The following is a 114065-nucleotide window of genomic DNA, read 5'->3' as shown; positions in this document are numbered from 1 at the left end:
GCTCGAATACGGCATCGCCGAAGCTGATTGGCTTGACCTGTCCAGCGGCCTCGCGCCCTGGCCATTTCCGGTCCCGCAGATTCCGTTGCGGGCCTGGGCGCGTTTACCGGAAACCGATGACGGTCTGGAGCAGGCGGCCTGTGATTATTACGGCGCCGCTCAGGTGCTGCCGGTGGCCGGTTCGCAAATGGCGATCCAGTTGCTGCCGCGTTTGCGCCGGGCGGGCAAGGTCGGCGTGCTCTCGCCGTGTTACGCCGAACACGCCGAAGCGTGGCGCCGTAATGGCTACATCGTGCGTGAAGTGCTTGAGCAGGAAGTCGATTTCTATCTCGACAGCCTCGACGTGCTGGTGGTGGTCAACCCGAACAATCCTACCGGCCTGAGCCTGACACCGAGTCGCCTGCTCGACTGGCACTCGCGGCTGGCCCAGCGCGGTGGCTGGCTGGTGGTGGACGAGGCCTTCATGGACAACACGCCGCAGCTGAGCCTGGCACCTTTTGCCAATCAGGTCGGGTTGATCGTGCTGCGTTCCTTCGGCAAGTTTTTCGGCCTGGCCGGTGTGCGCCTGGGTTTCGCGCTGGCCGAGCGCAAGTTACTCAAGTTGCTGGCCGAGCAAGTGGGACCATGGGCGGTCAGCGGGCCGACGCGGGTACTGGGCCAGGCCTGTCTGCTGGATACCGAAGGGCATGCCCGGCAGCGGGTTCGCACTGAAGAGGCCAGCGAGCGTCTGGCGCTGCTGCTGGAACAGCACGGTTTCAAACCACAGGGCGGCTGCGCGTTGTTTCAATGGCTGATCACCGAGCGCGCCGAAGCCTTGCATGAATTCATGGCCCGGCGCGGCATTCTGCTGCGGTTGTTCACGCACAACAGCAGCCTGCGCTTCGGCTTGCCCGCCGATGAAGCCGACTGGACACGTCTCGCGCAAGCGTTCGAAGCCTACGCTAGGGAAAACCAATGACTACGTTGATGGCGCAGGGCGCGACTTTGATGGTGCAGGGCACCACTTCCGACGCCGGCAAAAGCACGCTGGTAACGGCGTTGTGCCGCTGGGTCACGCGTCAGGGCGTCAGCGTCGTGCCGTTCAAGCCACAGAACATGGCGCTCAACAGTGCCGTGACCGCCGACGGTGGTGAGATCGGTCGTGCGCAAGCGGTGCAGGCTCAGGCCGCCAACCTTGAGCCGCACACCGACATGAACCCGGTGCTGCTCAAACCCAATAGCGACACCGGCGCTCAAGTGATCATCCATGGCCGCGCGGTCACGACGATGAACGCAGTCGCGTATCACGACTACAAAGCCATCGCCATGCAAGCAGTGCTGGCTTCTCATGAACGGCTGAGCGCGGCTTATCCCGTGGTCATGGTCGAAGGCGCGGGCTCGCCGGCCGAGATCAATCTGCGTGCCGGCGACATCGCCAACATGGGCTTTGCCGAGGCCGTGGATTGTCCGGTGGTGCTGATCGCCGACATTAATCGCGGCGGGGTTTTCGCGCATCTGGTGGGCACGCTGGAACTGCTATCGCCCAGCGAGCAGGCACGGGTCAAAGGCTTCATCATCAATCGATTTCGCGGCGATATCGCTTTGCTGCAACCGGGTCTCGACTGGCTGGAAGCGCGCACCGGCAAACCGGTGATCGGCGTTCTGCCTTACGTGATGGACTTGCACCTGGAAGCCGAGGACGGCATCGACCAGCGTCAGACCGACAAGGCCGATCAGGTGCTGAAAGTGGTGGTGCCGGTGCTGCCGCGCATCAGCAACCACACCGATTTCGATCCGCTGCGCCTGCATCCGCAGGTGGATCTGCAATTTGTCGGCCCCGGTCAGGCGATTCCACCGGCGGACCTGATTATTCTCCCCGGCTCGAAAAGCGTGCGCAGCGACCTCGCGTATCTGCGGGCCAATGGCTGGGACACTGCGATCAGTCGTCATCTGCGTTATGGCGGCAAAGTGCTGGGGATTTGCGGTGGTCTGCAAATGCTCGGCGACCAGGTACACGACCCGTTGGGCCTCGAAGGCGCACCGGGTTCCAGCGCCGGTTTGGGCTTGCTGGCGTTCGAAACCCGGCTCGAAGAAGAGAAGCAATTGCGCAATGTGCGCGGGCGTCTGACGCTCGAAGACGCGCCGGTCAGCGGTTATGAAATTCATGCTGGCGTGACCACCGGGCCAGCGCTGGAAAACGCCGCCGTGCAACTGGACGACGGTCGCTGCGACGGTGCGCAGAGCGTGGACGGGCAGATTTTCGGCACCTATCTGCATGGCCTGTTTGAATCGCCCGCGGCGTGCAGTGCGCTGTTGCGCTGGGCCGGTTTGCAGGCGGTGCAGGACGTGGATTATCACGCGTTGCGTGAGCGCGATATCGAGCGGCTGGCGGATCTGGTGGAGAAGCATCTGGATACCCGACTGTTGCGTGAGCTCTGTGGGTTTTAGGGTGACCGTGCTGGCCTCTTCGCGAGCAAGCCCGCTCCCACAGGTGATCGCATTCCAATGTGGGAGCGGCGGTGCGACGATTCGACTTGCTCGCGAAGACTTATGTCGCCACACCGCCAATTAGAAGGTTATGAACATGCTGCAACTGATCCTCGGCGGCGCGCGCTCCGGCAAAAGCCGCCTGGCTGAAAAACTTGCCTCCGACAGCGGTCTGGCAGTGACCTACATCGCCACCAGCCAACCCCTCGACGGTGAAATGAACGAGCGGGTGGCCCATCACCGCGCCCGTCGTCCAGCCGAATGGGCGTTGATCGAAGAGCCGGTGGAGCTCGCCCGCATCCTGCGCGAAACCGCCAGTGTCGAACGTTGCCTGCTGGTGGATTGCCTGACGTTGTGGATGACCAACTTGCTGATGCTCGATGACGCCGAGCGTCTGTCGGCCGAGCGTGATGCGCTGCTGGACTGCCTGGCGTCGTTGCCGGGTGAAATCATTTTTGTCAGCAACGAGACCGGAATGGGTGTCGTGCCGCTGGGCGAATTGACTCGCCGCTATGTCGATGAAGCCGGTTGGCTGCATCAAGCCTTGGCCGAGCGCTGTCAGCGAGTCGTCCTGACCGTTGCCGGCCTGCCCCTGACTTTGAAAGGAACTGCGTTATGACTCAATCCTGGTGGCTGAACCCGTGCAAACCGATCGATGCTCAAGCGGTCGAGCAGGCGCAGGCCCGTCAACAGCAGCTGACCAAACCGGCCGGCTCCCTCGGTCGCCTTGAGTCGGTGGCCGTGCAATTGGCCGGGCTGCAGGGGCAGGTCAAGCCGAGTCTGGATCAGCTGTGGATCGCGATTTTTGCCGGTGACCATGGCGTGGTCGCTGAAGGGGTGTCGGCATTTCCCCAGGAAGTCACCGGGCAGATGTTGCTCAACTTCGTCAGCGGTGGGGCGGCGATCAGCGTGTTGGCGCGGCAACTCGGGGCCTCCCTGGAAGTCGTCGACCTCGGCACGGTGACGCCGTCGTTGAATTTGCCGGGTGTGCGTCATATGAATATCGGCCCGGGCACGGCGAATTTTGTCGAAGGTCCGGCAATGACGCCGGCTCAAGGCGAACTCGCTTTGCAGGCCGGTCGCGACAGCGTGCAGCGCGCCATCGCGGCGGGTGCGCAGTTGTTTATCGGTGGCGAGATGGGCATCGGCAACACCACCGCGGCCAGTGCGTTGGCGTGTGCCTTGCTCGATTGCCCGGTGGTGCATCTGGCCGGGCCGGGCACGGGTTTGAATGCGGCGGGTGTCAGCCATAAAGCGCAGGTGATCGAACGCGCTTTGGCGTTGCACAGCGCTCAGCGTGGTGATGCGCTGCAAACCCTGTTCAACCTTGGCGGTTTTGAGATCGCGGCCCTGGTCGGCGCGTATCTGGCGTGTGCCCAGGAAGGCGTCGCAGTGCTGGTGGACGGTTTCATTTGTAGCGTCGCGGCGTTGGTGGCAGTGCGCTTGAATCCTGAATGCCGTCAGTGGCTGTTGTTCGGCCATCGCGGCGCCGAGCCGGGTCATCGTCATGTACTGGAAACCCTGAACGCCGAACCGCTGCTGGACCTCGGCCTGCGTCTGGGCGAGGGCAGTGGTGCGGCGTTGGCCGTGCCGTTGCTGCGTCTGGCGTGCGACCTTCACGGGCAGATGGCGACCTTCGCCGAGGCCGCCGTGGCGGACCGTCCGGCATGACCTTGCGCCTGGACCTGTTGCGCCACGGCGAAACCGAACTTGGTGGCGGTTTGCGCGGCAGCCTCGACGATGCGCTGACCGACAAGGGCTGGGCGCAGATGCGCGCGGCGGTGGTCGAGCAGGGGCCTTGGGATCGTTTGGTCAGCTCGCCACTGCAGCGCTGTGCGCGGTTCGCCGAAGAACTCGGTGCACAGCTGAGTTTGCCGGTGCAGTTGGATAAAGAGCTCCAGGAGCTGCACTTCGGCGCCTGGGAAGGGCAGAGCGCCGCCGCGTTGATGGAAACCGATGCCGAGGCGTTGGGATTATTCTGGGCCGACCCTTATTCGTTTACGCCGCCTCAGGGTGAGCCGGTGGTGGATTTTTCGACGCGGGTGTTGGCAGCTGTTGAGCGCTTGCAGGCTACCTATGCAGGCGAGCGGGTGTTGCTGATCAGTCACGGCGGGGTCATGCGCTTGTTGCTGGCTCAGGCGCGGGGATTGCCTCGTGAGCAGTTGCTCAACGTCGAAGTCGGGCATGGCGCGTTGTTTTCGCTGACGGTCGAATCCGGCCTGTTGTTAAAGGAAGCGCTCTGACCATGTTGCCGTTCTGGATCGCCCTGCAATTTTTGAGCAGTCTGCCGATTCGTCTGCCGGGCATGCCGGAACCACAGGAGTTGGGGCGGTCGCTGCTGTTTTATCCGTTGGTCGGCCTGCTGTTCGGCGGGATTTTGTGGGCGTTCAACTGGCTGCTGCTCGGCACCCCGTTGTTGCTTCACGCCGCGCTGTTGCTGACGGTTTGGGTCTTGCTCAGCGGTGCTTTGCACCTGGATGGCCTGGCCGACAGCGCCGATGCATGGCTCGGTGGGTTCGGCGACCGCGAGCGCACGTTGACGATCATGAAGGACCCGCGCAGCGGGCCGATTGCGGTCGTGACGTTGGTATTAGTGTTGCTGCTCAAATTCGCCGCGTTGCTGGCATTGATCGAGCAGCAACACGCCGTTGTCCTGATCATCGTCCCGATTATCGGGCGCAGCGCGATGTTGGGGGTGTTCCTGACCACGCCTTATGTGCGCGCCGGTGGCTTGGGGCAAGCGCTGGCCGATCATCTGCCACGGTTGGCGGGCACGCAGGTGTTGGCGGTGAGTGCGTTGGCTTGCGTTTTGATTGCCGGTCTCAGCGGCGTATTGGCAGTGGTGCTGGCGGCGTTGGTGTTTGCCTGGCTGCGCCAAGTGATGCTGCGCCGATTGGGCGGCACGACGGGCGATACGGCGGGGGCGTTGCTGGAATTGCTGGAGGTTGCGGTGCTGGTGGGGTTGGCATTGGCCTGATACTTATATAGCGAATGTGCTGGCCTCTTCGCGAGCAGGCTCGCTCCCACATTTTGATCTCCAGTGAATATAGAATTTGTGTACAACGCCGATCCCTTGTGGGAGCGAGCCTGCTCGCGAAGGCGACCTGCCAGACACTTCCAGTCTCTGGTTAAAATCCCTCTGAAACTTGATTTAACACAACAGCGGGTATATACACGCACCATGCTCGACTCCCAATGTTTATGCATCAACCTGCGTCGCGCCGCCCGTGGCGTCAGCAGGCATTACGACGGCGCTCTCGACGGCTTCGGGATCAACGTCGCCCAGTATTCTCTGCTGTGTAATCTGCAGCGTCTGGATAAACCGAGTATTTCCACGTTGGCCGAGGCCATGGGCCTGGATCGCAGCACCTTGGGGCGCAATCTGCGGGTGCTGGAAGGCGAAGGCCTGCTGATGCTGGTCGAGGGCGAAGACATGCGTAACCGCATCGTCATGCTCACCGAGGCCGGTGTTGAACGCCTGAAAGCGGCCTTGCCCGCGTGGGAAGCGGCGCAACAGCGGTTGATTGACCGCTTGGGTGCCGAGAAACGCGAAACCTTGCTGCGACTGCTGGACGAACTGGCGTGATGCCGGTTTTTCCGATCTTAAGCGGGTATATACCCGCTACCGGAGAACAAGAATGACATCGATGTGGCGTACGTGTGGTTGGGTATTGTTGGGGAGTGCGCTGATTCTTGCGTTGTCCTTGGGTATAAGACATGGCTTCGGGCTGTTTCTGGCGCCGATGAGTGCCGAGTTCGGTTGGGGGCGTGAGACGTTTGCCTTCGCCATTGCCTTGCAGAACCTGATCTGGGGCCTGGCTCAGCCCTTCACCGGCGCGCTGGCCGATCGCTTTGGCGCCGCAAAAGTGGTGTTGGTCGGCGGTGTCTTGTATGCATTGGGCCTGGTGTTCATGGGCCTGTCGGATTCGGCCATGACCTTGTCACTGAGTGCCGGCCTGTTGATCGGCATCGGTCTGTCCGGTACCTCGTTCTCGGTGATCCTCGGCGTGGTCGGCCGCGCAGTGCCGCCAGAGAAACGCAGCATGGGCATGGGCATCGCCAGCGCTGCCGGCTCTTTCGGCCAGTTCGCCATGTTGCCCGGCACGCTGGGGTTGATCGGCTGGCTCGGCTGGTCCGCGGCATTGCTGGTGTTGGGCCTGTTGGTGGCGCTGATTGTGCCGCTGGTGAGCATGCTCAAGGACAAGCCGCTGCCGGTGTTCGGTCATGAGCAAACGCTGTCCGAAGCATTGCACGAGGCCTGTTCCCATTCGGGCTTCTGGCTGCTGGCGTTCGGCTTTTTTGTCTGCGGTTTTCAGGTGGTATTCATCGGTGTGCATTTGCCGGCTTATCTGGTGGATCAGCACCTCCCGGCGAGCGTCGGCACCACGGTGCTGGCGTTGATCGGGCTGTTCAATATTTTCGGGACCTACACGGCGGGCTGGCTCGGCGGACGGATGTCCAAGCCACGTTTGCTTACTGGCCTGTATCTGCTGCGGGCAGTGGTGATCGGGTTGTTCCTGTGGGCGCCCGTCACGACGACCACTGCATACCTGTTTGGCATGGCGATGGGCTTCCTGTGGCTGTCGACGGTACCCTTGACCAACGGCACCGTCGCGACCTTGTTCGGTGTGCGAAATCTGTCCATGCTCGGTGGGATTGTTTTCCTGTTTCACCAGCTCGGATCGTTCCTCGGTGGCTGGTTGGGCGGGGTGGTGTATGACCGAACCGGGAGCTATGACTTGATCTGGCAAGTGGCGATTCTCTTGAGCCTGTTGGCCGCCGCCCTGAACTGGCCGGTGCGTGAGCGGCCGGTGGCGCGCCTGCAAACACAGATGAGTGCGATATGAACAGTCTCTGGCCGCGGATCGCTGTCGCCGCTGTCTGCGCCTTGCTGCTGGCCCTGTCGTGGTGGGGGTGGCACCAGGGCGGGCTGGCGTTGATGCAACTGGGCATGGGTGCTTGCTAGCAGGATGTGAGGGCGAGTAACTTCGGTTTGGACGACTTCTCGAGGATGCCCCCACATGCTGATGCGCTGGCTCGCAGTTCCCGCGTTACTGGTAGCGTTTAGTGGATTGGCTCAAGCGGCCGAATGCCCGGAGCTTTTGCAAGGCTCGTTGCCCAAGCTGCGCGCCAAGGAATCCATCGACCTGTGCCAGCGCTTCGCCGGCAAACCGCTGGTGGTGGTCAATACCGCGAGCTTCTGTGGTTTCGCCCCGCAGTTCAAAGGCCTTGAGGCGCTGAATCAGCGATACAAGGATCAAGGGCTGGAGGTGATCGGCGTTCCGTCCAATGACTTCAAGCAAGAGTCCAAGGATGGCGAAGAGACTGCCAAGGTCTGCTACGTGAACTACGGCGTGACGTTCACCATGACTGAACCGCAGAAAGTCCGCGGTAATGATGCGACGCACTTGTTCAAGATCATCGCCAGGCAGAGCACCGCGCCGAAGTGGAACTTCTACAAGTACGTGGTCGATCGCAAGGGCCAGGTGATCGCCAATTTCTCCAGCCTGACCAAGCCTGACGATCCCGAGTTCATCGCCGCGGTGGAGAAAGCCCTGGCCTCGCAACCCTGATCGAGTCCATCAAAAAGCCCCGCCTCTGTACAAGAGAGCGGGGCTTTTTCAATTCAGGCGGCGAGCGGTTCAGGTTCGCCGTGAATCATCAGAAGCGGTAGGTCGCGCCAACACCGAAACCGTTCGCACTGTTTTCGTATTTGGCGTTGTAGGACTGACCCAAAGCGTTAGCGCGGTTGACAGTGACAGATTCTTCCTTGAGGTAAGAGTAAGCCACATCAATGGTCCAGTCGTCGGTTGGGTTGAAGCCCGCACCGACACTGAAGATGGTCCGGTCGCCGGTAGGAATGCGTGGCGAACGATCAGTGTTGTTGGTGGGCGACTGGTCAAAGGAGAGACCGGTACGCAGCACCCACTGCTTGTTCAACTGGTAGGAAGTACCCACGGCGTAGGCCCAGGTGTCATGCCAGTTCTGGTCTTCCTTGATGGTACCCACGATTCGTGGGGCGAGGGCACCACCGTTAAGTGCGGTTACGCCTTCGTTGTTGACCGTGATGTCTTTCAGGCGGCTCCAACGAGTCCAGGTAGCACCGGCATAGAGCTTCCAGGCATCATTTATATCTTGAGTCACGGAAAGGTCATAGGACTCAGGTGTTTCGATCTTCAGCGAGGCATCGTAACGGTTGGATTTGAGCAGCTGAGGTGGCACACCAGCGCCGGTAGATACATCGGTGTGGCCGTCGAGCTTGTAGTTCACTTTCGAGTGATAGGTCAGGCCCACGCGAGTGGTGTCGGTGGCTTGCACCAGGACGCCAGCGTTAAAGCCCAAGGCCGTATCGTCGCCCTTGATCTCCACATTGTTATCACCAGTCCGGGGGACAGGGAGAGCAATGTCCGATTCCAGGGTGCCGGAAATCCGGTTGATGGTAGGGCCAAAACCGATCGAAACTTTATCGTTGAAAGCGTAGCTGACGGTTGGCTGCAGAGTGATGATTTTGACTTCGCTCTTGCTGCCGAAAGCGCGGCCCTGAAAGCCGCTTTCGTAGTCGGTGATCAGCCCGAACGGAGCGTAGACGCCCAAACCAAAAGCCCATTCATCGTTGATTTTATTGGTATAGAAACCCATCGGTACTGAAGTGAGCGGAACCATATCGCCTTTGTTGGTTCCGCTTGAACGGCCGCTGGTATCGCTGATATCGGTCGAGGCGTCGATCGCTGCGAAACCGCCAGTGATTTGCTGGCCTTTGAGGCGGGCCATACCGGCAGGGTTGCCAAAAACTGTACTTGCATCATCGGCAGATGAAGAGCGCCCCGCAAAACCTGTCCCCATCCCGCTGATGCTTTGTTCGTTAAGGGCAAAGCCACTTGCGAAGATCTGGGTGGATGCCAAGGTAACGGCGAGGCTAAGGGTGGTTTTGAGCATTACTTTTTTCATTATTAGAACTCCTGGTGATCACCGGGGCGAAAATTACCAACATTTTCGTCCCAGCGCTATAGGCTGTATCGCTTGATTTAGAGCGGTTTTGTAGGACAATCCGACCAAAATCGCTGCCGTTTCGCGATCTTGTGGAAACAGCAGATCAGCAGGCGACCTGATTCAGCGGTGAAACACAGGTTTGCCAGGCGCAGGTGAAGTCTCTCAGGCGTCCTTGAGGCTGGAAGGTCTGGCGCCAGATGCGGGCCATTCCCAGTAGGTCGTCTGCTTCGGGGAGGGGGGTGTTCTGTTCTTCTACCAGCAGCCAGGCGATGGCTGTGGCGTAACGCAGGTTGACGGTCAATTCGAGGTGCGGACCACTCAGGAACGCATGTTGGCTGGCCAGGCCGCGAACCAGGCTCGCGCGTTCCGGGTCAAGTGCCAGGTAGTGGTCCCAAAGTGCCTGGTGGCGGAGTTCGGCGATTCGGTACAAACCGTGCCCGCGGCGGTCATGCAGGGCCGTTCCAAGGGCTGACTGGCTGGCGGCGACACCCAGCAGCAAGGATTCGGCAGTTGCGCTATGGCACCCGAGGTAAATCAATGTCGGGCGGATCACATAACGGCACAGTTCGCTGGCAGCGATACCCATAAAACCCTCGAAACATGAAATGGTCGGCGATACCTGAAGAGGCCTTGGCAGCGGGTGAATCGAATCAGGCTCGCCGGAAGCGGCTGAAGCCGCTTGAGTTGAAGTGTAGTGTCATATTCGCGTCGTAAAGGCCTGTTTTTAAAATATTTCCGGCTGCGAGTTATAACCGTTATATCGGTTTGTGCTTAGGCGGCAGCGGCGAAAAGAGAAATTTCAGGCAATAAAAAGCCCCGCTTTTTTAAAGCGAGGCTTTTGAGGTTTTCAGTCTTTCTGGCGTATCAGGCAACCAGTGCCTGACGAGTACGCTCGATCACGGCCTGCAGCGGCTCGGCGCTGGAGTATTGATCGGGGTACAGGCGTTCGCTGTGACGAGCGATGCCGTGTTCGTTGACCAGAGTGAAGCTGAAGCAGCCTTTGCGAGCGGCCATGATCAGGCAGTTCATTGGTGCAAAAGCGTTGGTTAGGGTGCGAATGGCATCCTGGGTGTGGATTTGAGTAGACATAGTCATTGGGTGTTCCTACAAGCGACACGGATAAGAACCGTGCAAAGTTAAAACGTTCCAGTGACGACGACCACCATTGGTCGAACGAAGAACCCGACTGGAACAAAGCAGCCAGTTTGAAGCGCTGATAAATTGGCGCGCTTGGGCTGGCAGGTAGGTACTTAGGAGGGCAGGCAACACATCAAGGGCAAAGGTTCTGGGCCCAGGGTGAAGATCCTGATCAATTTGCAGGTTGGTTCGGTCAGAGTAAGTGAGCTTCGCAACACCCTTTGCTTTCGATTCAAAGGCTGTGTTGACGCAAGGTTTACCTGGAAACCATCGAGGTGGTCGATCCCGCTTTGTCGGTGGAGGCTTCCTTTGGGAAGGCTGACCGGGGGGATGTGTTCGACCAGAATTGACTTTCAGCTTGGTACTAACGCCGCGGATACTAACGGATTGAACTGCTGAAGGGAAGTGTGTTAGCAAAATAGTTCTGAGAACGCCCTCATTCAAGGTCCGGATTGGCGCTCGGAAAAAGCCATGACCCGTAGACTTGCCCTGTATTAGCACAAATTCCGACCATTGGTAGTCACAGCTCATCGGGCCAACACCTGCCTGGATCACGGGTTTGCCAAGGTTTATCGCCATGTCAGGCAAAAAATGCGCCGAAACGGCGCATCGATATAACTGCCTCGAAGGGACTTGTGCACATAAGTCACGCAGGGTGTCACGCCGCTGTCATCATCCCTTCAAACGCAGTGGGTGCCTGTAACCAAAATTTAAGTCAATGAAAAACATCGCTTTTTTTTACTGGTGAAAAAATCGTCAGTTTGACTGCGGGCCCCATTCCATACGGCTTTGCGAGAGTTCAAGGGCGGTTGTCCACTGAGTTATCCACAGCTTCTGTGGATTGTCCCGAGCGCTTGCTCTAGGACGGGCGTGCCGGGTTTTTTTAGACTTTACCTGTAAGAAAAAAAGAGTAGAGTGGCGCGCCTTCCGATCTGCCCCACAGTGCTTTATGAAGTTTCGCTCAGTATCAGTCTCTACAACCTCCACACCTCCCAGTATTACCTCGCCCAAGCGCTTTTCGATGCGGGTGGCCGAGTGGCTGCTGGACAGCCCGCGCCTGGGCGAAAACCCCAACGTCAAACACTTCGCCGGACGATTGCTCAAGCAGCCAGCCCGTGAAGGGGTCGTGGCCGCGCAAAGCCGTCTCGGTCAGCTGATGTGCCGTGAATGCGGGAATGCCCGGGATCGCCGTATCGGTCAGGACCTTCTGCGTTCGGCCGCGCGGGCAGGGGATCGGCGCGCCCAGCAAGAACTGGGTCTGATCGAAGACTGAGCTGTCCAAGACCTGACGCCTTGGTTAACCTTCAAGCTTTATTTCATTGGCAGGAGTGGCTATGGCTATGGACTTGACCAGCGCATTGCTCGGTCTGGCGGGCGCTGCGCTGCCGTTACTGGTACTGGCCTGGCAACTTCAGCGGCGAGCGAGCACCACGCAGTCAGAGGTTGCACTGCTGGAAGAGCGTCTGGCCATGGCCCTTCTGGCTCAGGATGGATTGAACGCGCAACTCGAAGCCTGTCGCGATGAAATAGGTGATCTGGGCCAGGCCAACGCCGCCAAACAGGCAGACCTGGCCGCCCTACGCCGTGAAGTCGAACTGCTGCAGATCGAACGTGACGACGCACGCGACGCCGCCCACGCCTGGAATCTGGAACGCGCCGGCAAGGAGGCTGAGTTGCGCCGTCTGGACGCCCAGGCCGCTTCACTCAACGCCGAGCTGCGTGAGCAGCAGGAAAGCCATCAGCAGCGCCTCAACGACCTGCAGGGCTCGCGAGACGAGCTGCGAGCGCAGTTCGCGGAGCTGGCCGGCAAGATCTTCGACGAGCGCGAGCAGCGCTTTGCCGAATCCAGCCAACAACGTCTCGGTCAGTTGCTCGATCCGTTGAAGGAACGCATCCAGTCCTTCGAAAAACGCGTCGAAGAAAGTTATCAGGCAGAAGCCCGCGAACGTTTTTCCCTGGCCAAGGAACTGGAGCGGCTGCAACAGCTGAACCTGCGCCTGAGCGACGAAGCCACCAACCTGACCCGCGCCTTGAAAGGCCAGAAAACCCAAGGTAACTGGGGCGAGCTGATTCTTGAGCGAGTGCTTGAACACGCGGGCCTGGAGAAGGGGCGCGAGTACCAGACCCAGGTCAACCTCAAGGGGCCGGACGGTGAGCGTTTCCAGCCGGACGTGATCATTTATCTGCCGGGCGACAAACAGGTGGTGGTCGACTCCAAGGTCAGCCTCACGGCCTATCAGCAATACGTCGCGGCCGAAGACGATGCCATCGGCCAGATCGCCATCAAGCAGCACGTGCTGTCTCTGCGCACTCACGTCAAAGGGCTGGCCGGCAAGGATTACAAGCGTCTCGACGGTTTGCACAGCCTGGATTTCGTCCTGCTCTTCGTACCGATCGAAGCGGCGTTTTCCGCCGCATTGCAGGCTGAGCCGACGCTGTTTCAGGAGGCCTTCGATCGCAACATCGTGATCGTCAGCCCGACCACTTTGCTGGCGACCCTGCGCGTCATCGACAGCCTGTGGAAGCAGGAGCGCCAGAGCCAAAACGCCCGGGAAATCGCCGAGCGGGCCGGGTGGCTGTACGACAAGTTCGTGTTGTTCATCCAGGATCTGGATGAAGTCGGCAATCGCTTACAACAACTGGATAAAGCCTACAGCTCGGCGCGCAATAAGCTGACAGAAGGACGGGGCAATCTGGTCAGCCGCGCCGAGCAGCTCAAGTTGCTTGGCGCACGGGCGAGCAAGAGCCTGCCGGCAGACTTGCTGGAACGGGCGATGACGGATGTGGATGGGTTGGCCGAATTGCCGGAGTAAGCCGAAAAGCTTCGCGAGCAAGTCGGCAGTTGCACCACCACAAGACTCAAACCTGCCGCACTACAACGGCAAATGCCGACTCAGCAACGCCCGCAACGCCGCCGGTTTCACCGGTTTAGCCAGGTAATCCAGGCCCGCCGCATGCACCTGGGCCACCGTCTCCGGTCGCCCATCGGCGCTGATCACTACCCCTGGCACTGGCTCACCCAATCGGGTTCGCAGCCATGCCATCAGTTCGGTCCCGGTCTCGCCATCGTCCAGATGGTAATCCACCAGCGCCAATTGCGGTCGCATCCCGTCGCTGAGCAGTGCCGCGCATTCATCGCGGTTGCGCGCGGTCCAGACCTGACAACCCCAGCGCGTGAGCAAGCTGTTCATGCCGATCAGGATGCTGTCTTCGTTGTCGATGCACAGTACCTGCGAGCCGCTCAGCAATTTGCCATTGAGCTCGGCGACCTTGGTCGGGATCGCGGTTTGCGCCCGAGCCAACGGCACGCTGACGCTGAACACGCTGCCGCGCCCCGGCCAGGAGCGTACGCGCAAGGTATGACCGAGCACGCGACACAACCCGTCGGCGATCGCCAGGCCCAGTCCCAGGCCTTTCTCAGCCCGCGTCTGGTGGCTGTCGAGGCGTTTGAACTCTTCGAAAATGACCTGCTGTTTATCCAACGGAATGCCCGGACCACGGTCCCAGACTTCCAGACACAGCTCGCCCTTGCGTCGACGAACCCCTAGCAGCACTGGCCCTTTGGCGTAGCGGAAGGCATTGGTCAGGAAGTTCTGCAGGATTCGTCGCAACAGTTTGATGTCGCTGTCGACGCGCAACGCACTGCCCCTGACGCGGAATTTCAGTCCTTGGTCGAGGGCCAGCGCCTTGAACTCGGCACCGAGGACGTCGAACATCTCATTGAGCACGAACGGTTTGGGATCAGGGTTGATCTTGCCGTTTTCCAGGCGGGAAATGTCCAGCAGGTCGCTGATCAAGTCCTCGGCCGAGCGCAGTGAAGTGTCCAGATGATGGACGAGTTTCTGCGCCTCAGCGGAGAGGCCATCATCCTGGTGGGAAAGGGCGGCCGAGAACAGTCGCGCCGCGTTCAACGGTTGCATCAAGTCGTGGCTGACCGCCGCCAGGAAACGGGTTTTCGACTGGTTGGCCGATTCCGCGGTGCCCTTGGCTTCGGTCAAAGCGAGGTTGAGTTGCGACAGTTCGTGGGTCCGCTCGGTGACCCGTCGCTCCAGGCCCTCGTTGGCTTCGGTCAGCGCTTGCTCAGCCTCGCGGAACGCGGTGATGTCGGTGAAACTCATGACGAAACCGCCGCCTGGCATCGGGTTGCCGATCAGCTCGATCACACGGCCATTGGGAAAAAGTCTTTCAGAGGTGTGGGCGCGTCCCTGACGCATCCAGTGCAAGCGCCGTGCGACGTGCACTTCGGCTTCGCCGGGACCGCACAGGCCGCGCTCGGCGTTGTAGCGAATGATGTCGGCAATCGGCCGGCCAAGCCTGATCAGTCCATCCGGGTAGTTGAACAGCTCCAGATAGCGCCGGTTCCAGGCCACCAGTTTCAGCGACTGGTCGACCACACTGATGCCTTGGGTGATGTTCTCGATCGCGCCTTGCAGCAGTGCGCGGTTGAATTGCAGTACTTCCGAGGCTTCGTCGGCGATTCGGACGACGTCCTCGAGTTGCATTTCCCTACCTTCGATGGCGGCTTTTACCACCGCACGGGTCGAAGAAGCACCGAGCACACCGGCCAGCAAACGTTCGGTATGGGCGATCCATTCACCGTCGGCATTCTGGTTCGGGTTGAAGCCTTTGCCCTGACGGTAGGCGAAGCGGATAAAACTCTGACGGGCGCGTTCTTCGCCGACGAAGCGTGCGGCCAGCTGCAACAAATCGTCGATCTGCACCGACAGCATCGAACGGGCGCTGGGGCGGGCGCTGATTTCCTGACCGATGAAGCGACCCGCCTGCCAATGTTCCGAAACCCTCGTGCGCGACAGCACCGACACCCAGGCGAACAGCGTGAAGTTGGCCGCCAGCGACAACATCACGCCTTGGGTCAGCGGGGTGAGCGGCAAGTTCAGCGGGTTGCTGTGCAGCCAGGCCAGCCCCGGGAAGCTGCTCAAGGACAAACCGAGGCTGTTGGCGGCAATCGGCAGGATCAAGGTGTAGAACCACAGGAATGTCCCAGCGGCGAGACCGGCGAACACCCCGCGACGATTGGCCTGTTTCCAGTACAACGCGCCGAGCATGGCCGGGGCCAGTTGGGTCACGGCGGCGAAGGCGATCTGACCGATGGTCGCCAGGCTCGCCGTCGAGCCGAGCAGGCGATAACTGACGTAGGCCAGCAGCAGAATCACCACAATGCTTACTCGGCGCACCGAGAGCATCCACTGGCGGAACACTTCGAACGGCCGCTCGGCGTTGTTGCGCCGCAGCAGCCATGGCAACAGCATGTCGTTGGAGACCATGGTCGACAACGCCACGCTGGCGACAATCACCATGCCGGTCGCCGCCGAGGCGCCACCGATAAACGCCAGCATCGCCAGGGCAGGATGGGCTTGAGCCAGCGGCAGGCTGATGACAAAAGAGTCCGGCAGCACCGAACTCGGCAGCAGCATCTGACCGGCGAGGGCGATAGGAACGACGAACAGCGCTGCCAGCGCCAGATAGGCTGGAAACACCCATTTGGCCAGGCGCAGATCCTGGGGGTCGATGTTTTCCACCACGGTCACATGGAACTGCCGGGGCAGGCAGATGATTGCCATCATTGCCACGCCGGTCTGCACCACCATCGACGGCCAGTTGATGGTTTCCTTCCAATACTCTTCGAGGCGCGGGGCGAGCATGGCCTGGTCGAACAGGTCGTCGAAACCGTCGTACAGGCCGTAGGTCACGAACGCGCCGACCGCGAGAAAGGCAAATAACTTGACCAGGGATTCGAACGCAATCGCCAGCACCATGCCGCGGTGGTGTTCCGTGGCGTCGAGGTTGCGGGTGCCGAAGACGATGGTGAACAGCGCCAGCACCAGCGACACGATCAATGCCGTGTCCTGGGCGCGTGTGCCCATGGCGTCGGCACCGGCGCCGATCAGCAAGTTCACCCCGAGCACGATGCCCTTGAGTTGCAGCGCGATGTAGGGCAACACGCCGACCAGGCAGATCAGCGCCACCACCACCGCCAGCGACTGGGATTTGCCATAACGCGCGGCGATGAAGTCGGCAATGGAGGTAATGTTTTCCTGCTTGCTGATCATCACCATTTTTTGCAGGACCCACGGCGCGCACACCAGCAGCAGAATCGGCCCGAGGTAGATCGGCAGGAACGACCAGAGTTGTTCGGCGGCCTGGCCCACGGCGCCAAAGAAGGTCCAGCTGGTGCAATAGACGGCCAGCGACAGGCTATACACCCAGGCGCGCACTCGCGGCGGCAACGGTGTGCTGCGACGGTCGCCGTAGAAGGCGATGGCGAACATGATGGCCATATAGGCCAGGGCGACGGCGGCGATCAGCCCGCTGGACAGCGACATGGGAACTCCAGACAAAAGACACCCGGGACTCCCGCCCGGACAGACAGTCTCGCACGATGGCAGGGGTTAGTCAGTGTCGACCAAGGTCGCGGCGTGGCGGGGTGTCGCAGGCGGTGTGCCAGTTGGATCTTGGGTGTTTTTTCCGGCCCCTTCGCGAGCAAGCCCGCTCCCACATTGGATCTGTGTCGTTCACAAATCCCCTGTGGGAGCGGGCTTGCTCGCGAAGGCGGCCTTACTGATTCAGCGCAATCTCGATCAACCGATGCAACTCCTCAACCTCCAGCGGCGCTGCCGAGAACAGGATGCGAAACACCGTCGGCGCCGCCACCAGGTTGATCAGCCGATCAACGTTCGGCTTCGGCTGATCGGGGTAACGATCCAGAATCGTCTGCAACTGCCCGCCAATGATTGTCGCGCAAAGGGCCGGCGTGGTGCTGCATTGCACGTCGCGCAACATGTTGCGGCCGGGTTCGGAACTCATTTCGTCCAGATACTGCTCGGCCCAGGCGCGCACGTCACCGCGCAGGCTGCCGGTATTGGCCGGCTCGCTCTCGGGGCGCATGCGGGCGAGGGCGACGTCCGCCAACAACACCGACAAATCGCCCCAGCGCCGGTAGATGGTCGACGGCGTGACGCCGGCGCGCGCGGCGATTTGCGGGACGGTCACAGTGGTGCGGTCCTGCTCTTCGAGGAGATCGCGGACTGCCGAGTGAACCGACTCTTGCACCCGGGCGCTGCGGCCACCCGGGCGTAAACCTTCTTTAATAGCCATGCATCGGACCTTAACACAAAGAATTTGCTTTAAGCGTTGGTCAGTAGCACACTCCGCAAAAGCAAAAAGTTAGCTTTTGCGGAGTATGCTCAATGTCCAGTTCAACGTCTAATCGTTCAAGCCTCTGGTTCCTGGCGATCACCTTACTCAGTTTTCTTGCGGCGTCCACGGCGCCGACGCCGTTGTATCACCTGTACCAGGAACACCTGCAATTCTCGGCAGCGACCCTGACCCTGATTTTCGGCGTGTACGCGATCAGCTTGCTGGCGGCATTGCTCACGGTCGGTTCGCTCTCGGATTACCTGGGGCGCAAACCGGTGATCTTCACTGCTGTGATGTTGAACATGCTGGCGATGCTACTGTTTATCAATGCAGACAGTGTCGCCTGGTTGATCAGTGCAAGAGTGCTTCAAGGTTTTGCTACGGGGATGGCCACTGCCGTACTGAGTGCGGCGCTGTTGGACACCGATCGTCAGCAAGGGCCGCTGGTCAACAGTGTGGCGCCGTTGCTGGGCATGGCGGCGGGCGCGATGGGCTGCGGCTTGTTGGCTGAGTTTGCACCCCTGCCGTTGCAGTTGACCTATTGGGTGCTGTTCGCTCTATTTGTGATGCAAGCGCTGTACGTCTGGCGTTTACCGGAAAGCGTCAGCCCCCAACCGGGAGCCTGGGCTTCGTTGCGCCCGACACTGCATGTGCCGATCCAGGCGCGACGTGCGTTGTGGCTGGTGCTGCCGATCAACATCTCGGTGTGGGCGCTCGGTGGTTTTTACGCTTCGCTGGCGCCGTCTCTGGTGCGCACGGCCACCGGATCGACCTCAAATCTGATTGGCGGTGCGACGGTGGCCGTGTTGACGGTGACCGGCGCGTTGATGATCTACACCCTGCGCGATCGGCCGGCCGACAAGGTCTTGCGCTTGGGCGGCAGTCTGCTGCCCGCCGGTGTCGCGCTGATTCTGCTGGCGGTGCACAGCGCCAGCCTGCCACTGTTTTTCGTCGGGACACTGGTGGCCGGATGCGGTTTCGGCGCCGGTTTCCTCGGTGCATTGCGCAGCGTCGTGCCGCTGGCCTTACCCCATGAACGGGCAGGGTTGATGTCGGCTTACTACGTGCTCAGTTATCTGGCGTTCTGCTTGCCGTCGTTGCTTGCCGGGAACTTGACCCGGACCTTCGGGCTGGTGGCCACCACCGATGGTTACGGTGCGGTGCTGATTACGCTCTCGGTCGGCGCTTTGTTCGCGTTGATGCGTCAGCAGTCCATGAAAGTCTGTGGCGTCGATGTTCGATGACCGTTAGCCTTGGCTCCGCCCTGCCTTTCGACGGACCGACGCATGAAAATCATCCGCAGCAAATCCTTCACCGCTGACCGTGCCTGGGGCGCTTTGGACATCGCCAACATGAATGGCATCACCACGCGTTTGCACTGGACCGATCAGCCCTATAAATGGCACATCAATGATGGGCAAGAAGTGTTCGTGGTATTGGATGGCGTTGTGCAGATGCGCTATCGCGAAGCAGGTCAGGAGAAAGAAGTGGAGTTGGGCGTAGGCGATATCTTCTATGCCGACGTCGGAACCGAACACGTAGCCCATCCGCAGGGTGCGGCAAGAATCCTGGTGATCGAAACTGAAGGCAGCGTCTGACGCTATATCTGTAAAACAGATAACAGTTAGAGATATTACACGTTATATCGATATTCGATTCGGATCTACCATGGGCTCCACCTCAACAGAGGACAGGAGTTTGCCATGACATGCCCCAACACTGCCCCAGCCGGTTTCAAACCCTTCAGTCATTTGCAGCACCCGCGTGAAGTCATCCGCCAGTTCACGCCGAACTGGTTCGCCGCCACCATGGGCACCGGCGTGCTGGCGTTAGCGTTGGCGCAGCTGCCTGGCGCCAATGCCGGTTTGCACGCAATTGCCGAAGCCCTTTGGCTGTTCAATATCGTGCTGTTCGTTTTGTTCACGGCGCTATACGCGGCGCGTTGGGCGTTGTTTTTCGATGAGGCGCGGCGGATTTTCGGTCACTCCACGGTCTCGATGTTTTTCGGCACGATCCCCATGGGCCTGGCGACCCTCATTAATGGCTTCCTGGTGTTCGGTCTGCCGCGTTGGGGCGAGGGCGTGATTCATCTCGCCGAGGTGCTGTGGTGGCTGGATGTGGCGATGTCTGTGGCGTGCGGCGTGCTGATTCCCTACCTGATGTTCACCCGTCAGGAGCACAGCATCGACCAGATGACCGCCGTCTGGCTGTTGCCGGTGGTGGCGGCAGAAGTGGCGGCCGCCAGCGGTGGTCTGCTGGCGCCGCACCTGGTCGATGCCCATTCGCAACTGGTGGTGCTGGTAACCAGCTACGTGCTTTGGGCGTTTTCCCTACCGGTGGCGTTCAGCATTCTGACCATTCTGTTGCTGCGCATGGCGTTGCATAAATTGCCCCACGAAAACATGGCCGCCTCCAGTTGGCTGGCGTTGGGGCCGATCGGCACCGGGGCGCTGGGCATGTTGTTGCTGGGCGCCGACGCGCCGGCGATCTTTGCGGCCAACGGTCTGCCGGGCATCGGTGAAATCGCCGCCGGGCTGGGGTTGGTGGCCGGGATCACCCTGTGGGGCTTTGGTCTGTGGTGGATGCTGATCGCGGTGCTCATCACCCTGCGTTACCTGCGCGTCGGTATTCCGTTCAATCTCGGCTGGTGGGGTTTTACCTTCCCGTTGGGCGTCTATTCCCTGGCGACATTGAAACTGGCCAGCACCTTGATCCTGACGTTTTTCAGTGCCTTCGGCTGCGTGCTGGTGGTGTTGCTGGCGGTAATGTGGCTGATCGTCGCCAAACGGACAGTGCAGGGCGCCTGGCGGGGCGAGTTATTTGTCTCACCGTGCATTGCAGGATTAAACAAATAACCTGCAAAGTTTAGGTAATGTGTGGCCTGGATCGTCGTTGGATATTCCAATAACTGCATCCACGCCACTCTCTACCCAACATCAGGGACACATGGAAGATGAGTCACCCCTCACAGTTCACCTTGCTTCGCACCCGGCGCTTCCTGCCGTTCTTCGTCACGCAGTCGCTTGGGGCGTTCAACGACAACATCTTCAAGCAGTCGCTGATTCTCGCCATTCTCTACAAGTTGACGATCGACGGTGACCGCTCGATTTGGGTCAACCTGTGTGCGCTGTTGTTCATCCTGCCGTTCTTCCTGTTCTCGGCACTGGCCGGGCAGTTCGGGGAGAAGTTCGCCAAGGACGCGCTGATTCGTCTGATCAAGCTCGGGGAAATCGCCATCATGGCGGTCGGCGCGGTCGGTTTCATGTTCGATCACCTGTCGCTGATGCTGGTGGCGCTGTTTGCCATGGGCACTCACTCGGCGCTGTTCGGGCCGGTGAAATACTCGATCCTGCCCCAGGCCTTGCGTGACGAAGAGCTGGTGGGTGGCAACGGTCTGGTGGAAATGGGCACCTTCCTGGCGATCCTCGCCGGGACCATCGGTGCCGGGATCATGATGTCCTCCAGTCATTACGCGCCGATCGTCTCCACGGCGATCGTCGGTGTTGCGGTGCTCGGCTATCTGGCCAGCCGCAGCATTCCACGGGCCGCGGCCGCCTCCCCGGAAATGCGCCTGAACTGGAACATTTTCAGCCAGTCCTGGGCCACGTTGAAGCTGGGCTTGGGGCAGACTCCGGCGGTGTCACGCTCGATTGTCGGCAACTCGTGGTTCTGGTTTGTCGGGGCGATTTATCTGACGCAGATCCCGGCCTATGCCAAGGAGTGGATGCACGGCGACGAAACCGTGGTGACGCTGATTCTTACGGTGTTCTCGGTCGGTATCGCACTCGGTTCGATGCTTTGCGAGAAACTGTCCGGCCGCAAAGTCGAAATCGGTCTGGTGCCGTTCGGCTCTTTCGGTCTGACCGTGTTTGGTTTGCTGCTGTGGTGGCATTCCGGTGGAATTCCGGACAGCGTTGCAGGCCATGGCTGGATCGAAGTCCTGGGTTTTGGCCATGCCTGGCTGGTGCTGATCGACATTCTGGGGCTTGGGGTGTTCGGCGGTTTCTACATCGTGCCGCTCTACGCGTTGATTCAGTCGCGTACCCCCGAGAACGAGCGGGCGCGGGTGATTGCCGCCAACAATATTCTCAATGCGCTGTTCATGGTGGTCTCGGCGATTGTCTCGATCGTCTTGCTGAGCATGGTCAAGCTGTCGATCCCGCAGCTGTTCCTGGTGGTGTCGCTGCTGAACATCGGCGTCAACGCTTACATCTTCAGCATCGTCCCCGAGTTCAGCATGCGCTTCATGATCTGGCTGCTCAGCCATTCCATGTACCGCGTGGAGCATCGCAATCTGCAGCTGATTCCCGATGAAGGCGCGGCGTTGCTGGTGTGCAATCACGTGTCGTTCGTCGACGCCTTGCTGATTGGCGGCGCGGTGCGTCGGCCGATTCGCTTTGTGATGTATTACAAGATCTACAACTTGCCAGTGCTGAACTTCATCTTCCGCACAGCCGGGACCATTCCGATCGCCGGGCGTCAGGAAGACATTCAGATCTACGAAAAAGCCTTCACGCGCATTGCTCAGTATCTGAAAGATGGCGAGTTGGTTTGCATCTTCCCGGAGGGCAAATTGACTGCCGATGGCGAGATCAACGAGTTCAAGGGCGGGCTGACGCGGATTCTCGAAGAGACGCCGGTGCCGGTGATTCCGTTGGCATTGCAGGGGTTGTGGGGGAGTTTCTTCAGCCGCGATCCGCAAAAGGGCGTGTTTCGCCGGTTGTGGTCACGGGTGACGCTGGTGGCAGGTCCTGCGGTGTCGGTTGAGGCGGCAGAGCCAGCCAGGTTGCAAGGGATGGTGGGGGAATTGCGCGGCGCAGTACGCTGATTCCTGTCGTGGCGGGCCGCTAACCCAGCGTGCCCGCTCCGGGCATTCAGCCCGCCATTGCCAACCGGTTACGTCCCTCGCGCTTGGCCACATACAACGCACTGTCGGCCCGTCGCAACAGGCTTTCGGCAGATTCGCCGGGCAATAGCGTCGAGCAGCCAAGGCTGACCGTCAGCTCGGTCACATGGCCATCGGCCAAATAATCCTCTGCCTGCACTGCAAATCGTAGCCGTTCGCCAACCATGGCTGCGGCCTCACGACTCGTGTTGGACAGCAGGATCAGGAACTCTTCGCCACCAAAGCGGAAGACCATGTCCACGTTGCGCAACTGGTTTTTGATCGAGGCTGCAACGGCCTTGAGCACGTCATCGCCGGCGCTGTGTCCGTGGTTGTCGTTGATGCGTTTGAAGTGGTCGATGTCCAGCATCAGCAGCGACAAGGGTTGCAGATGTCGACGCGACATCTCGATTTCCCGTTTCAGGGTCTGATCCATGGCAATGCGGTTGCCGGTGCCCGTCAGCGGATCGCGCAAGGCGCTTTGGGTGGCGGCGCGGTAGAGCAGGGCATTGCGCATCGGATACAGCAATGCTGACAGCAGTGACTCGAGATTGCCTTGTTCCTGCTCACTGAAACGCTGATTGCGGCGGAATACCAGTTCGCCCAGATTCTCGCCTTCGTGGCTGAGGCTGTAGCTGATCGAGTGATGGCCGCGCAGGCCGAACTCCAGGCGCAAGTCGCTGGCCGGATGCTCGTACGTCAAGGCGTCAAGCGGTACTAGTCGCTGAATCTCACGGAAGAACAGCCCGAGAATGCGTTGCGGCTCAAGACTGGTTTGCAGCTGCAGACTGAGTTGCTGGCGCAGTTGCGAAAGGCTGACGGGCCTCTCGATGAGGGTAGGCTGCTGACCAAAGCCCAGGCGTTGCAATTTGGCGCTATCGAAGTCAATTGCGTTGGTCTGGGAAGGTGATTTCATATGGCGTGCACCCCTAAGCAGTAAGGCTGTCTTACAGGCTGGGTGAGAGCGGCTTTGGGCTGCGCGTCATACTGGTCCATCAGTCCCGTAGGACATTTGGCCCAAGTTTAGTCCGCTTTGCCGACGATAAGTAATCTGTCGGCTCAGGCGTCCGCCCGTTTGCTTTCACACTGCGTGTCTGAGCAAATTTAGAGCGAAAGTCGTGCCATTCAGTTCAGTCGGATAAAAAACGTTTTAAATCAAAGAGTTGAAGCTGTTGATGAGGGGTGTTGCCGGGTTTTGTGACAGTTGGTTGACGTGTGATGGGGATGGTTGCGACGCATTTGTATGCCGCGGCGGGAAGCCGTCGCGGCACAAAAGCGACGCGCGGGCGTTACTGAGCGTTGAACGCCTGGCCATTGATGCCGGTGCTGTCCGGACCCATCAGGTAGAGGTAGACCGGCATGATCTCCTCGGGCGTCGGGTTGTTCAGCGGATTTTCCCCCGGGTAAGCCTGGGCGCGCATGCTGGTGCGGGTGGCGCCCGGGTTGATGCTGTTGGAGCGCACCGGTGCCACGGTGTCGACTTCGTCAGCCAGGGTTTGCATCAAGCCTTCGGTGGCGAACTTGGACACGCCGTAAGCGCCCCAATACGCACGCCCCTTGCGGCCGACGCTGCTGGAGGTGAACACCACCGAGGCGTCCTGGGACAGCTTGAGCAGCGGCAGCAGGGTGCTGGTGAGCATGAACATGGCGTTGACGTTGACTTGCATGACACGCATGAAGTTTTCGCCGGACAGCTGCTCGATCGGCGTACGCGGGCCAATGATCGACGCGTTGTGCAGCAAACCGTCGAGATGGCCGAATTCGGTTTCGATCATCGCTGCCAGCTCATCGTATTGATGGGGCAGGGCGGTTTCCAGGTTGAACGGGATCACGGCCGGCTGTGGATGGCCGGCGGCTTCGATTTCGTCGTAGACCTGGGTCAGGTTGGCTTCGGTCTTGCCCAGCAACAGCACAGTGGCGCCGTGCGCGGCAAAGGTTTTCGCGGCGGCAGCGCCGATGCCACGGCCAGCGCCGGTGACCAGGATGACCCGGTCCTTGAGCAATTCTGGGCGGGCGGAATAATCAAACATGAAAAACCTCACAACAATTCAATAGGCAGGCATCGCACTTGTGGCGAGAGAGCTTCTGTGGCGAGGGGATTTATCCCCGTTCGGCTGCGCAGCAGTCGTAAATCATTGAATGCCGCATATCTGACTCACCGCAATGACCGGTTTGGGGCCGCTTCGCGGCCCAACGGGGATAAATCCCCTCGCCACAAAAGCATCTTGCAGCCAGTCAGGTCAGCAGCTACACAGCGCGCTATCAAGGACCTTGCGCAACTCCAGCGGATGATCGACCACCACATCCGCGCCCCAATGCCGCGGGTTATCCTCCGGATGAATGTAGCCATAGGTCACCGCGGCCGTTCTGGTGCCGGCATCGCGACCGGATTCGATATCGCGCAAGTCATCACCCACAAACAACACGCTGGCCGGATCGAGGTCGAGCATCTTGCACGCGAGGATCAACGGCTCGGGGTCCGGTTTGCTGTTCTTCACATGGTCCGGGCAGATCAACAACGCCGAGCGCTCGGCCAGGCCAAGCTGCTGCATGATCGGCTCGGCGAACCGCAGCGGCTTGTTGGTGACCACGCCCCAGATCAGGTTGGCCTTTTCGATGTCGGCCAGCAGTTCGCCCATGCCGTCGAAGAGTTTGCTGTGAACCGCGCAACCGGCGAGGTAACGCTCGAGGAACTCCAGGCGCAATTCCTCGAAACCCGGTGTTTCCGGGTCCATGGAGAAGGTCACCGCGACCATCGCCTTGGCGCCGCCGGAGATCTCGTCGCGAATGTGTTTGTCGTTCATCGGCGGCAAGCCGCGATCGGCGCGCATCGCCTGACAGATCGCAATAAAGTCCGGCGCGGTGTCGAGCAGGGTGCCGTCCATGTCGAAAAGAACTGCTCTGATACGCATCGGCTTACTCCTCGCGCAGGGTCTGGATCATGTAGTTGACGTCCACGTCGGAGGCCAGTTTGTAGTGCTTGGTCAGCGGGTTGTAGGTCAGGCCGATGATGTCCTTGACGGTCAGGCCGGCCATGCGGCTCCAGGCACCCAGCTCGGACGGGCGGATGAATTTTTTGAAATCGTGGGTGCCGCGCGGCAGCAGCTTCATGATGTATTCCGCGCCGACGATGGCGAACAGGTACGCCTTCGGGTTGCGGTTGATGGTGGAGAAGAACACCTGGCCACCGGGCTTGACCATACGGAAGCAAGCGCGGATCACCGAGGACGGGTCCGGCACGTGCTCGAGCATTTCCAGGCACGTGACCACGTCGAACTGCTCGGGCATTTCTTCAGCCAGCGCTTCGGCGGTGATCTGCCGGTATTCGACGCTCACGCCGGATTCCAGTTGATGCAGTTGCGCGACCGCCAGCGGCGCTTCGCCCATGTCGATACCCAAGACGGTAGCGCCGCGCTGGGCCATGGCTTCGCTGAGAATGCCGCCGCCGCAACCGATATCGAGGACTTTCTTGCCGGCCAGGTTGACCCGTTCGTCAATCCAGTTGACCCGCAGCGGGTTGATGTCGTGCAGCGGTTTGAACTCGCTTTCGCGGTCCCACCAGCGATGGGCCAGGGCTTCGAATTTGGCGATTTCGGCGTAGTCGACGTTGCTCATGGTTAAGTCCTCTAAAACTTGAAAAATCCTGTTGCCCCGGTGGTAAGTCCGGGGTGCTTACGATTCGGTATGGCCGCTGATGCGCTGGCCCCACGCCTTGGCGGTGACGCAGAGTTGTTCTTCGTCCAGACGAGTCAGGCGGCGGTCGTCGAGCAGTTGCTTGCCGGCGACCCAAAGGTGTTTCACGCAATCACGGCCGGTGGCATATATAAGCTGCGAAACCGGGTCGTAGACCGGTTGCTGCGCCAGGCCGGAGAGGTCGAACGCGACGATGTCTGCCGCTTTGCCGACTTCCAGCGATCCCGTTTCGGATTCAATGCCCAGCGCGCGGGCGCCATTGAGCGTGGCCATGCGCAGGGCGCGATGGGCATCCAGCGCGGTGGCCGAGCCGGCGACGGCTTTGGCCAATAAGGCGGCGGTGCGGGTTTCGCCGAGTAAGTCCAGGTCATTGTTGCTGGCCGAGCCATCGGTGCCGACCGCCACATTGACGCCAGCCTGCCATAAGCGCTCCACCGGGCAGAACCCGCTGGCCAGCTTCAGGTTCGACTCCGGGCAATGAATCACGTTGGTGTTACTTTCTACCAGCAACACCAGGTCTTCATCGCTGATCTGAGTCATGTGGACGGCCTGAAAGCGCGGCCCCAGCAAGCCCAGGCGCCCAAGGCGGGCCAACGGGCGCTCGCCGCGCTGCTCGACGGACTGCTGCACTTCATAAGCCGTTTCATGCACGTGCATATGGATCGAGGCGTCCAACTCTTCGGTGATCACCCGGATTTTTTCCAGGTTCTCGTCGCCCACGGTGTAGGGTGCATGGGGGCCGAAGGTGACTTTGATACGCTCGTGGTGCTTGAGATCGTTGAACAGTTCGACGCCCTGACGAATGGCTTCATCCGCCGTGCTGGCACCCGGGATCGGGAAATCGAGGATCGGAATGGCGATTTGCGCACGGATGCCGCTGTTATGGACGCGCTCGCTGGCAACCTTCGGGAAGAAATACATGTCAGAGAAGCAGGTGATGCCACCTTTGATCTGCTCGGCGATCGCCAGGTCAGTGCCGTCACGTACGAAAGCTTCATCGACCCACTTGGCTTCGGCCGGCCAGATGTGGTTTTCCAGCCAGGCCATCAGGGGCAGATCATCGGCCAGGCCACGGAACAGCGTCATCGCCGCATGACCGTGGGCATTGATCAAGCCGGGGCAGAGCAACATGTCCGGCAATTCGCGGACTTCGATTGCGTTAAGCTTCAGCGCAGCCGAGCGTGGGCCGATGAATACGATGCGTCCGTCGCGGATGCCCAGGGCGTGCTCTTTGAGGACAACGCCAGCGGGTTCGACGGGTACCAGCCAGGTCGGCAGCAATAGCAAGTCGAGCGCAGCGGCAGTGTTCGGCATCGAGAATCGGTTCCAGAGCTTTTGTAAAGGATGGCGAAGTATACCCGAGCGTCTTCGCGGGGGGATCGCTATAATCGACGGCTTTTGTTCATGTGTGCGGGGTGAGGGATGCGCGATCGACTGTTGGCTGCGGAGAAAGTAAAGGCCATCGATTGGCGTGATGGCGCCCTTTACCTGCTGGATCAGCGTATTTTGCCGTTCGAGGAAACCTGGATCGCCTACACCAGCGCTGCTGGCGTGGCCGAGGCCATTCGTTCGATGGTGGTGCGCGGCGCGCCGGCGATTGGCATCAGTACCGCCTATGGCGTTGTGCTGGCGGCCCGCGCGCGGTTTGCCGAGGGCGGTGACTGGCAAGCGGCGCTGGAAGAGGATTTCGCGCTGCTGGCCGATTCCCGTCCGACCGCGGTCAACCTGTTCTGGGCCCTGGGCCGCATGCGCGACCGGCTTGAACGTCTGAAGGATCACGCCGATCCGATAGCGGTGCTGGAGGCGGAGGCTATCGCCATTCATGAGAGTGATCGCGAAGCCAACCTGACCATGGCGCAACTGGGCGTGGACCTGATCCGCAAGCACCAGGGCAACGCCCAGGCGATCCTGACTCACTGCAACACCGGCGCACTGGCCACCGGCGGCTTTGGCACGGCGCTTGGTGTCATTCGTGGCGCGTTCATAGAGGGTATGGTCGAACGCGTCTACGCCAACGAAACCCGTCCATGGCTGCAAGGTTCGCGATTGACCGCATGGGAACTGTCCAACGAAGGCATCCCCGTCACACTCAATGCCGACTCCGCCGCCGCCCACATCATGAAGACCAAGGGCATTACCTGGGTGATCGTCGGCGCTGACCGGATCACCGCCAATGGCGACGTGGCCAACAAGATCGGCACCTATCAGCTGGCGGTGAACGCCATGCACCACGGCGTGCGCTTCATGGTGGTGGCGCCGAGTTCGACCATCGACATGAACCTGGCCAGCGGTGATGACATTCCGATTGAAGAGCGCGATGGTCGCGAGTTGCTGGAAGTCGGCGGCAAGCGGGTCGGGGCGGATGTCGATGCGTTCAACCCGGTGTTCGACGTGACCCCGGCTGACTTGATCGATGCGATCATCACCGAAAAAGGCATCGTCGAGCGCCCGGACACCGCGAAAATGGCGCAGTTGATGTGCCGCAAGCGTCTGCATTAGATTTCTGGCGCCTGATAAATCGCCTTCGCGAGCAAGCCCGCTCCCACATTTGACCGATTTCTCAAGTTAGACACGGTCGAGTGTGGGAGCGGGCTTGCTCGCGAAGAGGCCCTCACAGCCACCAAACAACCCTATTCACTTCGAAATTCTTCAATCAAAAAGCCTCTAAGCCTCTCTCGTCCCCTTTCAGCCTGTCACCGGTCAACTAACTACACTCCATGCGCATCAGGGGGATAGGTGCGTGGCGGCTCTTGTGATAACATCCGGCGGTTTCCAAGGTAGCCCGATGTGGCTGCCTTTACTGCGCAGATCCATGGCATAACTCGTTGATTTGTCGTAAGTCGGTGCATGGCACTCAGCCTGCAGCGGCGAGCTTCGTTCGTCCCATATGGATGTGACGAAGTTTCACCAGAAAAAGGAATCAGGCTTCTCATGGGCGAACTGGCCAAAGAAATCCTCCCGGTCAATATCGAAGACGAGCTGAAGCAGTCCTACCTCGACTACGCGATGAGCGTAATTGTCGGGCGGGCACTGCCGGATGCGCGCGATGGCTTGAAGCCCGTGCACCGGCGTGTGCTGTTCGCGATGAGCGAGCTGGGCAACGACTTCAACAAGCCGTACAAGAAATCTGCCCGTGTTGTCGGTGACGTGATCGGTAAGTATCACCCTCACGGTGATACCGCGGTGTACGACACCATCGTTCGGATGGCGCAGCCATTCTCGCTGCGTTACCTGCTGGTAGACGGTCAGGGCAACTTCGGTTCCGTGGACGGCGACAACGCCGCCGCCATGCGATACACCGAAGTGCGCATGACCAAGCTGGCGCACGAGCTGCTGGCTGACCTGCACAAAGAAACCGTGGACTGGGTGCCGAACTACGACGGCACCGAAATGATCCCGGCGGTCATGCCGACCCGTATTCCCAACCTGTTGGTCAACGGCTCCAGCGGTATCGCCGTGGGCATGGCGACCAACATCCCGCCGCACAACCTCGGTGAAGTCATCGACGGTTGCCTGGCGCTCATCGACAACCCTGAGTTGACCATCGATGAGCTGATGCAATACATCCCTGGTCCGGACTTCCCGACCGCTGCGATCATCAACGGTCGCGCCGGCATCATCGAAGCCTACCGCACCGGTCGTGGCCGCATTTACATGCGCGCCCGCTCGATAATCGAAGACATCGACAAGGTCGGTGGCCGTCAGCAGATCGTCATCACCGAACTCCCTTACCAGCTGAACAAGGCCCGTCTGATCGAGAAGATCGCCGAGCTGGTAAAAGAGAAGAAGCTCGAAGGCATCACCGAACTGCGCGACGAGTCCGACAAGGACGGTATGCGCGTCGTGATCGAGCTGCGTCGCGGCGAAGTGCCTGAGGTGATTCTCAACAACCTCTACGCCCAGACCCAGCTGCAAGCGGTGTTCGGTATCAACATCGTCGCGCTGATCGACGGCCGTCCGCGGATCCTGAACCTCAAGGACCTGCTGGAAGCCTTCGTTCGTCACCGTCGCGAAGTCGTTACCCGCCGTACCGTGTTCGAACTGCGTAAAGCCCGCGAACGTGGCCACATTCTGGAAGGTCAAGCGGTTGCCCTGTCGAACATCGACCCGGTCATCGCCCTGATCAAAGCCTCGCCAACGCCGTCGGAAGCCAAGGAAGCGCTGATCAAGACGGCGTGGGAATCCTCCGCCGTGGTCGCGATGGTTGAGCGTGCCGGTGCCGATTCGTGCCGTCCAGAGACCCTGGACCCGCAATACGGTTTGCGCGAAGGCAAGTACTTCCTGTCGCCGGAACAGGCGCAAGCCATTCTGGAACTGCGTCTGCACCGCCTGACCGGTCTGGAACACGAAAAGCTGCTGGCCGAGTATCAAGAGATCCTCAACCAGATCGGCGAACTGATCCGCATCCTCAGCAGCGCCACGCGCCTGATGGAAGTGATCCGCGAAGAGCTGGAAGTGATCCGCGCCGAATACGGCGACGTGCGCCGCACCGAGATTCTCGATGCCCGTCTCGACCTGACCCTGGGTGACATGATCCCGGAAGAAGAGCGCGTCGTGACCATTTCCCACGGTGGCTACGCCAAGACCCAGCCATTGGCTGCGTACCAGGCTCAGCGTCGTGGCGGTAAAGGCAAATCGGCTACCGGCGTCAAGGATGAGGACTACATCGCTCACCTGCTGGTTGCCAACAGCCACACCACGCTGCTGCTGTTCTCCAGCAAAGGTAAAGTGTACTGGCTGAAAACCTACGAAATCCCGGAAGCGTCCCGCGCTGCCCGTGGTCGTCCGCTGGTCAACCTGCTGCCGCTGGACAGTGATGAATACATCACCACCATGCTGCCGGTCGACGAATACACCGAAGGTCACTTCATCTTCATGGCCACTGCCAAAGGCACCGTGAAGAAGACCCCGCTGGAATCCTTCAGCCGTCAACGCAGCGTCGGTCTGATCGCGCTGGAGCTGGATGAAGGCGATGTGCTGATTTCTGCTTCCATTACCGATGGCAGTCGCGAAGTCATGCTGTTCTCCGACGGCGGCAAGGTCACTCGCTTCAAGGAAACCGACGTTCGCGCCATGGGCCGTACCGCTCGCGGTGTCCGCGGCATGCGTCTGCCGGAAGGCCAGAAGCTGATTTCCATGCTGATCCCGGAAGAAGGCAGCCAGATCCTCACCGCTTCGGCCCGTGGTTTCGGCAAGCGCACGGCGATCACCGAGTTCCCAGAGTACAAACGTGGCGGTCAGGGCGTTATCGCCATGGTCAGCAACGACCGTAACGGCCGTCTGGTCGGTGCAGTCCAGGTGCTCGATGGCGAGGAAATCATGCTGATCTCCGACCAGGGCACCCTGGTGCGTACTCGTGTCGACGAAGTCTCCAGTCTGGGTCGTAATACCCAGGGCGTGACCCTCATCAAGCTGGCCAGCGATGAAACGCTGGTAGGTCTGGAGCGGGTTCAGGAGCCGTCGGAAGTCGAAGGCGAAGAGCTGGAAGAAGGTGAAGAGGGTGCAGTGTTCGACGGCGAAGTCGTAATCGACGACGTTGTCGAAGACCAGCAACTCGACGCCGCAGCCGACGAAGAACCGCAGGAATAAGCGGACAGACAGGGGGCGGATGAGAATTCGCCCCCTTGTTGTTTGTCCCTTGAGAATATTTCGACACCCACGAAGATCAAATGTGGGAGCGGGCTTGCTCGCGAAGACGGACTGACATTCGGTACTGATGTCGCCTGATACACCGCTTTCGCGAGCAAGCCCGCTCCCACATGAGTTTCGTGGCGATTGATGTTGTGATTTATTGCGTGATTACCACCAAATCAGAGCGAGATTGGATGTGAGCAAGAGAGCCTATAACTTCTGTGCCGGTCCTGCGGCACTTCCCGAAGCTGTCCTGCAGCGCGCCCAGGGTGAACTCCTTGATTGGCACGGCAAGGGTCTGTCGGTCATGGAAATGAGCCATCGCAGTGATGAGTTCGTGTCCATCGCCACCAAGGCCGAGCAGGATCTGCGTGATCTGCTGAATATCCCCTCGAACTATAAAGTGCTGTTTCTGCAAGGTGGCGCCAGCCAGCAATTTGCTCAGATTCCTCTGAACCTGTTGCCGGAAAGCGGCACCGCCGACTATATCGACACCGGTATCTGGTCGCAGAAAGCCATCGAAGAAGCTTCGCGCTACGGAAATGTCAACGTTGCCGCTACCGCCAAGCCTTACGACTATTTCGCTATTCCCGGTCAGAACGAATGGAACCTGTCGAAAGATGCGGCCTACGTTCACTACGCACCGAACGAAACCATCGGTGGCCTGGAATTCAACTGGGTTCCGGACACCGGTGACGTTCCGCTGGTCGCCGACATGTCGTCCGACATTCTCTCGCGTCCGATCGATGTTTCGCGCTTCGGCATGATCTACGCCGGCGCGCAGAAGAACATCGGCCCGAGCGGCATCGTCGTCAACATCGTTCGCGAAGACCTGCTGGGTCACGCCCGTTCCCTGTGCCCGACCATGCTCAACTACAAGGTCGCGGCCGACAACGGCTCGATGTACAACACCCCGCCAACCCTGGCCTGGTATCTCTCGGGTCTGGTATTCGAGTGGCTGAAAGAGCAGGGTGGTGTTGAAGCCATCGGCAAGCTCAACGAAGTGAAACAGCGCACGCTGTACGACTTCATCGACGCCAGCGGCTTGTACAGCAACCCGATCAACAAGTCGGATCGCTCGTGGATGAACGTGCCGTTCCGCCTGGCTGACGACCGTCTCGACAAGCCATTTCTGGCCGGTGCCGAAGCGCGTGGCCTGTTGAACCTCAAGGGTCACCGTTCCGTGGGTGGCATGCGTGCCTCCATCTATAACGCCGTCGACATCGTTGCGGTCAACGCACTGATTTCGTACATGGCAGAGTTCGAGAAGGAACACGGCTAATGTCTGAGCAAGAACTCAAGGCACTGCGCCTGCGCATTGATGCCCTGGACGAGAAAGTCCTGGAGCTGATCAGTGAGCGCGCACGCTGCGCCCAGGAAGTTGCGCGAGTAAAGATGGCCTCGCTGGCCGAAGGCGAAGTGCCGGTGTTCTATCGTCCTGAGCGTGAAGCTCAGGTGCTCAAGCGCGTTATGGAGCGTAACCAGGGGCCGCTGGGCAACGAAGAGATGGCGCGGCTGTTCCGCGAAATCATGTCCTCGTGCCTGGCCCTCGAGCAGCCGCTGAAAGTGGCTTACCTCGGCCCTGAAGGCACGTTCACCCAAGCCGCAGCCATGAAGCACTTCGGTCACGCCGTGATCAGCAAGCCGATGGCGGCGATTGACGAAGTGTTCCGTGAAGTGGCAGCCGGTGCGGTGAATTTTGGCGTGGTCCCGGTGGAAAACTCCACTGAGGGCGCGGTCAACCACACCCTCGACAGCTTCCTTGAACACGACATGGTGATCTGTGGCGAAGTCGAGCTGCGGATTCACCACCACCTGTTGGTCGGTGAAAACACCAAGACCGACAGCATCAGCCGCATCTATTCCCACGCCCAGTCCCTGGCCCAGTGCCGCAAGTGGCTGGACGCGCATTACCCGAATGTCGAGCGCGTGGCGGTGTCCAGCAACGCCGAAGCGGCCAAGCGGGTCAAGGGGGAGTGGAACTCGGCAGCGATTGCCGGCGACATGGCCGCAGGCTTGTACGGGCTGACCCGTCTGGCCGAGAAAATCGAGGATCGCCCGGACAACTCCACGCGATTCCTGATCATCGGCAGCCAGGAAGTACCGCCGACCGGCGACGACAAGACCTCGATCATCGTCTCCATGAGCAACAAGCCCGGCGCGCTTCACGAGTTGCTGGTGCCGTTCCACGACAACGGCATCGACCTGACGCGAATCGAGACGCGTCCCTCGCGCAGCGGTAAATGGACCTACGTATTCTTCATCGACTTCGTCGGCCACCACCGCGACCCACTGGTCAAAGGTGTGCTGGAAAAGATCAGTCAGGAAGCAGTGGCACTCAAAGTGCTGGGTTCCTACCCGAAAGCAGTTCTCTAAGGGCGGTAGCAAATGAGTGGTGACTTCCTCGCTCTGGCACAGCCGGGCGTGCAACAACTTTCGCCTTACGTTCCGGGCAAGCCCGTGGACGAACTGGCGCGCGAGCTGGACATCGATCCGGCCAGCATCGTCAAACTGGCCAGCAACGAAAACCCGTTGGGCGCCAGTCCCAAGGCTTTGGCAGCGATTCACGAAGCATTGGCCGAGCTGACCCGCTATCCGGACGGCAACGGTTTTGCGCTCAAGACCCTGCTGGCGGATCGATGCCGCGTCGAGCTCAATCAGGTGACGCTGGGCAACGGTTCCAACGATATTCTGGAACTGGTCGCCCGTGCCTATCTGGCGCCGGGTCTGAACGCGGTGTTCAGCGAGCACGCATTTGCGGTCTATCCGATCGTCACCCAGGCCGTCGGCGCCCAAGCCAAAGTGATCCCGGCCAAAGACTGGGGTCACGATCTGCCGGCCATGCTGGCCGCGATCGATGCCGATACCCGCGTGGTGTTCATCGCCAACCCGAACAACCCGACCGGAACCTGGTTCGGCGCTGAAGCGCTGGACGAATTCCTGCAGGACGTTCCGGAACACGTGCTGGTGGTGCTGGACGAGGCCTACATCGAATACGCCGAAGGCAGCGATTTGCCGGATGGCCTGGACTTCCTGGCGGCTTATCCGAACCTGCTGGTGTCGCGCACATTTTCCAAGGCTTATGGCTTGGCGGCATTGCGGGTCGGCTATGGCTTGTCCACCGCTGTGGTCGCCGATGTGCTGAACCGCGTGCGTCAGCCGTTCAACGTCAACAGCCTGGCCTTGGCCGCTGCATGCGCTGCGCTGCAAGACGCCGAATACCTGGCCGAAAGCCGTCGCCTGAACGAATCCGGCATGCAGCAGCTGGAAGCGGGTTTCCGTGAGCTGGGGTTGAGCTGGATTGCGTCCAAGGGCAACTTCATCTGCGTCGATCTGGGCCGTGTTGCGGCTCCGGTCTTCCAGGGCTTGCTGCGCGAAGGCGTGATCGTGCGTCCGGTGGCCAATTACGGCATGCCGAATCACTTGCGCATCACCATCGGTCTGCCGGCGGAAAACAGCCGCTTCCTTGAAGCGCTGACCAAGGTTCTGGCTCGTGGTTGATGTCACTGCACTGCAATCTGCTGAACCTATGATCGGTCGCCTGGTGGTGGTCGGTCTGGGGCTGATCGGCGGTTCGTTTGCCAAGGGTTTGCGTGAAAGCGGCCTGTGTCGCGAAGTGGTCGGGGTCGATCTCGACCCGCAGTCGCGCAAACTCGCGGTCGAGTTGGGTGTGGTGGATCGCTGTGAAGAAGACCTGGCCGTTGCTTGTCAGGGCGCCGACGTGATTCAGCTGGCCGTGCCGATCCTCGCCATGGAAAAAATGCTCGGCCGATTGGCCAGTATGGACCTGGGGCAAGCGATTCTGACCGACGTCGGCAGCGCCAAAGGCAATGTGGTGCGGGCGGCAACCGAGGCGTTTGGCGGCATGCCGTCGCGTTTCGTGCCGGGTCACCCGATTGCCGGTTCCGAGCAGAGCGGGGTGGAAGCCTCTAACTCAGAGCTGTTCCGTCGCCATAAAGTGATTCTGACGCCGCTGGATCAAACTGATCCGGCAGCGCTGGCAGTGGTCGACCGGTTGTGGCGCGAATTGGGTGCCGATGTCGAGCACATGCAGGTCGAGCGTCATGACGAAGTGTTGGCGGCGACCAGCCATTTGCCGCACTTGTTGGCGTTCGGTTTGGTCGATTCGTTGGCCAAGCGCAATGAAAACCTTGAGATCTTCCGTTACGCTGCGGGCGGTTTCCGCGATTTCACAAGAATCGCGGGTAGCGACCCGGTCATGTGGCACGACATCTTCCTCGCCAACCGCGAAGCTGTCCTGCGCACACTCGATACATTTCGCAGCGACCTCGACGCTTTGCGCGACGCGGTCGATGCAGGGGATGGGCACCAATTGTTGGGCGTGTTCACTCGCGCCCGGGTTGCCCGCGAACATTTCAGTAAAATCCTGGCCCGCCGGGCTTATGTGGACGCTATGAATTCCAACGACCTGATTTTCCTGGCACAACCTGGTGGCCGCCTGACTGGGCGGATTCGAGTACCGGGCGACAAATCGATTTCCCACCGTTCGATCATGCTTGGCTCCCTGGCTGAAGGCGTTACCGAGGTGGAAGGTTTCCTCGAGGGCGAAGATGCCCTGGCAACCTTGCAGGCCTTCCGCGACATGGGCGTCGTGATCGAAGGTCCGCACCACGGTCGCGTGACCATTCACGGCGTCGGCCTGCATGGCTTGAAGCCTGCGCCGGGCCCGATCTATCTGGGCAACTCCGGCACTTCGATGCGTCTGCTGTCTGGCCTGTTGGCTGCGCAGAACTTCGACAGCACGCTGACGGGCGACGCTTCGCTGTCCAAGCGTCCGATGAATCGCGTGGCCAATCCGCTGCGTGAAATGGGCGCTGTGATCGAGACCGCTGCTGAAGGTCGCCCGCCGATGACCATTCGTGGCGGCAACAAGCTCAAAGGTCTGACCTACACCATGCCGATGGCCAGTGCTCAGGTTAAATCCTGTCTGCTGCTGGCGGGTTTGTACGCCGAAGGCAAGACCACCGTCACCGAGCCGGCGCCAACCCGTGATCACACCGAGCGCATGCTGCGTGGCTTCGGCTACCCGGTCACCGTCAACGGTGCGACCGCTTCGGTCGAGTCCGGCCACAAGCTGACCGCGACCCATATTGAAGTGCCGGGCGACATCTCGTCGTCGGCGTTCTTCCTGGTGGCCGCGTCGATCGCCGAAGGTTCGGAGCTGGTGCTTGAGCACGTCGGCATCAACCCGACCCGTACCGGTGTGATCGATATTCTGCGTCTGATGGGCGCTGACATCACCCTGGAAAACCAACGTGAAGTCGGCGGTGAGCCGGTTGCGGATTTGCGCGTACGTGCAGCTAAACTCAAAGGTATCGAGATTCCCGAAGCGCTGGTGCCGCTGGCCATCGACGAATTCCCGGTGCTGTTCGTGGCCGCGGCCTGTGCCGAAGGGCGCACCATCCTGCGTGGCGCCGAAGAGCTGCGGGTTAAAGAGTCGGACCGGATTCAGGTCATGGCAGATGGCTTGCTGGCGCTTGGCGTCAAATGCGAACCGACCCCGGACGGCATCATCATCGACGGCGGCCAGATCGGCGGCGGCGAAGTGCACGGTCACGGCGATCACCGGATTGCCATGGCCTTCAGCGTGGCTTCGCTACGCGCCACTGCACCGATCCGCATCCATGATTGCGCCAACGTCGCGACGTCGTTCCCGAACTTCCTCGCGCTGTGCGCGCAGGTCGGTATCCGTGTTGCACAAGAGGCTCAGTCGTGATTATCAAGCCACCGGTCATCACCATCGACGGCCCAAGCGGTTCGGGCAAAGGCACTATTGCCGGGATTCTGGCCAAACGCCTGGGCTGGTGCCTGCTGGATTCCGGTGCGCTGTACCGTCTGCTGGCATTCGCCGCGCGTAATCATGGCGTCGATCTGACCAATGAAGAGTCGCTGAAGCTGCTGGCCGCTCATCTGGACGTGCAATTCGTCGGTGCGACCGAAGGTCATCCGCAGCGGATCATTCTCGAAGGTGACGATGTCACTGATGATTTGCGCAACGAACAAGTCGGCGCCTGGGCTTCCCAGGTCGCTGCACTGCCGGCGGTGCGTGATGCGCTGCTCCAGCGCCAGCGGGCGTTTCAGGAGGCTCCGGGTCTGGTGGCCGATGGTCGCGACATGGGCACGGTGGTTTTTCCGGATGCTCCGCTGAAGATATTCCTCACTGCCAGTGCCGAGGAGCGTGCGCGCCGTCGATACTTGCAGTTGAAGGGCAAAGTCGATGGTGTTAGTCTGTCGAGTCTGCTAGATGAGATACGTGTCCGCGATGAGCGTGACACCCAGCGAGCGGTAGCCCCGCTCAAACCGGCGGCTGACGCCATACAGCTGGATTCCACGGAATTATCCATCGATCAGGTGCTGGAACGCATCATGAGCGAGATCGCCATTCGCGATATCGCCGGGTGACCAAGAAGCGACTCAGGGGACCAGTCATAGTCCTGCGTCGCTTCTTCAAATGAACATAACCCACGTCGTCTGGGATGTGGAGATGGGCGTATCCTTCGCCCTTATTCAACAGGAATTAAAATGAGCGAAAGCTTTGCGGAACTCTTTGAAGAAAGCCTAAAAACCCTGAACCTTCAGGCAGGCTCCATCATCACCGGTGTTATCGTTGATATCGATTACCAAGCTCGCTGGGTAACCGTTCACGCTGGCCTGAAGTCTGAAGCACTCATCCCGCTTGAGCAGTTCTACAACGATGCTGGCGAACTGACTATCAACGTCGGTGACGAAGTTCACGTTGCTCTGGACTCGGTTGAAGACGGCTTTGGTGAAACCAAGCTGTCCCGTGAAAAAGCCAAGCGCGCTGAATGCTGGATTGTTCTGGAAGCAGCCTTCGCAGCCGAAGAAGTGGTCAAGGGCGTTATCAACGGTAAGGTTAAAGGCGGCTTCACTGTCGACGTTAACGGCATCCGTGCGTTCCTGCCAGGTTCTCTGGTTGACGTCCGTCCTGTGCGCGACACCACGCACCTGGAAGGCAAAGAGCTGGAATTCAAGGTCATCAAGCTTGACCAGAAACGCAACAACGTTGTCGTTTCCCGTCGTAGCGTCCTCGAAGCCGAGAACTCCGCTGAGCGTGAAGCTCTGCTGGAATCCCTGCAGGAAGGCCAACAAGTCAAAGGTATCGTCAAAAACCTCACCGATTACGGCGCATTCGTCGATCTGGGTGGCGTCGATGGCCTGCTGCACATTACCGACATGGCTTGGAAGCGTATCAAGCATCCTTCCGAAATCGTCAACGTTGGCGACGAGATCGATGTCAAGGTTCTGAAGTACGATCGCGAACGCAATCGTGTTTCCCTGGGCCTCAAGCAACTGGGCGAAGATCCATGGGTTGCTATCAAAGCCCGTTACCCAGAAAGCACTCGCGTTACCGCTCGTGTAACCAACCTGACCGACTACGGCTGCTTCGCTGAGCTGGAAGAAGGCGTTGAAGGCCTGGTACACGTTTCCGAAATGGACTGGACCAACAAGAACATCCACCCTTCGAAAGTCGTACAAGTCGGCGACGAAGTGGAAGTTATGGTTCTGGACATCGACGAAGAGCGTCGTCGTATCTCCCTCGGCATCAAGCAGTGCAAATCTAACCCATGGGAAGATTTCTCTGGCCAGTTCAACAAGGGCGATAAAATCTCCGGCACCATCAAGTCGATCACCGATTTCGGTATCTTCATTGGTCTGGACGGCGGCATCGACGGTCTGGTTCACCTGTCCGACATCTCCTGGAACGAAGTGGGCGAAGAAGCCGTTCGCCGCTTCAAGAAGGGCGACGAGCTGGACACCGTTATCCTGTCGGTTGACCCAGAGCGCGAGCGCATCTCCCTGGGTATCAAGCAACTGGAAAGCGATCCGTTCTCCGAGTACGTTCAAGAGAACGACAAAGGCGCAATCGTTAAAGGCATCGTGAAGGAAGTTGACGCTAAAGGCGCCATCATCACTCTGGCCGACGATATCGAAGCGACTCTGAAAGCCTCCGAAATCAGCCGTGACCGCGTTGAAGACGCGCGCAACGTTCTGAAAGAAGGCCAGGAAGTAGAAGCCAAGATCATCAGCGTTGACCGCAAGAGCCGCGTAATCCAGCTCTCCATCAAGTCGAAAGACGATGCTGAAGAGAAAGAAGCAATCCAGAGCTTGAAAGACAAGCCTTCGGATAGCATCGCTGCTGGTCCTACCACTCTGGGCGACCTGTTGCGTGCACAAATGGAAAAACAGAACTAAGTTCTGTCAGACCATAGAAAAAGGGCGACTTCGGTCGCCCTTTTTTGTGCCTGTGATTTGGTGATTTTGATGGTCTCGCAACGTCGTGATTGTTTGCCGTGAAACCAATCCTCTCAACAAGTTGTCTCTTTCTTTAGTCGGATCAATCGTTTATTTACAGCTAGTCTCTAGCTTGAAGCGAGCGGCCGTCGGGCGGCGTATCCGGCCTAAGGAAGTGAATGAACAAGCTCATTGTCGTCATAGCAGTATTGACACTGGCAGGCTGTACCACTAATGCCAAGACTCACGCGGTGCGTGGGGTCAGTGGCATCGAGATCGATTGTTCCGGGCTGGGCTCGGGATGGGAGAAGTGTCGCAAGCGCGCGAGCAAGGAGTGCAAGGCGGCGGGCTACAAAGTTGTAGCCAGGTCAGATGATGCCAAAGACGAGGATGAGTACCCCTTTGGCTTCAATCCCGCGGGCTATCTGACGCGCACCATGCTGGTCATCTGTCGATGAGTGTGTGAGTGCACGAACAGTGTTCCGCTGCCCTGGAAGAGGGCATCTCATTGTTGGTGAAAGATGTCAAAAACTCAGGCTGTTCAAATTCATCGGGGCGTGCTAAAACCTTTGAAGCGCTGATCTAGCTGCTTGAAAAAGAAGGGAAAAATATGACGAAGTCGGAGTTGATCGAACGAATTGTCACCCATCAAGGGCTGCTCTCATCCAAGGATGTGGAGCTGGCCATCAAGACCATGCTTGAACAAATGTCCCAATGTCTGGCCACCGGTGATCGCATCGAGATCCGTGGGTTTGGCAGCTTCTCCTTGCACTACCGCGCGCCGCGCGTAGGTCGCAATCCAAAAACCGGTCAGTCCGTCAGCCTCGACGGCAAGTTCGTGCCGCATTTCAAGCCAGGCAAAGAATTGCGTGACCGTGTGAACGAGGACGAGGAGGAGATGCTTTGACGGCCACCGCAATTCAAGGAACCGCTTATGCGTAACCTAAAGCGCGTACTGCTCGCCGTATTCGTCCTGTTGCTGATTTTGGCGATCCTTGCGTTCGTTCTCGAGAATCAGCAATCGGTTTCCCTGCTGTTTCTGGGGTGGGCGGGGCCGCAACTGCCGGTATCGCTGGTCATGGTTTTTGCGCTGCTGACCGGGATGGTGATCGGGCCCTGCATTGGTTGGTTGCTTAGTCGCACCTCCCGAGCTCGTGGCAGGCGTATGGTCTAAATGGCTTTCTCCGGTGGCATGGGTATGTAAAGAGCCAAAAATGTCTTCTGAAGGTATTACTTGAAAAGTCGTTGCTCTCCAGTGCTGTTGGTTCGATCCTTGCGCGTGTTAGGTAAACATGCGAACCTAAACGACCAGCTAGGTCGTTTCGAGAATTAGGTTTCTCATCGTGGCCCTTGACGGAATACGCTATGCCCTTGCAATCGTTGATAGTCCGGTCGGATGAGTGAATATGCAATCCAGTATACTGTGCTTGCCTAGTTTTTCTGACCCGCCAAAGTTTCAAGGTTTCGAATGTTGAGATTTGCCTGTTTTAAGGTGGTCTCTCATATATTTTGTGGCCGAGATCTAGATCAGCGGCAAACTATTTTAATGAGTCATGGAATAGTAATATCATTGGTTGATCGATGAATAATAACGCATTTCTATCTAAGTTTTTTTTATATGTTCCAGTAAAATTAATTCCTGCTTTTATGGGGATTTTTTTCGTTTTTTTTCTGTATAAATTTTTTCCGGCTGGGCAGTACGTTAGTTATTCTGTTTGTGTAACTTGCGCATTGATAGCTGCGCAGCTGTTTGCAGGGTGGGTGGGTAACTCATACGTCTATCACTTTTCGGGAAGTGACGATAAGAAAAGTTTTTTTTCAAGCTCTTTGGTCGTGATATTGCTTATAGCGCCAATAGCAGGGGTAATGGCTGCCTCTGTTTGCGTATTTTTTATAGAGGGTGATTTCGTTTTTGTTTGCGTCTGCGGTTTGTGTGTCAGTCAAATATTATTTTTCTTTTTGTCGTCGGTTTGTCAAGCCGATTTTTTGGTATGGCCGCAGTTGAGGGCCGCTGTTCTCCAGGCGGGTGTGCAGGCGGTATTGATTTTTACGTTATTTGATAAGTTGGGTGTTGATTTTCGATACGCATTAATCGCTTTGTCAGTTGGATATATTTCTGCCTCCGCTCTTCTTTTGTTTAGTGTTGTGAGGAGGCTTGGATTTTCTAATCCATTAAGGTTCCATGAAAAGTTTAAAAGCATTGTGGGATCTTTGTATCAGTATGGCGCGGCCTTGTCGCCTTGGATCTTCGGTATGTTGGTTATGGCTGCTGCGGATCGATTTGCGATTGGGTATTACGATATTGAGCATGGTGATACTTATCTGTCTCTGAAAGATTTATTTGCCGGTGGGGCTGGTTTATTGAGTATGCCACTGCTGATGGTGGTTCATCCGTTGGTGATTAGAAAGTTCAGGGAAAAACGATTTGCTGCTAGTATAATAGAAAGCTCGTTTGGCTTCCTCGTAGTTACTTTCTCTCTCTTGTGGTGCGCTTTAAGCTTTGTAGGGTTCGATTTTTTTGAGCGATTGACTGGCAAAACTATCGATGTGTCTCTGTGGGTTGTGTTTTTCTCCTTTGTGAGCGTGTTTCTCAACTCTTCCTCTGTGTACATACAGAAAAGATTGGAAGTTCATCGCAAGATGAGATTGCTAGCAGTTTTGTCTGTTGGTTCGGCGTTGGTCTCAATTGTCTTTTCATACGTGGGCGGAAGATTTTGGGGGATCTATGGTGTTTCAATTGGGCTAATGCTTGCACAAGGTCTTTATTTTTTGCTTGTTGCTTACAGTATCCAGAAAAAAATAAGCCTTTATCGCTGTCTTCTAACGCCGCTAATCGTTTCTTCTTTGGTTGCGATAATAGGTTCTGTTTATTATTATGCATTGGGCGATTGGTTGGGGTTGAGTGATTGGCGAGTGAAGTCAATAATGTGGCTATTAGGATTTTTTGCTATTAGCCTCTTGGCGCTCTGGAAGGGTGTCAGGTGGAAAGGGTTGGCTGGAGGAGTTGTTTAATGATCAATGATATAATTAATCATGTCTTCTAGATGGTGGCAGCTGATTGTACGGCTGGGTTGGTGGGCGAGGTTTTTAAGTTGATTATAATTGGCGGGCAGATAAAGCAATGAAGTTATTAGATGGGTTTAGAGTCTGGGTGTCCAGAAATTTGGCTCCGATTATATTTCTTTCGGCTTATTTTTTTACGGTAGTGCTGGGTAATATAATTTACAGCTTTCCTTTCGGAAAGGTTGAGCTTTTAAGAAGCGAGTATACTGCTGATATCCTGAATTTCGATACGCTGTTTAGCCTGGGATATTGGGTGCTGCTATTGGTGCCCTTTGTGCTCACGCCTCTTGTGGTTGTATTGGTGAGAAAGGTGTTGTGTGGGGCTGTTCTTAAATTGTCGCGTTTTGTCATTGAGTTTTCGAAAGTCGAATACCTTTCCATATTGGTCGCTTGCTATGGCATTGTTTTGTACGCTTTGTTGAAGGCGGACGCTTTTTCGCTGTTTTTAAATGGTGCTGATGCGGTTGCTTCCGTTGTGGCACGTTTCAAGATCAGAAGCCAGGTCGGTTTTTTCCCTTTAATGGTGATGATGTCTCTCCTTCACTTTTTGTCTATCTATTCCTTAGTGCGATGGATGCGGGAGAGAAGTTGGTTTTGGGTGGGGGCAAGTGTTTTCAACAGTATAGTTATGTCCGTTTTTTTGATTATGCTGAACATGAAATGGCCTATCCTTATATTTTATGCTGGTTTGGTTCTTGCAATCTTCGTGTATGCCAAACGACACGCTTACCTGAAGACAGCGCTCGGGGGGGTTCTACTGATAGCCGTTTATTTCTTGATTTCGGCATTCGTATTCCGCCTTGCAGCAACTGAGTCAACCGAGTCAATCGTGTCGACCGCGCAGACCGCGCAGATCGTTGAGGCTTCAGCTATTCCATCTGTTCCGCGAACTAAAATTGTAGATGTTGGCGCGGCGGCAACAAAAAATGCGCCAATGCTTATATTTGCTGCGGTGAATCGTATGGCTATTATTTATCCCTACTACTATGAGCTCTTTACGCGGGAAGGTGCCGTATGTGGTGGTATTCTCGCACAAGCGAAAATAGGGCCGGCATGTCGTCCAAGTACTTTTATTTATACCCGGATGTTTAATGACAGTTTTAATGGGAGGGGCACTGCTCCGGCAGCTGTTCATGTTTCAGGGTATGCATTGGGTGGTTGGCCGGTAGCGATCGGTTTTCTTATTTGTGCTTCGTTGGCTTTGGGGTTGTTTACGTGTCTTCCGTTACATTTGAATGCCGTGACTGGATCACTGGCACTCACTGGTGCTATAGCCGGGTATCATTATTCGCAGTTACCGTTAGAAGGCCCAATTATCTATGATCATGGACTGCTTTGGGTCTTCCTGATGCTGTTTGTTTTTGTAGGCTATCGTTACCTCCTTAGCATTTTTAGAGGCTCGTTGGCGAATTTGAAGAATCAGCATCTGCGATGAGCGTCAGTGCGTTCTTCGGGACGCATTTTTGTTAGTGGCTGTCGAAGGTATTTATGCGTTTTTCAGGGAGTCGCGAGGAGGGGGGATGGGTAAGAAAGTAGCGTTGTTGGGATTTTATGTAGGAGATCAGTACTTTGAGCAATTCTCAAAGAATGATCCTTTTCCACAAGTGGCCGCTTATAAGCTAGAAGGGCGATTTCGGGAGGCCTTGAAAATAGGCGGTGTCGATGTCGAGTCAGTCGCTAGTCTAGCGGTTTCAACTTACCCGCGAAACAAGAGGATTTATTTCCCTGGTGCACGCTTTGTCGATGAGGCCGGTATCCGAGGCGTTGTGACTCCATTGTTGAATTTGCCGATTCTGAAGTTATTCTCACGCTTCTTGGGAGCCATCTTGGCACTCAGTGAGGTAAGGCGTAGAGGACTTGACGCGGTATGTGTGTACGCTGCCCATACACCTAATTTAATGGCAGCTTACTTATTTAAGAAATTTTTCAATGTTCCATTCTTTGTATATGTGCCGGATCTTCCTTCCTTTATGGATATGGGGATGCAGAGGTCGTCATTGTTGAAGTTTTTCAAAAAAATCGATGGGGGCATTATTGATTACCTCATAAGCGCCTCTTCGGGGCTCTTTGTAATCAGCAAATATATGGTTGAAGACAATGCGTCATGGCGTAAGAAACCCTATTGGGTACTTGAGGGGATTGCAGGGAGTACGCTTGCGGATAGATGCGTCAAACAATCCCCTGAGCCCGAGGTGCCGGCCAAGAAGATTATTTTCTACGGTGGAGGTTTGAACAGGGCCTACGGTATTGCGGAACTTGTCGAGGGTTTTATCCAGTCTGATTTGGATTATGAACTTTGGCTTTGTGGTCGCGGCGACTTAGAGGAGTTTCTGATCGATGCCTCGAAAAGATGCCCTGCCGTTAGATATTTGGGAAATATCACCCCCTTAGAAGTATCATCTATTCAGTCTCTATCTGCATTGTTGGTTTTAAGCCGTGACCCACAGGAAACCTATACGCGCTATTCTTTTCCTTCCAAGTTGCTGGAGTATATGGTTAGCGGCGTTCCGGTGCTGACCACGCGCTTGGGTGGAATACCTGATGAATATTTTGAGTTTTTCAATGTGATTGAGGAGTTCTCGATTTCCGGGATCAGCAGTGCTCTGCAGGCCATTGATAACGCAGACCAGCAGCTTTTGTTGCAGAAGGCCGCATGTGGTAAAGTTTGGGCTTTGGAACGCAAATCTAGCGCCGCCGTCGGTCGAAAAATTGTAGATTTTATGGAGAAATATAGTTGACTATTTTTAGCGATAAGAAATTGTTGATCACTGGCGGTACCGGTTCCTTTGGCAATGCGGTGCTGAAGCGCTTCCTTGACTCTGACATTGCTGAAGTTCGGATTTTTAGTCGCGATGAAAAAAAGCAGGATGACATGCGTAAGCATTACGCCAGTTCGAAGCTCAAATTCTATATTGGCGATGTGCGCGACTATCAAAGCGTCTTGAACGCTACCCGAGGTGTTGACTACATTTTCCACGCGGCGGCTCTCAAACAGGTCCCTTCCTGCGAGTTCCACCCAATGGAAGCAGTCAAAACCAACGTGATTGGTACCGAAAATCTGCTCGAGGCCGCTATCCAGAACGAGGTCAAACGGATTGTCTGTCTGAGTACCGATAAGGCGGTTTACCCTATCAATGCTATGGGCATATCCAAAGCGATGATGGAAAAGGTCATGGTCGCCAAATCGCGTAATGCTGATGACGATAAAACCATTATCTGCGGGACCCGTTACGGAAATGTTATGGCGTCAAGGGGGTCGGTCATTCCCCTGCTTATTCAACAGATTCGGGACGGCAAGCCATTGACCCTGACCGATCCGAACATGACCCGTTTCATGATGACACTAGCTGATGCGGTCGATCTGGTCTTGTATGCATTCGAGCACGGAAACAATGGTGATCTGTTCGTGCAGAAGGCTCCTGCCGCAACCGTTGAGGTTCTGGCCAAGGCGCTGACTCAGATGCTCAAAAAACCTGAGCATCCAATTCAGGTTATCGGCACTCGCCACGGCGAGAAGCTGTTTGAGGCACTTCTGAGCCGTGAAGAAATGGCGTGTGCCGAAGATCGTGGCGAATACTACCGTGTGCCACCAGACTTACGCGATTTGAACTACTCGAAATTCGTCGAGCAAGGTGAAGAAAAGATTTCGCGAACTGAAGATTACAACTCCCATAATACAGAACGTCTGGATGTTGAAGGCATGAAACAGTTATTGTTGAAGCTGGATTTCATGCGGGCCATTCAGCGTGGCGAGCACGCAACGCCGGAGGAATGATCGATGAAAGTATTGATCACGGGCTCCAACGGTTTTGTCGGTAAGAACCTCATTGCGCATCTGAATGAGCGGGCGGATGTGGAGGTCGTACCTTTCACTCGGGACGACAACATTTCACAGCTTCCCGAGCTGGTGCGTGATGTGGATTTCATCTTTCATCTTGCTGGTGTAAATCGACCTCAGAGCCCAGAGGAGTTCAAAACCGGTAATACGGATCTGACCAGGGCTTTGTGTGACGCTATAACCGCTGGTGGTAGATCGGTACCCGTGCTTTACACTTCATCCAGTCAAGCGGAATTGGATAATCCATATGGCAGTAGCAAGCGAGGAGCCGAAGACGCCTTGCTTGCCTTGAGCAAACACTCTAATTCTCCAGTGTATTTGTTTCGCTTACCGAATGTTTTTGGGAAGTGGGCGCGTCCAAACTACAACTCTGCAGTTGCTACATTTTGCCATAATATCGTCCACGAATTGCCTATACATATCAATGATCCGCAGGCACTCATCAATCTTGTTTATATTGATGATGTCATTGCTCGGTTTATCGCTACCATGGACGGGCAACTGTCCAATGAGACGTTCGTTGTCGTCGAGCCGCAATACAGTATTAGTGTAGGTGCATTGGCTGATCAGTTACGAGCATTTCGTGATAGTCGGTCTAGCCTGATTACTGAGGCCGTTGGAACAGGGCTGGTTCGCGCTCTTTACTCCACTTATGTCAGCTACCTTCCTCCAGAACGTTTTAGCTATTCGATACCTAAATATGGTGATCCCCGCGGTACATTCGTGGAGATGCTTAAGACCAGTGACAGCGGTCAGTTTTCCTACTTTACGGCGCACCCTGGTGTGACTCGTGGGGGGCATTACCATCACTCTAAAACCGAGAAATTTTTGGTTATCAGGGGGAAGGCATGCTTCCGGTTTCGGCATATCTTGTCTGGTGAGTTCTATGAGCTTTTCACTACAGGAGAGCAGCCAGAAATCGTTGAGACGGTGACGGGGTGGACGCACGACATCACCAATATCGGAGATGACGAAATGATCGTTATGCTTTGGGCTAACGAGATTTTTGATCGTGAGCGACCTGACACGTATGCACGCCCGGTGGGAACTCGGGCGTAGATATCGCAATCTTTGCTAGTGCCGGATAACGGTAGGACGCTTCAGTGGAGAAGTCGCGGGCGTCCTGAGCCTCCGGCTCGTTTTGATAGATCAGGTAGAATTTGAATGAAAAAAATGAAAGTTGTCACGGTAGTAGGAACCCGTCCAGAAATTATCCGTTTGTCCCGGGTGATGGCCAAGCTCGATCAGTATTGTGATCACGTACTGGTTCACACAGGTCAGAACTATGACTATGAACTGAATGAGATTTTTTTCCAGGATCTGGGTATTCGCAAACCTGATCACTTTCTCAATGCTGCGGGCGTAACGGGCGCGGAAACCATCGGCAACGTGATCATCGCTGTCGATCGGGTACTGGCCGAAGTGCAGCCCGAAGCACTGCTGGTGCTGGGTGATACTAATAGCTGCATGGCGGTGATACCTGCCAAGCGCCGCAAGATTCCTACCTTTCATATGGAAGCTGGCAACCGCTGTTTCGACATGCGCGTACCTGAAGAGATTAATCGTCGCATTGTCGATCACACCGCAGATATCAATCTGACTTACAGCACGATAGCTCGTGATTACCTGCTGCGTGAAGGCCTGTCTCCCGACATGGTCATCAAGACAGGGAGTCCGATGTTCGAAGTGCTCAATCATTACCGTGAAGGTATTGAAGCATCGGATGTGCTGGAACGTCTGGGGTTGGAGAAGGGCAAGTTTTTTGTTGTTAGCGCACACCGTGAAGAGAACATTGACTCCGATACTAACTTTGGTAAGTTGGTGGAAGTACTGAATACTGTAGCAGAGCATTATGGCTATCCGGTCATTGTTTCGACTCACCCTCGTACCCAGAAACGCGTTGATGCTATGGGTGTGACGTTCCACAAAAACGTACGTCTGCTCAAGCCTCTTGGCTTCAAGGACTATAATAAACTGCAACTTGAATCCAAAGCTGTTTTGTCAGATAGCGGCACGATCAACGAAGAATCCTCTATTCTGAACTTTCCGGCATTGAATATTCGGGAAGCGCATGAGCGTCCAGAAGGTATGGAGGAGGCCGCCGTCATGATGGTCGGCCTGGAGGTTGAGCGTGCGATGCAGGGCTTGCAGGTATTGGAGGGTCAAGGCCGGGATGAGGAGCGCAGCCTGCGACTGGTAGCAGACTACAGCATGCCGAACGTAGCTGAAAAAGTGGTGAGGATTCTCCATAGCTATCGTGATTATGTAAATAGGGTCGTTTGGAAAAAGTACTAAGTTGAGTTTCGGAATGACTAAGAATAAATTAAAAATCTTGGTGGTTACTCAATATTTCTGGCCAGAGAATATGCGAATAAACGATTTAGTTCGTGATTTTGCTGAGGCTGGCCATGAAGTTACTGTGCTTACAGGATTGCCCAATTACCCTGAGGGCAGCGTTTTTACTGACTACAAGACGAACCCTGCTAATTTTAAGGAGTACTTCGGTGCCCGCTTGATCCGGGTTCCGATTATGCCGAGAGGTAAGCGAAGCCTTACTCTGATTTTTAATTATCTTTCTTTCTTTTTGAGCGCTTCAACGTTAGGTGCTATAAAACTTCGTAATCAGAAGTTCGACGCTATTTTCGTTTATGCGGTGTCACCTATTATGGCTGCGATTCCAGCAGTGATTTTAGGACGAATGAAAAAGACCCCAGTTTTTATCTGGGTGCTTGATCTTTGGCCAGAAACTCTCAGGGCTGTTGGCGTACTTCGGCATCCCACGTTGTTGGCCATGGTTGGGCGAATGGTTTCGTGGATCTATAACCGCGCAGATTATCTGCTACTACAATCAGAAGGCTTTACTGATAATGTAAAGCAATACTGCACTAAAGATATCTCTCTTGAGCGGCTGGTCTATTTTCCAAGCTGGGCGGAGGATGATTTTTCAGTTTCATCGCCAATATCTTCGAGTTTACTCGAGCGTGATGACTCCGTTTTCACAGTCGTTTTTGCCGGGAATTTGGGTGAGGCGCAAGACTTTCCTGCGGTGTTAGACGCCGTAGAGTCATTGAAAGACAGAGTTTCTGTCCGTTGGGTGATTGTGGGAGACGGGCGCATGAGTAAATGGTTGAGCGAGCAAGTTGGGTTAAGAGGCTTGAGTAACGTGTTGCTTTTGGGGCGCCATCCATTGAGTGCAATGCCAGGCCTATTTGCTTGTGCGGACGCGCTCTTGGTTTCATTGAAAACCAACGATGTGTTCGAGAAAACCATACCCGGCAAAGTCCAGGCCTATTTGGCTTCGAGCAAACCAGTTTTGGGCATGATCAATGGTGAGGCCGCAAGGATAATTGAAGAGTCCGGGGCCGGTTTTGCCTGTTCCTCTGGTGATACCCAAGGGCTTGCAAGAATTACGCTGAAGTTGGCAACCACTGATGTCGCTCAACGAGTAATTATGGGCCAAGCCGGCCGTTCCTATTACTTGAGCCACTTTTCGAAACCGACTCTTATGCTCCGTCTGGAAAAACTATTTCGCGATGCGACTTTACGAAAGGCTGCCAAATAATGTCGCACTCTGTATTTCTAACCGGGGCAACTGGTTTCGTGGGTGGGGCAACGCTGAAGCGCTTGGTTGCCGAAAACCGCACAGTTATTGCCGCATTACGTAACGGGTCGAAATTACTCGAGGGTAAGGTCAAGACTGTCCACGTTGACAGTTTTGATGGTGCTACTCCATGGAAAGAGAGCCTTGGTGGTGTAGATGTCGTCATACACGCAGCGGCTCGTGTTCATGTGATGAATGATACTGAGGCTGACCCCCTGGCGGCCTTTCGAAAGATCAATGTCGAAGGTACGTTGAACCTGGCACGCCACGCCGTCAAAGCCGGTGTCCGGCGCTTTATTTTTATCAGTTCCATCAAAGTCAATGGAGAGGGCACACCTGCGGGTGTCGCCTATACGCCGGAAGATATTCCAGCGCCCGCAGACCCGTATGGAGTCTCAAAGATGGAGGCCGAGCAGGGCCTGCGTGAACTTGCCGCTGAAACTGGGATGGAGGTCGTTATCATACGGCCAGTGTTGGTTTATGGCCCTGGGGTCAAGGCCAATTTCCGGAGTATGATGAACTGGCTTGATAAAGGTATTCCTTTGCCTTTTGGAGCGATCCACAACAATCGCAGTCTTGTAGCGTTGGATAATTTGGTGGATTTAATCATCACGTGTATCAGTCATCCAGCGGCCGCCAATCAGACTTTTCTAGTCAGTGATGGTGAAGATCTTTCTACAACACAGCTGCTGCGAAAGATGGCATCGGCTCTTGGTCGACCGGCGCGCCTTTTACCAATACCTTCCTGGGCTTTAAGTGGCACCGCTGCATTAATGGGGAGGAAGTCGCTATCAAACCGTCTGTGTGGGTCGTTGCAAGTCGATATCAGTAAGACGCGCTCCCTGCTGGGATGGTTGCCTCCAGTCTCTGCAGAAGACGCATTGAAAGCCACGGCACAAAATTTTCAGGAAAGTAAAAAGCAATGATCTATTGGTGGCTGATTCCGGCGGTGGCTGGTGTTTCGTTGGTATTGACTGCTGCTTTGCGACGCTATGCTTTGGCTCGCAGCATTATTGATATTCCGAACGCGCGAAGTTCTCACTCTGTACCCACCCCTCGCGGGGGTGGTGTCGCAATTGTCCTGGCATTTTTGCTGGTACTGCCAATTCTTGCTTGGGCTCAGTTGGTAACCGTGCCGGTATTAGTCGCAATAGGCGGTGCGGGTGCATTGGTAGCGATCGTCGGTTTTATGGATGATCACGGTCATATTGCTGCTCGTTGGCGCTTGCTTGGACATTTTTGTGCCGCGGCGTGGTCCTTGTTCTGGTTGGGAGGTTTACCCCCAGTTTCCGTGTTTGGCATGAGCCTCGACCTTGGTTGGATCGGTTGTATTCTGGCCGCATTCTATCTTGTCTGGATGCTCAATCTGTACAACTTCATGGACGGCATCGATGGTATTGCCAGTGTAGAGGCAATTTCGGCCTGCTTCGGCGCTTGTCTGCTTTATTGGTTTGGCGGATTCGAGAGCCTGATGTGGGTTCCGGCGTTGTTGGCTATGGCGGTCGGAGGATTTCTGTTCTGGAACTTCCCTCCCGCGCGCATTTTTATGGGGGACGCAGGAAGCGGGTTTTTAGGTGTGGTGCTCGGTGTGATCTCGATCCAGGCCTCCTGGGTTTCGCCGCAACTGCTCTGGGCCTGGTTGATCTTGCTAGGGGTATTTATTGTTGACGCGACCTTCACCCTGATTCGGCGCCTTGTGCGTGGCGATAAGGTTTATGAAGCGCATCGCAGTCATGGCTATCAGTTCGCTTCACGCAAGGTAGGTCGTCATCTGCCGGTGACACTGGGTGTTGTGGTGATAAATCTAGTCTGGCTGCTTCCGATCGCCTTCTGTGTCGGAGTATTGGGCCTCGATGGTTTGCTCGGCCTAGTGTTGGCCTATGTCCCTCTCGTTTTGCTCGCTGTCAAATTTCACGCTGGTGAACTGGAGAAAGCAAATTAATGTGCGTTTCTTTTCAGTTGATTAGGTCATGACAGCTGTCCCAGTGGTTAAATATCTGGATATCTGACATTAGGTATTTAGTGCTAGAGGCTTCCAGGAGTGCGAAAGAGGTTTATGGATAATATACGGGTATATTTGTTAAGCCTTCCCCGACGCCGCAAGCGTATTTTGCAAGTCATATCTGATTGCGTGCTTGTTTGGCTGGCATTGTGGATGTCATTCGTCGTGCGATTGGGCATAGACGACATGATAAATCCATTTACTCAACACTTTTGGCTATTTTTGGCCGCTCCGATTATAGCGATTCCTCTCTTTATTCGGTTCGGTTTGTACCGGGCGGTAATGCGCTATTTTGGTAACGATGCCCTAATTGCGATTATCAAGGCTGTCAGCCTCTCTTCGTTGATTCTTGGGGTCGTGGTTTTCTGGTACAGCAACCATGAAAATGTTGTGCCTCGCTCGATCATTTTCAACTACTGGTGGCTAAGCCTCATCATGGTAGGCGGATTGCGCCTGGCCATGCGCCAGTATTTTCTGGGGGACTGGTTCTCTGCCGCTCAGCATGTGCCATTTACCAATCGGGACGATGGGCTGCCTCGCGTCGCAATCTATGGTGCCGGTGCTGCTGGCAATCAGTTGGTTGCAGCCCTGCGCATGGGGCGGGCCATGCGCCCGGTGGCGTTCATTGATGATGACAAAAGCATTGCCGAACGCGTGATTTCCGGCTTGCAGGTCTATAAGCCCAAGCATATTCAACGCATGATAGACGTCACTGGAGCGCAAGAAATCTTGTTGGCGGTGCCGTCGGCGAATCGCGGACGCCGCCGTGAAATTCTTGGCTTTCTGGAAAGATTTCCGCTACACGTACGAAGCGTTCCCGGCTTCATGGATCTTGCCAGCGGCCGGGTCAAGGTAGATGACATTCAGGAAGTCGATATCGCCGACCTGCTCGGCCGCGACACAGTGCCGGCACAGGGCGACCTACTTGAGCATTGCATCAAAGACCAATCGGTTCTGGTCACGGGAGCCGGTGGTTCTATCGGTTCCGAGCTTTGTCGCCAGATTCTGGCATTGCAGCCCACCACGCTTTTATTGTTCGAACACAGTGAATTCAATCTTTACAACATTCTGTTGGAGCTGGAGCAACGTATCGCACATGAGTCGCTATCGGTGCGTCTGTTGCCGATTCTAGGTTCTGTACGTAATCAGGATAAGATGCTGGATGTGATGAAAACCTGGCGTGTGGATACGGTATATCACGCTGCCGCGTACAAGCATGTCCCGATGGTCGAACATAATATCGCCGAAGGGGTATTGAACAATGTAATTGGCACGTTGAATACCGCTCAGGCGGCTCTTCAAGCGGGTGTATCGAACTTCGTGCTCATCTCCACAGACAAGGCTGTGCGTCCTACTAATGTGATGGGCAGTACAAAACGCTTGGCGGAACTGACGTTGCAGGCATTGAGCCGGGAAGTGGCACCAGTGATGTTTGGTGACAAGACCAATGTGTCTCAAGTTAACAAAACACGGTTTACCATGGTGCGTTTCGGCAATGTCCTGGGGTCGTCCGGCTCGGTGATTCCGCTGTTTCACAAGCAGATCAAGTCGGGTGGGCCGCTGACGGTCACTCATCCGAAGATCACTCGTTATTTCATGACCATTCCCGAAGCCGCGCAACTGGTGATTCAGGCAGGCTCAATGGGGCAGGGGGGAGATGTTTTCGTCCTGGACATGGGCGAGCCAGTGCGGATCGTCGAACTTGCCGAGAAGATGATTCATTTATCCGGGTTGAGTGTCCGTTCGGAAAAAAATCTGCATGGTGATATCTCTATTGAGTTCACCGGGCTGCGTCCGGGCGAAAAACTCTACGAAGAGTTATTGATCGGCGACAATGTGGCCGCCACTCAGCACCCGATGATCATGAGTGCCAACGAGGATCACCTGCCTTGGGATGTGCTTAAGTCAAAGCTGACTGAGTTGCTCAAAGCGGTTGAACAGGACGACTACGCGCGTGTTCGCCAATTGCTGCGCGATACCGTCAGCGGCTACACCCCCGACGGCGATATCGTCGACTGGATCTACCAGCAACGTCGCCTCGAACCCTGATTGTTTCACATCCTGTAACGGACACATTTTTGACAGGCTCCAGACATCGCCTAAGTTTAGAAGGCAGCTTCGGAAAAGCTGCTTTCTCAATCGATGTCATGGAGCGTCATTTATGCGTACTGGCTATTTCTACTCTCTGGTTTTCGCCCTGCTCACCAGCGCCTCTATTGCGGCCATTGCTGCGCCGACGGCCAAGCCAGAGGCTGGCAATCCACCCTTAGTGCTGGAAGTTTCTCCCAAGACGCAGTCCGGCAAGGTCGATCTGAATCAGGCCGATGCGCCAACCCTTCAGCGCGAGTTGTCTGGTGTGGGTGAAGCCAAGGCCAAGGCGATTGTTGCTTATCGTGTGGGTAATGGGCCGTTTGCGTCGGTGGACGAGCTGCTTGAAGTGAAGGGGATCGGTAAAGCGATTCTGGATAAGAATCGCGAGAAGCTTGAGGTGAACTAAGCTTATACGTCAGCGCCAGGGGCCGGTCATTGATCGGCCTTTTTGCTTTCTGGCGAACGCTGGGAGGGTGCGCCTTCTGTCGATACGTGAAAAATTACGGCTATCATATACGCCTTAAATTATGCCTATAATAAATCGGTTTTCCGCCAAGCGCTCTGAGCCTCAGGCGCTTGTCTTTCCCTTAGGCATTTCCCAGGAGCACAGTCATGAACTCTGTCCAGTCCCAAGGTACCGCCCTCGTCACCGGTGCTTCTTCCGGTATCGGTGCGATTTACGCCGAGCGATTGGCGGCGCGTGGTTTTGATTTGTTATTGGTCGCCCGTGATCAAGAGCGGCTGGAAGCTGCGGCGAGCAAGTTGCGCGCCGAGCATGGCGTTCAGGTCGAGGTGCTCAAGGCGGATCTGACGCAAAAGGATGAGGTGCTAAAGCTTGAACAGCGTCTTCGCAGTGATTCGAGTATCAGCCTGTTACTGAACAACGCCGGGGTTGCAGCGGATGGTTTGTTGGCCAATGCCGACATGGATCAGCTGGAACGTTTGATTCAACTGAACGTGACAACGGTCACGCGGTTGGCCTCGGCAGCGGCCGCCAGTTTTGCCAAGGCGGGCCGCGGGACGATTATCAACATTGCATCAGTGGTTGCGTTGTTCCCAGAGCGTTTCAATGCAACTTACAGCGCCAGCAAGGCTTATGTGTTAAGTCTGACTCAATCGTTGAACGCCGAACTGGAGGGCACCGGGGTCAAGGTGCAGGCCGTGTTGCCAGGTGTAACGCGCACCGAAATCTTCGAGCGCTCCGGTTTCGATGCTACCCAGATTCCGGCGGATATGGTCATGGAAGCCGATGATATGGTCGATGCTGCGTTGTCGGGTCTGGATCAGGGTGAGTTGATCACCATTCCTTCGTTGCCGGATGTGGCCGACTGGGATGCCTTCGTTGCGGCGCGTCTTGTCATGGCGCCGAATCTTTCCAAGAGTAAGGCCGCCGCGCGTTACACGTGAGGCGTCATGAATCGGCTTGAGGTATTTGCGGTATGAGTGATCGTCGAGTAGTGGTAACGGGCATGGGGTTGGTGTCGCCATTGGGTTCTGGCGTCGAAGCCGTCTGGTCGCGTCTGTTGGCTGGACGTTCCGGGTTGCGCAATTTACCGGATGAGGTGGTGGCCGATTTGCCGGCCAAGGTCGGGGGTGCAGTGCCGACGCTGGCTGACGATCCCGAGGCGGGTTTTGACCCGGACCGGGCGACGGCGCCCAAAGAGCAGAAGAAGATGGACCGCTTTATTCTGTTCGCCATGGAAGCGGCGCGTCAGGCGCTGGAGCAGGCCGGTTGGCACGCGGCGGACGCCAATGCTCAGGAGCGTACGGCAACCATTATCGGCTCCGGCGTGGGTGGTTTCGGGGCGATAGCCGATGCGGTGCGTACCACGGACAGCCGTGGGCCGCGACGCTTGTCACCGTTCACCATTCCTTCATTTCTGGTTAACCTCGCCGCGGGTCATGTGTCGATCCAGCACGGTTTCAAGGGCCCATTGGGTGCGCCGGTGACCGCTTGCGCGGCCGGGGTCCAGGCGATTGGTGATGCGGCGCGGTTGATTCGTTGTGGTGAGGCAGACATCGCGATATGTGGCGGCGCAGAAGCGGCGATCGATCGCGTCAGTCTCGCCGGGTTTGCCGCTGCTCGCGCCTTGTCCAGCGGTTTCAACGACACCCCGGAACGTGCCTCGCGGCCGTTCGACAGTGACCGCGATGGCTTCGTCATGGGGGAGGGCGCTGGCCTTCTGGTGATCGAATCCCTGGAACATGCCTTGGCTCGTGGTGCTCAACCGTTGGCGGAGCTGGTCGGTTATGGCACCAGTGCAGATGCCTATCACCTGACGGCAGGTCCCGAGGATGGCAGCGGTGCGCGACGGGCGATGTCGCTGGCATTGGCCCAGGCAGGCATTTCGCCGGCACAGGTGCAGCATCTCAATGCTCACGCAACCTCGACCCCGGTCGGGGACTTGGGAGAGTTGGCGGCCATCAAGGCGTTGTTCGGCGCGGATAACAAAATCGCTGTGACATCGACCAAATCGGCCACCGGACATTTGCTCGGTGCCGCGGGCGGTATCGAGGCGATCTTCACGCTGTTGGCAATTCGCGATCAGGTCGTACCGGCCACCCTCAACTTCGACAACCCGGACCCCGCCGCCCAAGGCGTGGACATCGTCCACGGCCAGGCGCGGCCGATGGCTATCGAATACGCGCTGTCCAACGGCTTCGGGTTTGGTGGGGTGAATGCCAGCGTGCTGTTCAAGCGCTGGGAGGGTTAGTCCCGGGGTTGTTTGAGATAGGCGCGAGTCACGTCGAGAATCCGCTGAGCCAGCTCGGGATTCTCGACACTGCGTGACAGCAGTAACGCCCCGACCAGTGTCGACATGATGACGATGCTTTGGTCGGCGGCGTCCTCGTCTTCAAGCGTGCCTTGCACTTGTTCAAGCCGTGCGTTGAGCACCACGTCAGTGGTCGGGCTTTGCTGCCCGCGCAGGCCGAGTTCCGATGACATGGTCGGCAACGGGCACCCCTCATCGGGTGAAGTCTGGTGCCATTCGGACAAATAGGCGTCGATGAACGCTTCCAGCGGACGATCCTGGGCGAAGAGCTCGGCGCAAATCACATCGACCTGCTCGCCCGCGGCTTGCAAAGCCTTTTCCACCAGTTCGTCCTTGGATTTGAAATGCGAGTAGAAGCCGCCGTGAGTCAGGCCCAGTGCTTTCATCAGCGGTTGCAGACCTGTCGCGCCAATGCCATCGCGGCGAAAGCGCGCTGACGCTTCCTTGATGATGCGTTGGTGGGTCTGGGCTTTATGGTCCTGCGAGTAACGCATCGGGTATCTCCGCAACAATGCGCCATATTAACCAATGAAAATGGGATGGTGATTGTACTTCTACTTCTAAAAAGCATGCAGATGAGTCCAACTCCGTCCGGCTGCGTTGAACGAACTGGCACGAATAGTGATTACTCATTAACTGACGATTGTTGAACAATCACGAGGCGATGAGTATGAACAGCGGACTGTCCCTGGCTGACCAGATCACCCTTGAGTTGCGCGCTGACATCATTGGCGGCCGTTTGCTGCCGGGCATGGCGTTGGTGGAAAACGATCTGGTGTCCGCCTACAACGCCTCCCGCAATACCATTCGCGAAGCGCTGCATCGCCTGGGGCAGGAAGGACTGACCCGTTATGTGCGCAACAAGGGCGTGATGGTGCGCAGATTGGGCGTCGAGGACGTGCGAGATCTGTTCAAGGTCAGGCGCACTCTGGAGTTGCAGGCCATCAGCGCGAGTCAGCCGCTGCGCGACTATCAATCCGACCGGATGCTCGAAGCCCTGGAAGCCACCGAGCTCGCCCGGGAGCGCGAAGACTGGCGCGCCGTCGGCACCCACAGCCTGGCCTTTCATCAACACATCGTCGGATTGCTGCGCAGTCCGTTGTTCGACGAATTCTTCACCAGCGTCGTCGCGCAATTGCGCCTGGTGTTCTGCACCGCCCCCGATGAGTCACGTTTTCAGGCGCCCTGGCTGGCGCGTGACCGGCAGATTCATGAGTTGTTGGCCGAGGGCGACAAACCCGCGGCCGAGGACGCCATGAGCCTGTATCTCGACGATTCCGAACACCTCCTGTTGCAGATGCTTACCCGTTCTTCCCATCACTGATCGAGGATTCGTGCCATGTACAAAGACTATCCGGCGGCCTATCAAGTCAGCAAAGGTTCCGCCTTGCAGGTGGACAAAGCCTTCTACGAACGGATCCGCGACAAGAAGGACGGGCGCACGCTGATCGAGGAATTCGAGGTGCCGATCCGTACCGGTCGCGCCTGGAAAGTACCGGCCGGGCATGTGTTCCGGGTGACCACCCCCGTCGGCCCGCAAGTCGGGGATTTCAACGTCTGGAATGCCAACGACCCACGGGAGCGTTTGTGGGCGGCGCGGACCCGGCAGTTACAGGGCGCACACGTCAGCACCCATGACCGGCTCTGGTCGAACCTGCCTTTTCTGCGGCCGCTGGTGACCATCACCGATGACAGCCTGGCCGGTTACGGCATCGACGAACATGGCGGTCGTTTGCACGATTTGCTCGGCACCCGCTGCGACCCTTATGTGAACAAAATGCTCACCGGCGAAGACTTCCACCATCACTGCCACTCGAACCTGACTCGCGCGGTGCTGCCTCATGGGCTGACCGAATTCGACGTGCATGATGTGCTGAACATCTTCCAGTGCACGGGCCTGAATCACGACGACATGTACTTCATGAAAGCCTGTCCGGCGCAGAAGGGCGATTACCTGGAGTTTTTTGCCGAAATCGATCTGCTGTGTGCGCTCTCGACCTGCCCGGGCGGTGATCTGTCGCTGGCCATGTGGGGGCCGGATGCGCAGGACCCACTAAGCGTGTGTCGCCCGCTCGGGGTGGAGATTTATCGGTTGGAGGATTCGTTGCTTGAGGGCTGGAGCCAGCCGGAACGGGCTGCATACAAAGGGCTGCATGGCCTGCACATCGCCAAGGCCGATTGGGAAAAGTAGAAACGCAAAACCCTGTCATTCAATGTGAATGACAGGGTTTTGTTTTAGCGGTCCTGCGCATCCTTGGCATCCGCTTGCGCGTTGCGTTCAGCGACGCGTTTGCGTTGCTCCTCGGTCAGTTCGACCTTGTTGGCGGTGTCACGCAGCATCATCAAACCACCAACGATCGAGCCAATTGCAACGATCAGAATCAACCAGGCATACCAGGGCATAGGGCTCTCCTTGAGGGCAGGCCGATTGGCGGATTTCGCCAATCGATCGTGCATACCACTTTGAGCGATTAATTTTCGCAGTGGTTCCATTCTATGCCTGTTCTGACAGCCGCACTTCGCCTGTTTAGGGCCCTGTCAGCATCGCGTCCGCCGGCGCATCGGCACGCAGTTGCGCCGTGAGCATGAAGTACACGAAACCCGCTGCCATGAAGCCCAGGAAGATCAACCCGATCAGGGTGTTGAACCAGGCCATCGCCACCAGGCAGACCACTGCGAGCACCAGCGCAATGAGCGGCACCAGCGGATAGCACGGCGCGCGAAAGGTGCGCTCCAGATTCGGTTCGGTTTTGCGCAGTTTGAACAGGCTGAGCATGCTCATGATGTACATCACGATCGCCCCGAAGACCGCCATCGTGATCATCGCCGCCGTCAGCGTCATGCCGCCCAGGTTGATCAAACCATCGCTATAAATCGCGGCAATGCCGATCACGCCACCGGCGATGATTGCCCGGTGCGGGGTCTGAAAGCGTGACAACTTGGCCAGGGACACCGGCAGATAACCGGCCCGGGCGAGGGCGAAGAACTGCCGCGAGTAGCCGAGGATGATCCCGTGGAAACTTGCCACCAGGCCGAACAGGCCGATCCACACCAGCATGTGTAACCAGCCCGAGCTTTCGCCAACCACGGTTTTCATCGCTTGCGGCAGCGGGTCGTTGATGTTCGACAAGGTGCGCCAGTCACCGACGCCGCCGGCAAAGAACATCACGCCCATCGCCAGTAATACCAACGTCAGAATGCCGCTGATGTAGGCCTTCGGAATCGTGCGTTTCGGATCTTTGGCTTCTTCGGCGGCCATGGCGGCGCCTTCGATGGCCAGGAAAAACCAGATAGCGAACGGAATTGCCGCGAACATCCCGGCAATCGCCGGCGCACCGAACACATCGGAACCGGCCCAGCCGTTCAGCGCGAAGTTACTGAAGCTGAACGCCGGGGCGACCACGCCCATGAACACCAGCAGCTCGGCCACTGCGAGAACGCAGACAACCAGTTCGAAGGTTGCGGCCAGTTTCACCCCGAGGATGTTCAGGCCCATGAACACAATGTAGGCACCGACCGCTGCGTGTTTCGGATCAAGCGCTGGAAACTGCACGTTCAGATACGCACCGATCGCCAGAGCGATGGCCGGCGGGGCGAAGACAAACTCAATCAGTGTCGCCAGCCCCGCGATCAATCCGCCTTTCTCGCCAAAGGCGCGGCGGCTGTAGGCAAAGGGACCGCCAGCGTGAGGAATCGCGGTGGTCAGCTCGGTGAAACTGAAAATAAAGCAGGTGTACATCGTGGCGACCATGAAGGACGTCACCAGAAAACCGAGTGTGCCTGCCACGCCCCAACCATAACTCCAGCCGAAGTATTCACCGGAAATCACCAGCCCGACCGCAATGCCCCACAAGTGCAACGTGCCCAGCGTGGGTTTGAGTTGTGTGTTCATGCGTTGCTCCCTGAACGGTTTGGAAAGCTCGGGGGAGGGCGTTTGCAGTGGGCGTGCCAGTGTGGTGATGGCGGTCGTAAAGTGCAGAAAGGCGTCGTATCGGGGATGTTTGCCCCCGAATGATTGTTTTTTGTGCGCCAGTTGAGGGCGATAGCGGCGGTTTTGCCGTCTTCGTGGGCAAGTCCCGCCTGTAGGTTTAGCCTTGCTCGGCAAGACACTCGCGCAGCGCGATTTGCCAGTCAGGTTGCCTGACGCCCCATTCACGTTGCAGGCGACTGCAATCAAGGCAAGAGTTGAGTGGTCGTGCCGCTGGTGTCGGGTAATCGCTGGAGGGAATGGGCAGCAGGTTTGCGCAGGGCTTTCCCTGTTGCCGTAACGCTTCGCCAATGGCCTGGGCGAAACCGAACCAGGAGGTTTTCCCCTGAGCAGTCAGATGATATGTACCCCAGGTAACGGCCTCACCTGTCTGCCAGCGTTCGACCAGGGCAAGGGTGCTATTGGCAATTGTGCCTGCCCAGGTAGGTGCGCCGATCTGATCGGCGACAATGCGTACTTCCGGTCTCTCTTGCAGCAGGCGTTGCATCGTCAGCAGGAAATTGCGGCCATAGGTTGAATAGACCCAGCTGGTGCGCAGGATAAGATGTTTGCCTTGCACTTCAATGATCGCCCGTTCACCGGCCAGTTTGCTCTTGCCGTAAACGCCGAGCGGGTTGGGCGTGTCATCTTCGTTATAAGGCCCGACCTTCTTGCCGTCGAATACATAATCGGTGGAATAGTGAATCAGCGGGATGCCAAGCATCAGTGCTTCTTCGGCAAAGATGCCAGGAGCCACGGCGTTGATGGCAAAGGCAGTTTCCGGCTCGCTTTCAGCCAGATCGACCGCTGTGTGGGCCGCCGCGTTGATGATCAGATCCGGACGAATCTTCTGTACCTGTTGGCGAATCTGCTCGGGTTGTGCCAGATCGAGTTGATCGCGACCCAGCACGATCAACTCGCCGACACCCCCCAGTCGACGCTGCAGTTCGCGTGAGACCTGACCGTGCTGGCCGCTGATGAGAACTCTCATGGGAGCAGCTCAGCTTTTGACAGGCTTTTACCGGTGATCATGACGCCGCGCAGATCGGTTTCATTCACATCCATTGTTCATCCCCAGCGAGCTTGGCCAGGTACTGGCCATACCCGGTCTTGCCAAAGTAGCGGGCACGCTCCAGCAGCTGTTCGCGGTTGATCCAGTTCTTTTCGTAAGCGATCTCTTCGAGGCAGGCGACTTTCAAGCCTTGTCGGTGTTCTATGGTCTGCACGTACTGAGAGGCATCGAGCAAGCTGTCGTGAGTGCCGGTGTCGAGCCAGGCGAAACCACGGCCGAAGCGCTCGACCTGCAAGTCTCCCCGTTTAAGATACGCGTTGTTGACATCGGTGATTTCCAGCTCGCCGCGAGGCGAAGGCTTTACCGCTTTGGCGATCCTGATTACATCGTTGTCGTAGAAATACAGGCCCGTGACGGCATAGCTGGATTTCGGTACTTTCGGCTTTTCTTCGATCGACAGGGCACGACCCTGGCTGTCGAAGTCAATCACGCCGAATCGCTCCGGGTCTTTGACCCAATAGCCGAACACGGTAGCGCCAGAAGTGCGTGTTGCCGCGTTCTGCAACTGCTCGCCGAAGTGTTGACCATGGAAAATGTTGTCGCCGAGGATCAGGCACACAGAATCATTGCCAATGAACCTTTCACCAATCAGAAAAGCCTGGGCCAGACCATCCGGTGACGGCTGCTCGGCGTAGCTGAAATTGACCCCGAACTGACTGCCATCACCCAGCAGATTGCGGTACTGGGGCAGGTCCTGGGGAGTCGAGATCACTAAAATGTCTTTGATGCCGGCCAACATCAGGACCGAAATCGGGTAATAGATCATCGGTTTGTCGTAGACCGGCAACAGCTGTTTGGACACGCCGAGCGTGATCGGATGCAGGCGTGTGCCCGAGCCGCCTGCCAAAACGATACCTTTCATCATGCATGGAGCTCCTGGGGATTGATGGCACCAAGGCGTTCGCCCTGGTAGCTGCCATCCTGAACACGACGGCACCACTCAAGGTTGTTCAAGTACCACTGAACGGTTTTGCGAAGGCCGGTTTCGAAGGTCTCTTCGGGTACCCAGCCCAGTTCTTTTTCGATCTTGCTGGCATCGATCGCGTAGCGCAGGTCATGGCCAGGACGATCCTGTACGAACGTAATCAAATCGGCGTAGTGCGCGACACCCTTGGGCTTGCGCGGTGCCAGTTCTTCAAGCAGGGCGCAGAGGCCACGCACCACGTCGATATTCTTTTGTTCGTTGTGCCCGCCGATGTTGTAGGTCTCGCCGACGATACCGGTGGTCACCACTTTGAGCAGCGCGCGGGCGTGATCTTCGACGAATAGCCAATCACGTATTTGCAGGCCATCGCCGTACACCGGCAGCGGCTTGCCGGCCAAGGCATTGAGGATGATCAGCGGAATCAATTTTTCGGGGAAATGGAACGGCCCGTAATTGTTCGAGCAGTTGCTCAAGAGCACCGGCAGGCCATAGGTGCGCTGCCAGGCACGGACCAGGTGGTCGGACGCCGCTTTGCTGGCGGAGTACGGCGAACTCGGGGCATAGGGGGTCATTTCCGTAAACAGATCATCGGCGCCATGCAGGTCGCCATAGACCTCATCAGTGGAGATGTGATGGAAACGGAAGGCGCTTTTTTCCGGTTCGGCGAGGGTTTGCCAATAGGCGCGGGTGGCCTCCAGCAGACTATAGGTGCCGACAATGTTGGTCTGGATGAAATCTGAAGGTCCATCAATGGAACGGTCGACGTGGGACTCCGCTGCCAGATGCATGATCGCTTGCGGCTGGAAACGTGTCAGCACTGCGCTGACGGTCGCCTGATCAACGATATCGGCTTGAACGAACTCGTAGCGAGTGTCGTTGGCAATGCCTGTCAGCGATTCGAGATTGCCGGCGTAGGTCAGCTTGTCCAGGTTGAGCACTTCATGCTCGGTGTGCCGGATCAGCTCGCGAATCAAGGCCGAGCCAATGAAACCGGCACCGCCGGTGATGAGGATACGCATGTTGGCCAGCCTTTTTTCAGTAGTCGAAAACGCAAACGGTCATATCTTGTCGGCAGGAGGAGGGTGGTGCAATAGGTTGTTCATCTCACTTTGGATTTGTGGAGTCTTATCCATCGATGCAGGAAGAGACGCCTGATAAGTTGAATGCTCCCCGGACACCACCGTAACCCTAGCGTAAACCCACTCTTTACGCTTTCTTTATGCCCAGCCAACACCCTCGCTCTCGTTCCTTTACAGCCTCCCTACCGACAATGACTCCACACGCGGCAATACGCCGTAACACGGAGAACTTCCATGAGCGTTCTGGACGGGGTGTCACTGCTATTGGCAGTGGGGCTGTTCATTTATCTGTTGGTTGCGCTGTTGCGCGCGGACCGGAACTAGGAGCGGCTATGCACAGTTATGACTATTGGCTGATCCTCGCCTTCTTCGCCCTGGTGCTGATACCGGCACCGTTTCTGGGGCGCTTCTACTACAAGGTGATGGAAGGTCAGCGCACTTGGCTTTCGCCGATTCTCGGGCCGGTGGAGCGCGGGTGTTATCGGGTGGCCGGCGTTGATCCGCAGGCCGAACAGAGCTGGCAGAAATACACCCTGGCTTTGCTCGCCTTCAACTTCGCGGGCTTTTTGCTGTTGTTCGCGATCCTGTTGTTTCAGGATCACTTGCCGCTGAATCCGCAAAACCTGCCGGGCCAGGAGTGGACGCAAGCGTTCAATACTGCCGTCAGCTTCATGACCAACACCAACTGGCAGTCCTACAGCGGCGAAGCGACCCTGAGCTACCTGAGTCAGATGGTCGGCCTCACCGTGCAGAACTTCGTCAGCGCCGCCACCGGCCTCGCCGTGTTGGTAGCCCTGTGTCGCGGTATCGGTCGCAAGTCGAGCAAGACCCTCGGCAACTTTTGGGTCGACATGACCCGCGCCACCCTCTACGGCTTGCTGCCGCTGTGCCTGCTGCTGGCACTGTATCTGGTCTGGCAGGGCGTGCCGCAAACCTTCGCTCAGTACGTGAATGCGGTGACGATGCAAGGCGTCGATCAGGTGATCCCGCTGGGCCCGGCCGCCAGCCAGATTGCGATCAAGCAACTGGGCACCAACGGTGGTGGCTTCTTCGGCGTCAACTCGGCGCACCCGTTCGAGAACCCGACGGCGTGGAGCAACCTGTTTGAAGTCGGCTCGATCATTCTGATTCCGGTGGCGCTGGTGTTCACCTTCGGCCATTACGTGAAAGACCTGCGTCAGAGCCGCGCGATCATCGCCTGCATGCTGGCGCTGTTCCTGATCGGCGGCGCGACATCGCTGTGGGCTGAATACCAGCCGAACCCGACCCTGAACAATGTCGCCGTCGAACAGACCGCGCCGCTGGAAGGCAAGGAAGCGCGTTTCGGCACCACTGCCACGGTGCTGTGGTCGGTGACTACCACGGCGGCGTCCAACGGTTCGGTCAACGGCATGCACGACAGCCTCAACCCGCTGACCGGCATGGTCGCGCTGGTCAACATGATGGTCGGCGAAGTGATCTTCGGCGGCGTCGGTGCCGGGCTCTACGGCATGTTGCTGAACGTGTTGATCGCGGTGTTCCTCGCCGGCCTGATGATCGGCCGCACGCCGGAATACCTCGGCAAGAAACTGCAGGCGAAGGAAGTGCAGTTGCTGGTCGTGACCTTGCTGGTGATGCCGGTCGGCGTGCTGGTACTCGGCGCGATTGCCGCGAGCCTGCCTGGCCCTGTTGCAGCGGTGAGCAACCCTGGTCCTCACGGTTTCAGTCAGCTGCTTTATGCCTACACCTCGGCCAGCGCCAACAATGGCTCGGCGTTTGGCGGCTTCGGTGCCAACACCGCATTCCACAACCTGATGCTCGGCCTTGGCATGTTGATCGGTCGCTTCGGTTACATCCTCCCGGTACTGGCGTTGGCCGGCAGCCTGGCGATGAAGAAAAGCGCACCGATCGGCCAAAACAGCTTCCCGACCCATGGCCCGCTGTTCGTGACCTTGCTGACCGTGACCATTCTGCTGGTGGGTGGTTTGACCTTCCTGCCGACATTGGCGCTGGGTCCTATTGCTGAACATTTGAGTATGGCTGCCCTTCCTAAATAAGGAGCTAAGGAATCCATCATGAATATGCCTGTAAGCAAAACCGCCGTCGTCAAGGCGCCGGAACAACCGAAAACCGCGATCTCGGCCCTCTGGCGTCCGGCGCTGGTGCAAGCCTTCGTCAAGCTCGACCCTCGGCAATTGCAACGCGCGCCGGTGATGCTGGTGGTCGAACTGACCGCGATCCTGACCACGGTGCTGTGCTTCATTCCCGACAGCGCCGTGCCGACTTTTGTCGCCGCGCAAATCGCCTTGTGGTTGTGGTTCACCGTGCTGTTCGCCAACTTCGCCGAAGCACTGGCCGAAGGTCGCGGCAAGGCCCGCGCCGACAGCCTCAAGGCCGGTAGCGAAGGCCTGAGTGCCCGGCGCAAAACCAGCAGCGGCGCCTTTCAGGTTGTGCCGGCCACCAGCCTGCGCAAGGGCGATGTGGTCCGCGTTGAAGCGGGGGAAATGATCCCCGGTGACGGCGAGGTAATCGAAGGTATTGCCGCGGTCAACGAAGCGGCGATTACCGGTGAATCCGCGTCGGTGATTCGCGAATCCGGCGGCGACCGTTCGGCCGTCACCGGCAACACCCGACTGGTGTCCGACTGGCTGTTGGTGCGGATCACCGTCAACCCGGGCGAGTCGACACTGGACCGTATGATCGCCCTGGTCGAAGGCGCCAAGCGCCAGAAAACCCCGAACGAAGTGGCGCTCGACATCCTGCTGATCGGCCTGACCCTGATCTTCCTGCTGGTGGTCGTCACCCTGCAACCGTTCGCCCACTTCGCCAACGGCAGCCTGCCGCTGGTGTTCCTGGTGGCGTTATTGGTCACGCTGATTCCGACCACCATTGGCGGTCTGTTGTCGGCCATCGGTATCGCCGGGATGGACCGTCTGGTGCGCCTGAATGTGATCGCCAAATCCGGGCGTGCGGTGGAAGCGGCGGGGGATGTACACGTCCTGCTGCTGGACAAGACCGGCACCATCACCTTCGGTAACCGTCGTTGCACCGCGGTGTACGCCGCGCCGGGTGTCACTGCCAAGGAACTGGCCGAGGGCGCGTTGTTTGCCTCCTTGGCCGATGACACGGCTGAAGGCAAATCGATCGTCGAGTACCTGCGCGGTCTTCACCCGCAACCCGAGCCGTCCCCCGAGGTGCTGACTGCCGTGCCGTTCAGCGCTGAAACCCGCTTGTCTGGCGTTGACTATCAGGGCCGGGTCTATCGCAAAGGCGCGGTGGATTCGCTGCTGGCCTTCGTCGGCTTGAAACGCGCCGATCTGGCCGCACCGCTGTCCCGGGAAATCGACAAGATCGCCCAGAGCGGCGGCACCCCGTTGCTGGTCTGCGCCGACGGTAAATTGCTCGGTGTCATCCACCTCAAGGACGTGGTCAAACCCGGCATCCGCGAGCGTTTCGCCGAACTGCGCAAACTGGGGATTCGCACTGTCATGGTGACCGGCGACAACCCGCTGACCGCTGCAGCGATTGCCGCCGAGGCGGGCGTCGATGACGTGCTGGCTGAAGCCACACCGGAGAAAAAACTGGCGCGCATTCGCCACGAGCAGAACGACGGTCGCCTGGTCGCCATGTGCGGCGACGGCGCCAACGACGCCCCGGCCCTGGCCCAGGCGGACGTGGGCATGGCGATGAACGACGGCACGCAAGCGGCACGCGAGGCGGCGAACATGGTCGACCTCGACAGCGATCCGACCAAGCTGCTGGACGTGGTGCAGATCGGCAAGGAATTGCTGGTGACCCGTGGTGCGCTGACGACGTTTTCCATCGCCAACGACGTGGCCAAGTACTTCGCGATTTTGCCGGCGCTGTTCGCCTCGATCTACCCGCAACTGGGTGTGCTGAACGTCATGCACTTGAGCAGTCCGCAGAGCGCGATTCTCTCGGCGATCGTGTTCAACGCCTTGATCATTGTGGTGCTGATTCCATTGGCATTGCGCGGTGTGCGCGTGCAGGCGGCGAGTGCGGCGGCGTTGCTGCGACGCAATCTGTTGATCTATGGATTGGGCGGGATTCTGGTGCCGTTCGTGGGGATCAAGGCGATCGACATGCTGTTGACGGCGTTGCATCTGGTTTGACGTTCTGTCGGGTAGCGCGGGCTCTGTGGCGAGGGGATTTATCCCCGTTCGGCTGCGAAGCAGTCGCCAATCCGATACACGCGGTGCACCAGAAGAAATGAAGTTGCAGGTCCTGGGGCTGCTTCGCAGCCCAACGGGGATAAATCCCCTCGCCACAGGGTTTGGTGGCGAATTCCAGACCTGAGTTATTTACTGAATTCGAGGATTTTGAAATGTCCACAATGATACGCCCGGCCCTGAGCCTGCTTGTCCTGATGACCCTGATTACCGGCGTCGCCTATCCACTGGTGGTCACCGGTGTCGCCCAGGTCGCATTCCCCGATCAAGCCAACGGCAGTCTGGTCCACGACGCCGATGGCAAGGTCCGCGGCTCGTCGCTGATTGCGCAAGATTTCGTCGGTGACGCCTGGTTCCATCCACGGCCATCGGCCGGTGCATTTGCCACCGTGTCGAGCAGTGCCAGCAACCTTTCGCCGAGCAACCCGGCGTTGGCCACTCGGGTGATCGACGATGCCAACAAACTGCAGGTGTCGGGCCAGGGTCCGGTGCCATTGGCGATGGTCACCACCTCCGGCAGCGGTCTCGATCCACACTTGCCACCGGCCGCAATTGCCTATCAACTGGCGCGTGTTGCAGCGGCGCGCAATCTGCCGGTGGCGACCCTTCAACAATTGATGGATGCGCACATCGAGCAGCCATTGGTGGGGCCGCCGGTGGTGAATGTGCTGGCGCTGAACATCGCGCTGGAAAATTTGTAGTGGACGATCGTTCCCACGCTCTGCGTGGGAATGCATCAACGGACGCTCCGCGTTCGGCTCAGAAAGGGACGCGGAGCGTCCCGGGCTGCATTCCCACGCGGAGCGTGGGAACGATCAATGAGAGAGAACTTCAAACATGAGTGACTCCGGCCGCGCCGACGCACTGTTAGCAGACCTGCCCCGCGACGGCCGTGGCCGGCTCAAGGTTTTTCTCGGCGCCGCACCCGGTGTCGGCAAGACTTACGCCATGCTGCAAGCGGCCCACACCCAACTGCGTCAGGGTGTGAAAGTCATTGCCGGCGTGGTCGAAACCCACGGTCGCGCCGAAACCGAAGCGCTGCTTGGCGGCTTGCCGCAGCAGCCGTTGGTGCGCTCGGAATACCGTGGCGTGGTGCTCGAAGAAATGGACCTCGACGGCCTGCTCGCGGCCAAACCGAAACTGGTGCTGGTGGACGAACTGGCCCACAGCAACGCCCCCGGCAGTCGCCACACCAAACGCTGGCAAGACATTCAGGAACTGCTCGCGGCAGGCATCGACGTGTACACCACGGTCAACGTCCAGCACTTGGAAAGTCTTAACGACAAAGTGCGCGGCATCACCGGTGTGCAGGTTCGCGAAACCCTACCGGACTGGGTGCTGCAAGAAGCCTACGAACTGCTGCTGATCGACCTGCCGCCGCGCGAGCTACTCGAGCGTCTGCGCGATGGCAAGGTCTACGTGCCGGAGCAGGCGAGGGCGGCCATCGACGCCTTCTTCACCCAGACCAACCTCACAGCCCTGCGTGAACTGGCGATGCAAACCGCCGCCGCTCAGGTCGATGATGATTTGGCCCAGGGCTATCGCCAGCTCGGCCAAGCGGCGCCAGCGGTACGCGGTCGCCTGTTGGTCGGCGTCGATGGCGATGCACAGGCTGAGCGTCTGGTGCGTCACGCCAGTCGCGTCGCCCAGCGTCGGCATTTGCCTTGGAGCCTGGTGCATGTGGACAACGGCAGTGTGCGTGACGAGCAGTCGCGGCTGCGCCTGCAAAGTGCCCAGCAATTGGCCGAACGCCTCGGCGGCGAAGTGGTGCTGCTGCGCGCCGGCGAGGTGGCGAAAACCCTGATCCAGCATGCCGCCGAACGCCGCGCGAGTCTGGTGTTGGTCGGTCAGTCCCGGCAGCGTTTGCGTCGACGGTTGTTCGGCGGCGGTCTGGCGTCACGGTTGCTGCGCGATGCGCGCGGGCTGGAAATCAACGTCCTCGACAGCGATCACGAACAACATCAGCCGCGCCAGCGTTCGGCGCAGGCACTGGTGTGGTTCGACTACGCGCTGGCGCTGGTGGCGACAGTGCTTGCCACCGCATTGGCCTGGGCCGTGGCAAGTGTCTTGCCGCTGCCCAATATCTCGCTGGTGTTCCTCGCCGCGGTGTTGCTGGTGGCGGTGCGCAGCAGCCTGGGCCCGGCGCTGGCTTGTGCGGCGCTGTCGTTTCTGACCTATGACTTTCTGTTCATCCCGCCGAATTTCTCGTTCGCCATCCAACGCGAAGAAGACGTGCTGACCTTGCTGTTCTTCCTGCTGATGGCGGCGCTCACCGGTAACCTCGCGGCCCGGCAACGGCGGCAATTGCAGGCGCTGCGCGACACCCAGGAAGAGACCACCGAACTGCTCGACCTGTCGCGCAAACTCACCGCCGCCACCGACCGCCAGGCGGTGGTCAGCGCAGCGGCCCAGCACCTTGATGGCTGGAGCGATCTGCAACTGTGCCTGCTCAATCGAGACGGCCAGGGCGGCTGGAAAGTCGAAACCGGTGGCCCGCTGGAGTTTTCCGAAGCCGAGCGCGCTGCCGCCGATTGGGCCTGGCAACACGATCAACCGGCCGGCGCGGGCACCGGCACGCTGCCGTTCGGGCGTTGGTGGTGGTGGCCGTTGTCGGTGGAAGACGGGCCGCTGGCACTGCTCGGTGTGTGTGCCAAAGAGGGCCAGACCTTGAGCGGTCAGCGTCGGCGTTTGTTGACCGCGCTGAGCCAGCCGCTGGCCCAGGCGCTGGCCCGGGCGCAATTGGCCGAAGACCTGGAAGCCGCCCGGCTGCATGGCGAAACCGAGCAACTGCGCAGTGCCTTGCTGGCCTCGGTGTCCCACGATTTGCGCACGCCGTTGACCTCCATGCGCGGCAGCATCGACAGCCTGTTGGCCCTCGGTGAGGCGATCCCGCTGGAGGATCGCCGCGAACTGCTTGAAGGCACTCGCGATGAAGCCGAGCGCCTCGATCGCTACATCCAGAACCTGCTGGACATGACCCGCCTCGGGCACGGCGCCCTGAAGCTGGCGCGGGACTGGGTGTCGCCGGCCGACATCGTCGGCAGTTCGCTCAATCGTCTGCGCGCCGTGCTGGCGCCATTGCAAGTGACCACCGAAGTGCCGCCAGAGTTGCCGTTGCTGTACGTCCACGCCGCGCTGATCGAACAGGCGCTGGTCAACGTGCTGGAAAACGCCGCGCGGTTTTCACCGCCTAACGGTCGCCTGCAATTGCGCGCCGGGGCCGATGACAGCGAACTGTTTTTTTCGGTGAGCGATGAAGGTCCGGGGATTCCGCAGGAAGAACGGGCGAAGATTTTCGACATGTTCTACACCGCCGCGCGCGGTGATCGTGGCGGGCAAGGCACCGGGCTGGGGCTGGCGATCTGTCAGGGCATGGTCGGTGCTCACGGCGGGCGGATCAGCGTCGCCGATGGCATTGAAGGCCGAGGCACCTGCATCACCTTGCACCTGCCGTTGCAGGCTCAGCCAGCCTTTGAAAATTAAGAGCCGAAAGTGAAGCCTGATCGCGCTTGCGCTACTCTCTTGCCACTTCTTTGTGTTGATGTGAATTCATGAGCCAGACCGCGACCATTTTGGTCATCGACGACGAACCGCAGATCCGCAAATTCCTGCGCATCAGCCTTGTTTCCCAGGGCTACAAAGTGCTGGAAGCCGGCACCGGCACTGAAGGCCTGGCCCAGGCTGCGCTGAATAAACCGGACTTGCTGGTGCTCGACCTCGGTCTGCCGGACATGGACGGCCAGCAAGTGCTGCGCGAGTTTCGCGAGTGGTCGACGGTGCCGGTGCTGGTGCTCTCGGTGCGCGCCAGTGAAGGGCAGAAAGTCGAAGCGCTCGACAACGGCGCCAACGACTACGTGACCAAGCCGTTTGGCATTCAGGAGTTCCTGGCCCGGGTGCGTGCGTTGTTGCGTCAGGCTCCGGCGGGAGAAGCTCAACAAGCGGCATTGACGTTCGGCCCGTTGACCGTGGATCTGGCGTATCGCCGGGTGTTGCTCGACAGCACCGAAGTCGCGCTGACCCGCAAGGAATACGCGGTGCTGGCGCAACTGGCGCGGCATCCGGGGCGGGTCATCACCCAGCAGCAACTGCTCAAGGATATCTGGGGGCCGACCCATACCGAGGACACTCACTATTTGCGGATTGTGGTCGGGCACCTGCGCCAGAAACTGGCGGATGATCCGACTCAGCCGCGGTTTATCGTCACCGAGGCTGGGGTTGGGTATCGGCTGTTGAGTGAAGGCAGTCTTTAGTTTTGTGTTGACTGATCTGACGCCTTCGCGAGCAAGCCCGCTCCCACATTTTGACCGAGTCCTCCTGTTGGATACGGTCAAAATGTGGGAGCGGGCTTGCTCGCGAAGAGGCCGTGAAACTCACTCGAGAACCTCAGGAATCCCGCTCATTCTCATACCGATCCAACGTATCCCGCGCAATCTCCCGCCCCAGCGCGATCAGCTCAGGTGCCTTGTAAAACTCGAAAAACCGGCACACTCGCTTTGGCACGTTGATCAAAATATCCGGCGGATATCCGGCGATCTTGTACTGCGCCAATGAGGTTTGCATCACCTCGAAACTCTGGTTGATCAGGTCCAGCAAAGACGCCGGTCCGACGTTGTCGATGATGAACGAGCCGGTAGCGGACTTCGGCGCACCGTCGCGTTCAGGGGCGGCAGCCGGTTGCTGGGCTTCGGGTTCGGCGGATTCGATCCACGGGTTGATCTCGGCCGCTTCTGCCATCAACGCTTCCTTTTCCAGCAGCAGCAACTGTTCCGCCTGTTTACGGCGGAAGGGCAGTTTTGAACCGAGCGAGCTGATCAGGCTGTCGAAGCGGGTCTTGAACGCTGCCGGGCGCTGGATCACCGGCAGTTGATAGTGGCGCTGGTTGGTGGAGTTGAGGTTGACCGCGATGATCAGGTCGCAATGACTCGACACCACCGGCACGATCGGTAAAGGGTTGAGGATGCCGCCGTCCACCAGCATGCGGTTGCCCTGCATCACCGGGGTGAACAGGCTGGGAATCGCCGCCGAAGCGCGCATGGCCTGGTGCAGGCAGCCTTCCTGAAACCAGATTTCCTGTTGGTTGGTCAGGTCGGTGGCCACGGCCGTGTAGGGGATGCGCAAGTCTTCGATATTGATCTCGCCGACGATCTTGCGTATCTGCCCGAAAACCTTTTCCCCGCGAATTGCGCCCAGACGAAAACTGACGTCCACCAGACGCAAGACGTCGAGGTAATCCAGGCTTTCGATCCAGTTGCGATAATCGTTGAGTTTGCCAGCGGCATAGATCCCGCCCACCACTGCGCCCATGGAACATCCGGCGATGCAGGCGATGTCGTAGCCACGCCGTTCGATCTCTTCAATGACCCCAATATGGGCGTAGCCCCGGGCCCCACCTGAGCCCAGCACCAGTGCGACACGCTTTTTCATGAATCGCCCTCGTCTGACAAGGTTCAACAATGCACCCATCGAGGGGCAAGCTTCAATCGCTATGGTCGTTCGGCGCGGCCAGTGCGTCGTTTTTTGACACTCAGGGAAGGCGAATGGGTATTCTCGCGAGCGCTAGAGTTTCCAAGGCGGGGCCAAGGCACTTTTCACGCGCCAGACCGTCTTACCTGCATGCATGTTTACCTATCTTTGAGGTGTGAGTGATGAAAGTCTGGATCTGTGTGCCGTTGATTGCCTTGGCACTCGCCGGTTGTGCCGGTAAAACCGCTTACCGTGACAGCTGCGGTAGCCAACTCGACGCCGCCTGGCATGAGCTGGACCTGGCCAAAGTCGAGGGCTTTGCCGGGACCGTCAGCTACTCCAAGGCGCTGTCATTGCTGACCGGCGCCAAGACCCAGCAGCAATTCGAAGCCTATGAGGGTTGCTCCAGGAAGGCCGAGAAGGCGCGTTTTTATATTCGTGAATCGCGCGCAGGGCGCTGAAAGCCGCTCTAAGCTCTAAGCTGCAAGCAATAGGTCAGTCGCCCCGGATTTCGGCTGGCGGCTTGCAGCTGTTTACGGAGTAAACCCCCATGATTAACCGGTTGGTGGCTCATGTCCTGGGCCTGGAAGTCCGTTTGCTGGCCTGTCAGGCACGCTTGAGTGCCCGCACCGACCCTGAAGCGCTGCATGATCTGCGCACCACGGTTCGCCGTTTGCGCAGTTTGCTGCGGCCATTGCGCGGCTTGCCCGGGGTCGAACAGCTGGAAGCGGCGGCGTCCCGGGTCGGCGACTTGACCACGCCGTTGCGCGATCGCGAAGTGCTGGCGGCGTACCTGCTCGAGCATGATCAACCCCAGGCGGCCCATCGGCGTATGGCGCAGATGGCCGAGGCTTACCCGGCGGTCGCGACGAGCCCTGAAGTGGCGCAGTTGCTGATGATCCTCGACGCCTTTCCGCGTTTTCTGCGGGCCTCCCAGCGTCAGGACTTGCTCAAGGGCTTGCGCCAGCGCATCGAAAAACGGTTGGCCAAGCAGTGGAAAAAACTCGACAAAGCCCTGCACGATCCGGCACATGATCGCCACCGTTTGCGCCTGCTGATCAAACGTGTGCGCTATGGCATCGAAGCTTATCCCGAACTGGATCGATTGCCGAAAGCGGCGATGCCGCGCTTGAAGTCCGCGCAAGGTGCCTTGGGCGATTGGCACGATTGCTTGCAATGGCTGGCCATGGCCGAGCAGGAAACCGATTTGCAGCCCTGCGTCGCGGCCTGGAAAACCGCCATGGCCAAGGCCGAAGGCCGTGCCGACCAAGTCCTCGACAAACTCAGCGCTGACTGTTTCAAATCCTGAAACACTACCGATGCCCTGTGGGAGCGGGCTTGCTCGCGAAGACGGCGGCACATCCAAAACAGATGTGACTGACAGACCGCTTTCGCGAGCAAGCCCGCTCCCACATTGATTGTGTTCAAGCCAAGTGCGGCTCATCTGTCAGTGCTTTTGGCTGGAATAAGCGCTGTGCCATCCTCGCGGGCTGGTTAAGATTCCTTCATCCTTTTCCCGCTCTGAGGTTTCCATGCGCTTTTCCGATCTGCTCGACGCTGTCCGCAGCCAGCCGCTGGAGCTGTCTATCCCGGCCGAATGGGCTCAGGGGCGCGCCAGTTTCGGTGGCCTGGTGGCCGCCTTGCAGTACGAAGCCATGCGCGCAAAAGTCCCGGCGGATCGTCCGGTGCGTTCGCTGGCGATTACCTTTGTCGGCCCGGTCGAGCCTGAAGTGCCGGTCAGCTTTGAAGTCGATGTGTTGCGCGAAGGCAAGGCGGTCAGCCAGGTGCTGGGGCGGGCGATGCAGAAGGGCCAGGTGGTGACGTTGGTCCAGGGCAGCTTCGGCGCCTCGCGGCCGTCGGAAGTGGCGGTGATCGCCGAACCGGCACCCGAGATGAAGCACTGGGACGACTGCCAGGAATTGCCTTACGTCAAAGGCGTGACCCCGGAATTCATGCGTCATCTGGCGATGCGCTGGAGCGTCGGCGGTCTGCCGTTCACCGGCAACAAATCCCGCGAGATGGGCGGCTGGGTGCGCTTGCGTGGGGACGTGAAGGAAGAAGCGGTCAGCGAGTCGCATATCCTGGCGCTGGTCGATGCCTGGCCACCGGCGCTGTTGCCGCACCTGAAAAAACCGGCAATGGGCAGCACGCTGACCTGGACCATCGAATTCGTCCAGCCGTTGCTTGAACTGAGCACGCTGGACTGGTGCAAATACCTGGTTGAAATCGAACATGCCGCTGACGGCTACGGTCATGCGGCCGCGAAATTGTGGAACGCGGACGGTCAGTTGGTTGCCATGAGCCGGCAGACGGTGACGATTTTCGCCTGATCAGTGACGACGGTGGCGCTCACGCCAGGCGCGCCACCAGCCGCCGCTCAGGAAGAACCGTGGGAAGGTCAGAAACTGCTCGACCAGCAAGCGTGACACGGCATCTTTGCGATCGCTGAACGGCTCGGAGGCTTGCGCTTCCAAGGTGTGACCGTGGCGTTGCAGGCCGAGGGCGGCGAGCAGGCCGATGACGCCAATCGCGATATTGGTGAAGCTCAGACCGAACACTCCCGAGACAATCAGCAGAAACGCCACGATGAACAGCGGCACGGCAATCAGGTGCAGCACCAGATTGGTCGGGTGCTGATGATTGTTCGGGTACGCTCGCCATTGCCAGGCGGGGAGGTTGGGGTGACGTTTGCCCATGATGGTAATCCTTGGTTCGTTGAGGCTCTTGAACAAAGAATAGGCCGGGGCAAACCCGTCGGCGAATCAAGGCTGGCTATTGGAGTGATAGGTGTCCATGTTCGGATTTGATGGTGACCGGGCTGACGCCTTCGCGAGCAAGCCCGCTCCCACAGTGGATCTCTGTTGTACCAAAAATTAATGGCCACTGAAGATCACCTGTGGGAGCGGGCTTGCTCGCGAAGGGGCCCTTACAGCTTGAGCTGACCGATTGCCTTGCTCAATTCCCCCGCCAACGCTGCCAGCTCATTGCTGGTAGTCGCCGAATCCACGGTCTGCTGCACGGTGTTCTCGGTCACATCCCGAATGCTCACCACCGCCCGATTCATCTCTTCGGCCACGTGACTCTGCTGCTCGGCCGCCACCGCGATCTGCGTGTTGCTTTCGCGCATCTGTGCCACGGCGCTGGTGATTTCTGCCAATGCTGCACCGGCCTCCTGAGCCTGCTGCACGCAATCGTCGGCCTTGAACGAGCTTTCCTGCATGAAATCCACCGCGTCCCGAGTCCCGGCCTGCAACGCGGAAACCATGATCGTGATTTCGTCAGTGGAGGTCTGGACACGTTTGGCCAGGTTACGCACTTCATCGGCGACCACCGCAAACCCGCGACCCATTTCACCGGCACGGGCCGCTTCAATCGCTGCGTTCAGCGCCAGCAGATTGGTCTGCTCGGCGATGCTGTGAATCACACTGACCACGCCGTTGATCTTCTGACTGTCCTCGGCCAGACGCTGAATCATCTCGGCAGTCTGTTGCACCCCGCTGGACAGGCCGGCAATCGACTTCTGCACCCGACTGACCACTTCCTGCCCGCTGCCGGCCAGGGTGTCGGCGGTTTGCGAGAGGTCGCGGGTAGCGCCAGCGTGCTGGGCAATGTGATAGACCGTGGCGGTCATTTCGTTGATCGCCGTGGCGGCCTGATCGGTTTCGCTTTGCTGGCCGAGCATACCGTGACGCACCTCGTTCATGCTCGACGCCAGCCGCGCTGCGCCGACATCCAGTTGCCGGGCGGTGCTGGCGACGGTATTGACCACTCGCTGGTAACCGGCCTGCATGGCGTTGAAGGCATTGGCCATCTGCCCGACTTCGTCGGTGCAGGCCAGCGGCACGCGTGCCGACAGGTCACCGGTTTTCTCGACGTGGAGCATCACGTCCTTCAGGGTATTGAGCTGGCTGAGCAGGAAGCGGATCAACAATTGCGAAGCGCCAAGCATCGCCAGCATCAAGATCGCCACCGCCACGGCGTAGTTGGGAAAACGCTCGCCAAATACCTGCGCCAGGCTCGGGCCTTGGGCAATCACCGCGACCTGATTGCCATCTGTGCGCGTAAACACTTCCGCGCCCATCAACGGATTGTCGCCGAACAGCGGCATGGCATTGATTGCGACCCAGCCGTTGGTATCGGCCAGTTCCAGTACCGGCTGCCCGTTCAGCAACGGTGCTTGCCCGCGACTGAACGTCAGCACGTTATCGGCTTTGGGGAGCGGTTGCCCGGCGGGCCAGGCGCTGAGCAGTCGCGCCTGGGCTTGTGCCGATGCCTGGTAAGCATGGCTGCGGGCCTGTTGTTCGAGCTGTACGGCGTACAACACCAGCAGCAAGGTGGTGACGAAGGCGACGGCGTTGACCGCCCAGAATTTGTATTTCAGCGAGATATTGCTAAGCCAGGCACCCATGGAGGTCTTCTCTGATAGCGGAAACAGTTTCGGCAAGGTGCCAGTATTGTGCCGCTACTCAGGGGGCTGGATCTTGATGTGCGTCAACAATCCCGGCCATGCTCGCGCACAGGAATTGCGGGGCGTAATGCGCTATCCTTCGCGCCTTCAAAATTCCCTCGCTACAGGATTCCGCCCCATGAAAGCCGCACTCGTCGAACTCATCAGCAAAATAAGCTCCGGGTGCATGAGCGATGACGAAATCCTGAAAGTCGCTGACGAAGCGGCCCAGGCCTACGCCGATCCCGAGGCTTTTCTGACGGCCAATCCGGATATCAACTACGACGAAACATTCCCGATTCCGCTGGGCGAGTGGGTCGTCGTCGGCAGTCTTCCGGAGACCGTGCTGTTCCAGGCCGACACCTATGTGGACCTGTTCGCCCAGATCGTTTCCTCGTTCGGTCCCGGGGTTGATTTCAATATCAAGCCCAAGCAACTGGCCAAGACTGAAGCCCTGACCGCGCTCAATCGCATTCAGGTGCAGATGGGCAGCATGAACAAGGAAAACGGTGGTTACACGCTGATGAACTTCAGTCAGTTGCTCGACGACGAACTGCAAGTGGTGCTGGTCTACGGCAACGACGTGCCGCGCGTGCTCGAGTTGTGCGCCAAAGTCGGCATCGCTGCCGCACCCTCGCTGGAAGCCCTCAAAATCGCCGTCCACGTTTAAAAAACGGAACCCTCGCAAGGCCCGGCTATCCTAAGAGTGCAAACCACTCTTAGGGAGCGACACCATGGGTTCCACGTTCAATGGTCTGATTGGCCTGATTATTCTTGCCCTGGATATCTGGGCAATCATCAACGTGCTCAAAAGTGGTGCCGACACAGGGATGAAAATCATCTGGGTGCTGCTGATCCTGCTGCTGCCGGTGCTGGGCCTGATCATCTGGGCCATCGCCGGGCCTCGAGGAAACGTCCGGATCTGAATACGCACCCAAAGCCGACACCTTTCCCCTGTGGGAGCGAGCCTGCTCGCGATGCAGACGCCGCGGTTTCCCTGTAAACCGCGTTATCGTTTATCGCGAGCAGGCTCGCTCCCACACTGTTCCATGCCTACCTGACAGACGAAGGTTCGACCTGTCATGTGCTGCGACGTAGTATTCGCGTCTTGCCATCCGCATTCATCGGAGCACTTCCCATGAGCGACACCCCGACCAGCGAGTACCTGGAAACCCTCTACGAAGGTTACGGCCAGCGTTTTCGCATGGAAAAACTGCTGCACGAAGTGCGTACCGAACACCAGCATCTGGTGATTTTCGAAAACCCACGCATGGGCCGCGTCATGGCGCTGGACGGCGTGATCCAGACCACTGAAGCCGACGAATTCATCTACCACGAGATGTTGACCCACGTGCCGATCCTGGCGCATGGCACCGCCAAGCGCGTGCTGATCATCGGTGGCGGTGACGGTGGCATGCTGCGTGAAGTGGCCAAGCACCGCAGCATCGAGCACATCACCATGGTCGAGATCGACGGCACCGTGGTCGACATGTGCAAGAAATTCCTGCCGAACCACTCCAAGGGGGCGTTCGCTGATCCACGCCTGAACCTGGTGATCGACGACGGCATGCGTTTCGTCGCCACCACCGGCGAAAAATTCGACGTGATCATTTCCGATTCCACCGACCCGATCGGCCCGGGCGAAGTGCTGTTTTCGGAAAACTTCTACCAGGCCTGCCGTCGCTGCCTGAACGAAGGCGGCATCCTGGTGACCCAGAACGGCACGCCATTCATGCAAATCGAAGAAGTCAAAACCACCGCCGGACGCTTGCGTAGCCTGTTCCCGGACTGGCACTTCTATCAGGCGGCCGTGCCGACCTACATCGGCGGCGCCATGACCTTCGCCTGGGGCGCGACCAATACCGCTTATCGCAAGTTGTCCCGCGAAACCCTGCAGCAGCGCTTCGCCGGCAGCGGCATCATCACCCGCTACTACAACCCGGAAATCCACATCGGCGCGTTCGCCTTGCCGCAATACGTCTTGCAAGCTGTGAACAAGCCTAGCAACGACTGATATCGAGCAAGCCAGAAAGGGCCCTCTCAGGTTGTGTGAAAACACACCGCAGACGGCCCTTTTTTCATGCTTCACTTATAGAAGTAGAAGGTCCGGTTGAACGATTGGCCGGGGAAGAATGTCGAGATACATGTAAGCCCATCCATGGGTTTTATCGAGGAGGCACCTGATGCAAAAGTGGAAAGTCACTTTCGTTGATGATCACGGTGAACAAGTTGACGAGGTGTTCGAGAGCGATGAATGCCCGAACAACGAGCAAGCCGCGAAGCTCATTCGCGCCCGGTGCCTGCCTGTGGCTGCCGAACTGGACCTCAACGATCTGGAAGGGCGGGCCGATGATCCGACTGTCAAAAGTCTGAAGACCCAGAACAGCATTGAAATCCTCAGCATCACGCCAATCTGAACATCTCCTGTCACATTTCTAACCAGACCTTGGCAGTGGCTCTATCTTGAGGCTACTCTGCAACCGAGATCAGCGAACGGATCGCTAAGGTCTGGTCTTGTCAGCTACATGCTTGCTTCCCACCGGCAACGTTGTTGCCGCATCGCTCGCCCCATTCGGTTGCGAGTGCCGGGAATACGGAAAGTCTATCCATCAGTCTGAGGGGGACGTTTCATGAGCACAGCCTATCAAGAAGACATCAGCACCAGCGTGTTGCGCCGCATGAAAGAAGGCGGCTTCGACTTTTCACGATTCCATCCCATCGAGTTCTACGCCATTTTTCCGGACGAGGAGCGGGCGCGCAGGGCGGCAGGGCATTACTGTGGTGAATCCTTGAATGCACAAATCAGCGTGCGCGATGACGGCGCGTGGTACCTGGAACTGAGCAAAGTGATGTACGCCACTTATGACGGCATTGGCGATTTTGAGCAGGATTTCGAGGCGGTGGTCGAGCCTTTGGGCGGCATCATCGAAGGATGGGGCGTCAAGCAGGAGGTACGAGGGCGACTCGCATAGCTTATGAACAGTGACAACACTCAGCAACGGCTGACCTTCGGGTTGGCCGTTTTCGTTTTCGTGGGGCAGAAAACGCACCTGGCAAAACCCTGAAACAAGAATCCGACGCAAAAAAAACCGCCTGAACAGGCGGCTAAAGGGAAGTTCGTCAAGATTTTCAGCGAATGCGCGGATTATCCGCAGCGACTCTCGGGCAGTGAAATCAACTCTGGCTATGCTGGTGATAGGCGACAACATTGCTTCGCAATGAAGCGGGGGCGATCAGGTGGGGGCATTTACCGCACAGGATTGGTGCGGTGCGTGCAATGTGATTATCCAACTGATTGATATCAAAGCGTTTATGCCGATGGCACGGGCTTTGCGAAGCCCAGATGTCCGGGTGACAAGGAGTACGGCATGATCCGCACCTATTTTGATGAGATGTACGATGCCGGCGGCCAGGTCCGCCCGCATTATCGGGAGTTTGCCCGTTGGCTGGCCGAAACGCCTGACGAGCTTTTGGCACAACGGCGACGCGAGGCCGATCTGTTATTTCATCGCGCCGGGATTACATTCACGCTCTATGGTGATGAGCAAGGGACAGAGCGCCTGATTCCCTTCGACACCATCCCCCGCAGCATCCCCGCCAGTGAATGGCGAGTCGTCGAGCGCGGCTGCATTCAGCGGGTCAAGGCGTTGAACATGTTCCTCGCCGACCTCTATCACGAGCAGCGCATCATAAAGGCCGGCATCATTCCGGCCGAGCAAGTGCTGGCCAACGAGCAATACCAGTTGGCGATGCAAGGGCTGAATCTGCACCGCGATATCTATTCCCACATCTCCGGTGTCGATCTGGTGCGCGATGGCGACGGCACGTACTACGTGCTCGAAGACAATCTTCGTACACCGAGCGGCGTGAGCTACATGCTCGAAGACCGCAAGATGATGATGCGGTTGTTCCCCGAGTTGTTCGCGGCCCAGCGCATTGCTCCTATCGACCACTATCCGAACCTGTTGCTTGACACCCTGAAAAGCTCCAGCCCGATTGATAACCCGAGCGTGGTGGTACTGACGCCGGGTCGTTTCAACAGCGCGTTCTTTGAACATGCGTTTCTGGCGCGGGAAATGGGCGTTGAACTGGTGGAAGGCGCGGACCTGTTCGTGCGGGATGACAAGGTGTTCATGCGCACCACGGACGGGCCGAAAGCCGTCGACGTGATCTACCGTCGCCTCGACGATGCGTTCCTCGATCCGCTGGCGTTTAACCCGGACTCGATGCTCGGCGTTCCTGGGCTGCTGTCGTCGTATCGCTCCGGCAACGTGGTGCTGGCCAATGCCATCGGCACCGGGGTCGCGGACGACAAGTCGGTGTATCCATTCGTGACGGACATGATCCGTTTCTACCTGGATGAAGAGCCGATTCTGAAGAATGTGCCGACGTGGCAGTGTCGTAATCCCTCCGAATTGTCCCACGTACTGGCCAATCTTCCGGAACTGGTGGTCAAGGAAACCCAGGGCTCCGGCGGTTACGGAATGCTGGTCGGGCCGGCGGCGACGGCGGCGGAAATCGAGTCTTTCCGCGCGCGGATCAAAGCCAAGCCCCATGCGTACATCGCGCAACCGACGTTGTCCCTGTCGACCTGTCCGACCTTTGTCGAAAACGGCATTGCTCCACGCCACATCGACCTGCGTCCGTTTGTATTGTCTGGCCGCGAAACCCGGGTTGTGCCCGGCGGTTTGACCCGTGTTGCCCTGCGCGAAGGCTCCCTGGTGGTGAATTCATCCCAGGGCGGTGGAACCAAGGACACCTGGGTGGTCGAGGATTGAAGGAAGCCTGCCATGTTAAGTAGAACTGCCTCGGATTTGTATTGGATGTCGCGTTACCTGGAGCGGGCGGAAAACCTCGCACGGATGCTCGACATCAGTTATTCGCTGTCGCTGATGCCGCAGGATGGTCGTGGTGACGGCCTGCATGAACTCGCCATGCCGTTGCTGATCACCGGCACCCTGGACGATTACCTGGAGCGCCACGGCGAATTGCACGCTGAGCGGCTGCTGCATTTCTTCGCCCTGGACGCGGCCAACCCGGCGAGCATTTACAGCTGCCTCGGCGCCGCGCGGGCCAGCGCCCATGCGGTACGTGGGCGAATCACCGCCGACATGTGGGAAAACATCAATGCCACCTGGCTGGAAATCCGCGGGATTGCCGATCAGGGCCTGAGTCGCTACGGCATGAGCCGTTTCTGCGAGTGGATCAAGGAACGTTCCCACCTGTTTCGCGGCGCGTCCTACGGCACGATCATGCGTAACGATGCGTTCCGCTTTATTCGTCTGGGGACGTTTATCGAAAGGGCCGACAACACGCTGCGCCTGCTCGACGCCCGCTACGAAATGGCTGGCGATCAGGCAGAGGCGGTCAGCGATGGCACCGCTCACGCGTATTACCAGTGGAGTGCTTTGCTGCGGGCGTTGTCCTCGTTCGAGGCCTACACCGAGATCTACCGCGATGCGCCCGGCGCCCGGCATGTGGCCGAGTTGCTGTTGCTGCGTGCTGACGTGCCGCGTTCATTGCGCGCCTGCACCGAAGAAATCGACCAGATCCTCGCCCAGCTGCCGGGGGCCAACGGCCGTCCCGCGCAACGCCTGGCAGCGGAAATCGACGCACGCCTGCGCTACACCGGCATCACCGAAATTCTCGACGAAGGCCTGCACGCCTGGCTGACCGAGTTCATCCCGCTGGTGCGCCAGTTGGGTAACGCCATACACAGTTCCTACCTGGAGGCTGCATGAGACTTTCCATTAGCCACGAGACCACCTATCACTACGAAGATCAGGTGCGGGCGAGCATCCAGTACCTGCGACTGACCCCCCACGACAGCGAGCGCCAGCACGTGCTCAGCTGGCAGCTCGACTTGCCGCGCCCGGTGCGCGCGCAACTCGATCCGTTCGGCAACATCCTGCACGTGCTGACCCTGGACGAGCCCCACGAGGCGATCATCATCGGCGCCCGGGGCCAGGTGGACATCGACGAATTGCGCGAGGCGGAGCATGAAAGCCAGTCGGCACTGCCGTTCCTGCGCTTCACGCGCTTGACCGAAGCCGACGAAGCCCTGCGTGCGTTCGCCGAGAAGGAGTGCAAGCAACGCCGGGATCGCACGGCGCTGATCGACTTGATGCATGGCCTGAACCAGCACATGACCTACACGCCGGGTTCCACCGAAGTGGACACCAGCGCCGCCCAGGCCTTCGCCGGGCGTTCGGGCGTCTGTCAGGACCACACCCACGCTTTTCTCGCCTGCGCTCGCAGCCTGGGCATTCCGTCGCGTTATGTGTCGGGCTATTTGTACAGCGAGAACAGCGAACACCTGGCCAGTCACGCCTGGGCGGAAGCCTGGCTCGATGACGCCTGGTACAGCTTCGACGTGACCAATGAATTGGCGCGGCCCGAGCGTCATCTGAAACTGGCGGTGGGCCTGGATTACCTGGATGCCTGCCCGGTGCGTGGCATGCGGCGTGGCGGTGGTTGCGAGCAGATGCATGCGAAGGTGTTTGTTTCGCCGACGCCGATGCCGGTTATCTCCGTCCAGCAGCAATAATCGGGGATACCTCTTCGCGAGCAAGCCCGCTCCCACATTTGACTGTGAGCGACACAGATCCAGTGTGGGGGCGGGCTTGCTCGCGAAGAGGCCAACCCAGGCAGCACAAGGCTAGGGTTTAACCTTGCGCCCAGCCATGTGCTTCAAATACCCCACCAGCCTCTCCAGATCCCCATCCGGCAACACTGTCGCCGAGAACCCGGGCATCTTCGCCTGTGGCCACTGGCGCAAGCTCTGCGGATCACGAATGTAGCGCTTGAGGAAGTCCGCGCCGAAGTATTCGGTCGGGTTAAACGGAATGTTCAGGTCCGGCCCAAATTGCGCATCCCCGGCGCCGTTCAATCGGTGACATGCCAGGCAATTCTTCTGAAACAGCGCAAAGCCCTTGTTCACCGGGTCGTCAGCCTTCAATGCCGGATCGGGCCGCAGGGCAGGGAAGCGCTCGGCCACCGGCGCCATGCGCTTGATGCTCGCGACTTGAAAGGGCCATTGTTCGGGGCTGATGTCGCCCGCTTGCGGATCGGTCCAGACCAGATAGAACGGCCCGGCGCCGGGTTTGCCTTCCGACAGCGGTGGCCACGGCTTGGCGGGTTCTTCAATCGCCAGCCATGCGCGCGCGCCCTGGGTGTTGAGCAACGGTGCGGCTGACAGTTCTGCGGCAAAACCATCCAGGGCTACCGCTTGTAAGTGGTCTTCAGGTTTGATGCCCGTCAACAACGCAGCCAACGGAACAGCGCGATAGCTCATGTCCCGTTTGTAGGAAACGTCGTTGCTGACAGTGAGGGTCTGCACCTGAGGATGCTTGAGCAACTCCTCGGTTTGCCAGGTGCGATTGCTCGCGCCCAGCTCAAGGTTCAGCTGTGCGGCAGACAGAGGCGTGCTGAGCAGCAAGGCCCCGAACAAAATGAGCGTTTTCAAATGATCGCCGTCCATGTCGTGGAAGTGCCGCAAAGGTTGGCACACTCACGCTGACCCGGGTAGCGAGCCGGACACATTTTTAGAGGGCGATACCAAAACCTGGCGCCGTATTTTTTATTGACCGACTAGCCGATCACCTTGGTCAGGTTCGGCAAAATCAACAACAGCGTAGTGGCGAAAAGAATGAGCCCGGCTTGACGTACTTTCGATTGTTTGAACATGGCTTGACCGCCTTTATTGTTATTTCCTGATGCCTGCCTGCATTTCTCCATGACGGCAGAGCGTTGCACTTCCTGTTTGACGAGCGCCTCGGCAAAACCCAACGACAACTTCGTACAAGTTCACCTTAGAGCCCGCGTCACGCTTGGTTTAGATCCATTTCGTATGGACTTCACATAAATTGCTCTTAAAAAGGCATGAGGCCTATTGCCAGCTTCTTGGGCGCCCGTTTGCTAGACAGCTTGGGGTCCTGAATCGGTTAATCCGGTGGTTGCCTACCGTCCGTCTGAGCGTGACCGTCAACGTCTGTGAGCACTGCGGTCATTGAATCCGGGGCTGCTCGGCCTAAGGTGGAGACTGTGAATTTACTCCCTGCCCAGGTTCGAGAACGTCATGACCCAAGCTTTGATTTTCGACGCGTTACGCACGCCCCGCGGCAAAGGCAAGGCCAATGGTGCCTTGCACAGCGTCAAACCGGTGAACCTGGTGGCCGGGCTGCTCACGGCGCTGCAACAGCGCACGTCTCTCGATACCAGTCAGGTCGACGATGTGGTACTTGGCTGCGTGACGCCTGTCGGCGATCAGGGTTCCGACATCGCCAAAGCCGCGACCCAGGTGGCGGATTGGGACGTCAGCGTGGCGGGTTTGCAGATCAACCGCTTTTGCGCCTCGGGGCTGGAGGCGGTGAACCTCGGCGCGATGAAGGTGCGTTCCGGCTTCGAAGACCTGGTGGTGGTCGGCGGCGTTGAATCCATGTCCCGCGTGCCGATGGGCAGCGATGGCGGCGCCTGGGCACACGACCCGGAAACCAGTTTTCATAGCCATTTCGCCCCTCAAGGTGTGGGCGCTGACCTGATCGCCACGCTGGAAGGCTTCAGCCGTCAAGACGTCGATGCCTATGCGCTGCACTCCCAGCAAAAAGCTGCGCGGGCAAGGGCCGACGGTTCGTTCTACAAATCGCTGGTACCAGTGCAGGACCAGAACGGCATCATCCTGCTCGATCACGATGAATTCATCCGCGCCGGATCGACCATGGAAGGCTTGGGCCAGCTCAAACCGAGCTTCGAGATGATCGGGCAAATGGGCTTCGATGCCACGGCGCTTCGGGTCTACAGCCATGTCGAGCGGATCAACCACGTGCACACGGCGGGTAACAGTTCCGGGATCGTCGATGGCGCGGCGCTGATGCTGATTGGTTCCGAAGCGAAGGGCCGGGCGCTGGGTTTGCAACCGCGGGCGCGGATCGTCGCCACCGCCGTCACCAGCACCGACCCAACCATCATGCTCACCGGCCCCGCGCCGGCCACCCGCAAGGCACTGGCCAAGGCCGGGCTACGGGTTGAAGACATCGACCTGTTCGAGGTCAACGAAGCGTTTGCCTCGGTGGTGCTGAAATTCATCAGGGACATGGCGATCGACCTGGACAAGGTCAACGTCAACGGCGGCTCCATTGCCTTGGGTCACCCGCTGGGCGCCACTGGCTGCGCGATCCTCGGCACGTTGCTCGATGAACTGGAAACCCGGCGCCTGCGCTATGGCCTCGCGACGCTGTGTGTCGGCGGCGGCATGGGCATCGCCACCATCATCGAACGCCTCTGAGCCCCGACCGACTTCAAGGAAACCCTTTCATGACCGAAGCCATCCGTTACGAAAAAGGTCAGGACCAGATCGTCGTCCTGACCATCGACATGCCGGGCCAGAGTGCCAACACCATGAACGCGGTCTACCGCGAAGCCATGGCCGCGTGTGTCGCCAGACTGGTTGCCGACAAAGACACCCTCGCCGGCGTGATCATCACCTCGGCCAAGAAAACCTTTTTCGCCGGCGGCGACCTCAATGAACTGATCAAGGTCGGCAAGCCTGAAGCCAAAGCCTTTTACGACATGGTGCTGACACTCAAAGGGCAGCTGCGCACCCTCGAAACCCTCGGTAAACCGGTGGTCGCCGCGATCAACGGCGCGGCGTTGGGCGGCGGTTGGGAAATCTGCCTTGCGTGCCATCACCGGGTTGCGCTGGACGATTCTTCGGTGCAACTCGGCCTGCCGGAAGTGACCCTCGGCCTGCTGCCGGGCGGCGGCGGGGTGGTGCGCATGGTGCGGATGCTCGGTATTGAAAAAGCCTTGCCCTATTTGCTCGAGGGCAAGAAAGTCCGGCCGCAGCAGGCGTTGCGGGCAGGTTTGATTGATGAGTTGGCGGCGGATCGTGATGAATTGCTGGCCAAGGCGCGCACCTGGATTATCGCCCACCCTTCGGTTGTGCAGCGCTGGGACGTGAAGGGTTATCAGATTCCCGGTGGTACGCCGTCGAACCCGAAAGTCGCGCAAATGCTGGCCATCGCGCCGTCGATCCTGCGCAGCAAAACCCAGGGCTGTCTGCCCGCGCCAGAAAAAATCCTCTGCGCCGCGGTGGAAGGTGCTCAGGTGGATTTCGACACCGCGCACTTGATCGAAACCCGTTACTTCACCGAATTGACCACCGGCCAAGTGTCGAAAAACCTGATCGGCACGTTCTGGTTCCAGCTCAACGAAATCAATGCCGGCAGCTCGCGGCCCCAAGGCTTTGCACCCTACGTGACGCGTCGCGTGGGCGTGCTGGGCGCAGGCATGATGGGCGCCGGAATCGCCTTTGTCAGCGCATCGGCCGGCATCGACGTGGTGCTCAAGGACATCAATCTTGCGGCCGCACAGAAGGGCAAGGCTCATTCGGCGGCTCTACTGGACAAGAAGGTTGCGCGTGGCCAATTGAGTGCCGATCAGCGCGATGCAACGCTGGCGCGAATTCATCCCACTGAAAGCGACGCCGACCTGGCCGGTTGTGATCTGATCATTGAAGCGGTGTTTGAAGATCGCGAACTGAAAGCCAGCGTCTCTTCGGCGGCGCAAAAAGTCGTTGGCCCGGATGCGGTGATTGCTTCCAACACGTCGACCTTGCCCATCAGCGGCCTCGCTGCCGCCGTGCCGGATCAGAGCAAGTTCATCGGCCTGCATTTCTTCAGCCCCGTGGAGAAAATGCCCTTGGTGGAAATCATCAAAGGCGCCCACACCAGCAATGAAACCCTGGCTCGCGGGTTCGATTTCGTCCTGCAAATCAAGAAAACGCCGATTGTGGTCAACGACAGTCGCGGTTTCTTCACCTCGCGGGTGTTCGGCACATTCACCAACGAAGGCATCGCCATGCTGGGCGAAGGCGTGAGCGCGCCGATGATTGAGACCGAAGCGCGCAAGGCCGGCATGCCAATCGGACCTCTGGCGATCTCCGACGAAGTTTCCCTCAGCTTGATGAGCCATATCCGCCAGCAAACTGCCAAAGACCTGCGAGCAGAAGGGAAACCACTGATTGAGCACCCGGCATTCGCCGTGATTGACTTGCTGCTCCAGGAATACAAGCGTCCGGGCAAGGCTGCTGGTGGTGGTTTCTATGATTATCCGACCCGTGGGCAGAAGCATCTGTGGCCAGAGCTGAAAAGCCTTTTCGAGAAGGCTGACGGGCAGATTTCGCCGAAGGACGTGCGCGATCGGCTGCTGTTCGTGCAAGCCATCGAAACCGTGCGCTGTATGGAGGAGGGGGTGTTGACCTCGACGGCGGACGCCAACGTCGGCTCGATCTTCGGAATCGGCTTCGCCGCCTGGACCGGCGGCGCGCTGCAGTTCATCAACCAGTATGGCGTGAAAGATTTCGTCGCCCGCGCCCAGTACCTGGCGGAGCAGTATGGCGAGCGATTCGCCCCCCCTGCGCTATTGCTGGAGAAAGCGGCTAAAGGGGAGGCGTTCTAGGGGACGGGTGACGCATTCCGGGGCTTGCCTTGCCACTGTGTTTCAAGGCAGGCTCTGGGGTGTGCATTATTCCCATCATGTGTCAGGTATTTTTTATGTCGTTACGCATCTGCATTCTGGAAACCGACATCCTGCGTCCGGAACTGGTCGATGAATATCAGGGTTACGGGCAGATGTTCCAGCGTCTGTTTTCGCAGCAACCCATTGCTGCCGAGTTCACGGTGTACAACGTGATGCAGGGCGAGTATCCCGGCGATGAGCTGACATTCGATGCCTATCTGGTCACCGGCAGCAAGGCCGATTCCTTCGGCACCGACCCGTGGATTGAAACCCTCAAGGCTTACCTGCTGACCCGCTACGAGCGCGGCGACAAATTGCTGGGCGTGTGCTTCGGCCATCAACTGCTGGCGCTGCTGCTGGGCGGCAAGAGCGAACGTGCGCCCCAAGGCTGGGGCGTCGGCACCCACAAGTACAAACTCGCCGCCAAGGCGCCGTGGATGAGCCCGGTGAGAGAAGAACTGACCTTGTTGATCAGCCATCAGGACCAGGTCACCGCGCTCCCGGAAAACGCCACGGTCATCGCTTCCAGCGATTTCTGCCCGTTCGCCGCGTACCACATCAACGATCAGGTGCTGTGCTTCCAGGGGCATCCGGAGTTCATTCACGATTACTCGCGCGCGCTGTTGGATATTCGTCAGGAAGCGCTGGGCGAGCAGATTTATTCGAAAGGTATGGCGAGCCTTGAGCACGAGCATCACGGCACTACCGTTGCGGAGTGGATGATGCGGTTTGTGGCGCACAAGCCTGCATCCGAGTCGGTTTAAAAGATAAAAGCTTCGCGAGCAAGTCGAATCGTCGCACCGCCGCTCCCACAATGATCTCTACAACACTGGAGATCCACTGTGGGAGCGGGCTTGCTCGCGAATGTCACAGGCACCTCGGTAATGGCTACAACCACCCCGATTTCTTGAAACTCGCCCACAAACTTACGCACCCCACCGCAATAACCCCCAGCACCCCGAAATAACCGTAATGCCAACTCAACTCCGGCATATCCTGAAAGTTCATCCCGTATATCCCGGCCACTGCCGTCGGGAAGGCGAGAATCGCCGCCCACGCCGCAAACTTGCGCTGCACCACGCTTTGGCGTGAGGCTTCCAGCAACACCCCAACTTCAATAGTCTGGCTGGCAATGTCCGCCAGGGTCGTCAGGTCTTCCATCTGCCGCGTCACGTGGATTTGCACATCGCGAAAGTACGGGCGCATGTTCTTGTCGATGAACGGAAAGTTGAGCTTTTGCAATTCCTCACCAATCTCTACCATCGGCGCCGCATAACGACGCAAACGCAAGACATCCCGGCGCAGACTATGGAGTTTTTGAATGTCGCGCTCGTTCAGAGAACTGCACATGACGTTGCGTTCCAGCTCATCGATCTCTGTATGGATCGCTTCACCCATGGGCTGGTAGTTTTCGATCACGAAGTCGAGGATGGCATAGAGTACGAAATCTTCCCCATGCTCCAGCAACAGCGGACGCGCCTCACAGCGCTGTCGGACATGGGCGTAGGACGCCGAGTGACCGTTGCGTGCGGTAATGATGTAGCCCTTGCCGGCAAAGATATGAGTCTCGATGAACTCCAGTTTTCCTTCATTCCGGATCGGCGAATACGTGACAATGAACAGTGCATCGCCGAAGGTTTCCAGTTTCGGCCGACTGTGTTTTTCCAGGGCGTCTTCAATGGCCAGTTCGTGCAGGTTGAACTGGCGTTGCAGATTGAACAGCTCCTGGGCGTTCGGCTCTTCAAGGCCGATCCAGACAAAGTGGCCAGGCTTTGCAGCCCAGGCAGCGCCTTCATCGAGGGTGATATTGGTGACTTTCTTACCAGCGCTATAAACCGCAGCAGCAACAACTCTACCCATGATAGTGATTCACTTCTTATTGGCAGCTTTCTATTAGCAAAGATGGCAGTGGCAGGCAGTCTCCAGCTTAGCCCTGTCTACTGCTTGAGAGTCAGTGAAATCTGCGGAGTTCGTAGGCAAAAGCTCGCAGGCAAAAGAAAACCCGCACAAGGCGGGTTTCTTTTACGCGGCTTGCAGTTGCCGATCCATCGAAGCGATGCACTCGCGCATCTGTTCGCGGCACTGGGCAATCAGCAGCGGCATGTCATCCAGGCTCAATCCAGCCGTAGGAATCGCCGGTAACGAGCGGATCAGAATCTTCCCACTGCGCCAACGGTTCAATCGCATGTGTTTAACGTAACTGCTGACACACACCGGAACAATCGGTACCCCGGCGGCAATGGCCATTTGAAAGGCGCCTTTCTTGAACGGCAGCAACTCTTCGCCCAGGTTGCGCGTGCCTTCCGGGAAGACCCAAATCGAAGTGTCTTCATTCTGTAACGTGTGGGTAGTGGTCAGCATCGACTGGCGCGCTTTCTGCGCATTGCCGCGATCGATCAGCACATTGCCCGCCAGCCAGAACAACTGACCAAACAGCGGCACCCACTTCAGACTCTTCTTGCCGATACACACGGTGCGGCGAGGCACCACGTTGCCGAACACAAACAGATCGTAGTTGGACTGGTGATTGGCGATGATCACGCAGCTGTCGGGTTTATCCATCAGCGGTCCGACGTCAGACTTCACCCGCAGACGCAAAATGCACATCGCCGGCCATGCATAAAGACGCGCGCACAAACGGCTGTTATCCGGGTTGAACGGTCGGCACAGGCCAAGAGTCACTCCAAGCACACCGGCCAGAATAAAGTGCAGGCCCATCAATAACATACGAAACACAAACAGCATTTACAGGCCCCACCGGGACAAAAGGTGGCGCAGTGTACGGATGTGCACTGTTTTCGGCAATTGCCGCTATAGAGGTGGGAGATAGGCGATGTTTGAGCGCATGTTTCCGACTTATGGGTCAGATGCGATCTAGAGCGGTTGTAGGCTATTTAACGGAGCGCATAAGAAAAAGCCCGACACGACGGTCGGGCTTTTCGGTGCGGGACGTTTGGGTTTAAACCAAAAAATCCTGATCCTCGATAATCGCGTTGTCCAGCCTCTCCAGCAGCGCCTTGCGCACTTTGAGCTTGGTGTTCTTGTGCGCGATCATGTTGATCTTCTTCAACTGACGAGCCGCCGCCAGCGCCGCGCCTTGCAACTCTTCGGCCGAAACCACCAGATCGAAGAACCCGGCATCCACGGCACTTTGCGGATTAAACATCTCAGCGTTGATCACCGCGCGGTGGAACGCCGACTTGCGCAGACGGTCACGGGCCAGCTCGATACCGGCGTGGTGCATGGTCATGCCGATCTGCACTTCGTTCAAACCAATGGTGAACGGGCCGTCGACACCAATGCGGTAATCCACCGACAACAACAGGAACGCGCCCTTGGCCACCGCATGCCCAGGGCACGCGACGATCACCGGGAACGGGTGAGACAACAGGCGGCGGGCCAGCGTCGAACCGGCAGTCACCAGCGCCACGGCTTCTTTAGGGCCGGAGGTCATCACCTTCAAGTCATAACCGCCCGACAGCATCCCGGGCGTACCGGTAATGATCACCACCGCACGATCAGTCACTGCCTGATCCAGCGCGGCGTTAAACGCAACAATCACGTCCGGAGAGATGGCATTGACCTTGCCATTGCTCAAGGTCAGGGTCGCGATACCGTCTTCGAGATGGTAGGAAATCAACTCACTCATGACGCTATTCCTTTCAATAAAGTAGCGCAGACGTTACTCACCGCCGCAGGCCAGGTAAAGCGCCGTGACTGACCGCCCAGTCACCCTTTTCCCGCCCGGCAAGCGTCGCCCGCCACGTCAGCCGCGCATTCCCCTCTATATAGAGGAGGACGCGAAGCCGGAGATTGGCGGGTTTGCCATGGACTGGAACCTGCTCGAACGACTGAAACGCTAAGCGCATGAAAATTCTGCAAAAAAAGTTTGCCATCGGAAAAGCTTTCGACTACATTAGCGCGCCTCGACAGACAGAACTTGTTTGACGAGATACGGTGAAGTGTCCGAGTGGCTTAAGGAGCACGCCTGGAAAGTGTGTATACAAGAAATTGTATCGAGAGTTCGAATCTCTCCTTCACCGCCAAATTCGATGTAACCAAAACCCCTGATTTCGAAAGAAGTCAGGGGTTTTGTGGTTTCTGGCGTCTGGATTTTTTGGAAGGCAATGTTATTGATCCACGCTCATCGGCGAAGGCACTTCCGAAATTCATGTAGGACGAGTGATAGGTATGTGGGACGTAATGCTGGAAAGCCAGATAGTTGGGGGCTTTCATGGGGTTCAGCAACTGGCACGAGCCGTTTCGTAAGGGGTATTCGCTTTGCGCCTTTAGGGGGCACAATGGATCAACGGGCAAGGCAATGACGCGGCCCATTATCTGGAAGGACGAACGCACGTAATGCAGGAACTCACCATGGAACAGGCAGAACTGGAAAAGGTTCATGTGGAGATCGTCAAGCTGATGGCTGAGCAGCGCAAGCTGAATGCCGAGGCCGGGAAGATGACCCGTGAAACTTTTTGGTATCCGGTGGCTGTGGCGACTGGGTTGATTGGCACGGTGGCCACTGTCACAACTGTGCTGGTCAAGCTGCTTTAACCTGTTGGACTGCCCAAGCCCTCGAATGGAATCGACACTATGTCCCACCCTCGCGCCGCTTCCCGCCGCATAGCTATTTCCCTCACCGCTGTGTTGATGAGTACCGTCTCCTTATTCGCCGCCGCATCTACGACCAAGACTTTCCCCGATGCCATAGTCAGCGGCCCCGTAAAACTAGGCTGGATGGTCGGTTCGCCACCCCCATCGCACCGTGTGTTTTGAAGACGGCAGCTAGCGGATCTGGAGCCGTTTGGGTGCTGAGCAGGACGCCTATTTCACGGTGGATTCCATTGGCACCCCGTTTGGGTTGCCTTGAGTAATTATCCCCGGACTATGAAGAAGAGCGCCCACCGAAAAAATCCCGCATCCCGGCGAACATATCGCGGATAACGTTGCCCCCCTGCACCGACTCAGCACTGACGATGTCCAGATAGGCGGTGATTTGTTGGCCTTCGATGGTGTGGGTTGTGGTGGTGATCATTAAACGGGCGTTGAAGGAAGCACTGATTCAGGCAACCGACGAGTTGAAGGAACGGGCGCGGGCACTTCAGGCTGATGCGGTGGTGGGGCTTGATTATGAGATCAGCATGCCGGCCGGGAAGGGCGGGATTGTGGTGGTGTTCGTGACCGGGACGGCGGTCAAGTTGAGGTGAGTGGGTCACGAAGCCGTTCGTCGGGGATGCAATAATCTGAACTACAAGTCCAGTACTGACTGACTAGTCTCAAAAGCGTTGAAGGTCGATATTTTTCCAGGCATACGGCTTGCCGGTGTCGACCTATTTTTGAGAGGGGAGAAGTATGGCTGATTCGTATATCGAAGACGACGGGTCTGAGTTTCCGATCAACAATTGCGTGCAGTGTGGTCAAGCGGAGTATGTGTCGGGCTTTGGTGAAGACCGGGCTCAAGTCGCCAAAGTGAAATCCAAGGTGCCCCGGACCGAAAAGGCGAATTTCTTGCCGAGGAGGGTGACGGCGCCTTCCAGGAAGTAACCGTTAACCGGACAGTCCCCCCGCCATTGAGCGGGGTTTTTATTTCCACAAGGTAGTTGGGATTTTGACTACAGATATAAAACCCACCGTGGGTAATTTTTTTCACAAACTTTTCACGCCTGCCTACGTAGGCTCAACTCATCCGTTAGAAAGCAGTACCTGGCCCGTTCCCCAGCGGGCTTTTTTTTGCCTGTCATAAAACCTTTTCTAAAAACGCTGTCCAACCGTCGCCTAATGCGAGGTTGTACCCGTGCGTGTCTGGACTTTGTCTCCTCAAAAGCATTCAATCTCGCCCCTTTCGGTTACCCCTTTTTTTTGAGGTTCTTGTCATGCGTTTAACACTGCCTGCTTTGGTTCTGGGGCTTTTGGTTGCTCAAGGTGCGATGGCTGCGGGTGATGGCACTGCCGCCATCGGTGGTGGTTTGGGTGGCGCGCTAGGTAATGTGGTCGGCCAGAGCATGGGCGGCAGCACCGGTGCAGCGATTGGTGCGGGTGTAGCAGGCGCGGCAGGCAGTGCTGTTGCAGCACGCAAAGGCAGCCGTACTAAAGCCGCCATTGGTGGTGGTATCGGCGCGGCCGGCGGTTCGGTGATCGGCAATAGCCTGGGCGGCAAGACCGGTTCCACCATTGGCGCAGGCTTGGGCGGCGCATTGGGCGGCGGCGTGGGCAGCAACCTGGCCAAAGGTCACAAGCGTCACTGATCCTGATCGATCAGCTCAAAAAGCCCGGCTTGATGCCGGGCTTTTTGTATCTGGATGTTTCTTCTTTCGCGCTCTTCGAATTTATAGCTGTCCAACGATCAGCGCTGGTGTGATGAAAAAGCTAGACTCACGCCATCCGTAACGCGTTCTCTTACCCCCGATACGGAATTTAGAGGTTCATATCATGCGTTTGACATTGTCCACGTTGGTTCTGGGACTTTTGGTCGCTCAAGGTGCAATGGCCGCCGGAGACGGCACCGCTGCAGTTGGCGGTGGTATTGGCGGTGCGCTAGGTAACGTGGTCGGCCAGCAAATGGGCGGCAGCACGGGCGCTGCGGTTGGCGCCGGTGTAGGCGGCGCGGCAGGTAGCGCGGTCGGCGCGAACAAAGGCAGTCGTACAGAAGCGGCTATTGGTGGTGGTTTGGGGTCGGCCGGTGGCTCGGTGATCGGCAATAGCCTGGGTGGCAAGACCGGTTCGACCATTGGCGCAGGCCTGGGCGGCGCGGCAGGTGGGGCGGTAGGCAACAACTTGGGTAACGATAGCGGCGGTTCGCACTCCGGTAACGGCTACAACCATAAGCATAAAAACAAGCACAAGAATCACTGATTCGACATCGACCTACATCAGAAACCCGGCCCCGCGCCGGGTTTTTCATTTCTGGAGCAGGACTCTGGAACGTTTGGTCGTGGGCCACCTCGAACTTCATACACCCCAGAATGTTAAGAGGCATGCCATGACTCCTGAAACCGAAGGCAAGGAAGAAAAAGGCCCGAGCGGGCTTCCGTTCATTAACGATCCAGGAAACGAAGATCCAGGCTCACTGATGGATGACGCAACAGTGCCGCTCAATGATTCCGATGAGGCGGGCGACGTCGGAAATATCGAGTTCGAAGACGAGGAAGAGGAAGAGGACGAAGACGAAGACGAAGACGAAGATTGAGCCTGCTGTGCGACGGATTCGACCGATCGTCTCTCTGATCGAACGCAATGCAGGGCACAAACCTCAAAACTTCAGGGCCTGCTTTTCAGGCCCCACGAGAGGTGCCTTATGAACGCTGATCCGAAAGACTCCGACTTCGACGATACCCCCGAATATCCGCTGCCTTCACCGACCGATCCCCTGAGTCGTGATCAGCGTCCGCCTGATGACGACACCGCTGTAGAGCAGTTGCCGTCTGATGAAGTGAAGCGTGGGGATGTGGAAGCTCTCCCTGACGACCCGGACATTGCCGGTGAAGACGGCTCAAACGAACCGAGCTGAACATACGCTGTGGCGTAGCGCCACTCGTCGAATGTGCGGCACCTTTAAAAAGCGATGACTGCCAGAAATCAGGTACGCACCTTTTAAAGGAGATACACCATGATCAGGTCAAAATTGACGGCCCTGACGGTGATCGGCGTGTTGTCGGCCGGCTCAATGTCGGCGTTTGCCGAGTCCTCCGGCAACGATGCACCTGTGGATAAGGGCGGGATGCCGCCGTACTCCGAAATGAATGCGGGCTCCTCGGATGGGAATGCGTTGCCGCCTGGCACCATTGAGAGTGGGAATGGTGGTGATGCAAATGGAAGTAGCACCAGCCCGGAGGCGGGAAGTGGGGCGATGAGTGGTGGAGGTTCGATGGGGAGTGGTTCTGGGAGTGGGTCTGGAGGATCCGGTAGTTCTGGGATGAGTGGAAGCGGGAGGGGGGGGAGTTCTGGGACTGCGGGAGGAGGTACGGGTGGTGCTGGTGGGAGTACGAGTGGTTCGGGTAGTTAAGTCCGAATTCCACCGGAAGATTAGCCCAGTTAGAACTGGGCTTTTTCCAGATACTTTATCTTTACCCTAGCTACTCGTCGGAGATATCAGATTCAACCCATCGCATGAAAAACTCTTCCTGAACCTCAGGTTCGTTTGTCAGATTGTTTTCCTCATAATCAAAGATACTTACTAAATCGCTTCTAAATGCTTGTTTTCCAAGTGTTAGTTCATATGCTTTTACACCTAACGACATCTGTGAGGACATAGTAGAGGGGTGTACGTTTATTTTTGCTCCTTTACACAAAAAAGTTACGTCACGATGGTCTTCCCTGACATGACCTAGGCATTTGTAAAAATCGTCGCCAAAGTACGAATTTCGATAACCATCTGCCATAACAAAAGTGATGCTTAGATTTTCGGAGTCACAGAGAAGCTCAGCGGATTGACGCTTGCCATTTTTGATTATCAAAATCTTTACGCTGTCCACATTCTATTTCCTGTTGGGATTTAAGGTGGTGTGACCAGATGGGCGACCGTTAGCACCAATAGGGGTTGCGCCTAAAATATCTTCTCTTTTGACTCCGCCTTGAATTGCTAACTCTCGCTCGCTACCAAACTTATATTTTTTTCCAAGCTCCGACGCCAGATCTCGCCCAGGTATCATCCGTATGGTGTACAAAAAACCGCTTCTCATGTTGAATCTTGTCGCGAAATCGATTCCAACCTCTCTTACTGGGGTAGTGCTTACAAAATTGCTCGGAGGCTTATTGCTATCTAGGGAATGGAGCAGCAAGTCATTGCTGTCGCCCTTGGTTTTAAATCCTTGTTCAAATATCTCATCTGGGTGACGATGGTCTCCCCGATATAAATATAATTCCTCTGGATATGATGGGAGTTGAGCTTGCCCCTCATCAACCTTAATCTTCCAAGTCGGATCCTCATCCCCAAACGCCGGCCGCTTACACCCATCCCCACCCGGACACTCACTCAACCCCAGCGGATCAACCCACCCCGCAGGGTTCCGCGTGTACTGATACCCGTTTAACCCGCCCGCCAACTTGCTCGGATCCGGTGTCAGATACCGTCCAACATCCGGATTGTAGTAGCGATGCCGGTTGTAATGCAGGCCAGTCTCCGCATCGAAGTACTGCCCCTGAAACCTCAATGGCTGATCAAGCACCTGATGGGTGTCGCGGTTGAGGCGAGTCAGGCGGCCATAGGCTGTGTATCGGGCAGCCCAGATGATGTCGCCGCTGTAGTCGGTGAGTTCTTGCGGCGTACCCAGGTGATCGAGTTGGTAGTAGAACGGGCAGGCCTTGCGTGGGCCTTTGCCGTCGAGCATGGCCAATGGGCGGAAGCTGCGGGGTTCGTAGAGGTAGCTGCGGTAGTGTTCGCGGCTGCTTTCGGCGATGAGGTGGTCGCCTTGCCAGAAGAACTCGGTGGTTTTGCTGTCGACGGTTTTGCTGATGCGGCGGCCGAAGGCGTCGTAGCGGTAGCTGGCGCTGCGGCCGTCCGGGGTCGTAACGCCGACCAAGCGGTGCTGGCAGTCGTAGCGGTATTCGGTGACGAGTTTTTGCGCGGTGCCGCGGCGCTCACGGATCAGGTTGCCGAAGGCGTCGTAGTCGTAATGGCGGTCGCCTTGCATCAGCAGGCGGTTGCCTTTGACGGTCGCGGCGCCGGGGCGGTCCTGCATCAGCAGGTTGCCCGCCGGGTCGTGGGCGAAGCTTTCCGGTTGTTGATCGCGGGTGTGACGGACGCGGATCAGGCGGTTGAGCGGGTCGTATTGGTAATGGCGCTGGCCGTGACGGGTGTCGGCGAGGCTGTCGAGATTGCCGTTGGCGCTGTAGGCATAGTCACGGCGATACAGCGGTTGTTGCTGTTGGCTGACAGCGTGGGCTTTGAGGCGGCCCTGGTCGTCATACTGATAATCGCTGAGCAACAGGCCTTGTTGGCGATTTAGTTCGCGCCCGGCGAAGAACGTATGCGATGTCAGTCGCGCACCGTTGAGGTCGATCGCCGTCAGCGCGCCGCCCTTGGCGTGGTGGTAATCGAGTTTGCTGCCGTCCGGCAGGCGCAGATGGTTCAGTTGACCGCAGGCGTCGTAGCCATAACGCAACGTGCCCCAGCCCTGATGCTCGGTGATCAGCCGATCCTGCGGGTCGTATTCGAACTCCAGCGGATGGTCATGGCCGTCGTCGACGCCGATCAGTCGGCCGAGGCTGTCGTAGCGGTATTCAACCTGGATGCCGTCGGGCAGCGTCTTGACCAACAGGCGTCCGGCCGAGTCCCGCTCATACGCCGTCACCAGCTGCGAGCCGTCCTCGCCAAACTCGGTTTTCACCAGCAGCTGGCCATTGAGGTCGTAGGCGTACGCCGTGCGTTGGCCGTCGAAGCCGGTTTCCTGTCGGATCAAGCCATTGGCCGTGTAGTCCAGGCGATATTTTTCACCGGATTCGTTTTCGATTTCCGTGAGCAGCAGCTGGGCGTTGTCGTAGCGGTATTTCAGCTGGGTGCCGTCGGGATTGAGGCGGCGGCTGACCAGGTGCAGGTCATCGAGGTATTCGTAACGGGTGATACGACCCAGCTCATCGCGTTCGGCGGTGATCTTGCCGTAGGCGTTGTAGCTAAAGGCGCGGCTGGCGCCGGTAGGAAGCGTGGTCTGGATCAGTCGGCCAACGGCATCCCATTGGTACTGGGTAACGGCACCGTGTTCGTCCTGACGGGTAATCTGCCGCCCCAATGCATCGTAGGAAAACCGCCGCTGGCCACCGTCCGGCAAGGTCTCTTCGAGCAGTTGCCCCAAGGCGTTCCAGACGAACACATGCCGGCTGGTGTCCGGGGAACGGATCGACAGCAGTTGCCCTTTGTCGTCGTAGTGATAGTGGGTGACCTGACCGTCGGGATCGGTCGCTTCGGTGACGTCGCCTTGCGCATTGCGTTGATATTTCCACACCGCTTGGCCGTGGTACCGCGCATGCAGGAAACCGTTGCGATACGCGTAGGCCGTCGGTTCGTCGTCCGGCGGAATCAGCGCGATCAGCCGTCCGACTTCGTCGTAACGGTATTCGGTGACGGCGCCGAGTGGATCCTGCTCGGCAAGCAACCGACCGTTGTCGTCGTAGGCCTTGAGGTGCTCGCCGCCGTCCAGTTCGACCTTGCGCACCAGCCGTGCCCGGTCGTCGTGGACGTAAACCTCTTCGCTTCCATCGATGTTCTGAACGGTGACGCTGCCCTCGTCATCCCAGATATAACGCGCGTCCATCTGCGCAAACGACGCCCAATGCCTGATGCATCGAGCCGCCTTGCCGGACCGTTCCCACTCCCAGAAGAAACTCGCCCCACCGGCCAACTGCCGTTGCAGGATGACGTGCTGATCGTCGTAGTCGTAACGTTCGCTTTCGCCAGCGGCATTGGTCGCCTCGATCAAGCGATGACGAGCGTCGTAGCGATAGGAAACCAGCGTCTGCTCAGTACACCAGGCGTCTTCCAGGGTGTCGGCCGGCTGAAAACGCTGATACTCGACGGCGACCATGTGCCGGCGCTCATAGCGCAACAGAAGGGAACGCCCGGCGCCGTTGTCGAGGCGCTTGATCCTGTCAGAAATGTCCCGCTGCACCGTCAGCTGATTGCCATAGGCATCGCTGATCGCTGTCAGACGTCCTGCACGAAAGTGGAAAAACCGTGCTTTTTCTCCAGCCAGGGCGAGGATCAGTTCTTCGGGTTCATCGCCCAGATAAATCGCCGCCCGCGACAGGCTGTTGTGAATCGTCGGGCACTCGATATTCGGTAACGGAAAGGTTGTACGGCGGTTTTCGTGGTCAATCCAGATGACGGTATCGCCATCGATTTCCAGTCGATGAGACAGAGAATGACTCCAGCCAAACCCGAGCCCGCAATCGATTTCAGCGGCACTGGTGCGATAGAGCCGGGTGAAGTCGAACGGCAAAATCCCGTCAAGTGAACCGTCGGTCAGCGTCAGCAGTTCCTCGCCCGTGACCATCGATACCGGACAGCCATGGGTACAGGTCAACGGTCCGCAATCGGCGCTGTCACCGTTGGGGTTTTTCGCTTGATCCGGGGCATCGTCGCGATGTTCCTGCCTGCCCATCCTGGTCATGGCTTCAGACTTGTCGCGAGCAATGGACAGCGGATTCTTCACCGACAGAACCGGCGCAACACCCGTGGTGATTTGCAGCGACACGGCGGGCGCAGGATTGATCGGTGCCTTCCGGGCATTGACCATCAGCGGTTTGAGCACGCCAGCGTGGGCTGTCAGGTCGGACTTGGCGGTGAGCCCAGCCAATCGCAAACTGGCGGCCGCCAGCCATTGGCGGGTCTGCGGGGACTTGATCCTGGACAGCACCTTCTCACTCAGGCGCAACTCCAGTCCTGCAGGACCGGTAAGGCACATGAGCAGGAAACTGATCAATATCTGCGTACGAATTTCCGCCACGACCTCGGCGATGTACTGCGGCGGCAGCATCCTCAGCCAGCTGGTGAACGCCGCGAGATGAATGAACATCAACGGCTCGTCGCTCAGCATCAGCAACACGTTGGCGATGGACTCCGCCGAAGCATTCAGCAGCGTTTCAAGCTCGGATCGGGTCAGGTATTCAAGGAGTTTTTCGCTGTTGGCCTGCAGGTCAGCGATCAGGGCGTAAATCTGTTTCACGTCATCCCACAAACCGTTCAGCGAGTTCTCGAAGCCGCGCCAGTCGGCCTGTTGCAGCATGCCGTAGCGCTTGATGAAACCGGCCTGGGAGAACCCGGCCCACGCCGGTTCGAACTCGGTCGTCCACTCGTTGCGCAACCAACCTTCCAGCTCGCCGATGACGCCCTGATAGGAGGCGTAAAGTGCTTTGACGTGATCAGCGGATACATCGGGAAAGAAGGTGATGCGATAACGCTGGCCGCGCGGGCAATCGGGGATTTCCTGGATGCCGCTGGGGCCGATCTCGTCGTAGATCGGCTCGCCAAATGTCTGCTCACCCGCCACGTCGGAAAGCAAAGGTTCAAGCATCACCGGCGTATTGCCGATCGGTACGAAGCGCGCAGCCTCAAACATATGCACCAGGGTCAACGGACCGTTGGCCGGGCATGCGGCGACTGTCGAGCTGACTGGCGTGGTGGAATGCTTCGGCGCGCTTAGACGGACTTCGTTGCCGACCTTGAATACTTGCTCGACATCCAGGGCCTTGCCGGTCCAGAAACTTTCAGCCCAGGCGTCGTAGTCGTTCAGGCACAGTCGAAAATCACTCAATACCGTTTCGACATTCGGCTGCTCAGGGTCCATGGCGGCGACCACCAGCAGCCCGATGGTGTTGTTCAAGGCCAGGAGGTTGTCAAGTATGAACATTCGCAGTCCCTCGCGCGGATCAATTCAGAGCGCGAGACTTTGCGGGGGATCGGCGGGAAAAGAAGTCGGGAAAGTAAGTGTTTGGTGTAGGGGAAATCGCTAAATGACGAAGAGCATGTCGGCGCAGGTTTTACTATCGATCAGGCATTGGCCGTTGCCCTATGCCCGCCGCGCTCGCTATGCTGCTGAATCCTTTAATCGATCGCGGACCCGGCCGTACCTGAGCCGCCTCTGGGATGTCATTAGAAAACGGATCAGATGCGATGAATGCACCGCTGAATGAATTCGGCCCGATCAAGGCCGTGATTTTTGATATGGACGGCTTGTTACTGGATACCGAGGGCATTTACACCGAAGTCACGTCCATTATTGCCGCGCGTTACGGTCGGGTCTTCGACTGGAGCGTCAAGCAGAACATCATCGGTCGTGGCGCGGGTGATCTGGCGCGTTATGTGGTCGAGGCGCTGGACCTGCCGATTACTGCCGAAGAGTTCCTGGTGATCCGCGAACCGCTGATGCGCGAGCGTTTTCCTACGGCGCTGGCAATGCCTGGCGCGCAGGAGCTGGTTCGGCACTTGAAGGCCAACAACATTCCGATCGCGGTGGGCACCAGCTCTTCGCGTCAGTCGTTCGGACAGAAAACCACCTTGCACCGCGATTGGTTTGCGCTGTTCGATTTCATCGTGACGGCTGACGATCCGGAAGTCGGCGCGGCTAAACCGGCGCCAGACATCTTCCTCACGGCGGCGCGGCGCCTGGGTGTCGCGCCCGGCGATTGCCTGGTGTTCGAGGATTCGCCGTTCGGTGTCACGGCGGCGAAAGCGGCAGGAATGACCGCGATTGCGATCCCGGATGCGGCGATGGCTGACGAGAAATACGCACACGCCGACGGCATCCTTCGTACGCTGAAAGCGTTCAAACCAAGCGCTTGCGGTTTGCCGGCGCTCGAATGGGCTTGATGCAGAAAGTGTGGGAGCGGCGGTGCGACGATTCGACTTGCTCGCGAAGAGGGAGTATCAGCCAACATTAATGTCGGCTGACACAACGCCTTCGCGAGCAAGTCGAATCGTCGCACCGCCGCTCCCACATTTTTTAGATTGCGTTTAAGTCATCAGGCGCCGAAACCACCGTCGATGGTCAGGCTGGCACCAGTGATGTAGCCGGCTTCGGGACCGACGAGGTAGGCGACGAAGCTGGCGATTTCTTCCGCTTTGCCGTAACGACCCACCGCCATCAACGGGATCAGGCTTTCGGCGAAGTCACCACTGGCCGGGTTCATGTCAGTGTCGACCGGGCCCGGTTGCACGTTGTTGATGGTGATGCCGCGCGGGCCGAGGTCGCGCGCCAGGCCTTTGGTCAGACCGACCAGCGCGGACTTGCTCATGGCGTACGGGCCACCACCGGCGAAGGGCATGCGGTCGGCGTTGGTGCTGCCGATGTTGATGATGCGACCGCCTTCGGTCATGTGTTTGGCGGCGGCCTGGGTGGCGATGAACACGCTGCGTACGTTGATGGCCAGAGTCTGGTCGAAGTCTTCGAGTTTAAAATCCTCCAGCGGTGCGATGGCCAGAACGCCTGCGTTGTTGACCAGAATGTCCAGGCGACCAAAGGCTTTTACGGTGGCGGTCACGGCGTTGCGAATGGCCTCGGCGTCGGCGCTGTCAGCCTTGATGGCGAGGGCTTTGCCGCCGTTACCGGTGATGCTGTTTTGCAATTCTTCGGCTTTGGCCGTGGAGCTGACGTAGGTGAAGGCGACTGTCGCGCCTTCAGCGGCCAGGCGTTTGACAATGGCGGCGCCGATACCGCGGGATCCACCTTGAATCAAAGCCACTTTGCCGCTGAGGTTCTGAGTAGTCATATCGATCTCCAAAGTCCCGAGGCGAGATGCCTGGGTTGATGGAGCCTAGTATCGATTCAGGATTACCGGCTGTGTAGACAGTAATTGCGATAGTCTGTGTAAACCAAAAGTTTATAGTGGCGCTTATGGAAACCTTCAGCAGTATCGAATGCTTCGTGCGCAGTGCCGAGGTCGGCAGCTTCGCCGAAGCCGCGCGCCGCCTGAGCCTGACCCCGGCGGCGGTGGGCAAGAGCGTCGCCAAGCTTGAGGCGAGGGTGGGTGTGCGGCTGTTTCAGCGCAGCACTCGCAGCCTGACGCTCACCGAAGCGGGTCATCGGTTTCTCGGCGAAGTGAGTTCCAGTCTTCACACGATCCAGAATGCCGTGGCCAATCTGGCCAGCGCCGAGGGGCTGCCGGCGGGGACGTTGAAGGTCAGCATGGGCACGGTGTTTGGGCGGTTGTATGTCGTTCCGTTGCTTGGGGAGTTTCTGCGGCGTTTTCCGGCGATCAACCCGGACTGGCATTTCGATAACCGTCAGGTCGATCTGATCGCTCAGGGTTTCGATGCGGCGATTGGTGGCGGATTCGAGCTGCCGCAGGGGGTGGTGGCGCGCAAGCTGACCCCCGCCCATCGGGTGTTGGTCGCGTCAGCCGACTATCTTGCAGGGCGTGAGGCGATTGCCGAGCCCGATGATCTCAAACATCACGATGGCATCCTGATTCGATCGCCACAGACAGGTCGTGTGCGTTCCTGGCAATTGACCAGTCACACCCAGCAACACAGCCCGCTGACGCTCAAGGCGCGGATGACCATGAGCGATTCGGAGGCGGCCTGCGCCACGGCCGCCCAAGGGTTGGGCATTGCGCTGGTGAGCATGCCGTTTGCCGTGGGCTACCTGGAGGCCGGGACCTTGCAGCGGGTGCTGCCGGACTGGTTTGTCGACGATGGCAACATTTCCATTTATTACGCTGAACACAAACTGCTGCCGGGCAAGACCCGGGCGTTTGTGGATTTCATCATTGAGCAGTTTGCGGAGCAGGGGTTGGGGCAGCGGTTTAGTGCGGTTTGAGCCAGGCTTGAGACCAAGTTGCGGCCTTCGCGAGCAAGCCCGCTCCCACAGGGGATTTGTGAACGCCGCAGGTCAAATGTGGGAGCGGGCTTGCTCGCGAAGAGGCTTTCACATTCGACATCTATGTTGAATGTCAGTCCGCCTTCGTCGGAACGCCGCCCGGACCAAGCCCGCTCCCACATTTGGATCTGACAAGACCGGGAGGTTATTCCTTGGATTTGCTGATGATATTGCCCGCATGCAGCCCGCATTCTTTCTGCGTCGCTTCTTCCCACCACCAACGACCTTCGCGCTCGTGCTGGTTCGGCAACACCGGACGAGTGCAGGGCTCGCAGCCGATGCTGATGAACCCGCGTTCGTGCAGGCTGTTGTACGGCAGCTCCAGCATGCGGATATAGCCCCAGATCTCTTCACTGGTCATTTGTGCCAGCGGGTTGAATTTGTACAGGGTGCGTTCCGGGGTGGAGAACGCGGTGTCGATCTCCAGCACCGCGACGGCGCTGCGAGTGCCAGGGCTCTGATCCCGACGCTGGCCGGTGGCCCAGGCGGTCACTCCCGAGAGCTTGCGACGTAGCGGCTCGATCTTGCGGATGCCGCAGCATTCGCCATGGCCGTCCTTGTAGAAACTGAACAGGCCTTTTTCCTTCACGAAAGGTTCGAGCTTGGTGTAGTCCGGCGACACCAGTTCGATGTCGATCTTGTAGTGCTCGCGCACTTGATCGATGAAGCGGTAGGTCTCGGGGTGCAAGCGGCCAGTGTCGAGGCTGAACACTTTGACGTTCTTGTTCAGCTTCCAGGCCATGTCTACCAGCACCACGTCTTCGGCGCCGCTGAAAGATATCCACAGGTCATCGCCAAACTCGGCGAACGCGAGTTTCAGGATGTCCTGGGCGGATTTGTTGGCATAGGTCGTGGCGAGTTCCACGACGTCGAACGTTGGGCTCATCAGGGCGGCTTCCTACAGGTCGGTGGCGCTGGGCGCTCTATATGGCCCTGATGGTAACAAAAACCTACGGCACCTGGCGCGCCCTCTGCGTTGCGCAGGCTTGCCTGAGTCGCTAGAGTTCGGCAGTCCTTTTGCTCGCTCGACTCAATAATCAATACAAATGGGAGTGTCTTGTGGAAATAGCCTGTCTGGATCTTGAAGGTGTACTGGTTCCGGAAATCTGGATCGCCTTCGCCGAAAAAACCGGGATCGAGTCTCTGAGGGCTACCACCCGGGACATCCCCGACTACGACGTGCTGATGAAGCAGCGTCTGCGGATTCTCGACGAGCACGGCTTGAAACTTACCGACATCCAGGAAGTGATCGCCACGCTCCAGCCTCTGGACGGCGCCATTGAGTTCGTCAACTGGCTGCGCGAGCGCTTTCAGGTGGTGATTCTGTCGGATACGTTCTACGAGTTTTCTCAGCCGTTGATGCGTCAACTGGGTTTCCCGACCTTGCTCTGCCATCGTCTGATTACTGACGATTCCGGTCGGGTGACGAGCTATCAATTGCGTCAGAAAGATCCCAAGCGTCAGTCGGTTTTGGCGTTCAAGAGCCTTTACTACCGGGTGATCGCGGCGGGGGATTCCTACAACGACACCACGATGTTGGGTGAGGCGGATGCGGGGATTCTGTTCCATGCGCCGGACAATGTGATACGCGAGTTTCCGCAGTTCCCGGCGGTGCACAGCTTTGAGGAGCTGAAGCAGGAATTCATCAAGGCTTCGAACCGGGCCTTGAGTTTGTAACTGTGCTAACTGATCGTTCCCACGCTCTGCGTGGGAATGCCTCAATGGACGCTCTGCGTCCGCTTTGGGACGCGGAGCGTCCTGGGCTGCATTCCCACGCGGAGCGTGGGAACGATCAAAGGTTTTGCAGGGTATCGAGCAACACCTTCACCTTGGTAATCGATTCCTGATACTCGGCCTGCCACTCGGAATCAGCGACGATCCCGCCACCGCCCCAGCAACACACCTGCCCATCTTTCACCAACAAGCTGCGAATCGCGATCGAACTGTCCATCTCGCCACGCACATCCAGATACAGCAGCGAACCGCAGTACAACCCGCGCCGGGTCGGTTCCAGCTCGTCAATAATCTGCATCGCGCGAATTTTTGGTGCACCGGTAATCGAGCCGCCAGGGAAGCTGCCAGCGATCAGGTCCAAGGCGTCCCGGTCATCCGCCAGTTCTCCGGTCACGCTGCTCACCAGGTGATGCACGTTCGGGTAGCTTTCCAGGCTGAACAACTCCGGCACCCGCACCGACCCGATACGGCAAGTACGGCCGAGGTCATTGCGCAGCAGGTCGACGATCATCAGGTTTTCCGCGCGGTCCTTGGGGCTGGCCAGCAGTTCGGCGGCGTTTGCCGCATCTTCGGCAGCGGTCAGTCCGCGAGGGCGGGTGCCTTTGATCGGGCGGGTTTCCACATGGCGTTCGCTGACTTTTACAAAGCGTTCTGGCGACAGGCTCAACACTGCACCGCCGTCGGGCAGGCTCTGAAAACCGGAAAACGGCGTCGGGCACGCCGCCCGCAGCGCGCAATACGCGGTCCATGGATCGCCCTGGCACTGAGCGCGGAAACGCTGGGCGAAATTGACCTGGTAACAGTCGCCGGCCTGGATGTACTGCTGAATGCGTTCCAGCGCGTGGCGATACTCGTCAGCGCTCAGGTCGGCTTTCATCGGGGCTTTCAACTTGAAAGGCTCGACTGCTTCAGCCGTGGGCTCACTGAATAGCGTGATCAGACGCTGACGTTCGCTGTCGATTAGCGACGGGTGGAATACCAGCTGACTTGTACTCAGTTGGTGATCGCTGATCAGTGCCCAGTCATACAGCCCGAAACGTGCGTCGGGCAATTGCAGATCGTCCTGCGCCTGACTCGGCAGGTTTTCCAGATGCCGACCGAAGTCGTAGCTCAGGTAACCGATGAGGCCGCCAGCGAAGGGCAGGTCAACAGGCACCGTCGCTTCACCGAGTCGTTTCAGATTGTCGCGAAGGCGTTGCAGGAAATCGCTGCCACTTTCGTCAGGCAATACTGCTATTTGCTCCAGCGGCCAGGCACTGAGCAGGTCATAACGTCCACGCTCGGCACTCGGCCGGCCACTGTCGAGCAGCACGGCACCGGGGGCATGACGAATCGCCGCGAAGTACTCGGCGGGGTTGGCGCAATAGGGGAGCGGGTGTACGGAACAGGTCAACATGGGCGGGGCAGATCAGCCATCGAGGCGGGGGTGGCGATTGTAGTCTTCTCGGGGAATTGCTCCTAGAGGGGATGTCGGGGATTGGTAGATTGGGGGCGATGGGTGAGAGAGACCTGTGGTGAGGGGATTTATCGGAATGCCGCACAACCCCGTTGGGCAGCGAGCGGCCCCAAAATCAGGCCTGCTGCGCAGTCCAACGGGGATAAATCCCCTCACCACAAGTCAGCCCTCAACCGCCGGAATATGCCCAAACATTTCCTGAACAAACTCAACCCGTTCCCGCACCGTCTCAACAACCCCGCGAGCCTTCAACTCCTCCAGCCGCGCTTCAACCGCGTGGGTGCGCAACGTCAGCCCGCAATCATTGGCAATCTGAATGTTCAGCCCAGGCCGGGCGTTGAGCTCAAGAATCAGCGGCCCTTTTTCCTGGTCCAGCACCATGTCGACACCGATGTAACCCAGCCCGCACAGCTCATAGCAGCTGGCGGCAAGTTTCATGAAACCGTCCCAGTAGGGCAGTTGCACGCCGTCCACTGCGTTGGTGGTGTCCGGATGTTTGGTGATGATGTTGTTCAGCCAGGTCCCGCGCAACGTCTGCCCGGTCGCGAGGTCGACACCGACGCCGATGGCGCCCTGGTGCAGGTTGGCCTTGCCACCGGACTGGCGCGTCGGCAAGCGCAGCATGGCCATCACCGGGTAACCCATGAGCACGATGATGCGGATGTCCGGCACGCCTTCATAGCTGATGCTTTTGAAAATCTGATCCGGGATCACCCGGTATTCGATCAGCGCGCGGTCGCGGTGCCCGCCCAGGGAATACAGGCCGGTGAGGATGCTCGAGACATGGTGCTCGAGTTCCTCATGGTCCATGATCTTGCCGGAGACTGTGCGATAGCGCCCCTCGAACCGGTCGGCAACCACAATGATGCCGTCACCGCCCGCGCCCTGGGCCGGTTTGATCACGAAGTCGTTGCGCCTGCCGATGATGTCGTCAAGGTTGTCGATTTCTTTCTCGGTGGAAATCACGCCATACAGTTCCGGCACATGAATGCCGGCGGCGATGGCGCGTTCCTTGGTGATGATCTTGTCATCGACAATCGGGTACAGACTGCGCTTGTTGTACTTGAGCACGTAGTCCGCGTTACGCCGATTGATCCCCATAATGCCCCGGGCTTCCAGGGCCTTCCAGGTTTTCCAGAAGCCGAACATCAGGCGTCAGCCTTCTTCAGGAAGGCCTTGAAACGCACCAGTTCGGTCAGGCGGTAGCCGCGATAACGCCCCATGGCCAGCATGAACCCCACCAGGATCAACAGGATCGCCGGGAAGGTGAACACGAAGTAGACCAGCTCCGGAACGCTCATGATCAGGTGCGCCAGCGACGCGGCGAACAGCGTACCGATCGCCACCTTCATGGCATGGCCGGAACCACGTTCTTCCCAGGTAATCGACAGGCGTTCGATGGTCATGGTCAGAATCACCATGGGGAACAACGCCACCGACAACCCGCGTTCCAGACCGAGTTTATGGCTGAAGAGGCTGATCGCCGCGATCAGCACCACCACGAAAGTCAGCACCACCGACAGCCTCGGCAACATTTGCAGCTTCAAGTGTTCAAGGTAGGAGCGCAACGTCAGGCCCAGCGCCGTGATGATCGTAAACAGCACGATACCGAAGCCGAGCTGGGTTTCCCTGAACGCCAGGGCGATCAGCACCGGGGTAAAGGTGCCGAGGGTCTGAATGCCGATCAGGTTGCGCAGGATCAGGATCACCAGTACACCGATCGGGATCATCACCATGATCATGAAGGTCTGCTGGGTTTCCAGCGGCAGGCCGTACAGCGAGTATTCGAGGAAGTTGGCGTCGGTGTTTTCGTCGGTCAGCTTGGCCAGGCGAATCGCGTTCATTTCGCTGTTGTTCAGGCTGAAGGTCACGTTGGCCTTCTTGCCGCCATCGACGGTGATCAGGTTGTCGTCGCCGGTCCACCACAACAGGCGATCGGTCGGCAGGCCCTGTTCACCGGTTTCCGGGTTGAAGTACAGCCAGTCGGTGCCGTTGAAACTGCGCAACCACAGTTCCGGTGTTTGCGGTTGGTCGGCCACCAGACGAATGGTGTGGACCTTTTCTACTGGCACGTGCGCGATGGACAGCACCAGCTCGACGATTTTCGCCTTGTGCCCGGGGGACGGATCGCCGCCCAGCAACAGCTTCACATTGTCGTCGTTGAGATTGTTGACACGTTTGATGGCTTCGCCGATGAAGGTTTCGACGTCGGCCGAGTGTTGGCGGATCGGTGCGAGCAGGGCTTCGGCGGCGATTTTTTCCGCACCTTCGACGGCGATGCTGTCACGGAAGGTCGGCCCTTTGACCTTGGATTTTTCACCGGTGTAGCGCTTGGTCAGCACCAGGCGGTAATAAAGCGTTTGATTGCCTTTGGCCCGACGTGCCGACCAGGTGACTTTGCGGTTGCCGTCGGCACGGTTCACGGCCACGCCGTAGTTATTGGAAATGAAGCTCTCGTTGAGGCTGACGTAATCGCGGCTCAGCGGTGGCACGAACATCTGGATCTTGACCGGGTCCTTGGTACTGGCGACGAACTCGACTTTGGCGTCGATGTTCCACAAGTCGTCGGTGGCGTCTTCGGTCACGGGGATGCCGAGCACGAAGATCTGATAGGCCGTGACTGAAATACCCAGCACCACCAGGATGGCGATCAGGAATTTCAGGTGAAGGGTAAGAGAGCGCATTGGAATTACTCTGCGGTATGAGCGTCGGTGGCGCAGGCGGGTTTGCCAGCAGCGTATTTAAGACTGGGGTCGACCAGCGCATCGAAGCGTTTCAGCGCTTCGGAGCCGATCAGGAGCGGGTATTGGAAGGCGCTGCGGTCGGTCAAGTTCACTTCGATACTGCGTAAAGCCGAACCCATGCAGATATTCAGCTCGATCACCGGACGGGCGGTGTACTTCTTGCCTTCTTCCGGGTCGTAGTCGCCGGCCCTGCGCTTGATCTTGCTGACGCGGGCCAGTGGCCGTTCGATCGGATGCGAATGCGCAGCGTCGATGGCCAGATAGAAGCGCACCCAGGATTCGCCATTGCGTTTGAAACGTTTGATGTCACGGGCACTCAGGGAAGCGGTTTTCGCCCCGGTGTCGAGTTTGGCGGCGACTTCCAGGTTGATGCCGTCCAGGGAGGCGTACTCGTTGAGGCCGTAGACAGTCTTTTCCCCCGCCGCGGCGAAACCGGGCAGACAAAGAAGATAAAGGAAGGTGGGGAAGGGCTTGAGTCTCATAAATCCTGGTGCGCAGCGGTCCGTACTTCTATTCAAGACCCTGGCATCGCTGCGCAAGCTCCCTCGTATGCCTATCAACTGTTTATGACAGGCAGTGCAGATGTCACAAACAAATGCGGCCGGCATTCTAGCACGGTGGTTTTATGGCGCCAGCGCTGGCGGGCGGCTATAAACCGCTGTGCTGCTTTGTTATGGTGCGGCCGGTTATTAGACGATTGTCGACAATACCGATTTTATCTTTGACTATTCGGCCTGTATTCGCTAGTTTTTGCGGCATCCGCTTACAAGGTGTCGACAATATGCTGGATCAACTCGATCCCCCGGTCATTGCCCAAGACGATTCAGAGACACTTTCCGAGAACGTCTTCCGGCGCATTCAGGCGGCCATCGTCAAGGGCGAGATCGCCCCGGGCAGCAAGATCTCCGAGCCGGAACTGGCGCGCACCTATGGCATCAGCCGCGGGCCGTTGCGTGAGGCGATCCACCGTCTGGAAGGCCAGCGCCTGCTGGTTCGCGTGCCGCACGTCGGGGCGCGGGTGGTTTCGTTGAGCCATGCCGAGCTGCTGGAACTCTACGAAATCCGCGAATCCCTCGAAGGCATGGCCTGCCGTCTGGCGGCCGAACGCATGACGCTCGAAGAAATCGACGAACTGCGCCGGGTCCTCGAAACCCATGAGCGCGATGCGGCGTTTCAGGCGGGTGTCGGCTACTACCAGCAGGAAGGCGATTTCGACTTCCATTACCGAATTATCCAGGGCAGCGGCAACCGCACCCTGACGCAGATGCTCTGCGGCGAGCTCTATCAACTGGTGCGCATGTACCGCATCCAGTTTTCCACCACGCCCAATCGTCCGCGTCAGGCCTTTGCCGAACACCACCGAATTCTCGACGCCATCGCCGACCGTGACGGTGAGCTGGCCGAGTTGTTGATGCGCCGCCACATCGGCGCCTCCAAACGCAATATCGCTCGTCATTACCAGGACGGCGCCAACCAGACAGCCACTGAACGAGGTGAGTCATGAGTTCCAACAAGAGCACTCCAGGCCAGCGATTCCGCGATGCGGTCGCCAGCGAACATCCGCTGCAAGTGGTCGGCG

General features: G+C 58.2%; 106 protein-coding genes, 1 tRNA gene and 2 pseudogenes (2 of these 109 running past the window's edge). 76 read left to right on the top strand and 33 right to left on the bottom strand.

Annotated elements, in window-relative coordinates:
• The 10 genes from cobD to DFS28_RS17090 all read left to right on the top strand — a co-directional run.
• Positions 1 to 958: the 3' portion of a threonine-phosphate decarboxylase CobD gene (cobD, locus tag DFS28_RS17130; protein ID WP_111450734.1), read on the top strand. 35 nt of this gene lie to the left of the window's left edge; 958 of the gene's 993 nt are visible here — the last part of the coding sequence; the start codon falls outside the window, past its left edge; its stop codon occupies positions 956 to 958.
• Positions 959 to 966: 8 nt separating this feature from the next.
• The gene (locus DFS28_RS17125) at positions 967 to 2427 is read left to right on the top strand and encodes a cobyric acid synthase (protein ID WP_111450771.1); all 1461 of its coding nucleotides are present in this window, start codon (positions 967 to 969) and stop codon (positions 2425 to 2427) included.
• A 136-nt stretch (positions 2428 to 2563) separates the two neighbouring features.
• Positions 2564 to 3085 carry a bifunctional adenosylcobinamide kinase/adenosylcobinamide-phosphate guanylyltransferase gene (cobU, locus tag DFS28_RS17120; RefSeq protein ID WP_111450733.1) on the top strand — a complete coding sequence of 174 codons (522 nt, stop codon included), beginning with the start codon at positions 2564 to 2566 and terminating at the stop codon, positions 3083 to 3085.
• The gene (gene cobT, locus DFS28_RS17115; RefSeq protein WP_111450732.1) at positions 3082 to 4137 is read left to right on the top strand and encodes a nicotinate-nucleotide--dimethylbenzimidazole phosphoribosyltransferase; all 1056 of its coding nucleotides are present in this window, start codon (positions 3082 to 3084) and stop codon (positions 4135 to 4137) included. Before cobU ends, cobT begins: the two co-directional genes overlap by 4 nt.
• Positions 4134 to 4709 carry an alpha-ribazole phosphatase family protein gene (gene cobC, locus DFS28_RS17110; RefSeq protein WP_111450731.1) on the top strand — a complete coding sequence of 192 codons (576 nt, stop codon included), beginning with the start codon at positions 4134 to 4136 and terminating at the stop codon, positions 4707 to 4709. Before cobT ends, cobC begins: the two co-directional genes overlap by 4 nt.
• A gap of 2 nt (positions 4710 to 4711) precedes the next feature.
• Positions 4712 to 5443 carry an adenosylcobinamide-GDP ribazoletransferase gene (locus DFS28_RS17105; RefSeq protein WP_111450730.1) on the top strand — a complete coding sequence of 244 codons (732 nt, stop codon included), beginning with the start codon at positions 4712 to 4714 and terminating at the stop codon, positions 5441 to 5443.
• Between the two features lie 204 nt (positions 5444 to 5647).
• Entirely contained in the window at positions 5648 to 6052 is a 405-nt protein-coding gene (locus DFS28_RS17100) for a MarR family winged helix-turn-helix transcriptional regulator (RefSeq protein WP_033055842.1), read from the top strand.
• 52 nt (positions 6053 to 6104) lie between these two features.
• On the top strand, positions 6105 to 7313 hold the full coding sequence (locus DFS28_RS17095) for an MFS transporter (protein WP_111450729.1): 1209 nt from the start codon (positions 6105 to 6107) through the stop codon (positions 7311 to 7313).
• Positions 7310 to 7432, top strand: a complete 123-nt coding sequence (locus tag DFS28_RS30890; RefSeq protein WP_007977581.1) for a hypothetical protein — start codon at positions 7310 to 7312, stop codon at positions 7430 to 7432. Before DFS28_RS17095 ends, DFS28_RS30890 begins: the two co-directional genes overlap by 4 nt.
• Positions 7433 to 7487: 55 nt before the next feature.
• Complete coding sequence (locus DFS28_RS17090) at positions 7488 to 8039, top strand: glutathione peroxidase (RefSeq protein WP_111450728.1); 552 nt, start codon at positions 7488 to 7490, stop codon at positions 8037 to 8039.
• A gap of 88 nt (positions 8040 to 8127) precedes the next feature.
• On the opposite strand, the gene DFS28_RS17085 is transcribed toward DFS28_RS17090, so the two are convergent.
• From DFS28_RS17085 to DFS28_RS17075, 3 genes are all read right to left on the bottom strand, one after another.
• Positions 8128 to 9414 carry an OmpP1/FadL family transporter gene (locus tag DFS28_RS17085; RefSeq protein WP_111450727.1) on the bottom strand — a complete coding sequence of 429 codons (1287 nt, stop codon included), beginning with the start codon at positions 9412 to 9414 and terminating at the stop codon, positions 8128 to 8130.
• Positions 9415 to 9559: 145 nt separating this feature from the next.
• Positions 9560 to 10042 carry a hypothetical protein gene (locus tag DFS28_RS17080; RefSeq protein WP_111450726.1) on the bottom strand — a complete coding sequence of 161 codons (483 nt, stop codon included), beginning with the start codon at positions 10040 to 10042 and terminating at the stop codon, positions 9560 to 9562.
• A gap of 278 nt (positions 10043 to 10320) precedes the next feature.
• Complete coding sequence (locus DFS28_RS17075) at positions 10321 to 10545, bottom strand: hypothetical protein (protein ID WP_007898912.1); 225 nt, start codon at positions 10543 to 10545, stop codon at positions 10321 to 10323.
• Between the two features lie 997 nt (positions 10546 to 11542).
• Here DFS28_RS17075 and DFS28_RS17065 point away from each other — a divergent pair.
• Together DFS28_RS17065 and rmuC are read left to right on the top strand one after the other, a co-directional pair.
• On the top strand, positions 11543 to 11866 hold the full coding sequence (locus DFS28_RS17065; RefSeq protein WP_111450725.1) for a sel1 repeat family protein: 324 nt from the start codon (positions 11543 to 11545) through the stop codon (positions 11864 to 11866).
• A gap of 175 nt (positions 11867 to 12041) precedes the next feature.
• Positions 12042 to 13406, top strand: coding sequence for a DNA recombination protein RmuC (gene rmuC, locus DFS28_RS17060; RefSeq protein ID WP_165934047.1), 1365 nt, complete (start codon positions 12042 to 12044; stop codon positions 13404 to 13406).
• 60 nt (positions 13407 to 13466) lie between these two features.
• On the opposite strand, the gene DFS28_RS17055 is transcribed toward rmuC, so the two are convergent.
• Both DFS28_RS17055 and DFS28_RS17050 read right to left on the bottom strand, forming a co-directional pair.
• Positions 13467 to 16937, bottom strand: coding sequence for a PAS domain-containing hybrid sensor histidine kinase/response regulator (locus tag DFS28_RS17055; RefSeq protein ID WP_111450723.1), 3471 nt, complete (start codon positions 16935 to 16937; stop codon positions 13467 to 13469).
• Positions 16938 to 17169: 232 nt separating this feature from the next.
• Complete coding sequence (locus tag DFS28_RS17050) at positions 17170 to 17709, bottom strand: TetR/AcrR family transcriptional regulator (RefSeq protein ID WP_111450722.1); 540 nt, start codon at positions 17707 to 17709, stop codon at positions 17170 to 17172.
• Between the two features lie 92 nt (positions 17710 to 17801).
• Here DFS28_RS17050 and DFS28_RS17045 point away from each other — a divergent pair, with 92 nt between their 5' ends.
• The 4 genes from DFS28_RS17045 to DFS28_RS17030 all read left to right on the top strand — a co-directional run bounded on the left by DFS28_RS17045 (position 17802) and on the right by DFS28_RS17030 (position 22579).
• The gene (locus tag DFS28_RS17045; protein WP_111450721.1) at positions 17802 to 18995 is read left to right on the top strand and encodes an MFS transporter; all 1194 of its coding nucleotides are present in this window, start codon (positions 17802 to 17804) and stop codon (positions 18993 to 18995) included.
• A gap of 42 nt (positions 18996 to 19037) precedes the next feature.
• A complete protein-coding gene (locus DFS28_RS17040) occupies positions 19038 to 19349 on the top strand; it encodes a cupin domain-containing protein (RefSeq protein ID WP_008148700.1) in 312 nt (103 codons plus the stop codon).
• A gap of 105 nt (positions 19350 to 19454) precedes the next feature.
• Positions 19455 to 20606 carry a TDT family transporter gene (locus DFS28_RS17035; RefSeq protein WP_111450720.1) on the top strand — a complete coding sequence of 384 codons (1152 nt, stop codon included), beginning with the start codon at positions 19455 to 19457 and terminating at the stop codon, positions 20604 to 20606.
• Positions 20607 to 20704: 98 nt separating this feature from the next.
• Positions 20705 to 22579: an MFS transporter gene (locus DFS28_RS17030; protein ID WP_111450719.1), complete on the top strand. Its 1875-nt coding sequence runs from the start codon at positions 20705 to 20707 to the stop codon at positions 22577 to 22579.
• Between the two features lie 46 nt (positions 22580 to 22625).
• Here DFS28_RS17030 and DFS28_RS17025 read toward each other — a convergent pair whose 3' ends face one another.
• From DFS28_RS17025 to DFS28_RS17005, 5 genes are all read right to left on the bottom strand, one after another.
• Positions 22626 to 23552 carry a GGDEF domain-containing protein gene (locus DFS28_RS17025; RefSeq protein ID WP_111450718.1) on the bottom strand — a complete coding sequence of 309 codons (927 nt, stop codon included), beginning with the start codon at positions 23550 to 23552 and terminating at the stop codon, positions 22626 to 22628.
• Between the two features lie 373 nt (positions 23553 to 23925).
• Entirely contained in the window at positions 23926 to 24666 is a 741-nt protein-coding gene (locus DFS28_RS17020) for a YciK family oxidoreductase (RefSeq protein WP_074874751.1), read from the bottom strand.
• Between the two features lie 210 nt (positions 24667 to 24876).
• Positions 24877 to 25548 carry an N-acetylmuramic acid 6-phosphate phosphatase MupP gene (gene mupP / locus DFS28_RS17015; RefSeq protein WP_111450717.1) on the bottom strand — a complete coding sequence of 224 codons (672 nt, stop codon included), beginning with the start codon at positions 25546 to 25548 and terminating at the stop codon, positions 24877 to 24879.
• A 4-nt stretch (positions 25549 to 25552) separates the two neighbouring features.
• The gene (gene ubiG / locus DFS28_RS17010) at positions 25553 to 26251 is read right to left on the bottom strand and encodes a bifunctional 2-polyprenyl-6-hydroxyphenol methylase/3-demethylubiquinol 3-O-methyltransferase UbiG (RefSeq protein WP_111450716.1); all 699 of its coding nucleotides are present in this window, start codon (positions 26249 to 26251) and stop codon (positions 25553 to 25555) included.
• Between the two features lie 57 nt (positions 26252 to 26308).
• Complete coding sequence (locus DFS28_RS17005) at positions 26309 to 27643, bottom strand: TRZ/ATZ family hydrolase (RefSeq protein WP_111450715.1); 1335 nt, start codon at positions 27641 to 27643, stop codon at positions 26309 to 26311.
• A gap of 108 nt (positions 27644 to 27751) precedes the next feature.
• Here DFS28_RS17005 and mtnA point away from each other — a divergent pair, with 108 nt between their 5' ends.
• From mtnA to fabF, 24 genes are all read left to right on the top strand, one after another.
• The gene (gene mtnA, locus DFS28_RS17000; protein ID WP_111450714.1) at positions 27752 to 28828 is read left to right on the top strand and encodes an S-methyl-5-thioribose-1-phosphate isomerase; all 1077 of its coding nucleotides are present in this window, start codon (positions 27752 to 27754) and stop codon (positions 28826 to 28828) included.
• Between the two features lie 432 nt (positions 28829 to 29260).
• Positions 29261 to 31918, top strand: coding sequence for a DNA gyrase subunit A (gene gyrA / locus DFS28_RS16995; RefSeq protein ID WP_111450713.1), 2658 nt, complete (start codon positions 29261 to 29263; stop codon positions 31916 to 31918).
• A 238-nt stretch (positions 31919 to 32156) separates the two neighbouring features.
• The gene (gene serC, locus DFS28_RS16985; protein WP_111450712.1) at positions 32157 to 33242 is read left to right on the top strand and encodes a 3-phosphoserine/phosphohydroxythreonine transaminase; all 1086 of its coding nucleotides are present in this window, start codon (positions 32157 to 32159) and stop codon (positions 33240 to 33242) included.
• Positions 33242 to 34336, top strand: a complete 1095-nt coding sequence (gene pheA / locus DFS28_RS16980; protein WP_111450711.1) for a prephenate dehydratase — start codon at positions 33242 to 33244, stop codon at positions 34334 to 34336. Before serC ends, pheA begins: the two co-directional genes overlap by 1 nt.
• A gap of 12 nt (positions 34337 to 34348) precedes the next feature.
• A complete protein-coding gene (gene hisC / locus DFS28_RS16975) occupies positions 34349 to 35461 on the top strand; it encodes a histidinol-phosphate transaminase (protein ID WP_111450710.1) in 1113 nt (370 codons plus the stop codon).
• A 28-nt stretch (positions 35462 to 35489) separates the two neighbouring features.
• A complete protein-coding gene (locus tag DFS28_RS16970) occupies positions 35490 to 37697 on the top strand; it encodes a bifunctional prephenate dehydrogenase/3-phosphoshikimate 1-carboxyvinyltransferase (RefSeq protein WP_256596889.1) in 2208 nt (735 codons plus the stop codon).
• The gene (gene cmk, locus DFS28_RS16965) at positions 37694 to 38383 is read left to right on the top strand and encodes a (d)CMP kinase (protein WP_008148720.1); all 690 of its coding nucleotides are present in this window, start codon (positions 37694 to 37696) and stop codon (positions 38381 to 38383) included. Before DFS28_RS16970 ends, cmk begins: the two co-directional genes overlap by 4 nt.
• 120 nt (positions 38384 to 38503) lie before the next feature.
• Entirely contained in the window at positions 38504 to 40195 is a 1692-nt protein-coding gene (rpsA, locus tag DFS28_RS16960; protein ID WP_008148721.1) for a 30S ribosomal protein S1, read from the top strand.
• Positions 40196 to 40413: 218 nt separating this feature from the next.
• Positions 40414 to 40692 carry a hypothetical protein gene (locus DFS28_RS16955; protein ID WP_111450708.1) on the top strand — a complete coding sequence of 93 codons (279 nt, stop codon included), beginning with the start codon at positions 40414 to 40416 and terminating at the stop codon, positions 40690 to 40692.
• A 152-nt stretch (positions 40693 to 40844) separates the two neighbouring features.
• Positions 40845 to 41141: an integration host factor subunit beta gene (gene ihfB, locus DFS28_RS16950; protein WP_008148724.1), complete on the top strand. Its 297-nt coding sequence runs from the start codon at positions 40845 to 40847 to the stop codon at positions 41139 to 41141.
• A gap of 27 nt (positions 41142 to 41168) precedes the next feature.
• Positions 41169 to 41408, top strand: a complete 240-nt coding sequence (locus DFS28_RS16945; RefSeq protein WP_111450707.1) for a LapA family protein — start codon at positions 41169 to 41171, stop codon at positions 41406 to 41408.
• Between the two features lie 407 nt (positions 41409 to 41815).
• Positions 41816 to 43246 (top strand): sugar transporter, encoded by a 1431-nt coding sequence (locus DFS28_RS16940; RefSeq protein ID WP_111450706.1) that lies wholly within the window; start codon positions 41816 to 41818, stop codon positions 43244 to 43246.
• Positions 43247 to 43355: 109 nt separating this feature from the next.
• Positions 43356 to 44732 carry a hypothetical protein gene (locus DFS28_RS16935; RefSeq protein ID WP_111450705.1) on the top strand — a complete coding sequence of 459 codons (1377 nt, stop codon included), beginning with the start codon at positions 43356 to 43358 and terminating at the stop codon, positions 44730 to 44732.
• 85 nt (positions 44733 to 44817) lie between these two features.
• Positions 44818 to 46035, top strand: coding sequence for a glycosyltransferase (locus tag DFS28_RS16930; protein WP_111450704.1), 1218 nt, complete (start codon positions 44818 to 44820; stop codon positions 46033 to 46035).
• 2 nt (positions 46036 to 46037) lie between these two features.
• Positions 46038 to 47072, top strand: coding sequence for a polysaccharide biosynthesis protein (locus DFS28_RS16925; RefSeq protein WP_111450770.1), 1035 nt, complete (start codon positions 46038 to 46040; stop codon positions 47070 to 47072).
• A gap of 3 nt (positions 47073 to 47075) precedes the next feature.
• A complete protein-coding gene (locus DFS28_RS16920) occupies positions 47076 to 48194 on the top strand; it encodes an NAD-dependent epimerase/dehydratase family protein (protein ID WP_111450703.1) in 1119 nt (372 codons plus the stop codon).
• Between the two features lie 105 nt (positions 48195 to 48299).
• On the top strand, positions 48300 to 49430 hold the full coding sequence (gene wecB / locus DFS28_RS16915) for a non-hydrolyzing UDP-N-acetylglucosamine 2-epimerase (RefSeq protein WP_111450702.1): 1131 nt from the start codon (positions 48300 to 48302) through the stop codon (positions 49428 to 49430).
• A 13-nt stretch (positions 49431 to 49443) separates the two neighbouring features.
• Complete coding sequence (locus DFS28_RS16910) at positions 49444 to 50697, top strand: glycosyltransferase family 4 protein (protein ID WP_111450701.1); 1254 nt, start codon at positions 49444 to 49446, stop codon at positions 50695 to 50697.
• Positions 50697 to 51662, top strand: a complete 966-nt coding sequence (locus DFS28_RS16905; RefSeq protein WP_111450700.1) for an SDR family oxidoreductase — start codon at positions 50697 to 50699, stop codon at positions 51660 to 51662. The genes DFS28_RS16910 and DFS28_RS16905 overlap by 1 nt, the downstream gene beginning before the upstream one ends.
• Positions 51659 to 52678: a glycosyltransferase family 4 protein gene (locus DFS28_RS16900; protein WP_111450699.1), complete on the top strand. Its 1020-nt coding sequence runs from the start codon at positions 51659 to 51661 to the stop codon at positions 52676 to 52678. The genes DFS28_RS16905 and DFS28_RS16900 overlap by 4 nt, the downstream gene beginning before the upstream one ends.
• A gap of 114 nt (positions 52679 to 52792) precedes the next feature.
• The gene (locus tag DFS28_RS16895) at positions 52793 to 54787 is read left to right on the top strand and encodes a nucleoside-diphosphate sugar epimerase/dehydratase (RefSeq protein WP_111450698.1); all 1995 of its coding nucleotides are present in this window, start codon (positions 52793 to 52795) and stop codon (positions 54785 to 54787) included.
• 112 nt (positions 54788 to 54899) lie between these two features.
• A complete protein-coding gene (locus DFS28_RS16890) occupies positions 54900 to 55235 on the top strand; it encodes a helix-hairpin-helix domain-containing protein (RefSeq protein ID WP_111450697.1) in 336 nt (111 codons plus the stop codon).
• 206 nt (positions 55236 to 55441) lie between these two features.
• Positions 55442 to 56236, top strand: a complete 795-nt coding sequence (locus tag DFS28_RS16885; RefSeq protein WP_111450696.1) for an SDR family oxidoreductase — start codon at positions 55442 to 55444, stop codon at positions 56234 to 56236.
• A gap of 32 nt (positions 56237 to 56268) precedes the next feature.
• A complete protein-coding gene (gene fabF / locus DFS28_RS16880) occupies positions 56269 to 57543 on the top strand; it encodes a beta-ketoacyl-ACP synthase II (protein WP_111450695.1) in 1275 nt (424 codons plus the stop codon).
• Here fabF and DFS28_RS16875 read toward each other — a convergent pair.
• Positions 57540 to 58097: a TetR/AcrR family transcriptional regulator gene (locus DFS28_RS16875; RefSeq protein ID WP_111450694.1), complete on the bottom strand. Its 558-nt coding sequence runs from the start codon at positions 58095 to 58097 to the stop codon at positions 57540 to 57542. The genes fabF and DFS28_RS16875 overlap by 4 nt on opposite strands.
• Before the next feature lie 176 nt (positions 58098 to 58273).
• On the opposite strand from DFS28_RS16875, the gene DFS28_RS16870 reads away from it, so the two are divergent.
• Complete coding sequence (locus DFS28_RS16870; protein ID WP_111450693.1) at positions 58274 to 58927, top strand: GntR family transcriptional regulator; 654 nt, start codon at positions 58274 to 58276, stop codon at positions 58925 to 58927.
• A gap of 15 nt (positions 58928 to 58942) precedes the next feature.
• Positions 58943 to 59794, top strand: a complete 852-nt coding sequence (locus DFS28_RS16865; RefSeq protein WP_008148761.1) for a DUF1989 domain-containing protein — start codon at positions 58943 to 58945, stop codon at positions 59792 to 59794.
• Positions 59795 to 59838: 44 nt separating this feature from the next.
• Here the strand turns inward: DFS28_RS16865 and DFS28_RS16860 are convergent, their stop codons facing one another.
• The 5 genes from DFS28_RS16860 to rfbB form a co-directional block, all read right to left on the bottom strand.
• Positions 59839 to 60006: a DUF2897 family protein gene (locus DFS28_RS16860; protein ID WP_111450692.1), complete on the bottom strand. Its 168-nt coding sequence runs from the start codon at positions 60004 to 60006 to the stop codon at positions 59839 to 59841.
• Positions 60007 to 60130: 124 nt separating this feature from the next.
• Positions 60131 to 61495 carry an ethanolamine permease gene (gene eat, locus DFS28_RS16855; protein ID WP_111450691.1) on the bottom strand — a complete coding sequence of 455 codons (1365 nt, stop codon included), beginning with the start codon at positions 61493 to 61495 and terminating at the stop codon, positions 60131 to 60133.
• A gap of 196 nt (positions 61496 to 61691) precedes the next feature.
• A complete protein-coding gene (rfbD, locus tag DFS28_RS16850) occupies positions 61692 to 62561 on the bottom strand; it encodes a dTDP-4-dehydrorhamnose reductase (protein WP_111450690.1) in 870 nt (289 codons plus the stop codon).
• A 64-nt stretch (positions 62562 to 62625) separates the two neighbouring features.
• Positions 62626 to 63507 (bottom strand): glucose-1-phosphate thymidylyltransferase RfbA, encoded by an 882-nt coding sequence (gene rfbA, locus DFS28_RS16845; protein WP_111450689.1) that lies wholly within the window; start codon positions 63505 to 63507, stop codon positions 62626 to 62628.
• The gene (rfbB, locus tag DFS28_RS16840) at positions 63504 to 64586 is read right to left on the bottom strand and encodes a dTDP-glucose 4,6-dehydratase (RefSeq protein ID WP_111450688.1); all 1083 of its coding nucleotides are present in this window, start codon (positions 64584 to 64586) and stop codon (positions 63504 to 63506) included. Before rfbB ends, rfbA begins: the two co-directional genes overlap by 4 nt.
• A gap of 294 nt (positions 64587 to 64880) precedes the next feature.
• Here rfbB and kdpF point away from each other — a divergent pair, with 294 nt between their 5' ends.
• The 6 genes from kdpF to DFS28_RS16810 all read left to right on the top strand — a co-directional run bounded on the left by kdpF (position 64881) and on the right by DFS28_RS16810 (position 73065).
• On the top strand, positions 64881 to 64970 hold the full coding sequence (gene kdpF, locus DFS28_RS16835; RefSeq protein WP_007899818.1) for a K(+)-transporting ATPase subunit F: 90 nt from the start codon (positions 64881 to 64883) through the stop codon (positions 64968 to 64970).
• Between the two features lie 8 nt (positions 64971 to 64978).
• Positions 64979 to 66682 (top strand): potassium-transporting ATPase subunit KdpA, encoded by a 1704-nt coding sequence (kdpA, locus tag DFS28_RS16830; RefSeq protein WP_111450687.1) that lies wholly within the window; start codon positions 64979 to 64981, stop codon positions 66680 to 66682.
• A gap of 18 nt (positions 66683 to 66700) precedes the next feature.
• Positions 66701 to 68758: a potassium-transporting ATPase subunit KdpB gene (gene kdpB / locus DFS28_RS16825; RefSeq protein ID WP_111450686.1), complete on the top strand. Its 2058-nt coding sequence runs from the start codon at positions 66701 to 66703 to the stop codon at positions 68756 to 68758.
• Positions 68759 to 68970: 212 nt separating this feature from the next.
• Positions 68971 to 69516 (top strand): potassium-transporting ATPase subunit KdpC, encoded by a 546-nt coding sequence (kdpC, locus tag DFS28_RS16820; RefSeq protein ID WP_111450685.1) that lies wholly within the window; start codon positions 68971 to 68973, stop codon positions 69514 to 69516.
• Between the two features lie 136 nt (positions 69517 to 69652).
• Positions 69653 to 72298, top strand: coding sequence for a sensor histidine kinase KdpD (locus DFS28_RS16815; protein ID WP_111450684.1), 2646 nt, complete (start codon positions 69653 to 69655; stop codon positions 72296 to 72298).
• A gap of 68 nt (positions 72299 to 72366) precedes the next feature.
• On the top strand, positions 72367 to 73065 hold the full coding sequence (locus DFS28_RS16810) for a response regulator (protein ID WP_111450683.1): 699 nt from the start codon (positions 72367 to 72369) through the stop codon (positions 73063 to 73065).
• 133 nt (positions 73066 to 73198) lie between these two features.
• On the opposite strand, the gene DFS28_RS16805 is transcribed toward DFS28_RS16810, so the two are convergent.
• Complete coding sequence (locus DFS28_RS16805; protein WP_111450682.1) at positions 73199 to 74239, bottom strand: patatin-like phospholipase family protein; 1041 nt, start codon at positions 74237 to 74239, stop codon at positions 73199 to 73201.
• Positions 74240 to 74460: 221 nt separating this feature from the next.
• Here DFS28_RS16805 and DFS28_RS16800 point away from each other — a divergent pair, with 221 nt between their 5' ends.
• From DFS28_RS16800 to DFS28_RS16790, 3 genes are all read left to right on the top strand, one after another.
• Positions 74461 to 74739 carry a hypothetical protein gene (locus DFS28_RS16800; protein WP_111450681.1) on the top strand — a complete coding sequence of 93 codons (279 nt, stop codon included), beginning with the start codon at positions 74461 to 74463 and terminating at the stop codon, positions 74737 to 74739.
• Between the two features lie 89 nt (positions 74740 to 74828).
• Positions 74829 to 75587, top strand: coding sequence for a CHAD domain-containing protein (locus DFS28_RS16795; protein ID WP_111450680.1), 759 nt, complete (start codon positions 74829 to 74831; stop codon positions 75585 to 75587).
• Positions 75588 to 75810: 223 nt separating this feature from the next.
• Complete coding sequence (locus DFS28_RS16790) at positions 75811 to 76608, top strand: acyl-CoA thioesterase II (protein ID WP_111450679.1); 798 nt, start codon at positions 75811 to 75813, stop codon at positions 76606 to 76608.
• Here the strand turns inward: DFS28_RS16790 and DFS28_RS16785 are convergent, their stop codons facing one another.
• Complete coding sequence (locus tag DFS28_RS16785) at positions 76609 to 76974, bottom strand: Mpo1-like protein (RefSeq protein ID WP_111450678.1); 366 nt, start codon at positions 76972 to 76974, stop codon at positions 76609 to 76611.
• Between the two features lie 230 nt (positions 76975 to 77204).
• Positions 77205 to 78686 (bottom strand): methyl-accepting chemotaxis protein, encoded by a 1482-nt coding sequence (locus DFS28_RS16780; protein ID WP_111450677.1) that lies wholly within the window; start codon positions 78684 to 78686, stop codon positions 77205 to 77207.
• 178 nt (positions 78687 to 78864) lie between these two features.
• Here DFS28_RS16780 and DFS28_RS16775 point away from each other — a divergent pair, with 178 nt between their 5' ends.
• From DFS28_RS16775 to DFS28_RS16740, 8 genes are all read left to right on the top strand, one after another.
• Positions 78865 to 79395 (top strand): hypothetical protein, encoded by a 531-nt coding sequence (locus tag DFS28_RS16775; RefSeq protein WP_046047937.1) that lies wholly within the window; start codon positions 78865 to 78867, stop codon positions 79393 to 79395.
• 64 nt (positions 79396 to 79459) lie between these two features.
• A complete protein-coding gene (locus DFS28_RS16770; RefSeq protein WP_008148797.1) occupies positions 79460 to 79651 on the top strand; it encodes a PLDc N-terminal domain-containing protein in 192 nt (63 codons plus the stop codon).
• 212 nt (positions 79652 to 79863) lie between these two features.
• Positions 79864 to 80739 (top strand): polyamine aminopropyltransferase, encoded by an 876-nt coding sequence (gene speE / locus DFS28_RS16765; protein WP_111450676.1) that lies wholly within the window; start codon positions 79864 to 79866, stop codon positions 80737 to 80739.
• Between the two features lie 169 nt (positions 80740 to 80908).
• A complete protein-coding gene (locus tag DFS28_RS16760; RefSeq protein ID WP_008148802.1) occupies positions 80909 to 81142 on the top strand; it encodes a hypothetical protein in 234 nt (77 codons plus the stop codon).
• A gap of 213 nt (positions 81143 to 81355) precedes the next feature.
• Entirely contained in the window at positions 81356 to 81697 is a 342-nt protein-coding gene (locus tag DFS28_RS16755) for a ribonuclease E inhibitor RraB (protein ID WP_008148805.1), read from the top strand.
• Positions 81698 to 82093: 396 nt separating this feature from the next.
• A complete protein-coding gene (locus tag DFS28_RS16750) occupies positions 82094 to 83503 on the top strand; it encodes a circularly permuted type 2 ATP-grasp protein (RefSeq protein WP_008148806.1) in 1410 nt (469 codons plus the stop codon).
• A 12-nt stretch (positions 83504 to 83515) separates the two neighbouring features.
• On the top strand, positions 83516 to 84466 hold the full coding sequence (locus tag DFS28_RS16745; RefSeq protein WP_111450675.1) for an alpha-E domain-containing protein: 951 nt from the start codon (positions 83516 to 83518) through the stop codon (positions 84464 to 84466).
• Entirely contained in the window at positions 84463 to 85272 is an 810-nt protein-coding gene (locus DFS28_RS16740) for a transglutaminase family protein (RefSeq protein ID WP_111450674.1), read from the top strand. The genes DFS28_RS16745 and DFS28_RS16740 overlap by 4 nt, the downstream gene beginning before the upstream one ends.
• 111 nt (positions 85273 to 85383) lie before the next feature.
• Here DFS28_RS16740 and DFS28_RS16735 read toward each other — a convergent pair whose 3' ends face one another.
• Together DFS28_RS16735 and DFS28_RS16730 are read right to left on the bottom strand one after the other, a co-directional pair.
• Positions 85384 to 86205, bottom strand: coding sequence for a cytochrome c (locus DFS28_RS16735; protein WP_111450673.1), 822 nt, complete (start codon positions 86203 to 86205; stop codon positions 85384 to 85386).
• 110 nt (positions 86206 to 86315) lie between these two features.
• Positions 86316 to 86513: a hypothetical protein gene (locus DFS28_RS16730; RefSeq protein WP_132834348.1), complete on the bottom strand. Its 198-nt coding sequence runs from the start codon at positions 86511 to 86513 to the stop codon at positions 86316 to 86318.
• Positions 86514 to 86802: 289 nt separating this feature from the next.
• On the opposite strand from DFS28_RS16730, the gene DFS28_RS16725 reads away from it, so the two are divergent.
• The 3 genes from DFS28_RS16725 (at position 86803) to DFS28_RS16715 (ending at position 91006) form a co-directional block, all read left to right on the top strand.
• Positions 86803 to 88008 carry an acetyl-CoA C-acetyltransferase gene (locus DFS28_RS16725; protein ID WP_111450671.1) on the top strand — a complete coding sequence of 402 codons (1206 nt, stop codon included), beginning with the start codon at positions 86803 to 86805 and terminating at the stop codon, positions 88006 to 88008.
• 29 nt (positions 88009 to 88037) lie between these two features.
• Positions 88038 to 90182, top strand: coding sequence for a 3-hydroxyacyl-CoA dehydrogenase NAD-binding domain-containing protein (locus DFS28_RS16720; RefSeq protein ID WP_111450670.1), 2145 nt, complete (start codon positions 88038 to 88040; stop codon positions 90180 to 90182).
• Between the two features lie 95 nt (positions 90183 to 90277).
• Positions 90278 to 91006 (top strand): amidotransferase, encoded by a 729-nt coding sequence (locus DFS28_RS16715; protein ID WP_111450669.1) that lies wholly within the window; start codon positions 90278 to 90280, stop codon positions 91004 to 91006.
• 124 nt (positions 91007 to 91130) lie between these two features.
• On the opposite strand, the gene DFS28_RS16710 is transcribed toward DFS28_RS16715, so the two are convergent.
• The 3 genes from DFS28_RS16710 to DFS28_RS16700 all read right to left on the bottom strand — a co-directional run bounded on the left by DFS28_RS16710 (position 91131) and on the right by DFS28_RS16700 (position 93891).
• Complete coding sequence (locus DFS28_RS16710) at positions 91131 to 92102, bottom strand: magnesium and cobalt transport protein CorA (RefSeq protein WP_111450668.1); 972 nt, start codon at positions 92100 to 92102, stop codon at positions 91131 to 91133.
• Between the two features lie 162 nt (positions 92103 to 92264).
• Positions 92265 to 92987, bottom strand: a complete 723-nt coding sequence (locus tag DFS28_RS16705) for a 1-acylglycerol-3-phosphate O-acyltransferase (RefSeq protein WP_111450667.1) — start codon at positions 92985 to 92987, stop codon at positions 92265 to 92267.
• Positions 92988 to 93201: 214 nt separating this feature from the next.
• A complete protein-coding gene (locus DFS28_RS16700) occupies positions 93202 to 93891 on the bottom strand; it encodes a crotonase/enoyl-CoA hydratase family protein (protein ID WP_111450666.1) in 690 nt (229 codons plus the stop codon).
• 64 nt (positions 93892 to 93955) lie between these two features.
• Here DFS28_RS16700 and DFS28_RS30530 point away from each other — a divergent pair, with 64 nt between their 5' ends.
• The 3 genes from DFS28_RS30530 (at position 93956) to DFS28_RS16690 (ending at position 94799) form a co-directional block, all read left to right on the top strand.
• Entirely contained in the window at positions 93956 to 94105 is a 150-nt protein-coding gene (locus DFS28_RS30530; RefSeq protein ID WP_158539687.1) for a hypothetical protein, read from the top strand.
• A 93-nt stretch (positions 94106 to 94198) separates the two neighbouring features.
• A tRNA-Ser gene (locus tag DFS28_RS16695) sits at positions 94199 to 94288 on the top strand.
• Between the two features lie 328 nt (positions 94289 to 94616).
• Positions 94617 to 94799 carry a hypothetical protein gene (locus tag DFS28_RS16690; protein WP_082459027.1) on the top strand — a complete coding sequence of 61 codons (183 nt, stop codon included), beginning with the start codon at positions 94617 to 94619 and terminating at the stop codon, positions 94797 to 94799.
• 334 nt (positions 94800 to 95133) lie between these two features.
• Here the strand turns inward: DFS28_RS16690 and DFS28_RS16680 are convergent.
• Positions 95134 to 95280: pseudogene (locus tag DFS28_RS16680) on the bottom strand (heavy metal-binding domain-containing protein); the annotation flags it as partial.
• Here DFS28_RS16680 and DFS28_RS16675 point away from each other — a divergent pair.
• From DFS28_RS16675 to DFS28_RS16650, 6 genes and pseudogenes are all read left to right on the top strand, one after another.
• Positions 95279 to 95452: pseudogene (locus DFS28_RS16675) on the top strand (heavy metal-binding domain-containing protein); the annotation flags it as partial. The pseudogenes DFS28_RS16680 and DFS28_RS16675 overlap by 2 nt on opposite strands.
• A gap of 145 nt (positions 95453 to 95597) precedes the next feature.
• Complete coding sequence (locus DFS28_RS30885; RefSeq protein WP_111450665.1) at positions 95598 to 95789, top strand: hypothetical protein; 192 nt, start codon at positions 95598 to 95600, stop codon at positions 95787 to 95789.
• Between the two features lie 329 nt (positions 95790 to 96118).
• Positions 96119 to 96490 (top strand): bacteriocin, encoded by a 372-nt coding sequence (locus DFS28_RS16665; protein WP_111450664.1) that lies wholly within the window; start codon positions 96119 to 96121, stop codon positions 96488 to 96490.
• A gap of 184 nt (positions 96491 to 96674) precedes the next feature.
• Positions 96675 to 97097, top strand: a complete 423-nt coding sequence (locus DFS28_RS16660; RefSeq protein ID WP_111450663.1) for a glycine zipper domain-containing protein — start codon at positions 96675 to 96677, stop codon at positions 97095 to 97097.
• A 127-nt stretch (positions 97098 to 97224) separates the two neighbouring features.
• Positions 97225 to 97431, top strand: coding sequence for a hypothetical protein (locus DFS28_RS16655; protein WP_111450662.1), 207 nt, complete (start codon positions 97225 to 97227; stop codon positions 97429 to 97431).
• A gap of 108 nt (positions 97432 to 97539) precedes the next feature.
• Complete coding sequence (locus DFS28_RS16650; RefSeq protein WP_111450661.1) at positions 97540 to 97752, top strand: hypothetical protein; 213 nt, start codon at positions 97540 to 97542, stop codon at positions 97750 to 97752.
• 565 nt (positions 97753 to 98317) lie between these two features.
• Here the strand turns inward: DFS28_RS16650 and DFS28_RS16640 are convergent.
• Complete coding sequence (locus DFS28_RS16640) at positions 98318 to 98716, bottom strand: hypothetical protein (protein ID WP_111450659.1); 399 nt, start codon at positions 98714 to 98716, stop codon at positions 98318 to 98320.
• 3 nt (positions 98717 to 98719) lie between these two features.
• On the bottom strand, positions 98720 to 103585 hold the full coding sequence (locus tag DFS28_RS16635) for an RHS repeat-associated core domain-containing protein (RefSeq protein WP_111450658.1): 4866 nt from the start codon (positions 103583 to 103585) through the stop codon (positions 98720 to 98722).
• 263 nt (positions 103586 to 103848) lie between these two features.
• On the opposite strand from DFS28_RS16635, the gene DFS28_RS16630 reads away from it, so the two are divergent.
• Entirely contained in the window at positions 103849 to 104544 is a 696-nt protein-coding gene (locus DFS28_RS16630; RefSeq protein ID WP_111450657.1) for an HAD-IA family hydrolase, read from the top strand.
• 152 nt (positions 104545 to 104696) lie between these two features.
• On the opposite strand, the gene DFS28_RS16625 is transcribed toward DFS28_RS16630, so the two are convergent.
• The gene (locus DFS28_RS16625; RefSeq protein ID WP_111450656.1) at positions 104697 to 105443 is read right to left on the bottom strand and encodes a 3-oxoacyl-ACP reductase family protein; all 747 of its coding nucleotides are present in this window, start codon (positions 105441 to 105443) and stop codon (positions 104697 to 104699) included.
• A gap of 125 nt (positions 105444 to 105568) precedes the next feature.
• On the opposite strand from DFS28_RS16625, the gene DFS28_RS16620 reads away from it, so the two are divergent.
• The gene (locus DFS28_RS16620; RefSeq protein ID WP_111450655.1) at positions 105569 to 106492 is read left to right on the top strand and encodes a LysR family transcriptional regulator; all 924 of its coding nucleotides are present in this window, start codon (positions 105569 to 105571) and stop codon (positions 106490 to 106492) included.
• Between the two features lie 205 nt (positions 106493 to 106697).
• Here the strand turns inward: DFS28_RS16620 and DFS28_RS16610 are convergent, their stop codons facing one another.
• Positions 106698 to 107438 (bottom strand): phosphoadenylyl-sulfate reductase, encoded by a 741-nt coding sequence (locus DFS28_RS16610; protein ID WP_008145995.1) that lies wholly within the window; start codon positions 107436 to 107438, stop codon positions 106698 to 106700.
• A gap of 173 nt (positions 107439 to 107611) precedes the next feature.
• Here DFS28_RS16610 and thrH point away from each other — a divergent pair, with 173 nt between their 5' ends.
• Entirely contained in the window at positions 107612 to 108229 is a 618-nt protein-coding gene (thrH, locus tag DFS28_RS16605) for a bifunctional phosphoserine phosphatase/homoserine phosphotransferase ThrH (RefSeq protein WP_008145993.1), read from the top strand.
• 115 nt (positions 108230 to 108344) lie between these two features.
• Here the strand turns inward: thrH and pabB are convergent, their stop codons facing one another.
• From pabB to DFS28_RS16585, 4 genes are all read right to left on the bottom strand, one after another.
• The gene (gene pabB / locus DFS28_RS16600; RefSeq protein ID WP_111450653.1) at positions 108345 to 109682 is read right to left on the bottom strand and encodes an aminodeoxychorismate synthase component I; all 1338 of its coding nucleotides are present in this window, start codon (positions 109680 to 109682) and stop codon (positions 108345 to 108347) included.
• 222 nt (positions 109683 to 109904) lie between these two features.
• Positions 109905 to 110891, bottom strand: coding sequence for an alpha-L-glutamate ligase-like protein (locus DFS28_RS16595; protein WP_111450652.1), 987 nt, complete (start codon positions 110889 to 110891; stop codon positions 109905 to 109907).
• Positions 110891 to 112426 (bottom strand): inactive transglutaminase family protein, encoded by a 1536-nt coding sequence (locus DFS28_RS16590; RefSeq protein WP_111450651.1) that lies wholly within the window; start codon positions 112424 to 112426, stop codon positions 110891 to 110893. Before DFS28_RS16590 ends, DFS28_RS16595 begins: the two co-directional genes overlap by 1 nt.
• A gap of 5 nt (positions 112427 to 112431) precedes the next feature.
• The gene (locus DFS28_RS16585) at positions 112432 to 112968 is read right to left on the bottom strand and encodes an ATP-dependent zinc protease (protein ID WP_074874996.1); all 537 of its coding nucleotides are present in this window, start codon (positions 112966 to 112968) and stop codon (positions 112432 to 112434) included.
• A gap of 302 nt (positions 112969 to 113270) precedes the next feature.
• Here DFS28_RS16585 and DFS28_RS16580 point away from each other — a divergent pair, with 302 nt between their 5' ends.
• Positions 113271 to 113990, top strand: a complete 720-nt coding sequence (locus tag DFS28_RS16580) for a GntR family transcriptional regulator (RefSeq protein WP_177327884.1) — start codon at positions 113271 to 113273, stop codon at positions 113988 to 113990.
• Positions 113987 to 114065, top strand: the 5' end (the start) of a protein-coding gene (prpB, locus tag DFS28_RS16575) for a methylisocitrate lyase (protein ID WP_008146328.1). It continues 812 nt past the right edge of the window; 79 of the gene's 891 nt are visible here — the first part of the coding sequence; the start codon lies at positions 113987 to 113989; the stop codon falls past the right edge of the window. Before DFS28_RS16580 ends, prpB begins: the two co-directional genes overlap by 4 nt.

This window comes from Pseudomonas sp. 478, assembly GCF_003254125.1.
Lineage (GTDB): Bacteria > Pseudomonadota > Gammaproteobacteria > Pseudomonadales > Pseudomonadaceae > Aquipseudomonas.
The sequence above is the reverse complement of the archived record's forward strand: the minus strand, read 5'-3'. Positions and strand labels throughout refer to the sequence as shown.

Excerpts from the sequence above, each read along its gene's own strand:
- DFS28_RS17125 (WP_111450771.1), top strand. The coding sequence starts at position 967 with ATGGCGCAGGGCGCGACTTTGATGGTGCAGGGCACCACTTCCGACGCC.
- cobU (WP_111450733.1), top strand. The coding sequence starts at position 2,564 with ATGCTGCAACTGATCCTCGGCGGCGCGCGCTCCGGCAAAAGCCGCCTG.
- cobT (WP_111450732.1), top strand. The coding sequence starts at position 3,082 with ATGACTCAATCCTGGTGGCTGAACCCGTGCAAACCGATCGATGCTCAA.
- cobC (WP_111450731.1), top strand. The coding sequence starts at position 4,134 with ATGACCTTGCGCCTGGACCTGTTGCGCCACGGCGAAACCGAACTTGGT.
- DFS28_RS17105 (WP_111450730.1), top strand. The coding sequence starts at position 4,712 with ATGTTGCCGTTCTGGATCGCCCTGCAATTTTTGAGCAGTCTGCCGATT.
- DFS28_RS17100 (WP_033055842.1), top strand. The coding sequence starts at position 5,648 with ATGCTCGACTCCCAATGTTTATGCATCAACCTGCGTCGCGCCGCCCGT.
- DFS28_RS17095 (WP_111450729.1), top strand. The coding sequence starts at position 6,105 with ATGACATCGATGTGGCGTACGTGTGGTTGGGTATTGTTGGGGAGTGCG.
- DFS28_RS30890 (WP_007977581.1), top strand. The coding sequence starts at position 7,310 with ATGAACAGTCTCTGGCCGCGGATCGCTGTCGCCGCTGTCTGCGCCTTG.
- DFS28_RS17090 (WP_111450728.1), top strand. The coding sequence starts at position 7,488 with ATGCTGATGCGCTGGCTCGCAGTTCCCGCGTTACTGGTAGCGTTTAGT.
- DFS28_RS17085 (WP_111450727.1), bottom strand. The coding sequence starts at position 9,414 with ATGAAAAAAGTAATGCTCAAAACCACCCTTAGCCTCGCCGTTACCTTG.
- DFS28_RS17080 (WP_111450726.1), bottom strand. The coding sequence starts at position 10,042 with ATGGGTATCGCTGCCAGCGAACTGTGCCGTTATGTGATCCGCCCGACA.
- DFS28_RS17075 (WP_007898912.1), bottom strand. The coding sequence starts at position 10,545 with ATGTCTACTCAAATCCACACCCAGGATGCCATTCGCACCCTAACCAAC.
- DFS28_RS17065 (WP_111450725.1), top strand. The coding sequence starts at position 11,543 with ATGAAGTTTCGCTCAGTATCAGTCTCTACAACCTCCACACCTCCCAGT.
- DFS28_RS17055 (WP_111450723.1), bottom strand. The coding sequence starts at position 16,937 with ATGTCGCTGTCCAGCGGGCTGATCGCCGCCGTCGCCCTGGCCTATATG.
- DFS28_RS17050 (WP_111450722.1), bottom strand. The coding sequence starts at position 17,709 with ATGGCTATTAAAGAAGGTTTACGCCCGGGTGGCCGCAGCGCCCGGGTG.
- DFS28_RS17045 (WP_111450721.1), top strand. The coding sequence starts at position 17,802 with ATGTCCAGTTCAACGTCTAATCGTTCAAGCCTCTGGTTCCTGGCGATC.
- DFS28_RS17040 (WP_008148700.1), top strand. The coding sequence starts at position 19,038 with ATGAAAATCATCCGCAGCAAATCCTTCACCGCTGACCGTGCCTGGGGC.
- DFS28_RS17035 (WP_111450720.1), top strand. The coding sequence starts at position 19,455 with ATGACATGCCCCAACACTGCCCCAGCCGGTTTCAAACCCTTCAGTCAT.
- DFS28_RS17030 (WP_111450719.1), top strand. The coding sequence starts at position 20,705 with ATGAGTCACCCCTCACAGTTCACCTTGCTTCGCACCCGGCGCTTCCTG.
- DFS28_RS17025 (WP_111450718.1), bottom strand. The coding sequence starts at position 23,552 with ATGAAATCACCTTCCCAGACCAACGCAATTGACTTCGATAGCGCCAAA.
- DFS28_RS17020 (WP_074874751.1), bottom strand. The coding sequence starts at position 24,666 with ATGTTTGATTATTCCGCCCGCCCAGAATTGCTCAAGGACCGGGTCATC.
- mupP (WP_111450717.1), bottom strand. The coding sequence starts at position 25,548 with ATGCGTATCAGAGCAGTTCTTTTCGACATGGACGGCACCCTGCTCGAC.
- ubiG (WP_111450716.1), bottom strand. The coding sequence starts at position 26,251 with ATGAGCAACGTCGACTACGCCGAAATCGCCAAATTCGAAGCCCTGGCC.
- DFS28_RS17005 (WP_111450715.1), bottom strand. The coding sequence starts at position 27,643 with ATGCCGAACACTGCCGCTGCGCTCGACTTGCTATTGCTGCCGACCTGG.
- mtnA (WP_111450714.1), top strand. The coding sequence starts at position 27,752 with ATGCGCGATCGACTGTTGGCTGCGGAGAAAGTAAAGGCCATCGATTGG.
- gyrA (WP_111450713.1), top strand. The coding sequence starts at position 29,261 with ATGGGCGAACTGGCCAAAGAAATCCTCCCGGTCAATATCGAAGACGAG.
- pheA (WP_111450711.1), top strand. The coding sequence starts at position 33,242 with ATGTCTGAGCAAGAACTCAAGGCACTGCGCCTGCGCATTGATGCCCTG.
- hisC (WP_111450710.1), top strand. The coding sequence starts at position 34,349 with ATGAGTGGTGACTTCCTCGCTCTGGCACAGCCGGGCGTGCAACAACTT.
- DFS28_RS16970 (WP_256596889.1), top strand. The coding sequence starts at position 35,490 with ATGATCGGTCGCCTGGTGGTGGTCGGTCTGGGGCTGATCGGCGGTTCG.
- rpsA (WP_008148721.1), top strand. The coding sequence starts at position 38,504 with ATGAGCGAAAGCTTTGCGGAACTCTTTGAAGAAAGCCTAAAAACCCTG.
- DFS28_RS16955 (WP_111450708.1), top strand. The coding sequence starts at position 40,414 with ATGAACAAGCTCATTGTCGTCATAGCAGTATTGACACTGGCAGGCTGT.
- ihfB (WP_008148724.1), top strand. The coding sequence starts at position 40,845 with ATGACGAAGTCGGAGTTGATCGAACGAATTGTCACCCATCAAGGGCTG.
- DFS28_RS16945 (WP_111450707.1), top strand. The coding sequence starts at position 41,169 with ATGCGTAACCTAAAGCGCGTACTGCTCGCCGTATTCGTCCTGTTGCTG.
- DFS28_RS16940 (WP_111450706.1), top strand. The coding sequence starts at position 41,816 with ATGAATAATAACGCATTTCTATCTAAGTTTTTTTTATATGTTCCAGTA.
- DFS28_RS16935 (WP_111450705.1), top strand. The coding sequence starts at position 43,356 with ATGAAGTTATTAGATGGGTTTAGAGTCTGGGTGTCCAGAAATTTGGCT.
- DFS28_RS16930 (WP_111450704.1), top strand. The coding sequence starts at position 44,818 with ATGGGTAAGAAAGTAGCGTTGTTGGGATTTTATGTAGGAGATCAGTAC.
- DFS28_RS16920 (WP_111450703.1), top strand. The coding sequence starts at position 47,076 with ATGAAAGTATTGATCACGGGCTCCAACGGTTTTGTCGGTAAGAACCTC.
- wecB (WP_111450702.1), top strand. The coding sequence starts at position 48,300 with ATGAAAAAAATGAAAGTTGTCACGGTAGTAGGAACCCGTCCAGAAATT.
- DFS28_RS16910 (WP_111450701.1), top strand. The coding sequence starts at position 49,444 with ATGACTAAGAATAAATTAAAAATCTTGGTGGTTACTCAATATTTCTGG.
- DFS28_RS16905 (WP_111450700.1), top strand. The coding sequence starts at position 50,697 with ATGTCGCACTCTGTATTTCTAACCGGGGCAACTGGTTTCGTGGGTGGG.
- DFS28_RS16900 (WP_111450699.1), top strand. The coding sequence starts at position 51,659 with ATGATCTATTGGTGGCTGATTCCGGCGGTGGCTGGTGTTTCGTTGGTA.
- DFS28_RS16895 (WP_111450698.1), top strand. The coding sequence starts at position 52,793 with ATGGATAATATACGGGTATATTTGTTAAGCCTTCCCCGACGCCGCAAG.
- DFS28_RS16890 (WP_111450697.1), top strand. The coding sequence starts at position 54,900 with ATGCGTACTGGCTATTTCTACTCTCTGGTTTTCGCCCTGCTCACCAGC.
- DFS28_RS16885 (WP_111450696.1), top strand. The coding sequence starts at position 55,442 with ATGAACTCTGTCCAGTCCCAAGGTACCGCCCTCGTCACCGGTGCTTCT.
- fabF (WP_111450695.1), top strand. The coding sequence starts at position 56,269 with ATGAGTGATCGTCGAGTAGTGGTAACGGGCATGGGGTTGGTGTCGCCA.
- DFS28_RS16875 (WP_111450694.1), bottom strand. The coding sequence starts at position 58,097 with ATGCGTTACTCGCAGGACCATAAAGCCCAGACCCACCAACGCATCATC.
- DFS28_RS16870 (WP_111450693.1), top strand. The coding sequence starts at position 58,274 with ATGAACAGCGGACTGTCCCTGGCTGACCAGATCACCCTTGAGTTGCGC.
- DFS28_RS16865 (WP_008148761.1), top strand. The coding sequence starts at position 58,943 with ATGTACAAAGACTATCCGGCGGCCTATCAAGTCAGCAAAGGTTCCGCC.
- DFS28_RS16860 (WP_111450692.1), bottom strand. The coding sequence starts at position 60,006 with ATGCCCTGGTATGCCTGGTTGATTCTGATCGTTGCAATTGGCTCGATC.
- eat (WP_111450691.1), bottom strand. The coding sequence starts at position 61,495 with ATGAACACACAACTCAAACCCACGCTGGGCACGTTGCACTTGTGGGGC.
- rfbD (WP_111450690.1), bottom strand. The coding sequence starts at position 62,561 with ATGAGAGTTCTCATCAGCGGCCAGCACGGTCAGGTCTCACGCGAACTG.
- rfbA (WP_111450689.1), bottom strand. The coding sequence starts at position 63,507 with ATGATGAAAGGTATCGTTTTGGCAGGCGGCTCGGGCACACGCCTGCAT.
- rfbB (WP_111450688.1), bottom strand. The coding sequence starts at position 64,586 with ATGCGTATCCTCATCACCGGCGGTGCCGGTTTCATTGGCTCGGCCTTG.
- kdpF (WP_007899818.1), top strand. The coding sequence starts at position 64,881 with ATGAGCGTTCTGGACGGGGTGTCACTGCTATTGGCAGTGGGGCTGTTC.
- kdpA (WP_111450687.1), top strand. The coding sequence starts at position 64,979 with ATGCACAGTTATGACTATTGGCTGATCCTCGCCTTCTTCGCCCTGGTG.
- kdpB (WP_111450686.1), top strand. The coding sequence starts at position 66,701 with ATGAATATGCCTGTAAGCAAAACCGCCGTCGTCAAGGCGCCGGAACAA.
- kdpC (WP_111450685.1), top strand. The coding sequence starts at position 68,971 with ATGTCCACAATGATACGCCCGGCCCTGAGCCTGCTTGTCCTGATGACC.
- DFS28_RS16815 (WP_111450684.1), top strand. The coding sequence starts at position 69,653 with ATGAGTGACTCCGGCCGCGCCGACGCACTGTTAGCAGACCTGCCCCGC.
- DFS28_RS16810 (WP_111450683.1), top strand. The coding sequence starts at position 72,367 with ATGAGCCAGACCGCGACCATTTTGGTCATCGACGACGAACCGCAGATC.
- DFS28_RS16805 (WP_111450682.1), bottom strand. The coding sequence starts at position 74,239 with ATGAAAAAGCGTGTCGCACTGGTGCTGGGCTCAGGTGGGGCCCGGGGC.
- DFS28_RS16800 (WP_111450681.1), top strand. The coding sequence starts at position 74,461 with ATGAAAGTCTGGATCTGTGTGCCGTTGATTGCCTTGGCACTCGCCGGT.
- DFS28_RS16795 (WP_111450680.1), top strand. The coding sequence starts at position 74,829 with ATGATTAACCGGTTGGTGGCTCATGTCCTGGGCCTGGAAGTCCGTTTG.
- DFS28_RS16790 (WP_111450679.1), top strand. The coding sequence starts at position 75,811 with ATGCGCTTTTCCGATCTGCTCGACGCTGTCCGCAGCCAGCCGCTGGAG.
- DFS28_RS16785 (WP_111450678.1), bottom strand. The coding sequence starts at position 76,974 with ATGGGCAAACGTCACCCCAACCTCCCCGCCTGGCAATGGCGAGCGTAC.
- DFS28_RS16780 (WP_111450677.1), bottom strand. The coding sequence starts at position 78,686 with ATGGGTGCCTGGCTTAGCAATATCTCGCTGAAATACAAATTCTGGGCG.
- DFS28_RS16775 (WP_046047937.1), top strand. The coding sequence starts at position 78,865 with ATGAAAGCCGCACTCGTCGAACTCATCAGCAAAATAAGCTCCGGGTGC.
- DFS28_RS16770 (WP_008148797.1), top strand. The coding sequence starts at position 79,460 with ATGGGTTCCACGTTCAATGGTCTGATTGGCCTGATTATTCTTGCCCTG.
- speE (WP_111450676.1), top strand. The coding sequence starts at position 79,864 with ATGAGCGACACCCCGACCAGCGAGTACCTGGAAACCCTCTACGAAGGT.
- DFS28_RS16760 (WP_008148802.1), top strand. The coding sequence starts at position 80,909 with ATGCAAAAGTGGAAAGTCACTTTCGTTGATGATCACGGTGAACAAGTT.
- DFS28_RS16755 (WP_008148805.1), top strand. The coding sequence starts at position 81,356 with ATGAGCACAGCCTATCAAGAAGACATCAGCACCAGCGTGTTGCGCCGC.
- DFS28_RS16750 (WP_008148806.1), top strand. The coding sequence starts at position 82,094 with ATGATCCGCACCTATTTTGATGAGATGTACGATGCCGGCGGCCAGGTC.
- DFS28_RS16745 (WP_111450675.1), top strand. The coding sequence starts at position 83,516 with ATGTTAAGTAGAACTGCCTCGGATTTGTATTGGATGTCGCGTTACCTG.
- DFS28_RS16740 (WP_111450674.1), top strand. The coding sequence starts at position 84,463 with ATGAGACTTTCCATTAGCCACGAGACCACCTATCACTACGAAGATCAG.
- DFS28_RS16735 (WP_111450673.1), bottom strand. The coding sequence starts at position 86,205 with ATGGACGGCGATCATTTGAAAACGCTCATTTTGTTCGGGGCCTTGCTG.
- DFS28_RS16725 (WP_111450671.1), top strand. The coding sequence starts at position 86,803 with ATGACCCAAGCTTTGATTTTCGACGCGTTACGCACGCCCCGCGGCAAA.
- DFS28_RS16720 (WP_111450670.1), top strand. The coding sequence starts at position 88,038 with ATGACCGAAGCCATCCGTTACGAAAAAGGTCAGGACCAGATCGTCGTC.
- DFS28_RS16715 (WP_111450669.1), top strand. The coding sequence starts at position 90,278 with ATGTCGTTACGCATCTGCATTCTGGAAACCGACATCCTGCGTCCGGAA.
- DFS28_RS16710 (WP_111450668.1), bottom strand. The coding sequence starts at position 92,102 with ATGGGTAGAGTTGTTGCTGCTGCGGTTTATAGCGCTGGTAAGAAAGTC.
- DFS28_RS16705 (WP_111450667.1), bottom strand. The coding sequence starts at position 92,987 with ATGCTGTTTGTGTTTCGTATGTTATTGATGGGCCTGCACTTTATTCTG.
- DFS28_RS16700 (WP_111450666.1), bottom strand. The coding sequence starts at position 93,891 with ATGAGTGAGTTGATTTCCTACCATCTCGAAGACGGTATCGCGACCCTG.
- DFS28_RS16690 (WP_082459027.1), top strand. The coding sequence starts at position 94,617 with ATGGAACAGGCAGAACTGGAAAAGGTTCATGTGGAGATCGTCAAGCTG.
- DFS28_RS30885 (WP_111450665.1), top strand. The coding sequence starts at position 95,598 with ATGGCTGATTCGTATATCGAAGACGACGGGTCTGAGTTTCCGATCAAC.
- DFS28_RS16665 (WP_111450664.1), top strand. The coding sequence starts at position 96,119 with ATGCGTTTAACACTGCCTGCTTTGGTTCTGGGGCTTTTGGTTGCTCAA.
- DFS28_RS16660 (WP_111450663.1), top strand. The coding sequence starts at position 96,675 with ATGCGTTTGACATTGTCCACGTTGGTTCTGGGACTTTTGGTCGCTCAA.
- DFS28_RS16655 (WP_111450662.1), top strand. The coding sequence starts at position 97,225 with ATGACTCCTGAAACCGAAGGCAAGGAAGAAAAAGGCCCGAGCGGGCTT.
- DFS28_RS16650 (WP_111450661.1), top strand. The coding sequence starts at position 97,540 with ATGAACGCTGATCCGAAAGACTCCGACTTCGACGATACCCCCGAATAT.
- DFS28_RS16635 (WP_111450658.1), bottom strand. The coding sequence starts at position 103,585 with ATGTTCATACTTGACAACCTCCTGGCCTTGAACAACACCATCGGGCTG.
- DFS28_RS16630 (WP_111450657.1), top strand. The coding sequence starts at position 103,849 with ATGAATGCACCGCTGAATGAATTCGGCCCGATCAAGGCCGTGATTTTT.
- DFS28_RS16625 (WP_111450656.1), bottom strand. The coding sequence starts at position 105,443 with ATGACTACTCAGAACCTCAGCGGCAAAGTGGCTTTGATTCAAGGTGGA.
- DFS28_RS16620 (WP_111450655.1), top strand. The coding sequence starts at position 105,569 with ATGGAAACCTTCAGCAGTATCGAATGCTTCGTGCGCAGTGCCGAGGTC.
- DFS28_RS16610 (WP_008145995.1), bottom strand. The coding sequence starts at position 107,438 with ATGAGCCCAACGTTCGACGTCGTGGAACTCGCCACGACCTATGCCAAC.
- pabB (WP_111450653.1), bottom strand. The coding sequence starts at position 109,682 with ATGTTGACCTGTTCCGTACACCCGCTCCCCTATTGCGCCAACCCCGCC.
- DFS28_RS16595 (WP_111450652.1), bottom strand. The coding sequence starts at position 110,891 with ATGTTCGGCTTCTGGAAAACCTGGAAGGCCCTGGAAGCCCGGGGCATT.
- DFS28_RS16590 (WP_111450651.1), bottom strand. The coding sequence starts at position 112,426 with ATGCGCTCTCTTACCCTTCACCTGAAATTCCTGATCGCCATCCTGGTG.
- DFS28_RS16585 (WP_074874996.1), bottom strand. The coding sequence starts at position 112,968 with ATGAGACTCAAGCCCTTCCCCACCTTCCTTTATCTTCTTTGTCTGCCC.